The organism is Streptomyces hoynatensis (assembly GCF_003626535.1).
In the GTDB taxonomy this organism is placed as follows: domain Bacteria; phylum Actinomycetota; class Actinomycetes; order Streptomycetales; family Streptomycetaceae; genus Streptomyces; species Streptomyces hoynatensis.
On sequence record NZ_RBAL01000005.1, the window covers coordinates 281668 to 391817 of the forward strand.

General features: G+C 75.3%; 110 protein-coding genes and 1 pseudogene. 49 read left to right on the forward strand and 62 right to left on the reverse strand.

The features are described 5' to 3' along the window. Positions 1 to 411 precede the first annotated feature (411 nt). The gene (locus D7294_RS11560) at positions 412 to 909 is read right to left on the reverse strand and encodes an aminoacyl-tRNA deacylase (protein WP_120678422.1); all 498 of its coding nucleotides are present in this window, start codon (positions 907 to 909) and stop codon (positions 412 to 414) included. A 159-nt stretch (positions 910 to 1068) separates the two neighbouring features. Between D7294_RS11560 and D7294_RS11565 the strand changes: the two genes are divergently transcribed. Both D7294_RS11565 and D7294_RS11570 read left to right on the forward strand, forming a co-directional pair. Next, positions 1069 to 1536 carry a hypothetical protein gene (locus D7294_RS11565; RefSeq protein WP_120678682.1) on the forward strand — a complete coding sequence of 156 codons (468 nt, stop codon included), beginning with the start codon at positions 1069 to 1071 and terminating at the stop codon, positions 1534 to 1536. Between the two features lie 201 nt (positions 1537 to 1737). Beyond that, the gene (locus D7294_RS11570; RefSeq protein WP_120678424.1) at positions 1738 to 2028 is read left to right on the forward strand and encodes a hypothetical protein; all 291 of its coding nucleotides are present in this window, start codon (positions 1738 to 1740) and stop codon (positions 2026 to 2028) included. A 97-nt stretch (positions 2029 to 2125) separates the two neighbouring features. Here D7294_RS11570 and D7294_RS11575 read toward each other — a convergent pair whose 3' ends face one another. Further along, entirely contained in the window at positions 2126 to 2863 is a 738-nt protein-coding gene (locus D7294_RS11575) for an HAD-IA family hydrolase (protein WP_120678426.1), read from the reverse strand. 117 nt (positions 2864 to 2980) lie between these two features. Here D7294_RS11575 and D7294_RS11580 point away from each other — a divergent pair, with 117 nt between their 5' ends. The 3 genes from D7294_RS11580 (at position 2981) to fxsT (ending at position 7003) form a co-directional block, all read left to right on the forward strand. Then, the gene (locus D7294_RS11580) at positions 2981 to 3358 is read left to right on the forward strand and encodes a YrdB family protein (protein ID WP_120678428.1); all 378 of its coding nucleotides are present in this window, start codon (positions 2981 to 2983) and stop codon (positions 3356 to 3358) included. A gap of 199 nt (positions 3359 to 3557) precedes the next feature. Then, complete coding sequence (locus D7294_RS11585) at positions 3558 to 3995, forward strand: hypothetical protein (protein WP_241562278.1); 438 nt, start codon at positions 3558 to 3560, stop codon at positions 3993 to 3995. Then, on the forward strand, positions 3992 to 7003 hold the full coding sequence (gene fxsT / locus D7294_RS11590) for an FxSxx-COOH system tetratricopeptide repeat protein (RefSeq protein WP_120678431.1): 3012 nt from the start codon (positions 3992 to 3994) through the stop codon (positions 7001 to 7003). Before D7294_RS11585 ends, fxsT begins: the two co-directional genes overlap by 4 nt. A gap of 142 nt (positions 7004 to 7145) precedes the next feature. On the opposite strand, the gene aspS is transcribed toward fxsT, so the two are convergent. Then, on the reverse strand, positions 7146 to 8918 hold the full coding sequence (gene aspS, locus D7294_RS11595) for an aspartate--tRNA ligase (RefSeq protein ID WP_120678433.1): 1773 nt from the start codon (positions 8916 to 8918) through the stop codon (positions 7146 to 7148). A 101-nt stretch (positions 8919 to 9019) separates the two neighbouring features. Between aspS and D7294_RS11600 the strand changes: the two genes are divergently transcribed. Beyond that, positions 9020 to 11167, forward strand: a complete 2148-nt coding sequence (locus D7294_RS11600; RefSeq protein ID WP_120678435.1) for an ATP-binding SpoIIE family protein phosphatase — start codon at positions 9020 to 9022, stop codon at positions 11165 to 11167. A gap of 17 nt (positions 11168 to 11184) precedes the next feature. Here the strand turns inward: D7294_RS11600 and D7294_RS11605 are convergent, their stop codons facing one another. After that, positions 11185 to 12138 carry a pirin family protein gene (locus D7294_RS11605; RefSeq protein ID WP_120678437.1) on the reverse strand — a complete coding sequence of 318 codons (954 nt, stop codon included), beginning with the start codon at positions 12136 to 12138 and terminating at the stop codon, positions 11185 to 11187. Positions 12139 to 12272: 134 nt separating this feature from the next. Beyond that, complete coding sequence (locus D7294_RS11610) at positions 12273 to 12770, reverse strand: SseB family protein (protein WP_120678439.1); 498 nt, start codon at positions 12768 to 12770, stop codon at positions 12273 to 12275. A 125-nt stretch (positions 12771 to 12895) separates the two neighbouring features. Here D7294_RS11610 and D7294_RS11615 point away from each other — a divergent pair, with 125 nt between their 5' ends. Further along, a complete protein-coding gene (locus tag D7294_RS11615; protein ID WP_120678441.1) occupies positions 12896 to 14725 on the forward strand; it encodes an acyl-CoA dehydrogenase in 1830 nt (609 codons plus the stop codon). Between the two features lie 148 nt (positions 14726 to 14873). Here D7294_RS11615 and D7294_RS11620 read toward each other — a convergent pair whose 3' ends face one another. Both D7294_RS11620 and D7294_RS11625 read right to left on the reverse strand, forming a co-directional pair. Then, on the reverse strand, positions 14874 to 15884 hold the full coding sequence (locus tag D7294_RS11620) for a transporter (protein WP_120678443.1): 1011 nt from the start codon (positions 15882 to 15884) through the stop codon (positions 14874 to 14876). Then, the gene (locus D7294_RS11625) at positions 15881 to 16693 is read right to left on the reverse strand and encodes an ABC transporter ATP-binding protein (RefSeq protein ID WP_120678445.1); all 813 of its coding nucleotides are present in this window, start codon (positions 16691 to 16693) and stop codon (positions 15881 to 15883) included. Before D7294_RS11625 ends, D7294_RS11620 begins: the two co-directional genes overlap by 4 nt. A gap of 311 nt (positions 16694 to 17004) precedes the next feature. Between D7294_RS11625 and D7294_RS11635 the strand changes: the two genes are divergently transcribed. The 6 genes from D7294_RS11635 (at position 17005) to D7294_RS11660 (ending at position 24833) form a co-directional block, all read left to right on the forward strand. Next, positions 17005 to 18354, forward strand: coding sequence for a sensor histidine kinase (locus tag D7294_RS11635; RefSeq protein ID WP_120678685.1), 1350 nt, complete (start codon positions 17005 to 17007; stop codon positions 18352 to 18354). Beyond that, positions 18351 to 18986 carry a response regulator gene (locus D7294_RS11640; RefSeq protein WP_120678447.1) on the forward strand — a complete coding sequence of 212 codons (636 nt, stop codon included), beginning with the start codon at positions 18351 to 18353 and terminating at the stop codon, positions 18984 to 18986. The genes D7294_RS11635 and D7294_RS11640 overlap by 4 nt, the downstream gene beginning before the upstream one ends. Positions 18987 to 19041: 55 nt before the next feature. Further along, a complete protein-coding gene (locus D7294_RS11645; protein ID WP_120678449.1) occupies positions 19042 to 20331 on the forward strand; it encodes a M18 family aminopeptidase in 1290 nt (429 codons plus the stop codon). A 334-nt stretch (positions 20332 to 20665) separates the two neighbouring features. Beyond that, positions 20666 to 21499, forward strand: coding sequence for a maleylpyruvate isomerase family mycothiol-dependent enzyme (locus D7294_RS11650; protein ID WP_120678451.1), 834 nt, complete (start codon positions 20666 to 20668; stop codon positions 21497 to 21499). A 628-nt stretch (positions 21500 to 22127) separates the two neighbouring features. Then, complete coding sequence (locus D7294_RS11655) at positions 22128 to 23807, forward strand: protein kinase domain-containing protein (RefSeq protein WP_120678453.1); 1680 nt, start codon at positions 22128 to 22130, stop codon at positions 23805 to 23807. 6 nt (positions 23808 to 23813) lie between these two features. Further along, entirely contained in the window at positions 23814 to 24833 is a 1020-nt protein-coding gene (locus D7294_RS11660; protein WP_120678455.1) for a phosphotransferase, read from the forward strand. A 22-nt stretch (positions 24834 to 24855) separates the two neighbouring features. Here D7294_RS11660 and D7294_RS11665 read toward each other — a convergent pair whose 3' ends face one another. Next, positions 24856 to 25587 (reverse strand): PadR family transcriptional regulator, encoded by a 732-nt coding sequence (locus tag D7294_RS11665; RefSeq protein WP_120678457.1) that lies wholly within the window; start codon positions 25585 to 25587, stop codon positions 24856 to 24858. A 110-nt stretch (positions 25588 to 25697) separates the two neighbouring features. Between D7294_RS11665 and D7294_RS31565 the strand changes: the two genes are divergently transcribed. Continuing rightward, the gene (locus D7294_RS31565; protein WP_147450821.1) at positions 25698 to 26252 is read left to right on the forward strand and encodes a hypothetical protein; all 555 of its coding nucleotides are present in this window, start codon (positions 25698 to 25700) and stop codon (positions 26250 to 26252) included. 141 nt (positions 26253 to 26393) lie between these two features. On the opposite strand, the gene D7294_RS11680 is transcribed toward D7294_RS31565, so the two are convergent. Beyond that, positions 26394 to 27068, reverse strand: a complete 675-nt coding sequence (locus tag D7294_RS11680) for a response regulator (RefSeq protein WP_120678462.1) — start codon at positions 27066 to 27068, stop codon at positions 26394 to 26396. Positions 27069 to 27421: 353 nt separating this feature from the next. Between D7294_RS11680 and pdhA the strand changes: the two genes are divergently transcribed. The 3 genes from pdhA to D7294_RS11695 are packed head-to-tail and all read left to right on the forward strand — an operon-like array spanning position 27422 to position 31102. Beyond that, on the forward strand, positions 27422 to 28621 hold the full coding sequence (pdhA, locus tag D7294_RS11685) for a pyruvate dehydrogenase (acetyl-transferring) E1 component subunit alpha (protein ID WP_120678464.1): 1200 nt from the start codon (positions 27422 to 27424) through the stop codon (positions 28619 to 28621). A 4-nt stretch (positions 28622 to 28625) separates the two neighbouring features. Further along, entirely contained in the window at positions 28626 to 29609 is a 984-nt protein-coding gene (locus tag D7294_RS11690; RefSeq protein ID WP_120678466.1) for an alpha-ketoacid dehydrogenase subunit beta, read from the forward strand. A 29-nt stretch (positions 29610 to 29638) separates the two neighbouring features. After that, a complete protein-coding gene (locus tag D7294_RS11695) occupies positions 29639 to 31102 on the forward strand; it encodes a dihydrolipoamide acetyltransferase family protein (protein WP_120678687.1) in 1464 nt (487 codons plus the stop codon). 281 nt (positions 31103 to 31383) lie between these two features. On the opposite strand, the gene D7294_RS11700 is transcribed toward D7294_RS11695, so the two are convergent. The 7 genes from D7294_RS11700 to D7294_RS11730 all read right to left on the reverse strand — a co-directional run bounded on the left by D7294_RS11700 (position 31384) and on the right by D7294_RS11730 (position 38189). Then, positions 31384 to 31950, reverse strand: coding sequence for a bacterial proteasome activator family protein (locus tag D7294_RS11700; RefSeq protein ID WP_120678468.1), 567 nt, complete (start codon positions 31948 to 31950; stop codon positions 31384 to 31386). Positions 31951 to 31971: 21 nt separating this feature from the next. Then, positions 31972 to 34809 carry an ABC transporter permease family protein gene (locus tag D7294_RS11705; protein WP_120678470.1) on the reverse strand — a complete coding sequence of 946 codons (2838 nt, stop codon included), beginning with the start codon at positions 34807 to 34809 and terminating at the stop codon, positions 31972 to 31974. Further along, positions 34806 to 35573: an ABC transporter ATP-binding protein gene (locus D7294_RS11710; protein WP_120678473.1), complete on the reverse strand. Its 768-nt coding sequence runs from the start codon at positions 35571 to 35573 to the stop codon at positions 34806 to 34808. The genes D7294_RS11705 and D7294_RS11710 overlap by 4 nt, the downstream gene beginning before the upstream one ends. After that, entirely contained in the window at positions 35570 to 36214 is a 645-nt protein-coding gene (locus tag D7294_RS11715) for a PadR family transcriptional regulator (protein ID WP_120678475.1), read from the reverse strand. The genes D7294_RS11710 and D7294_RS11715 overlap by 4 nt, the downstream gene beginning before the upstream one ends. Positions 36215 to 36314: 100 nt before the next feature. After that, positions 36315 to 36806 carry a hypothetical protein gene (locus tag D7294_RS11720; protein WP_147450822.1) on the reverse strand — a complete coding sequence of 164 codons (492 nt, stop codon included), beginning with the start codon at positions 36804 to 36806 and terminating at the stop codon, positions 36315 to 36317. 168 nt (positions 36807 to 36974) lie between these two features. Then, positions 36975 to 37952 (reverse strand): NAD(P)H-quinone oxidoreductase, encoded by a 978-nt coding sequence (locus D7294_RS11725; RefSeq protein ID WP_120678478.1) that lies wholly within the window; start codon positions 37950 to 37952, stop codon positions 36975 to 36977. A gap of 36 nt (positions 37953 to 37988) precedes the next feature. Further along, positions 37989 to 38189 (reverse strand): hypothetical protein, encoded by a 201-nt coding sequence (locus tag D7294_RS11730; RefSeq protein ID WP_120678480.1) that lies wholly within the window; start codon positions 38187 to 38189, stop codon positions 37989 to 37991. A 242-nt stretch (positions 38190 to 38431) separates the two neighbouring features. Between D7294_RS11730 and D7294_RS11735 the strand changes: the two genes are divergently transcribed. Continuing rightward, entirely contained in the window at positions 38432 to 39256 is an 825-nt protein-coding gene (locus tag D7294_RS11735; protein ID WP_241562279.1) for a helix-turn-helix domain-containing protein, read from the forward strand. Continuing rightward, positions 39253 to 39483: a DUF397 domain-containing protein gene (locus D7294_RS11740; protein ID WP_120678485.1), complete on the forward strand. Its 231-nt coding sequence runs from the start codon at positions 39253 to 39255 to the stop codon at positions 39481 to 39483. The genes D7294_RS11735 and D7294_RS11740 overlap by 4 nt, the downstream gene beginning before the upstream one ends. Before the next feature lie 118 nt (positions 39484 to 39601). Here D7294_RS11740 and D7294_RS11745 read toward each other — a convergent pair whose 3' ends face one another. From D7294_RS11745 to D7294_RS11780, 8 genes are all read right to left on the reverse strand, one after another. Then, positions 39602 to 39883, reverse strand: a complete 282-nt coding sequence (locus tag D7294_RS11745) for a TFIIB-type zinc ribbon-containing protein (protein ID WP_120678689.1) — start codon at positions 39881 to 39883, stop codon at positions 39602 to 39604. Positions 39884 to 39919: 36 nt separating this feature from the next. Continuing rightward, a complete protein-coding gene (locus D7294_RS11750) occupies positions 39920 to 40816 on the reverse strand; it encodes a phosphotransferase (protein WP_422070685.1) in 897 nt (298 codons plus the stop codon). A 270-nt stretch (positions 40817 to 41086) separates the two neighbouring features. Further along, positions 41087 to 42205, reverse strand: coding sequence for a potassium channel family protein (locus tag D7294_RS11755; protein ID WP_120678487.1), 1119 nt, complete (start codon positions 42203 to 42205; stop codon positions 41087 to 41089). Next, a complete protein-coding gene (locus tag D7294_RS11760; RefSeq protein ID WP_120678489.1) occupies positions 42202 to 43500 on the reverse strand; it encodes a molybdopterin molybdotransferase MoeA in 1299 nt (432 codons plus the stop codon). The genes D7294_RS11755 and D7294_RS11760 overlap by 4 nt, the downstream gene beginning before the upstream one ends. Next, complete coding sequence (locus tag D7294_RS33105) at positions 43497 to 44405, reverse strand: NTP transferase domain-containing protein (RefSeq protein WP_120678491.1); 909 nt, start codon at positions 44403 to 44405, stop codon at positions 43497 to 43499. The genes D7294_RS11760 and D7294_RS33105 overlap by 4 nt, the downstream gene beginning before the upstream one ends. A gap of 105 nt (positions 44406 to 44510) precedes the next feature. Next, positions 44511 to 46040 (reverse strand): dihydrolipoamide acetyltransferase family protein, encoded by a 1530-nt coding sequence (locus tag D7294_RS11770; protein WP_120678692.1) that lies wholly within the window; start codon positions 46038 to 46040, stop codon positions 44511 to 44513. 5 nt (positions 46041 to 46045) lie between these two features. Then, on the reverse strand, positions 46046 to 47005 hold the full coding sequence (locus D7294_RS11775; protein WP_120678694.1) for an alpha-ketoacid dehydrogenase subunit beta: 960 nt from the start codon (positions 47003 to 47005) through the stop codon (positions 46046 to 46048). 5 nt (positions 47006 to 47010) lie between these two features. Next, positions 47011 to 48069 carry a thiamine pyrophosphate-dependent dehydrogenase E1 component subunit alpha gene (locus D7294_RS11780; protein WP_120678493.1) on the reverse strand — a complete coding sequence of 353 codons (1059 nt, stop codon included), beginning with the start codon at positions 48067 to 48069 and terminating at the stop codon, positions 47011 to 47013. Positions 48070 to 48265: 196 nt separating this feature from the next. On the opposite strand from D7294_RS11780, the gene D7294_RS11785 reads away from it, so the two are divergent. Continuing rightward, positions 48266 to 48742 (forward strand): Lrp/AsnC family transcriptional regulator, encoded by a 477-nt coding sequence (locus tag D7294_RS11785; RefSeq protein WP_120678494.1) that lies wholly within the window; start codon positions 48266 to 48268, stop codon positions 48740 to 48742. Positions 48743 to 48802: 60 nt separating this feature from the next. Here the strand turns inward: D7294_RS11785 and D7294_RS11790 are convergent, their stop codons facing one another. Beyond that, the gene (locus D7294_RS11790; protein WP_241562281.1) at positions 48803 to 49432 is read right to left on the reverse strand and encodes a TetR/AcrR family transcriptional regulator; all 630 of its coding nucleotides are present in this window, start codon (positions 49430 to 49432) and stop codon (positions 48803 to 48805) included. A 249-nt stretch (positions 49433 to 49681) separates the two neighbouring features. Between D7294_RS11790 and paaN the strand changes: the two genes are divergently transcribed. Next, positions 49682 to 51325, forward strand: coding sequence for a phenylacetic acid degradation protein PaaN (gene paaN / locus D7294_RS11795; RefSeq protein WP_120678498.1), 1644 nt, complete (start codon positions 49682 to 49684; stop codon positions 51323 to 51325). Here the strand turns inward: paaN and D7294_RS11800 are convergent. After that, complete coding sequence (locus D7294_RS11800; protein WP_174248319.1) at positions 51279 to 51560, reverse strand: hypothetical protein; 282 nt, start codon at positions 51558 to 51560, stop codon at positions 51279 to 51281. The two genes, paaN and D7294_RS11800, sit on opposite strands and share 47 nt — an antisense overlap. Before the next feature lie 502 nt (positions 51561 to 52062). Between D7294_RS11800 and D7294_RS11805 the strand changes: the two genes are divergently transcribed. Continuing rightward, positions 52063 to 52728 carry an HAD family hydrolase gene (locus D7294_RS11805; protein ID WP_120678502.1) on the forward strand — a complete coding sequence of 222 codons (666 nt, stop codon included), beginning with the start codon at positions 52063 to 52065 and terminating at the stop codon, positions 52726 to 52728. 42 nt (positions 52729 to 52770) lie between these two features. Here D7294_RS11805 and D7294_RS11810 read toward each other — a convergent pair whose 3' ends face one another. Beyond that, positions 52771 to 53406: a TetR/AcrR family transcriptional regulator gene (locus tag D7294_RS11810; RefSeq protein WP_241562282.1), complete on the reverse strand. Its 636-nt coding sequence runs from the start codon at positions 53404 to 53406 to the stop codon at positions 52771 to 52773. Positions 53407 to 53618: 212 nt separating this feature from the next. Between D7294_RS11810 and D7294_RS11815 the strand changes: the two genes are divergently transcribed. Both D7294_RS11815 and D7294_RS11820 read left to right on the forward strand, forming a co-directional pair. Continuing rightward, the gene (locus D7294_RS11815; RefSeq protein ID WP_120678506.1) at positions 53619 to 54284 is read left to right on the forward strand and encodes a VC0807 family protein; all 666 of its coding nucleotides are present in this window, start codon (positions 53619 to 53621) and stop codon (positions 54282 to 54284) included. Between the two features lie 22 nt (positions 54285 to 54306). Then, entirely contained in the window at positions 54307 to 54915 is a 609-nt protein-coding gene (locus tag D7294_RS11820; protein WP_206619496.1) for a DUF1062 domain-containing protein, read from the forward strand. A 116-nt stretch (positions 54916 to 55031) separates the two neighbouring features. Here D7294_RS11820 and D7294_RS11825 read toward each other — a convergent pair whose 3' ends face one another. The 3 genes from D7294_RS11825 to D7294_RS11835 are packed head-to-tail and all read right to left on the reverse strand — an operon-like array spanning position 55032 to position 58046. After that, entirely contained in the window at positions 55032 to 55754 is a 723-nt protein-coding gene (locus D7294_RS11825) for a TrmH family RNA methyltransferase (RefSeq protein WP_120678508.1), read from the reverse strand. Positions 55755 to 55758: 4 nt separating this feature from the next. Continuing rightward, on the reverse strand, positions 55759 to 57318 hold the full coding sequence (locus D7294_RS11830) for an HTTM domain-containing protein (protein ID WP_120678510.1): 1560 nt from the start codon (positions 57316 to 57318) through the stop codon (positions 55759 to 55761). Next, positions 57315 to 58046: a DUF5819 family protein gene (locus tag D7294_RS11835; protein WP_194117742.1), complete on the reverse strand. Its 732-nt coding sequence runs from the start codon at positions 58044 to 58046 to the stop codon at positions 57315 to 57317. Before D7294_RS11835 ends, D7294_RS11830 begins: the two co-directional genes overlap by 4 nt. Before the next feature lie 160 nt (positions 58047 to 58206). Here D7294_RS11835 and paaA point away from each other — a divergent pair, with 160 nt between their 5' ends. The 7 genes from paaA (at position 58207) to D7294_RS11870 (ending at position 64020) form a co-directional block, all read left to right on the forward strand. Further along, positions 58207 to 59151 (forward strand): 1,2-phenylacetyl-CoA epoxidase subunit PaaA, encoded by a 945-nt coding sequence (gene paaA, locus D7294_RS11840; RefSeq protein WP_120678512.1) that lies wholly within the window; start codon positions 58207 to 58209, stop codon positions 59149 to 59151. Then, positions 59148 to 59477 (forward strand): 1,2-phenylacetyl-CoA epoxidase subunit PaaB, encoded by a 330-nt coding sequence (gene paaB / locus D7294_RS11845; RefSeq protein ID WP_241562283.1) that lies wholly within the window; start codon positions 59148 to 59150, stop codon positions 59475 to 59477. The genes paaA and paaB overlap by 4 nt, the downstream gene beginning before the upstream one ends. Then, the gene (gene paaC / locus D7294_RS11850; protein ID WP_422070681.1) at positions 59474 to 60280 is read left to right on the forward strand and encodes a 1,2-phenylacetyl-CoA epoxidase subunit PaaC; all 807 of its coding nucleotides are present in this window, start codon (positions 59474 to 59476) and stop codon (positions 60278 to 60280) included. The genes paaB and paaC overlap by 4 nt, the downstream gene beginning before the upstream one ends. Before the next feature lie 125 nt (positions 60281 to 60405). Then, complete coding sequence (paaD, locus tag D7294_RS11855) at positions 60406 to 60939, forward strand: 1,2-phenylacetyl-CoA epoxidase subunit PaaD (protein ID WP_174248333.1); 534 nt, start codon at positions 60406 to 60408, stop codon at positions 60937 to 60939. A gap of 9 nt (positions 60940 to 60948) precedes the next feature. After that, a complete protein-coding gene (locus tag D7294_RS11860; protein WP_120678514.1) occupies positions 60949 to 62010 on the forward strand; it encodes a 2Fe-2S iron-sulfur cluster-binding protein in 1062 nt (353 codons plus the stop codon). Between the two features lie 202 nt (positions 62011 to 62212). Further along, the gene (locus D7294_RS11865; RefSeq protein WP_120678516.1) at positions 62213 to 63379 is read left to right on the forward strand and encodes a pyridoxal phosphate-dependent aminotransferase; all 1167 of its coding nucleotides are present in this window, start codon (positions 62213 to 62215) and stop codon (positions 63377 to 63379) included. 269 nt (positions 63380 to 63648) lie between these two features. Further along, positions 63649 to 64020 carry a nuclear transport factor 2 family protein gene (locus D7294_RS11870; RefSeq protein ID WP_120678518.1) on the forward strand — a complete coding sequence of 124 codons (372 nt, stop codon included), beginning with the start codon at positions 63649 to 63651 and terminating at the stop codon, positions 64018 to 64020. A 174-nt stretch (positions 64021 to 64194) separates the two neighbouring features. Here D7294_RS11870 and D7294_RS11875 read toward each other — a convergent pair whose 3' ends face one another. The 7 genes from D7294_RS11875 to D7294_RS11910 form a co-directional block, all read right to left on the reverse strand. Further along, complete coding sequence (locus D7294_RS11875) at positions 64195 to 64536, reverse strand: rhodanese-like domain-containing protein (protein WP_120678520.1); 342 nt, start codon at positions 64534 to 64536, stop codon at positions 64195 to 64197. 167 nt (positions 64537 to 64703) lie between these two features. Next, positions 64704 to 65690, reverse strand: a complete 987-nt coding sequence (locus D7294_RS11880) for a J domain-containing protein (RefSeq protein WP_194117743.1) — start codon at positions 65688 to 65690, stop codon at positions 64704 to 64706. A gap of 125 nt (positions 65691 to 65815) precedes the next feature. Next, a complete protein-coding gene (locus tag D7294_RS11890) occupies positions 65816 to 67063 on the reverse strand; it encodes a sugar ABC transporter permease (protein WP_120678522.1) in 1248 nt (415 codons plus the stop codon). Next, complete coding sequence (locus D7294_RS11895; RefSeq protein ID WP_120678524.1) at positions 67054 to 67836, reverse strand: ATP-binding cassette domain-containing protein; 783 nt, start codon at positions 67834 to 67836, stop codon at positions 67054 to 67056. Before D7294_RS11895 ends, D7294_RS11890 begins: the two co-directional genes overlap by 10 nt. Then, positions 67739 to 68938, reverse strand: a complete 1200-nt coding sequence (locus tag D7294_RS11900) for a substrate-binding domain-containing protein (protein WP_120678526.1) — start codon at positions 68936 to 68938, stop codon at positions 67739 to 67741. The genes D7294_RS11895 and D7294_RS11900 overlap by 98 nt, the downstream gene beginning before the upstream one ends. 151 nt (positions 68939 to 69089) lie before the next feature. Further along, entirely contained in the window at positions 69090 to 71534 is a 2445-nt protein-coding gene (locus tag D7294_RS11905; RefSeq protein WP_120678528.1) for a SpoIIE family protein phosphatase, read from the reverse strand. A gap of 229 nt (positions 71535 to 71763) precedes the next feature. After that, complete coding sequence (locus tag D7294_RS11910) at positions 71764 to 72159, reverse strand: winged helix-turn-helix transcriptional regulator (RefSeq protein ID WP_120678530.1); 396 nt, start codon at positions 72157 to 72159, stop codon at positions 71764 to 71766. 126 nt (positions 72160 to 72285) lie between these two features. Between D7294_RS11910 and D7294_RS11915 the strand changes: the two genes are divergently transcribed. Beyond that, positions 72286 to 72933: an FMN-dependent NADH-azoreductase gene (locus D7294_RS11915; protein ID WP_120678532.1), complete on the forward strand. Its 648-nt coding sequence runs from the start codon at positions 72286 to 72288 to the stop codon at positions 72931 to 72933. A gap of 10 nt (positions 72934 to 72943) precedes the next feature. Here the strand turns inward: D7294_RS11915 and D7294_RS11920 are convergent, their stop codons facing one another. Both D7294_RS11920 and D7294_RS11925 read right to left on the reverse strand, forming a co-directional pair. After that, positions 72944 to 74254, reverse strand: a complete 1311-nt coding sequence (locus tag D7294_RS11920) for an NAD(P)-binding domain-containing protein (RefSeq protein ID WP_120678534.1) — start codon at positions 74252 to 74254, stop codon at positions 72944 to 72946. An 80-nt stretch (positions 74255 to 74334) separates the two neighbouring features. Beyond that, positions 74335 to 75603: a carboxylate--amine ligase gene (locus tag D7294_RS11925; RefSeq protein ID WP_194117744.1), complete on the reverse strand. Its 1269-nt coding sequence runs from the start codon at positions 75601 to 75603 to the stop codon at positions 74335 to 74337. 219 nt (positions 75604 to 75822) lie between these two features. Here D7294_RS11925 and D7294_RS11930 point away from each other — a divergent pair, with 219 nt between their 5' ends. Beyond that, the gene (locus D7294_RS11930) at positions 75823 to 76431 is read left to right on the forward strand and encodes a TIGR03086 family metal-binding protein (protein WP_120678536.1); all 609 of its coding nucleotides are present in this window, start codon (positions 75823 to 75825) and stop codon (positions 76429 to 76431) included. Between the two features lie 103 nt (positions 76432 to 76534). Here the strand turns inward: D7294_RS11930 and D7294_RS11935 are convergent, their stop codons facing one another. The 4 genes from D7294_RS11935 to thiC all read right to left on the reverse strand — a co-directional run bounded on the left by D7294_RS11935 (position 76535) and on the right by thiC (position 80528). Further along, positions 76535 to 78019: a VWA domain-containing protein gene (locus D7294_RS11935; RefSeq protein WP_120678538.1), complete on the reverse strand. Its 1485-nt coding sequence runs from the start codon at positions 78017 to 78019 to the stop codon at positions 76535 to 76537. Positions 78020 to 78047: 28 nt separating this feature from the next. Beyond that, complete coding sequence (locus D7294_RS11940; RefSeq protein ID WP_241562285.1) at positions 78048 to 78323, reverse strand: putative quinol monooxygenase; 276 nt, start codon at positions 78321 to 78323, stop codon at positions 78048 to 78050. Between the two features lie 223 nt (positions 78324 to 78546). Beyond that, entirely contained in the window at positions 78547 to 78693 is a 147-nt protein-coding gene (locus tag D7294_RS11945; protein WP_120678542.1) for a lasso RiPP family leader peptide-containing protein, read from the reverse strand. A 179-nt stretch (positions 78694 to 78872) separates the two neighbouring features. After that, on the reverse strand, positions 78873 to 80528 hold the full coding sequence (thiC, locus tag D7294_RS11950) for a phosphomethylpyrimidine synthase ThiC (protein WP_120678544.1): 1656 nt from the start codon (positions 80526 to 80528) through the stop codon (positions 78873 to 78875). A gap of 186 nt (positions 80529 to 80714) precedes the next feature. Here thiC and D7294_RS11955 point away from each other — a divergent pair, with 186 nt between their 5' ends. Next, positions 80715 to 82064: a YibE/F family protein gene (locus D7294_RS11955; protein ID WP_241562301.1), complete on the forward strand. Its 1350-nt coding sequence runs from the start codon at positions 80715 to 80717 to the stop codon at positions 82062 to 82064. Here D7294_RS11955 and D7294_RS11960 read toward each other — a convergent pair. Continuing rightward, positions 82030 to 82242: a DUF5326 family protein gene (locus D7294_RS11960; RefSeq protein WP_120678546.1), complete on the reverse strand. Its 213-nt coding sequence runs from the start codon at positions 82240 to 82242 to the stop codon at positions 82030 to 82032. The two genes, D7294_RS11955 and D7294_RS11960, sit on opposite strands and share 35 nt — an antisense overlap. Before the next feature lie 191 nt (positions 82243 to 82433). Further along, positions 82434 to 82751, reverse strand: a complete 318-nt coding sequence (locus D7294_RS11965; RefSeq protein ID WP_120678712.1) for a cupin domain-containing protein — start codon at positions 82749 to 82751, stop codon at positions 82434 to 82436. Between the two features lie 49 nt (positions 82752 to 82800). Here D7294_RS11965 and D7294_RS11970 point away from each other — a divergent pair, with 49 nt between their 5' ends. The 5 genes from D7294_RS11970 to D7294_RS11990 all read left to right on the forward strand — a co-directional run bounded on the left by D7294_RS11970 (position 82801) and on the right by D7294_RS11990 (position 86442). Then, positions 82801 to 83178, forward strand: coding sequence for a phage holin family protein (locus D7294_RS11970; protein ID WP_120678548.1), 378 nt, complete (start codon positions 82801 to 82803; stop codon positions 83176 to 83178). Between the two features lie 70 nt (positions 83179 to 83248). Then, complete coding sequence (locus D7294_RS11975; protein ID WP_120678714.1) at positions 83249 to 83674, forward strand: low molecular weight protein-tyrosine-phosphatase; 426 nt, start codon at positions 83249 to 83251, stop codon at positions 83672 to 83674. Further along, entirely contained in the window at positions 83671 to 84555 is an 885-nt protein-coding gene (locus D7294_RS11980; protein ID WP_120678550.1) for a fructosamine kinase family protein, read from the forward strand. The genes D7294_RS11975 and D7294_RS11980 overlap by 4 nt, the downstream gene beginning before the upstream one ends. A gap of 225 nt (positions 84556 to 84780) precedes the next feature. Next, positions 84781 to 85911 (forward strand): cystathionine gamma-lyase, encoded by a 1131-nt coding sequence (locus tag D7294_RS11985; RefSeq protein WP_120678553.1) that lies wholly within the window; start codon positions 84781 to 84783, stop codon positions 85909 to 85911. 36 nt (positions 85912 to 85947) lie between these two features. Further along, positions 85948 to 86442, forward strand: a complete 495-nt coding sequence (locus D7294_RS11990; protein WP_120678554.1) for an NUDIX domain-containing protein — start codon at positions 85948 to 85950, stop codon at positions 86440 to 86442. 31 nt (positions 86443 to 86473) lie between these two features. On the opposite strand, the gene D7294_RS11995 is transcribed toward D7294_RS11990, so the two are convergent. Both D7294_RS11995 and D7294_RS12000 read right to left on the reverse strand, forming a co-directional pair. After that, positions 86474 to 87505 carry a pyridoxamine 5'-phosphate oxidase family protein gene (locus D7294_RS11995; protein ID WP_241562286.1) on the reverse strand — a complete coding sequence of 344 codons (1032 nt, stop codon included), beginning with the start codon at positions 87503 to 87505 and terminating at the stop codon, positions 86474 to 86476. A gap of 25 nt (positions 87506 to 87530) precedes the next feature. Then, positions 87531 to 88733, reverse strand: coding sequence for a globin domain-containing protein (locus D7294_RS12000; RefSeq protein WP_120678559.1), 1203 nt, complete (start codon positions 88731 to 88733; stop codon positions 87531 to 87533). 237 nt (positions 88734 to 88970) lie between these two features. Here D7294_RS12000 and D7294_RS12005 point away from each other — a divergent pair, with 237 nt between their 5' ends. After that, entirely contained in the window at positions 88971 to 89429 is a 459-nt protein-coding gene (locus tag D7294_RS12005; protein ID WP_120678561.1) for a GNAT family N-acetyltransferase, read from the forward strand. A 279-nt stretch (positions 89430 to 89708) separates the two neighbouring features. On the opposite strand, the gene D7294_RS12010 is transcribed toward D7294_RS12005, so the two are convergent. After that, positions 89709 to 91124, reverse strand: a complete 1416-nt coding sequence (locus tag D7294_RS12010) for a serine hydrolase domain-containing protein (RefSeq protein ID WP_120678563.1) — start codon at positions 91122 to 91124, stop codon at positions 89709 to 89711. A 182-nt stretch (positions 91125 to 91306) separates the two neighbouring features. Between D7294_RS12010 and D7294_RS12015 the strand changes: the two are divergent. Together D7294_RS12015 and D7294_RS12020 are read left to right on the forward strand one after the other, a co-directional pair. Continuing rightward, positions 91307 to 91834, forward strand: a pseudogene (locus D7294_RS12015) (DUF2269 domain-containing protein); the annotation flags it as partial. A gap of 32 nt (positions 91835 to 91866) precedes the next feature. Continuing rightward, on the forward strand, positions 91867 to 92754 hold the full coding sequence (locus tag D7294_RS12020; protein ID WP_120678565.1) for a GNAT family N-acetyltransferase: 888 nt from the start codon (positions 91867 to 91869) through the stop codon (positions 92752 to 92754). A 39-nt stretch (positions 92755 to 92793) separates the two neighbouring features. Here D7294_RS12020 and D7294_RS12025 read toward each other — a convergent pair whose 3' ends face one another. Continuing rightward, positions 92794 to 93270, reverse strand: a complete 477-nt coding sequence (locus D7294_RS12025) for a MarR family winged helix-turn-helix transcriptional regulator (protein ID WP_206619497.1) — start codon at positions 93268 to 93270, stop codon at positions 92794 to 92796. Between the two features lie 85 nt (positions 93271 to 93355). Here D7294_RS12025 and D7294_RS12030 point away from each other — a divergent pair, with 85 nt between their 5' ends. From D7294_RS12030 to D7294_RS12040, 3 genes are all read left to right on the forward strand, one after another. Then, positions 93356 to 93730 (forward strand): cupin domain-containing protein, encoded by a 375-nt coding sequence (locus D7294_RS12030; RefSeq protein ID WP_120678567.1) that lies wholly within the window; start codon positions 93356 to 93358, stop codon positions 93728 to 93730. A gap of 239 nt (positions 93731 to 93969) precedes the next feature. Next, positions 93970 to 94605: a restriction endonuclease gene (locus D7294_RS12035; RefSeq protein ID WP_120678570.1), complete on the forward strand. Its 636-nt coding sequence runs from the start codon at positions 93970 to 93972 to the stop codon at positions 94603 to 94605. A gap of 83 nt (positions 94606 to 94688) precedes the next feature. After that, the gene (locus D7294_RS12040) at positions 94689 to 95084 is read left to right on the forward strand and encodes a VOC family protein (RefSeq protein ID WP_120678572.1); all 396 of its coding nucleotides are present in this window, start codon (positions 94689 to 94691) and stop codon (positions 95082 to 95084) included. Between the two features lie 223 nt (positions 95085 to 95307). Here D7294_RS12040 and D7294_RS12045 read toward each other — a convergent pair whose 3' ends face one another. Both D7294_RS12045 and D7294_RS12050 read right to left on the reverse strand, forming a co-directional pair. Beyond that, on the reverse strand, positions 95308 to 95598 hold the full coding sequence (locus D7294_RS12045; protein ID WP_147450823.1) for a hypothetical protein: 291 nt from the start codon (positions 95596 to 95598) through the stop codon (positions 95308 to 95310). A 92-nt stretch (positions 95599 to 95690) separates the two neighbouring features. Beyond that, positions 95691 to 96416, reverse strand: a complete 726-nt coding sequence (locus tag D7294_RS12050; RefSeq protein ID WP_120678575.1) for a helix-turn-helix domain-containing protein — start codon at positions 96414 to 96416, stop codon at positions 95691 to 95693. A gap of 25 nt (positions 96417 to 96441) precedes the next feature. Here D7294_RS12050 and D7294_RS12055 point away from each other — a divergent pair, with 25 nt between their 5' ends. Next, positions 96442 to 96855, forward strand: a complete 414-nt coding sequence (locus tag D7294_RS12055) for a VOC family protein (RefSeq protein WP_120678577.1) — start codon at positions 96442 to 96444, stop codon at positions 96853 to 96855. Here D7294_RS12055 and D7294_RS12060 read toward each other — a convergent pair. From D7294_RS12060 to D7294_RS12080, 4 genes are all read right to left on the reverse strand, one after another. Beyond that, complete coding sequence (locus tag D7294_RS12060) at positions 96804 to 97835, reverse strand: phosphotransferase family protein (RefSeq protein WP_120678579.1); 1032 nt, start codon at positions 97833 to 97835, stop codon at positions 96804 to 96806. The two genes, D7294_RS12055 and D7294_RS12060, sit on opposite strands and share 52 nt — an antisense overlap. After that, complete coding sequence (locus tag D7294_RS31900) at positions 97796 to 98587, reverse strand: hypothetical protein (protein ID WP_158674613.1); 792 nt, start codon at positions 98585 to 98587, stop codon at positions 97796 to 97798. Before D7294_RS31900 ends, D7294_RS12060 begins: the two co-directional genes overlap by 40 nt. Before the next feature lie 160 nt (positions 98588 to 98747). Beyond that, positions 98748 to 99344 carry a short chain dehydrogenase gene (locus D7294_RS12075; protein WP_120678583.1) on the reverse strand — a complete coding sequence of 199 codons (597 nt, stop codon included), beginning with the start codon at positions 99342 to 99344 and terminating at the stop codon, positions 98748 to 98750. A 66-nt stretch (positions 99345 to 99410) separates the two neighbouring features. Next, a complete protein-coding gene (locus D7294_RS12080) occupies positions 99411 to 99671 on the reverse strand; it encodes a YciI family protein (RefSeq protein ID WP_120678585.1) in 261 nt (86 codons plus the stop codon). A 24-nt stretch (positions 99672 to 99695) separates the two neighbouring features. Between D7294_RS12080 and D7294_RS12085 the strand changes: the two genes are divergently transcribed. Beyond that, positions 99696 to 100370, forward strand: coding sequence for a Crp/Fnr family transcriptional regulator (locus tag D7294_RS12085; protein WP_120678587.1), 675 nt, complete (start codon positions 99696 to 99698; stop codon positions 100368 to 100370). A gap of 83 nt (positions 100371 to 100453) precedes the next feature. On the opposite strand, the gene D7294_RS12090 is transcribed toward D7294_RS12085, so the two are convergent. Further along, on the reverse strand, positions 100454 to 101236 hold the full coding sequence (locus tag D7294_RS12090) for a TetR/AcrR family transcriptional regulator (RefSeq protein WP_120678589.1): 783 nt from the start codon (positions 101234 to 101236) through the stop codon (positions 100454 to 100456). A 112-nt stretch (positions 101237 to 101348) separates the two neighbouring features. Here D7294_RS12090 and D7294_RS12095 point away from each other — a divergent pair, with 112 nt between their 5' ends. Then, positions 101349 to 102380: an NmrA family NAD(P)-binding protein gene (locus D7294_RS12095; protein WP_120678591.1), complete on the forward strand. Its 1032-nt coding sequence runs from the start codon at positions 101349 to 101351 to the stop codon at positions 102378 to 102380. A gap of 321 nt (positions 102381 to 102701) precedes the next feature. Here D7294_RS12095 and D7294_RS12100 read toward each other — a convergent pair whose 3' ends face one another. The 6 genes from D7294_RS12100 to D7294_RS12125 all read right to left on the reverse strand — a co-directional run bounded on the left by D7294_RS12100 (position 102702) and on the right by D7294_RS12125 (position 108430). Then, entirely contained in the window at positions 102702 to 103697 is a 996-nt protein-coding gene (locus D7294_RS12100) for a methyltransferase domain-containing protein (RefSeq protein ID WP_120678593.1), read from the reverse strand. A gap of 195 nt (positions 103698 to 103892) precedes the next feature. After that, complete coding sequence (locus D7294_RS12105) at positions 103893 to 104423, reverse strand: DinB family protein (protein ID WP_241562287.1); 531 nt, start codon at positions 104421 to 104423, stop codon at positions 103893 to 103895. Between the two features lie 106 nt (positions 104424 to 104529). Further along, positions 104530 to 106161, reverse strand: a complete 1632-nt coding sequence (gene abc-f, locus D7294_RS12110) for a ribosomal protection-like ABC-F family protein (protein WP_120678595.1) — start codon at positions 106159 to 106161, stop codon at positions 104530 to 104532. Positions 106162 to 106503: 342 nt separating this feature from the next. Continuing rightward, positions 106504 to 107286: an oxidoreductase gene (locus tag D7294_RS12115; RefSeq protein ID WP_120678597.1), complete on the reverse strand. Its 783-nt coding sequence runs from the start codon at positions 107284 to 107286 to the stop codon at positions 106504 to 106506. Positions 107287 to 107380: 94 nt separating this feature from the next. Further along, positions 107381 to 107959: a TetR/AcrR family transcriptional regulator gene (locus D7294_RS12120; RefSeq protein WP_120678598.1), complete on the reverse strand. Its 579-nt coding sequence runs from the start codon at positions 107957 to 107959 to the stop codon at positions 107381 to 107383. A gap of 141 nt (positions 107960 to 108100) precedes the next feature. After that, positions 108101 to 108430: an ArsR/SmtB family transcription factor gene (locus D7294_RS12125; RefSeq protein WP_120678600.1), complete on the reverse strand. Its 330-nt coding sequence runs from the start codon at positions 108428 to 108430 to the stop codon at positions 108101 to 108103. Between the two features lie 100 nt (positions 108431 to 108530). On the opposite strand from D7294_RS12125, the gene D7294_RS12130 reads away from it, so the two are divergent. After that, positions 108531 to 109988 (forward strand): MFS transporter, encoded by a 1458-nt coding sequence (locus D7294_RS12130; RefSeq protein WP_120678603.1) that lies wholly within the window; start codon positions 108531 to 108533, stop codon positions 109986 to 109988. The last annotated feature ends 162 nt before the right edge of the window (positions 109989 to 110150 follow it).

Sequence of the window (110150 nt, forward strand, 5' to 3'; positions counted from 1 at the left end):
GTTCGATGCGCCGCGTGTGAACTCATGCTCGCCCTTGCCGGATTAGGCCCCATATCCGTCAACACGGCGCGTCCGCCGCCGCGTTCACGTTGCCGCACGTGGAACTTCCGCCCGGTCGAGCCCGACTCGCGCCAGGTGAACCGGGCCTTCTCCCCGTCGCGTTCGGCCCGCCATCGGCGAACGCGACCTGCCGCCCGCTGCGTTCGGTCCGCCGCAGGCGAACTCGGTTTCCCGCAAGCGGAGTGTGGCCGGTGCACACGCCGCGTGCGGCCGGGCGGCGGCGCTTCCGGCCGTGGGGGGCTGGGACGGTCCGGCCGTGGGGGGCTGGGACGGTCCGGCCGTGGAGGGCTGGGACGGTCCGGCCGTGGGGGGTCGGGTGGTCCGGCCGTGGAAGCGGGGACGGGGCGTGGGTCAGGCGGGTGCGGTGGCCGGGAGGTCGGCGATGGGGGCCGTGGCGGCGGCCGGGACGGCGGCCAGCAGCTCCGCCGCCTCGATCTCGATGCTGCTGTCCGGCCGGCCGCTGCCGCAGTGCACGCGTCCCAGGCCGCCGACCGTCGCGTCGAACACCACCACCGCGGCGCGGTCCGCGGACACCGGGCACACCCCGCCCGGCCGCATGCCCGCCCGGGCCAGCCGCCCGGCGTCGGCGGGAGACAGGTCGTTGCGGCGTACCCCGGCCGCCCGGGCGAGGGCCCCGTACCGCAGCCGGGCGTGGCCGGGCACCGCCGCCAGCAGCAGACGGTCGCCCGGGGTCACGAACGCCAGGGTCTTGACGGTGCGCTCCAGCGGAACGCCCAGCGCGGCGCACACCTCGGGCGGACTGGTCACCTCGGGATGCTCGTGGAGCCGGAAGGAGGCGCCGAGGGCCGTGAGGACCTCGGGCGGAGTCATCGGGGCCGGGGCGTTCACCCGGCCGAGACTACCGTGCGGGCAACGGGGGTTGAGCGGTGGAACCGCCCGCGCCCGGTGTGCGGGAGGCCGCCGCCTAAGCTCCGTGTGGCCTCCTTCCTCCCGGCGGTGCCCGGGGCCTCGCAGACAGTCCCGGGTGGGGTGTGGTCGGCTTGGGGGGTGGAAGCTGTGTGGGCCAGTGTCGTGGCCGTGGTGGGGACCCTGCTCGGGTCGGTGAGCACGTATGCCTTTCAGCGTTTGGCCTCCCGGCGCAGTGAGTCGTTCACGCGGTCCGAGGCGTTGCGGCAGGAACGCATCGACACCTTCAGCGCGTTCGCGGCCGCGGTGGAGGAGTACCGGCGCGGGCAGGCGGATCGGTGGCACCGGAGGCAGGAGGATCCCGACGGGGAGGGGTATGCCGCGGCGCGGTCCGAGGCGCACCGGTTGCGGACGGCGGCGCGGCAGGCGCTGTACCGGGTGAAGCTGCTCACCGGGGACCCGGAGGTGCTGCTGGCGGCCGAGCGCGCCTACGACTGCACGCGGGACGTCCCGAAGGCGCGGGATTGGGCGAAACACGAGGCGCGGATCACCTCGTCGAAGGAGGCCATTGAGGGGTTCGTCGCGCGGGCCTCGCCGCTGGTGCGCTGAGGCCGCCGGGAGCTGAAGCGGGCGGGAGCTGAGGGCGCCGGGAGTCGAGGCCGCCGGGAGTCGAAGCGGCCGGTGGCGCGGCGCGCGCCGCGCACGTGCGCCGTGCGCGCGTTTGCACGCGGGTTGCCGGACGTCTTGTCGAACGTCCGTTGCTCTCCTTCAATGACAGGCGTTGCGTTCGAACCTGAGGGAGGTCGTTGGATGGTGACAACTCGCGTACGCACCCTGTTAACCGGTCTTTCGGTCGGCGCCGCCGCCCTTGCCGCGCTCGGCCTCGGCGGCGGGACCGCGGTCGCCGCGGAGCGCGCCCAGGACTCCGGCGGCTACCACGTGCTGGACTACTACCAGTACATGGGCACCTACGGCAGCCACGACGCGTGCGTCGAGGCCGCCCAGCCGTACCTGTGGCCGACCAATCCGGGCGGCGCCGACGGCTACGAGTGCCGCGACGTCGCCGCGGGCTGGGACCTGTACCTCATCTTCGCCACCTGATCCGCGGCCGCCGGGACCCGGGCCGCCGCCCGCGCGGTGTCACGTCCCCGCCCGGCTCCCCTCGCGCGGCTCCGCCCGCCCCTGCGACCGCAGCCGGTCAGGAACCGTCGGCCGCGGTCTCGTACGGGCCGGTCGCCTCCCGGGCGCTCCCCCGGCCCCGGCCGCGGCCCGCCCGGGCGGCGCCGCGCGGGCGGGCGGGCGGCGGCGTCAGGCCGAGCAGCCCCGCCACCTCGGCCGCGGCCAGGTCCGGGTCGGCGGCCAGGATCGTGGTGAGGCCGAGGGCCTCGGCCGCCGGGAGATTGCGCGCCTGGTCGTCGACGAAGACGCAGGCGGAGCCGGGCAGGCCAAGCCGGTCGAGCAGCAGGCGGTAGATCGCCGGGTCCGGCTTGGCCAGGCCGGCCCGCTCCGAGAGCACGGCCGTGTCGAACAGGTTCCACACGCCCAGCCGCCGGTAGGGGTCGTAGGGATCGAGGCCGAAGCTGTTGGAGAGCATCGCCACCGCGTAGCCGGCCGCGCGTGCGGCGCGCGCCACCGCGATCATCGCGGGTGCCGGGCGCACCTCGGCCCACGCGCGCCCCATGAGGTTGTCCGGCGCGACCCCGAGGAGGGCTGCGGTCGCCAGGTTCCACTCCCGCTGGCTGATCAGCCCCCGCTCCAGGTCCCGGTACAGGGCGACGCCCTCCGGGTGTTCCTCAAGCGTCCTGCCCCAGGCGCCGGGCGGCAGGCCCTCGCGCAGGCACCAGGCCCGGGTCGACTCCGCGACGCCCACGGCCAGCACGCCGCCGAAGTCGAGGACGAGTCCGCGGAACGCGCCCGCGGCGCCGCGTGGTGTCATGTCCCCATCTCTTCCGCGCGGGGTGTGCGGCGAACCGTCCTGGCCCGTGCCTTCCGCCGCGGTCGGCCGCCTTGTCATGATGGGCGGGCCCGGAGGGGCGGAAGGGACGGAGGGGACATGACGGGTGAGGGCGGCGGCGCCGCGGGCTGGGCGGGGCGGCCCGTCTTCGCCGCCAACGAGACGCTGGCCTTCCTGGTCGAGGTGCTGGCCCTGGCCTTCCTCGCCTGGTGGGGCTTCGCGCTCGGCGGCGTCCTCGGCGTGGCGTGCGGGATCGGGGCGCCCGCGGCGGGGATCGCGCTGTGGGGCGCCTTCGCGGCGCCGCGGGCGCGCATCCGGCTGCCGCTCGCGGGGGTGCTCGTGGTGAAGGCCCTGGTGCTCGGCGGGGGCGCGGTCGCCCTGGCCGGGGCGGGGCATGGGGCGGCCGCGGCCGCGTTCGGGGCGGTGGCCGTGGCGAACACGGCCCTGGCCGAGACCATGCGCCGCCGCCCGCGCTGAGCGCCCCGGCGAGGCCGGCCGCGGCGGGTGGCCGGGCCCGGCCGCACAGGGCCGCGCGGCGGGCCGGAACTTCGGGCATCATGGGCCCGTTGTGCTGACGGCCTTTCACGAGCGCCGTCACGCGGGCGTCTCACCGCGCCGGGGGTGCCGCCAGGCCCGGCCGTGGCCGGGAGGCGCGACGCGGTTTCGGTGGCCCGGCGTGGGGGAGGCAGGGTTCGTGGAGGCGCTGGCGCTTGCGGGAGAGGTCGCCCCCTACATCGTGGCGGCGGCCGGGACGTACGGGACGGCGGCCCTGACCCGGGCCGGGGAGGCCGGAGGGGACGCGGCCGGCGAGTTCGGGCGGAGCCTGCTGCGGCGGCTGTGGCGCCGGGAGGAAGGCAGGGCCGAGCTGGAGGAGGCCGTGCGGGACGTCGGCGAGGCCCCCGGCGACGAGGAGCTGGGCGCCGTGCTGCTGGTGCGGGTCCGCAAGGCGCTGCTGGCCGACCCGGAGCTCGCCGCGGACATCGCGGGGATGCTGGCGCGGTACTCGGGCGGCGGGCCCTCGGTGACGGTGACGGCCTCGGGTGAGGGGGCGGTCGCCGTGCAGCACAACTCCGGGGTCATCAGCACCGGGAACGACGCCCAGATCGCGCCATGAACACCGCGATCTCGGTCGAGCCCCCGGACGATCCCGCGCTGACCGGCCGCGGTCCCCTCGCCTGGCGGCAGTCGGCGGCCTCGGGCGAACGCGCCGTCGCCGTGGACGCCAACTCGGGGATCGTGAGCACCGGGCCGGGGGCGACCATCTACGCCCGCCCGGCCGTCCGGCTGCCCCCGGCGCACACGGTGGCCGGCCCGCCGGGCCCGCACAACCACAACCTGCCGCGCCCGCCGAACGCCCAGTTCGTGGGCCGGGCCGAGGAGCTGAGCCGGGTCCGTGAACTGCTCGCCTCGGGCACCGGCGTGATCACGCAGACCGTGGTGGGGCTCGGCGGAGTCGGCAAGACCTCCCTGGCCCTGCAGTACGCCCACCGGCACCGCGCCGACTACACGACCGTATGGTGGATCACCGCCGACCAGCCCGACGCGATCACCGCGGGCCTCGCCTCCCTCACCAGCCGCCTGCTGCCCGACCTCGCCTCCTCGGCGACGATCCCGGTGCTGGCGGAGTGGGCCATCACCTGGTTCCAGACGCACCCGGGCTGGCTGGTGGTCTTCGACAACGCCGAGGACCCGCGGGCCCTGGAGCCGGTCATCAGCCAGCTGGACACCGGCCACCACCTGGTGACGAGCAGGCGCACCACGGGCTGGCACCGGCTGGGCACCCCGCTGCGGCTCGACATGCTGATGCCGCAGGACGCCACCGAGCTGCTGCTGCGGATCGCCGGGCGCGGGGCCGGGGAGCGGGAGGCGGCGGCCCGGGTGGCGGCCGAGCTCGGGTACCTGCCGCTCGCGGTGGAGCAGGCCGGGGCGTACTGCCACCACCACGGGATCGGCTGCGCGGCCTTCCTGGAACGGCTGCGCCGCTACCCGGCCAGGATGTTCGCCGCCGCCTACCCGGGCAGCACCGACCGGCGCACCATCGCCCGCACCTGGCGGGTGACGCTGAGCACCATCGCCGCCGCCGACCCGCTGGCCGCCGACCTGCTGCGGGTGCTGGCCTGGCTGGCGCCCGACCGGGTGCCGCGCGACCTGCTGGCCGCGGTCGGCGACGACCCGCTCGCCGTGGACGACGCGCTGGCGCTGCTCGGCGGCTACAGCATGATCACCCTGGGCTCGGCCCACCTGCGCGTGCACCGGCTGGTGCAGGCCGTCGCCCGCACCCCCGACCCGGCCGACCCGATGCGGGCGGAGGCGGAGATCCTCGCGGCGCGTGGCCGGGCCGCGCGGCTGCTGCGCGGGGCGCTGCCCCGGGGGCTGTCGATCGACGTGCCCTCCTGGCCGCGGTGGCGGGCGCTGCTGCCGCACATCGAGGCGTACGCCGAGCTCATGCCGGCGGAGCAGGACACCTCGGACGTCGCGTTCCTGCTGCACGCCGGCTCGCTGTTCCAGCTCGACCAGGGCCACCTCGCGCAGGCGGCGGCCTGGGGGGAGCGGGCGCTCGCGGCGCGGGAGCGGGTCCTGGGCGCGGACCACCCGGCCACCTTGTCGACGCGCAACCACCTGGGGAACGTCTACCGGGCCGCGGGCGACCTGGGCCGGGTGATCCCGCTGTACGAGCGGACGCTCGCCGACCGGGAACGGGTACTGGGCGAGGACCACCCCGACACGCTGGCCTCCCGCAACTACCTGGCGAACGCCTACCGCGACGCCGGGCGCGTCGGGGAGGCGCTGCCGCTGTACGCGCGCACGCTCGCCGACCGGGAACGGGTACTGGGCCGGGAGCACATCGAGTCGCTGATCTCCCGCAACAACCTGGCCAGCGGTTACCGGGACGCCGGGGACCTGGCGCGGGCGGTGCCGCTGTTCGAGAGCACCCGCGAGGACGCGGAACGGGTGCTGGGCGCCGCGCACCCGCGCACGCTGCTGTTCGGCAACAACCTGGGGACGGCGTACGAGGCGGCGGGCGACCTGCGGCGTGCGCTCCCCCTGTACGAGCGCACGCTGGCGGGACGGGAGCGGGTGCTGGGCGCGGACCACCCCGACACGCTGACGACGCGCAACAACCTGGCCAGCGCGCTCCAGGAGTCCGGGGATCTGCCGCGCGCCCTCGCCCTGTTCGAGCGCACGGTGGCCGACGCACGCCGGGTGCTGGGCGCCGAGCACCCGCGTACGCTCCTGGCGCGCGGCAACCTCGCCGAGGCGGTGTTCGAGGCGGGCGGGGCGGGCGAGGCGGAACGGGCCCTGGGCATGCTGCGGGAGGTGCTCGCCGACTCGGTCCGCACGCTGGGCGCGGACCACCCCGACACGCTGCTCGCCCGCAACAACCTGGCGGGCGCGCTGCTGGAGACGGGGGCGGCCGGGGAGGCGGCCGCCCGGTTCGAGTCGCTGGTCGCGGACAGCGGGCGGACGCTGGGCGCCCGGCACCCGGACACCCTGCTGGCCCGGTCGAACCTCGGGGCCGCCTACCGCGTGGCGGGGCGGGCGGCGGAGGCGGTGGCCTCCCTTGAGGAGACGCTGGCCGACTGCGAGCGGACGCTCAGCCCCGGGCACCCGCACGGGCTCGCGGTGCGGCACAACCTGGGCCTTGCCCACCTCGCCGCGGGGGAGCCCGCCGCCGCCCTCGCCCGGCTCGCCCCCGCCCTGGCGGAGGCCGAGCGGCTGCTCGGCGCGGAGCACCCGCGGGTCGCCGTGCACCGTTTCGGCCTGTCCCTGGCCCAGGCGGCGGCCGGGGACGTGAGGTCCGCCATCGGGCAGGCGGAGCGCGCCCTGGCCGTGCGGCGGCGGCTGCTGGGCCGGGACCATCCGCGCACGCACGCGCTCGGGCGCACGCTGGGGCGGCTGCGCCGGCGGCTGGTCACCCTGCCGTACGAGCCGGGCGCCGGCCGGCCGGTCGCGTTCGGCGGGACCGGCGCGTACCCCGCCGGGGGACCCGGCGCGCCGCCCGGCGGAACAACGGCCGAGCGCCCCGGTGCGCAACCGCAGGACAACCCCGGCGCGCGACCGGGCGAAAGCCCCGGTGCCAACCCCGGCGCGCGACCGGACGCCGACCCCGGCGCGAGCTGAGCCCGGCGCCCACGCGCCCGGCCGCGGGCCTGCGCCGGGCCGGGGCCTGCGCCCGTGCGCCGGGCGCGCGGAGACGGCGCGGCCCGCGCGGGCCCGCGCGAAGGGCCCACGCGCCCGGCGCGAAGGACCCGCGCGGGGAGGCTCAGGAGGGCTTGCGGAGGGAGAGGTGCAGCTCCCGCAGGCGGGCCTCGGAGACCTCGCTCGGGGCGCCCATCAGCAGGTCCTGGGCGTTGCCGTTGAGCGGGAAGGCGATGGTCTCCCTGATGTTCGGCTCGTCGGCGAGCAGCATCACCATGCGGTCCACGCCGGGCGCGATGCCGCCGTGCGGGGGCGCGCCGTAGTGGAAGGCCCGGAGCATGCCGCCGAACTCGCGCTCCACCTCCTCGCGGGTGTACCCCGCGATCTCGAAGGCGCGGTACATGATGTCGGGCTCGTGGTTCCTGATCGCGCCCGAGGACAGCTCGACGCCGTTGCAGACGATGTCGTACTGCCAGGCGAGGACGTCCAGCGGGTCCTTCTTCTCCAGGGCCTCAAGTCCGCCCTGCGGCATGGAGAAGGGGTTGTGCGAGAACTCGATCGCGCCGGTGTCCTCGTTCCGCTCGAACATCGGGAAGTCGACGATCCAGCAGAACCGGAAGACGTTCTCCTCGAACCGGCCGGCGCGGCGGGCGGCCTCGACCCGGACGGCGCCCATGATCCGCGACACCTCGTCGAACTCGCCGGCGCCGAAGAAGACCGCGGTGCCGGCCTCCGCCCCGAGCCTGCCGAGCAGCGCCGTGACGTCCTCCTCGGTGAGGAACTTCGCGATCGGCCCGGTCAGCGTCCTGCCGTCCTCGCCGACCCGCACCCAGGCCAGGCCCTTGGCGCCGAGGCCGACGGCGAACTCGCCGAGCTGGTCGAAGAACTTGCGGGGCCGGCCGGCCGTGTCCGGCACCGCCAGGGCCCGCACGTGCCGTCCGGCGAAGGCCTTGAAGCCCGAGTCGGCGAAGACGTCGGAGACGTCGACGAGTTCCAGCGTGGTGCGCAGGTCGGGCTTGTCCGAGCCGTACTTGAGCATCGCCTCGCGGAAGGGGATGCGCGGGAAGGGCGAGGTGACGTGGCGCCCGCCGCCGAACTCCTCGAAGAGCTCGGTCATCACCTTCTCGATGACGCCGAAGACGTCCTCCTGCTCGACGAAGCTCATCTCCACGTCGAGCTGGTAGAACTCGCCGGGGGAGCGGTCGGCGCGGGCGTCCTCGTCGCGGAAGCAGGGCGCGATCTGGAAGTACCGGTCGAAGCCCGCGATCATCAGCAGCTGCTTGAACTGCTGCGGGGCCTGCGGCAGCGCGTAGAAGGTGCCGGGGTGCAGCCGGGAGGGCACGAGGAAGTCGCGCGCGCCCTCCGGGGAGGTGGCCGACAGGATCGGGGTGGCCAGCTCGGTGAAGCCGAGCCCGGTCATCTTCTGCCGGATGGCGGAGATGACGGCGGCGCGCAGCATGATGTTGCGGTGCATCCGCTCGCGGCGCAGGTCGAGGAAGCGGTACTCCAGGCGGCGCTCCTCGTTCACCCCGTCCTCGGTGTTGATGGTGAAGGGGATCTGGTCGGCGGCGCCGAGCACCTCGATCTCGCCGACCTCGACCTCGATCTCGCCGGTGGGCAACTCGGGGTTGACGTTCTCCGCGCCGCGGCCGACGACCCGGCCGTCCACGCGCAGCACCGTCTCCTTGGACAGCGAGCCGAGCCGCTCGTTGACCTCCTGGGCGCCGGGGGACTCCGGGTGCACGACGAGCTGCACGATGCCGTAGTGGTCGCGCAGGTCGACGAAGAGGATGCCGCCCAGGTTCCGCCTATTGTGCAGCCAGCCCGACAGCCGGACATCCTTGCCGATGTCCGCGGAGCGCAGCTCGCCGCAGGTGTGGGACCGGTACCGATGCATCGTTCATCCAAGTCGTCGACGTGATGCGGGGATGGGCCTCTCAGACTACCGGCCCACATCTGGTGGCCGTCTCCGGACAGAGAGCAATAAAGTAGTGCAATATGCGCACCGAGGACGTGCTGGCCGCCTCCGGCACCGGGATGTGGAGCTGGGACGAGATCCGCGGGGTGGTGGCCCTCGACGCGGTCGCGGCCGGCCTGCTCGGGCTGCCCGCAGAGCCGGTGACCCTGTCCGAGGCGGCCGTGCGCTCGCGGGTGCCGATCCAGGACTACATCGAGTTGCAGCGCGCCACCGCCCTGGCCGAGGCGGAGGGCGGCGTCGCCGAGGTGGAGTTCCGCATCGTCACCGCCGAAGGGGAGGTGCAGCGCACCCTGCGCGCCCGGGTCAGGCGCATCGAGGGGCAGGCCGGGGCGGAGGCCGGGGAGCGGCCGGGAGCCACGGGCATCCTGGGCACCGTCGTCGAGCTGCCGGGGGCGGCGCGGCGGCAGGCCGGGGCCGAGGACTGGGACTGGCCGCGGGCCCGCGAGGCGTTCGTGCTGGACGCGGGGCGGGCGCTCTCGGAGGCGCGGACCACCGAGGACGTGCTGCGGGTCTCCGCCTCGCTGGTGATGCCGGGCTTCTCGCCCGACGCGATCGCGATCTTCGCGCGGGAGGGCGACCGGCTGAAGCCGATCGCGTACCGCGGCCCGCAGGACGACCTGGAGGCGATGGGCTTCCCGCTGGGCCTGGAGCGGGACTACCCGGGCAGCGAGGTGATGCGCACCGGCCGGGCGATCTACCTGTCCACGCCGGCGGAGTTCCGGGAGCGCTACCCGGAGTTCGCGCCGACCGTGATGGGCTTCGGCCGCGAGTCGTGGGCCTATCTGCCGCTGGTGGTGGGCGGCCGGATGATCGGGGTGTGGATGGTGGCCTTCGGCACGCACGTCGACTTCTCCGTCGGCGACCGCGGCATGCTCTCCGCCCTGGCCAGGCTGCTGGCACAGGCGCTGTCCAGGACGTTCCTCCAGGACACCGAGCGGGAGCTGTCCGCGGACCTCCAGCACACGATGCGCCCGGCCCCCTCCCCCGCCGTTCCCGGCATGCAGGTCGCCGCCAGGTACGTGCCCACCGCGGGCGGGCTGCAGGTGGGCGGCGACTGGTACGACGTGATCCCGCTGCCCTCGGGCCGGGTGGCCCTGATCATCGGGGACGTGCAGGGGCACGACGTGCGCGCCGCGGCCGTCATGGCGCAGCTGCGCATCGTGCTGCGCGCCTACGCCTCGGAGGGCCACCACCCCGACGGGGTGCTCGCGCGCGCCACCCGCTTCCTGTCCGCGCTGAGTGCGGACCCGGAGGCGGGGGTGGGCGAGGCGCGCTTCGCGACCTGCCTGTACGCCGAGATCGACCCGGGCACCGGGACCCTGGAGATCGCCCGCGCCGGGCACCTGGACCCGGCGATGATGCTGTCGGACGGCACGGTGGTGAGCAGGCCGACGGTGGGCGGGCTGCCCCTGGGCATCGTGGCGCAGGAGGACTACCCGGTCACCAGGCTGAGCCTCCAGCCGGGCGAGACGCTGCTGCTGTGCACCGACGGGCTCGTCGAGAGCGGCCGGGACGACCTGGACACCGGCTGGGCCAGGGTCACCAAGGCCGTCAAGGGGCTGAGCGGGCTGCACGTGGACGACCTCGCGGACACGCTGATCGAGACGGTGCAGGCCACCTCGCCGGTGCCGCCGGAGGACCGGGACGACATCGCGCTGCTGCTGCTGCGCCGCCCGGCGGGGGCCCCGGTCCGGGAGGGCGGGCCGATGCGCAGGCTGGTGTTCACCGTGGGCCAGTCGGAGCCGGACCGGGTGGCGGGGGCCAGGGCGCAGCTGGCGACGCTGCTGCACGACTGGCCGGTCACGGAGCGGGTCTTCCTGGCCACGCTGCTGCTCTCCGAGGTGCTGACGAACGTGCTGCGGCACACCGAGGGGGACGCGCTCCTGGTGGCGGAGCTCAGCGGGCGGCCCGGCGAGCGGCTGCTGCGGGTGGAGGTCAGCGACACCAGCGACGCGATGCCGCACCTGAGGCACCCGGGGGAGCTGGCGTCCGCCGGGCGCGGCCTGCTGCTGCTCGACGCCCTGGCGGACGGCTGGGGGGCGACCCCGCGCGGCACGGGCAAGACGACCTGGTTCGAGCTGCGGGAGAGCCCCACCGGGCGGGAACGCCCCACCGGGCAGGAGGGCCCCACCGGGCGGGAGGCCCCCACCGGGCGGGAGGGCTCCTGAGGTCCGCGGGGCGCCCGTCAGACCGCGTCCGCCGGCACCCGGCCCAGCCGCCCCGCCTTGAAGTCCTCGAATGCCTGGGCGAGTTCGGCGTGGCTGTTCATCACGAACGGGCCGTACTGCGCGACGGGCTCCCGGATGGGCAGGCCGCCGAGGAGGACCACCTCGAAGTTCTCGCTGCGCGAGTCCTGCGTCCCGGCGGCGCGGATGGTGAGCGTGTCCCCCTCCCCGAAGACGACGGCCTGTCCCATGGCGAAGGGCCGGGAGCCCGGGCCGGCGAAGCCCTGCCCGGCCAGGCCGTAGGCGAGGGCGTTGAAGTCGGGGCGCCAGGGCAGCGTGACCTCGGCGCCCGGGCTCACCGAGGCGTGGATCATCGTGATCGGGGTGTGGGTGACGCCGGGGCCCCGGTGGCCGTCCAGCTCGCCCGCGATGACCCGCAGCAGCGCTCCGCCGTCGCCCGAGGTCAGCAGCCTGACGCTGCCGCCGCGGATGTCCTGGTAGCGGGGGTCGGCCATCTTGTCCCTGGCGGGCAGGTTCACCCACAGCTGCAGGCCGTGGAAGAGGCCGCCCGACAGGACCAGGGACTCCGGCGGCGTCTCGATGTGCAGGAGGCCGGAGCCGGCGGTCATCCACTGGGTGTCGCCGTTGGTGATGGTGCCTCCGCCCCCGTGCGAGTCCCGGTGGACGAACGTGCCGTCGATGAGGTAGGTGACCGTCTCGAAGCCGCGGTGCGGGTGCCAGGGGGTCCCCTTCGGCTCGCCGGCCTCGTAGTCCACCTCGCCCATCTGGTCCATGAGGATGAACGGGTCCAGGTGCCGCTGGTCGATGCCGGCGAAGGCCCGGCGCACCGGGAAGCCCTCGCCCTCGAAGCCGCCGGGCGCGGTGGTGACCGCGCGCACGCGGCGCGGCGGGGCGTCCGCCGGGGCGGTGACCCGGGGAAGCACGAGCGGGTTGGCGACGGTGACGGCGGGCATGGGGACCTCCTCGGCGGCTCCCCCCAGAGTAGTTGAACAGTGAACTTCTGTCGAGGAAGCCGCATTCCCGGCCCGGGCCGCGCCACCGCCCGCGCCGCGCCACCACCCGGGCCGTACTCCCCGCCCGCGCCGGGTCAGCCGTACATGCGCCGCATCGTGTAGTCGACCATCTCCTCGACGGCCTTCGCGTCGAGGACGATGCGGTGCTCCCCCTCCATGTCGAGGGCGAAGCCGTAGCCCGAGGGCAGCAGGTCGAGCACCTCGCCGCCGGTGACGGTGAAGTAGCGCGAGTCCTTGCCCGCGTAGCGGCGCAGCTCCTTCAGGGAGGTGAACAGCGGGATGACCGGCTGCTGGGTGTTGTGCAGGGCCAGGAAGCCGGGGTTCTCGCCGCGCGGGCAGTAGATCTTGGCGCCGAGGAAGATGTCGTGGAACTCCTCGCTCGACATCGCGCCCGAGGTGTAGGCGCGCAGCGCGTCCGCGAGGGAGGGCGGGGCGGGGGGCGCCGCGGCGGCCGCCTGCGCCTGCTCGGGGTACAGCTGCCCGCCGTAACCGGCGAGCGGCTGCTGCTGGACGCCGTAGGGCTGTTGCTGCTGCTGGCCGGAGTAGGCCGACTGGTTGTCGTAGCCGTACATGCGAGAAAGAGTACTGACTCACACTTGACCGGTTTCCGCTTGCTTCTTATTACCGACGGGTAGCACCATGGGGTGTTACCAGCCGGTACGTATCGTGCACATCCCGAACCTACGGAGTCGTCGCCATGGGGCACTACAAGTCGAATCTCCGCGACATCGAGTTCAACCTGTTCGAGGTCCTCGGCCGCGACGGGGTCTACGGCACGGGACCGTTCAGCGAGACCGACCCCGAGACCGCGCGGACCGTGCTCGCCGAGATCTCCCGGCTGGCCGAGAACGAGCTGGCCGCCTCCTACGAGGAGAGCGACAGGACGCCCCCGGTGTTCGACCCGGAAACGCACTCCGCCCCCCTGCCCGAGTCCTTCAAGAAGAGCTACCGCGCCTTCATGGACGCCGAGTGGTGGCGGCTGAGCATCGGCGAGGAGCTGGGCGGGCTCACCGCGCCGCGCTCCCTGGTCTGGTCCGTCGCCGAGACCGTGCTCGGCTCGAACCCGGCCGTGTGGATGTACGGCTCGGGGCCGACCTTCGCCCGGGTGCTGTACGACGAGGCGACGGAGGAGCAGCGCAAGATCGCGCACCTCATGGTGGACCGGCAGTGGACCTCCACCATGGTGCTCACCGAGCCCGACGCGGGCTCCGACGTCGGCGCCGGGCGGGCCAAGGCCGTCCGGCAGGAGGACGGCTCCTGGCACATCGAGGGCGTCAAGCGCTTCATCACCTCGGGCGAGCACGACCTCTCGGACAACATCATCCACTTCGTGCTGGCCCGCCCCGAGGGCCACGGACCCGGCACCAAGGGCCTGTCCCTCTTCATCGTCCCCAAGTTCGAGTTCGACTGGGACAGCGGCGAGCTCGGCGAGCGCAACGGCGTCTACGCGACCAACGTCGAGCACAAGATGGGCCTGAAGGTCTCCAACACCTGCGAGCTGACCTTCGGCGCGAACGGCCGCCCCGCCAAGGGCTGGCTGCTCGGCGAGAAGCACGAGGGCATCCGGCAGATGTTCAAGATCATCGAGTTCGCCCGGATGATGGTCGGCACCAAGGCGATCGCGACCCTCTCCACCGGCTACCTCAACGCCCTGGCCTACGCCAAGGAGCGGGTGCAGGGCCCGGACCTGACCCAGTTCGCCGACAAGACCGCCCCGCGGGTCACCATCACCCACCACCCCGACGTGCGCCGCTCGCTGATGACGCAGAAGGCGTACGCGGAGGGGATGCGCGCCCTCGTCCTCTACACCGCGAGCATCCAGGACACGGTGCTGGCCAAGGAGGCGGCCGGCGAGGACGCCTCGGCCGAGGAGGCCCTCAACGACCTGCTGCTGCCGATCGTCAAGGGCTACGGCTCCGAGCGGTCCTACCAGCAGCTCGCCGAGTCCCTGCAGATCCTCGGCGGCTCCGGCTACCTCCAGGACTACCCGATCGAGCAGTACATCAGGGACGCCAAGATCGACACCCTCTACGAGGGCACCACGGCGATCCAGGGCCAGGACTTCTTCTTCCGCAAGATCGTCCGCAACCAGGGCGTGGCCCTCACCGCGCTGGCCGAGGAGATCAAGGGCTTCCTGGCCAAGGCGCCGGGCGGCGAGGAGCTTGCCGCCGCGCGCGAGCAGCTGACCCGCGCGGTGGGCGAGCTGGAGGCGCTGGTCGGCGTGCTGCTCACCGAGCTGGCCGCCACCGAGAAGGACGTCCGCGCGCTGTACCGCATCGGGCTGAACACCACCTCCTTCCTGCTGTCCGCGGGCGACGTCGTCGTCGGCTACCTGCTGCTGCGCGGCGCGGCCGTGGCCGCGGAGAAGCTGCCGGTGGCCGGCGGCAAGGACGAGCCGTTCTACGCCGGCAAGATCGCCGCCGCCCGCCACTTCGCCGCCACCGTCCTGCCCACGGTCGCGGTGACCCGCGGCATCGCCGAGTCCACCGACCTGTCCCTGATGGACCTCGACGAGGCCGCCTTCTGACCCTGCCCGGGCCCCCTTCCCATCCCCGTCCCCATCCCCGTCCCCACCCCCGTCGCCGGGCCTGCTTCCCCGGGCCCGGCCGCGCGGGCCCGCTCCCCGGCCCGCCCGCGTCCCACGGCCGCGGGCGGGCCTCCGCGTTCGTGCCGCCTCAGAACGCCCGGCCGCGCAGCCACCAGGCGCAGAACCCGGCCAGGGCGAGGGCGAGCGCCAGGTGGAGGACGGTCTCCCGCCACTGGAAGGCCCAGAAGCGATCGGCGGGGTGGTAGTCGACCCGCTGCAGGTAGCCCTGGGCGGCGAGTTCGCCGTAGCAGTCCGCCGAGCCCTCCCGCGCCTGCGCCGGGCAGTCGACCACCCAGGAGGGCGGGGAGGTGGGCCTGCCGTCTTTGACGGTGTGCTGCGAGGTGATCCACGCCCCTGGCTCGTCGACGGTCACCTCCACGCCCCCGCCGCGGCCGACGAAGGTGAGGTGCGAGGCGTCGATCGGCGCGGTGGCGCTCACCGGCGTCATCAGGTGCGGGCGCACCGAGGTGGCCATGAAAACCTGGGTGAGCGTGAACGCGGCCAGCAGGAGGGCCATCGCGGGGAGGGTCCGGCGGACCAGGAGCCCGATGGTGACGCCGAGGAGGAAGGCGAACGCGGCGTAGCCGAACGGGGCGACGCCCCGCATGTCGAACATCAGCGGGTGCAGGCGCGCGAAGGTGAACACGCTCGGCCCCGGGCGCCCTTCGAGTGCGGCCGTCGCCCTGTCGATCGGCGCGGCCCACCAGGTCATCGCCAGCGCCGTCAGGCCACAGGCCGCCATCGCGCCGAGGCCGACGACGCCCAGCTTGGCGGCGAGCCAGCGGGTGCGCCCGGTGTGCGTCCAGACCAGCCGGTGCGTTCCCGCGTCGAGTTCGCGGGTGATCAGCGGCGCGCCCCAGAACATCCCGAGCAGCGCCGGCAGCAGGAGCACGGTCAGCGAGCCGACGAGGTACAGGGTGGTGCCGGTGCCGTCCACCTGCTCCAGGAAGTCGGTCGCGCCCTGGGCGCCGCCTCCCCGGGCCGCGTAGTCGTGGGCCAGCCCGGGGCCGGTCACCGCGAGGCAGGCGCCGAGGAGGAGCAGGGCGCCCAGGACCACCGCGGCCTGAGTGCGGAACTGCCGCCAGGTCAGCCAGATCACCGGTGGGCCTCCAGGTACGCGAGAACCAGCTGTTCGAGCCCGACCGTGCCCACCGTGCCGGGGGGCGGGGCGTCGGCGCGGACCAGCGTGGTGCCGGGACCGGCGGAGACGACGTGGGCCCCGGCGGGCGCGGGGGACTCGACCAGGTGGTGCGTGGCGAGCAGTTCCCGCACGTCGCCCGCCACCCGGACGCGCGAGGCGACGAGCACGATCAGGTAGTCGCACAGCAGCTCGACGTCGGAGACCAGGTGCGAGGAGTGCAGCACGCTCAGGTCCCACCGCTCGGTGGCGTCCTTCAGCTCGCGCAGGAAGTCGTGCCTGGCGAGGGGGTCGAGGCTGGCCACGGGCTCGTCGAGGATCAGGACCCTGGGCCGCTTCGCCAGGGCGAGGGTGAGGGCGAGCTGGGCGCGCCCGCCGCCGGACAGGCTCCCGGCCCGCTGTCCCGGACGCAGGCCGAGTCGCGCGATCCGCTCCGTGGCCAGCGCCATGTCCCAGCCGGCGTTCAGCCTGGCGCCGAGTTCGAGGTGTTCCGCGACGGTCAGGCGGCCGTAGACCGGGGTGTTCTGGGCGACGAAGCCGACGTCGGCGGGCCGGGAGCCCGGGCGCCCGCCGCAGACCTCGATCGTGCCCGAGGTCGGCGTCAGCAGGCCGGCGGCCAGGCTCAGCAGGGTGGTCTTCCCCGCGCCGTTCGGCCCGACGAGACCGGTGATCCGCCCGGCCGGAACGTCCAGGTGGCAACCGGAGAGCGCCCACCGCCGCCGGAACTTCCGGCCCAGGTCACGCGCCCGCAGAAGAGGTGTGGGTGACATGCGGACGACTCTGTGTGCCACGGCGGGGCGCGCGCCTCGGCCGAACGTCCCGCACCTGCCGTTCCGGTCGTACTTTCGGCCGATCCGCGGCCGGACGAGGGCTGCCTACGCTGCACGACGTGGACGACGGAGGCGGTGCGAACAGCGGAAACGGCGGGGCCGGCGCGAGCGGCCGGGGCGGCGCGAGCCGCACGGGCGGTCCGGGCGGTCCGGGCGGCGGAAGCCACCCCGGCGTATCCGGGGGCGCGGATGAGCCGGGCGGCCCGGGCGGCCCGTGGCGTCTCGCCGGGCGTCTCGCCGGGCGTCCCGGCGTGGCGGCGAACGCCGGGCTCGCCCTCCTGTGCGCGATCCTGCTCTGCTGCGAGTCCGGCGCCGCGGCGGCCCGGCACGAGAACCGGCTGCCGCACCTCGCCGCAGGCGTCGTGGTCTGCCTGGCCGCCCTGCTGCGCGCGGGCGGGCGCGGGCGGGCGGCGGCGACGGCGATCACCGTCTGCCTCGCCGCGGAACTCGCCGCCCGGAGCTGGGACCTGCCCGGCCAGCCGGGCGTCACCGCGGCCCTCTGCCTCCTGGTGCTCGTCGCCTCGTGCGTGCGCACCCTGGCCCTTCCCGCGGCGGCGGCCGTCGCCGCGGGGGGAGCGGCCGTGGTGGCCGGCTCCCTGGAGCGTTACCTGACGTTCCTCGAAAGCGGCGCCCCGCACTCCTACACCGCGACCAGGCTGCTCGCGCTCGGCTGGTGCGCGGCCCTGGCCGCCGGGCTGTGGCTCCGCGTCGCCGACGCCCGCCGCCTGGCCGCGGCCACGGCCGTCCGGCGCGGCGAACGCCTGGCCCTGGCACGGGAGTTGCACGATACGGCGGCCCACCACCTCACCGGGATCGTGCTCAGCACGCAGGCGGCCCGCCTCACCGCCCGCCGCCACCCGGAACGGCTCGGCCCGGCCCTGGCCGACATCGAGTCCGCGGGCGGCGAGGCGCTCGCCGCCATGCGCCGGGTCGTCGGCCTGCTGCGGGAGGAGGACGGCGGCGACGGGCCACCCGCGGGTGCGCCGCCCGCCGACCCCGCGGACCCCGCCGGCCTCGGCGCCCTCGTGCGGCGCTTCGCCGCGCGCTTCGCCGACCGCGGTCTCACCGTGCGGCTCCGGCTCCCCGAAGGTCCGGCGGCCCCGACGGCCGCCTCCTGGCCGCCCGAGGTCGGCGTCACCGTCCACCGGGTCGTCCAGGAGGCCCTCACCAACGTCGCCCGCCATGCCGGGGACGCCCGGGAGGTCACCGTCACCCTCACCCAGGACCGGCGCACCCTCGCCGTCGAGGTCACCGACGACGCGCCGGCGCCCGCGCCCGGGTTCGCGCCCGGGCTTGCCTCCCCGGGCGGATTCGGGCTGATCGGCATGCGCGAGCGCGTCGAGGCGCTCGGCGGCACCCTCACGGCGGGCCCGCGCCCCCGCGCCGGCTGGTCGGTGCGCGCCACCCTGCCCGCCCCCCGCACGCCGTCGTCCCCCGCGCCCTCCTCCCCGCCGCCGTCCGCGCCCCCGCCGCCGTCCGCGTCCCCCTCGCCGTCCGCGTCCCCCTCGCCGTCCGCGCCCCCGCCGGCATCGCCGTCCGCCCCGGCCCCGGAGGCCGCGGACGGCGCGGCGCCCGGCGCACCCCGAGAGGAGGGGGCATGAGTATTCGGGTGCTGCTCGCCGACGACCAGGCGATGGTGCGCGGCGGGCTGCGGATGATCCTGGAGGACCAGCCCGACATCACGGTGGTCGGCGAGGCCGCGGACGGCGCCGAGGCCGTCGAACTCGCCAGGCGCCTGCGCCCGGACGTGACGCTGGCGGACATCAGGATGCCCCGGCTCGACGGCATCGAGGTCACCCGCGCCCTGACCGCCGGGCCCGACCCGCTGCGGGTGGTCGTCGTCACCACCTTCGACCTGGACGAGTACGTGTACGGCGCGCTGCGCGCCGGCGCCGTCGGCTTCGTCCTCAAGGACGCCGGGCCCGCCCTGCTCGTGGAGGCGGTGCGGGCGGCCCGCAGCGGCGACGCGCTGATCTCGCCCTCCGTCACCGTGCGCCTCCTCGCGCACCTCGCTCCCGCGGCGCCCCCGCGCGCCCCCGTACCCCTCACCGAACGGGAGACGGAGGTCGTCCGCGCCCTGGCCAGGGGCCGCACCAACCAGGAGATCGCCGACGACCTGTTCCTCTCCCTCAGCACCGTCAAGAGCCACCTCTCCCACGTCCAGGCGAAGCTCGGCCTCAGGAACCGGGTCGAGGTCGCCGCCTGGGCGTGGGAGCACCGGCTCGCCGGATGAGGCCGCCCCGCTCCCGCGCCGCCGCCCCCGCCACCCCGTTCGTATGCTGAGGACTATGAACGCACCCTTCGACGGCGCCCACACCGACGATCTGCTGGGGTACCTCGCCGCCTCGCCCTCGCCGTACCACGCGGTGGCCGTCGCCGCGCAGCGGCTGGAGAAGGCCGGGTTCAGGCAGGTCGAGGAGACCGCGCCGTGGGACGGGAAGTCCGGGGGGCGGTACGTGCTGCGGGGCGGCGCCCTGATCGCCTGGTACGTGCCGGAGAACGCCACCCCGGCGAGCCCGTTCCGCATCGTAGGGGCGCACACCGACTCCCCCAACCTGCGCGTCAAGCCGGTGCCCGACACCGGCCGCTTCGGCTGGAAGCAGCTCGCCGTGGAGATCTACGGCGGCACCCTGCTGAACACCTGGCTCGACCGCGACCTCGGGCTCTCCGGGCGGCTCGTGCTGCGCGGCGGCGAGACGGCCCTGGTCGCCGTGGACCGGCCGCTGCTGCGCGTCCCGCAACTCGCCATCCACCTCGACCGGCAGGTCAACGACGGGCTGAAGCTGGACCGGCAGCAGCACATGACCCCGCTGTGGGGCATCGGCCGGCCCCGGGAGGGGGAGTTGATCGAGTTCCTGGCCGCGGAGGCCGGGCTGCCCGCCGCCGAGGTGGTCGGCTTCGACCTGATGGCGCACAGCGTGGAACCCCCCGCCTACCTGGGCAAGGACCGCGAACTCCTCGCCGGCCCGCGCCTGGACAACCTGGTGTCGGTGCACGCGGGGGTCGCCGCCCTGGCCGCGGCCTCGGCCCGGCGCGAGCTGCCCTGCGTTCCGGTGCTCGCGGCCTTCGACCACGAGGAGAACGGCAGCACCTCCGACACCGGCGCCGAAAGCCCCCTGCTCGGCAACGTGTTGCGCCGCTCGGTGCTCGCGCGCGGCGGCGGCTGGGAGGAGGAGGCCAGGGCGCTGGCCGCCTCCTGCTGCCTGTCCTCGGACACCGGGCACGCGGTGCACCCCAACTACCCCGAGCGGCACGACCCCGACCACCGGCCCATGGCGGGCGGCGGCCCGATCCTCAAGGTGAACGTCAACCAGCGCTACGCCACCGACGGCGCCGGGCGCGGCCTGTTCGCGGAGGCCTGCGAGCGGGCCGGCGTCCCCTGGCAGGTGTTCGTCTCGAACAACGCGGTCCCCTGCGGCACCACCATCGGCCCGCTGACCGCGGCCAGGCACGGCATCAGGACCGTCGACGTGGGCATCCCGATCCTGTCCATGCACTCCGCCCGGGAGTTGTGCGGGGCGCGCGACCCCTTCCTCCTCGCCCAGGCGATGGCGGCGTTCCTCACCCCCGCCGCCTGACGTAGGCCGGGGCGCACGCCCCCGCGTACCGCCGCCGGCGAACGCCCCGGCGGGTGCCGCGCGGTGGCCCGTGCCCCGGCGCGCGGCGGGCCGTCGCACCCTTGCCGACGCTCTGTCACACAGTCGTGAAATCGGGCCGTAACGATGGGAGTCACGGGCCGGGCGGCGCCGTACTGCACTGCGATGCCGCCCGGCCCCCACGGTCGTCGCTCCGTTTGGCTCGATGCCGCGCGGGCGCCCTAGGATTCGTACACCAGAAAGCATTCACCGGCCGCGCCCGCGCAGCGTACCGTGTGAACACCCAGCCCAGCGACGAACCGCCACGAGGGGTCCCGTGACCGTGCAGCCGAGCCTTCAGCCGTATATCGATGCCTGGACCCAGTCCATCGAGGCGATATCCGAGCTCGTCTCCTCGCTGGTTGAGGGTGAGTGGAACCGCCCCTCCGAGCTGCCCGGCTGGTCCGTGCGCGACGTCGTCTCCCACGTGATCGGCGGCGAGTGCGAGGCGCTCGGCGATCCGCGCCCCATCCACACGCTGCCGCGCGACCTCTACCACGTCGTGGACGAGCCGACCCGCTACCTGGAGGTGCAGGTCGACGTCAGGCGGCACCACACGGGCCCCGAGATGACCAGCGAGCTGGAGTACACGATCATCCGCCGGGCCCGGCAGCTGCGCAACGAGCGGCGCAAGCCCGAGGACCAGGTCTCCCACCCGCTGCTTGGCAAGCTCTCCCTCGAATCGTTCCTGGCCCAGCGGGTGCTCAGCGTGTGGCTCAGCGAGCAGGACATCCGCCGCGCCCTGGGCCGGCCGGGGAACGTGGACTCCCCCGCGGCCCGGATCGCGGCCGAGGTCATCCTCCGGCGCCTGCCGAAGACGATCGCCGAGGACGCGGGCGCGCCGAAGAAGTCGGCCGTCGTCTTCGACGTGAACGGCCCGATCGAATTCCTGCGCACCGTCCGCGTGGACGAGAACGGAAACGGAACGGTCGACAGCAGCCCCTCACTCGGCCCGATCGTCACCTTCACCACCGATTGGGAGACCTTTTCCCGAGTGGCCTGCGGCCGGGGCAAGGGGAAGAAATTCGAGAAGGTCGCCGACAAGCTGAAGATCGAGGGCGACCAGGCCCTGGCCGAACGCATCCTCGCGAGTTTCCCGCTGGCGCGGTAACGCCCTCGGGCACCCGCCGGGCCGGGCCGCCCTCCCGGCCGCGGCTCCCTCCCCAGCGGCCTCGTCCCGCCCCGCCCCTGTGGCTTCCCCAGGGCTCAGGACGGCCCCCGTCCGGCTCGCTTCCCGCGGCCCCACCGCCGCCCGCCGCCCGCTTCCGCCCACGGCCCCGGCCTGCTCTCCCCCGGCGGTTTCCCGTCGATGACCGGCGCGTTCCCGTCGGTTCCCCTCGGCTGCCCGCCGGTTCCCCGCGGAGGTCGGATCGGCCGCCCGCGGCTTGCCGCGGCCGTCCTCGGTCCCCCCTGCCCCGCGCTGCCCCCTCCGCCTTCCCCTGCCGCCCCTGCCTCTCGCGTGCCGCCCTCGTTCGTCTCCGCTCGCCCCCCGGCGGGCGCCGGAGCCCGCGCCACAGCACTACTCTTACGAGTGAGAAAATCGGCGGCGTTGACCTTTCCCGCGCTGCGGGGGAACGCTCTCCGCCGGCACCACACCAGGGCCGCCAACTCCGCGTTTCCGCCGCTCTCTTCCGCGTCAACTCTCAGCCCGGGCACATCACCCGCCCGGCCTCAACTTGTCAGCGCGGGGGCGGAACGGGTTTGATGGCCGAGCGACCCAGCGATCACGGCGAGGACTGATGGCACAGGACGAAGGCGCCGCGGGCTCCCCCGACGACGAGCCCGGGGCGGCCGGCAGCGAGGTGCCCGACACGCCGGAGATGTGGGGCAACAACGGCCTCGTCGGCGACGGGCGCTACCGGCTCACGCGACGCCTCGGGCGCGGCGGCATGGCGGAGGTCTTCGCCGCCGAGGACGTCAGGCTGGGGCGGCCGGTGGCCGTCAAGCTCCTGCGGCCCGACCTCGCCGAGGACCCCGTCTCCAAGGCCCGCTTCACCCGCGAGGCCCAGTCGGTGGCCGGGCTCAACCACCACGCGGTCGTCGCCGTCTACGACTCGGGCGAGGAGCAGGTCGGCGGCAAGATCATGCCGTACATCGTGATGGAGCTGATCCACGGCCGCACCATCCGCGACCTGCTGATCAGCGCCGAGGCGCCGCCGCCCGAGCAGGCCCTGATCATCGTCTCCGGCGTGCTGGAGGCGCTGGCCTACAGCCATCACCACGGCATCGTGCACCGCGACATCAAGCCGGCCAACGTGATCATCACGGACTCCGGCGCGGTCAAGGTGATGGACTTCGGCATCGCCCGGGCCCTGCACGGCGCGGCCCAGACGATGACGCAGACCGGCATGGTCATGGGGACCCCGCAGTACCTCTCGCCCGAGCAGGCGCTCGGCAAGACGGTGGACACCCGCTCCGACCTGTACGCCGTCGGCTGCCTGCTGTACGAGCTGCTGACGCTGCGCCCGCCCTTCGTGGGCGAGACGCCGCTCTCCGTCGTGTACCAGCACGTGCAGGACCAGGCCAGGCCGCCGTCCGAGGTCTCGCCCACCGCGCCGCCCGAGCTGGACGGCCTGGTGATGCGCGCCCTCACCAAGAACCCGGACGACAGGTTCCAGTCCGCGGAAGAGATGCGCGGCATGGTGCAGTACGCGCTGCGCATGCTGGAGGAGCACGGCGGCCGGACCGGCGGCCTGTGGAGCACGGGCGCGGTGAGCACGAGCGGCACGCCCCCGATGGGCACCCCCGCGGCGACCACGGCCCTGCACCGGCCGGGCGGGCCGATGACCGAGCCGCTGCTGCTCGGCAACGCCGGCGCGGGCCCCGCGGCCGAGCCGCCCCGGGCGGGCGGCGGGGGGCGCGCGCGGATGCTGGCCGTCGCGGTGCTTGCGGTGCTGGCGATCGCCGCGGGCGTGCTGATCGCCGCCAACCTCGGGGGCGACGGGGAGGGCGGCAACGAGCCGGAGACGCACCAGTCGCCCACCTCCACCGAGACCCGGGGAGGCGACCAGACCGCGCAGAGCCCCGAGGAGACGGACGACGGCGAGTCGGCCGAGACGGACGAGGAGTACCTCCCGCCGGACTCGGGCGACGAGTGGGAAGAGCCGACCGACGACGAGGACACCGGCTCGCAGAGCCCGCCCCCCGACGACCAGCCGAGCACCCCGGCCGACGAGCCGACCGACACCGACCCGCCGGGCGACGACGAGGGCGCGGACGAGGGCACGGACGAGGGCGAGGGGGGCGACGAGGAGGGCACCTCCACGAGCTCCGGCACGGACGAGGGAACGGCCGAGGGCGAGAGCGGGGGCACCTCCTCCGGCGTCGGGGGCACCAGCAGCGGCGTGGGCGGCAACGACACGACCGGCACCTCCTCGGGCGCGGGCGACGCCGGCAGCGGGGACGACGCGGGCGAATGAGGCACGATGCGGCTGCCCGAGCGCACCCTGACCGACCTGCTGCGCCGCTACGGCATCGGTGAGCCGCTGGCCTGCGAGGCGCTCACCACGGGGCTGCTGAACCGCGGCTACCGGGTGGCCACCACCCGCGGGGAGTTCTTCCTCAAGCACCACCTCGACGGCGACCCGCTGGCCCAGGCGCCGCTGCTGCGGCAGCACCGGGCCACCGCGGCGCTGGCCGAGCTGGGCCTGCCGGTCGCCCCGCCGCTCGCCGACCGGGAGGGGCGGACCGTCGTCGTGCACGACGACCGCTGCTACGCGCTGCACCCCTGGGTCGAGGGGCGGCACCGGGACGGCGGGCAGCTCAGCCGGGCGCAGAGCCGCCGCCTCGGCGCGCTGCTCGGGCGCGTGCACCGGGCGCTCGAACAGGTGATAGGGCGTGCCCCGTTCCCCCGCGCCTCCCGGCGCGCCGCGGCCCCGGCCGAGACGGACGCCAGGATCGACCAGTTGCTCGCCAGGCTGCGCGGCCGCGCGCGCCGCACCGCCTTCGACGAGCTGGCCGAGCACCGGCTGCTGGAGCGGCGGGCGCTGCTGCGCGCGCACGCCCACCTGCGCCCGCGGCGGGAGGAGGTGCCCGCGGAGGGCTGGGTGCACGGCGACTTCCACCCGCTGAACCTGCTCTACCGCGCGGAGGGGCCGGTGGAGCCAGTGGCCATCGTGGACTGGGACCGGCTCGACGTGCAGCCGCGGGCCGAGGAGGCGGTCAGGGCGGCCGCGATCTTCTTCCTGCGGCCCGACGGGGGCCTGGACCTGCCGAAGGTACGCGCCTACGCCCGCGCCTACCGGACCGCCGCCGGCGCCTCCCCCACGGAGCTCGCCGCGGCGGTGCGCCGGGTGTGGTGGGAGCGGCTGAACGACTTCTGGATGCTGGGCTGGCACTACGAGCGGCAGGACCGCAGGGCCGACCCGCAGTTTCCCGCCGCGGCGGCGCTCGTGGTCTGGTGGACGCGCCACGCCCTCGCGGTCAGCGACGCCTTCTGCGACTGAGCCGCCCGGCGTCGCCGGGACGTCAGCCCCTGCCCGCGCGCGCCCCTCCGGCGGCGGCCCTTTCCGCCCGGTGCGCGGCCCGCTCCGCGGCCGTCGCCTCCTCGCCGGCCGTCGCCTCCTCGCCGGATGCGGCGCGGTCCCCGGACATGGCCCCGGATATGGCCCCGGACATGGCCCGGTCCCCGGGTATGGGCTCCTCTCCGCCGGCCGCCCGCCCTCCGGCCCCGGCCCGCTCCCTGGCCGCGGCCATCTCGCCGGCCGCCCAGCGGGCCCACTCCTCCTGCATCGTCCTCAGGCGCAGGCCGTACTCCATGACCAGCCTGCCGTTCACCGAGAGCAGGTCGTCGCCCCAGTGCACCGAGGCGTTCAGCTCCAGCAGGGCGTCGCGGCGCTCGGCGGCGAGGTCGGCGTCGCGCAGCATGCAGGCGAGGGCCTCCTCGGGCGGGAGCACGCCGAGGAAGAACACCCGCAGCAGGGCCTCGTTGCGCGGGGGCTGCTGGGGGCGCTCCTCGGTCAGCCAGCGGCGCAGCTCCTCGCGGCCGGCCTCGGTCAGGCCGTACTCCTTGCGCCCGCGGGGGCCCTCGGAGACGACGGCGATCAGCCCCGCGGCGTTGAGCTGGGCCAGCTCGCCGTAGACCTGGCTCTGGGTGGCGGGCCAGACCGAGGCCAGGGAGGTGTCGAACAGCTTCATCAGGTCGTAGCCGCTGCCCGTGCGGTCGACCAGCAGCCCGAGGAGGGCGTGACGCAGGCTCATGTCTCCATTGTGACCCTCCACTGTTGACAGGTCAAGGGTGGACCTTCTATGTTCCACATGTCAGAAGTGGAAGGTCGGGGCGCCCGGCCGGAGCGGAGAGGGCCGTTCGCGTGAGTTACCTGCGGGGCTTCGTCCCCTGGATCGTGTTTGCCGCCTTGTCGGACACCGACTGGCGGTGGGCCGCCGCGGCGGCCCTCGCGGCCGCGCTGGGCCTGCTCGCCCTCGACCGCCGCTCGGGAGTGGCCGCGGAGGCGCTGGTGCTCGACTTGAGCACCCTCGGGTATTTCTGCCTGCTGACCGCGGCCTCCTTCGCCGCCCCGGGCTCCTGGCTCGCGGACTGGTCGGGCGTCGTCTCGATGGCCTGGCTTGCCCTCACCGCCTGGGGCACGCTCGCGCTCGGGCGCCCCTTCACCCTGGGCATAGCCAAGCGGCAGACGCCGCCCGAGGTGTGGGAGCGGCCGGAGTTCCTCCGGGCGAACGTGGCGATCAGCGCCGCCTGGGCCGCCGCCTTCACCTTCATCGGCGCCGCGCTCGCCTGCTGCGAGGCGACCGGGGCGCCGGCCTCGGCGGGCGTCACCGCACACGTGGTGGGGCTGGGCGCGGCGATCGCCTTCACCTCGCGCCACCCCGCCAGGGTCAGGGCGCGGGCCGCCGCCGGCGCCTGACCGGTGCGGGGGCGGTGCGGCGCGGGGGCCCGCACCGCTCACCACCTGCGGGTTCCCGGCGCGGCGCCGGAGGCCGTACCGCGGCCGGGCGCCGGTGACCGCTCTCGGTTCGGTGCGGCCCGATCGGCTCGGGCCGGCGCGTCACCTGCGCTTCTCGGCCTCAAGGCGCGCCACGTAGGCGGCGGCCTGCGAGCGGCGCTCCATGCCCAGCTTGGACAGCAGGCTGGAGACGTAGTTCTTGATCGTCTTCTCGGCCAGGTGCAGTTCCTCGCCGATCGCCCGGTTGGTGAGGCCGTCGCCGATGAGGGCCAGGATGCGCCGTTCCTGGTCGGTGAGTTGGGCCAGCCGCTCGTCGCCGGCCTCGCCGCCGCCCGGGCGGTCGGCCCCGCGCAGCCGTTCCAGCACCCGGCTGGTGGCCTCCGGGTCGAGCAGCGACCTGCCCGCGGCCACGTCCCGCACCGCGGAGAGCAACTCCGTGCCCCTGATGGCCTTGAGCACGTAGCCGGAGGCCCCGGCCATCAGGGAGTCGAACAGCGCCTCGTCGTCGGCGTACGAGGTCAGCATCAGGCAGTGGATGGACTCGTCCGCCGAACGCACATCCCGGCAGACCTCCACGCCGCTGCCGTCGGGCAGCCGGACGTCGAGCACCGCGACGTCCGGGCGCGCGGCGGGAATCCGCGTCCGCGCGTCGGCCGCCGTGCCCGCCTCGCCGACCACCTCGATGTCCGGTTCCACCGAGAGCAGTTCGTGCACGCCGCGCCGCACGACCTCGTGGTCGTCGACCAGGAAAACGCGGATAAGTCCGTCTTCGCGCACACCGTCAGTGTCACACAGGAGCTCCTTGCACGCCCCTCCCGAGCCCTTCACGGAACCCCCTTGGCGGGGTTAACGTGCAGGAGTCCCACAGCCCTGCAAGGCTTGGACCGGTGCCGTTCCCCAGCCCCTCCAACTACTTGGACATCCTGGTAAATCCGCAGGTCAGGGGCGCCCTCACGGGTTGTGAAGCCACTGGATACCGTGCTCTTATTGGGCGGTCGAACGGGACGAGAACGGGACACGACACCGCTCGGTCCCCGCCGACGCACCCCACCCGCGTGCGCCGTTCGGGACCGGGCGGGCCGCACTGGCCGCCTGGCGATCCCGGGGGCCGGACCGACGGAGGAGCACGAGTGACCGTGGAGAGCAGCAGCGCCGCGCGCAGCACATCGCGCCGCAACGCCGGTGGCGGCAAGCAGGCCGCCAGGACCTCACGACGCCCCAAGCCGGAGCCGAGCGCGGAGTCAGCCGCCGGCCCCGACATGGTGCAACTGCTGACCCCAGAGGGCGAGCGGGTCGAACATCCGGACTATTCGATCGAGGTCTCCGCGGAGGAACTGCGGGGCCTGTACCGCGACATGGTGCTGACCAGGCGCTTCGACGCCGAGGCGACCGCCCTGCAGCGCCAGGGGGAGCTGGGCCTGTGGCCCTCCTGCCTGGGGCAGGAGGCCGCCCAGATCGGCTCGGGCCGCGCCCTGCGCGACACCGACTACGTTTTCCCCACCTACCGCGAGCACGGCGTGGCCTGGTGCCGCGGCGTCGACCCGACGCTGCTGCTCGGCATGTTCCGCGGCGTCAACCACGGCGGTTGGGACCCCAACAGCAACAACTTCCACCTGTACACCATCGTGATCGGCTCGCAGACCCTGCACGCGGCCGGCTATGCGATGGGCGTGGCCAAGGACGGCGCCGACATGGCCGTCGCCGCGTACTTCGGGGACGGCGCCTCCAGCCAGGGCGACGTGGCGGAGTCCTTCACGTTCGCCGCCGTCTACAACGCCCCCGTGGTCTTCATCTGCCAGAACAACCAGTGGGCGATCTCCGAGCCGACCGCGCGGCAGACCCGGGTGCCGCTGTACCGGCGCGCCCAGGGCTTCGGCTTCCCCGGCGTCCGCGTCGACGGCAACGACGTGCTGGCGATGCTCGCCGTCACCAAGGCCGCCGCCGAGCACGCCAGGACGGGCCAGGGACCGATCCTGATTGAGGCGTTCACCTACCGGATGGGCGCGCACACTACCTCCGACGACCCGACCCGCTACCGCCGCAAGGAGGAGCTGGAGGCGTGGGAGGCCAAGGACCCGATCCTGCGGGTGCGGCGTTACCTGGACCGCACCGGCGGCGCGGACGACGCGTTCTACGCGGCGATCGAGGAGGAGAGCGACGCCCTGGGCAGGCGGGTGCGCGAGGTGATCAGGACCATGCCCGACCCGGACGGCATGGCGATCTTCGAGCACGTCTACGCGGACGGTCACAGCCTGGTCGACGAGGAGCGCGCCGGGTACGCCGCGTACCTGGCCTCCTTCGCGGACCACGCCGCTCACGAGGGGAACTGACATCATGGCTGCGGAAAAGATGGCGATCGCCAAGGCCCTCAACTCCTCGCTGCGCAAGGCGCTGGAGAACGACCCGAAGGTCTTGATCATGGGCGAGGACGTCGGCAGGCTCGGCGGCGTCTTCCGGATCACGGACGGCCTGCAGAAGGACTTCGGCGAGGAGCGGGTCATCGACACCCCGCTGGCCGAGTCCGGCATCGTCGGCACCGCGATCGGCCTGGCCCTGCGCGGCTACCGGCCGGTGGCGGAGATCCAGTTCGACGGCTTCGTCTTCCCCGCGTACGACCAGATCGTGACCCAGCTGGCGAAGATGCACATGCGCTCGCTCGGCAAGGTGAAGCTGCCGGTCGTCATCCGGATTCCCTACGGCGGCGGCATCGGCGCGGTCGAGCACCACAGCGAGTCGCCCGAGGCGCAGTTCGCGCACGTGGCGGGCCTGAAGATCGTCTCGCCCGCGAACGCCTCCGACGCCTACTGGATGCTCCAGCAGGCCATCGAGTGCGACGACCCGGTCATATTCTTCGAGCCGAAGGCCCGTTACTGGGACAAGGGCGAGGTGGACCCCTCCGGCATCCCCGGCCCGCTGCACGCGGCCAAGGTGGTCAGGGAGGGCACCGACCTCACGCTGGCCGCGTACGGGCCCATGGTGAAGACGGCCCTCCAGGCGGCCGGCGCCGCGCAGGCGGAGGACGGGGTGTCCATCGAGGTCATCGACCTGCGGTCGGTCTCGCCGATCGACTTCGACTCCCTGCAGCGGTCGGTGGAGAAGACCGGGCGGCTGGTCGTCGCGCACGAGGCCCCGGTGCACTTCGGGGCGGGCGCCGAGGTCGCCGCCCGCATCACCGAGCGGTGTTTCTACCACCTTGAGGCCCCCGTGCTCCGCGTCGGCGGCTTCCACTCGCCGTATCCGCCGGCCCGGCTCGAGGAGGAGTACCTGCCGGGCCTCGACCGGGTGCTGGACAGCGTCGACCGCGCCTTGGCGTACTGAGGAACGAGGGGCTGAGGAGAGTCGTGACCATGGCTGCTGGAGCACAGCGCTTCCGCGAGTTCAAGATGCCGGACGTCGGCGAGGGTCTCACCGAGGCCGAGATTCTGAAGTGGCTCGTCAAGCCGGGCGAGACGGTGACCGACGGCCAGGTGGTGGTCGAGGTCGAGACCGCCAAGGCCGCGGTGGAGCTGCCGATTCCCTACGACGGCCAGGTGCGCGAGATCCACTTCGAGGAGGGGGCCACGGTGGACGTGGGCACCCCGATCATCACGGTGGACACCGACCCGGCGGCGGGCGAGGAGCCCGGCGGGGCGCCCGCCGCGGAGGAGACGGGCGGCGGCGAGGGCCGCCGGCCGGTCCTCGTCGGCTACGGCGTCTCCAACGGCGCGACCAGACGCCGCCCGCGCAAGTCCCAGGCCGCCCCGGCGGGCGGCCAGGCGCCGGCCTCCCAGGCCGCGCCGGCTCCCGCACCTGCTCCGGCACCGGCCCCTGCCCCTGCCCCTGCCCCTGCCCCTGCCCCGGTCATACCTCGGGACTCGGGCCGGGTGCCCGCGCAGGGCGGCGCGGAGCCGCGTCCCCTGGCCAAGCCCCCGGTGCGCAAGCTCGCCAAGGACCTCGGCATCGACCTCGCGGCGATCGTCCCCACCGGGCCGAACGGCCTGGTGACCAGGGAGGACGTACGCGCCGCCGCGGCCCCGGCGCCCGCGGAGGCCCCCGCGCCCTCGGCACCCACGGCACCCACGGCACCGGCCGGGCAGTACCCCGCGGCGGAGCCGCAGCCTCTCGCGGGCGCGCGGGAGCGGCGGGTTCCGATCAAGGGGGTGCGCAAGGCGACCGCGCAGGCGGTGGCGGGCAGCGCGTTCACCGCCCCGCACGTCACGGAGTTCGTGACCGTGGACGTCACCAGGACGGTGCGGCTGGTCGAGCGGCTGCGGCAGGACCCGGACCTGGCCGGGGTGCGGATCAACCCGCTGCTGCTGGTGGCCAGGGCGCTGCTGATCGCCATTCGCCGCAACCCGGAGATCAACGCCTCCTGGGACGAGCAGGCCCAGGAGATCGTCTACAAGGACTACGTCAACCTCGGCATCGCCGCGGCCACCCCGCGTGGCCTGATCGTGCCCAACATCAAGGACGCGGGCGCGAAGACGCTGACGGAGCTGGCCGGGGCGCTCAGCGAACTGGTCGCCACCGCCCGGGAGGGCAAGACGGCGCCGGGCGACATGCAGGGCGGCACGGTCACCATCACCAACATCGGCGTGTTCGGCATCGACACCGGCACCCCGATCCTGAACCCGGGCGAGTCCGCGATTCTCGCCTTCGGCGCCATCAGGGAACAGCCCTGGGTGCACAAGGGGAAGGTGAAGCCGCGGCACGTGACGACGCTGGCGCTGTCCTTCGACCACCGGCTGGTGGACGGGGAGTTGGGCTCCAAGGTGCTCGCCGACGTGGCGGCGGTCCTGGAGCACCCCAGGCGCCTGATGAGCTGGTCCTAGCCGGAGGGCACCCGGCCCGGCAGGACGAACGGGGGCGGCGCCGGCCTTCCGGCGCCGCCCCCGTCGGCATTCCGCACGCCGCGCGAACGACGCGGCCCGGGCGGCAGTCGCGAACGGCACCGCGCGAACGGCACGGCCCGAGCCGCACCGCCCGAGCCGCACCGCCCGAGCGACGCGGCGCGAACGACACGGCCCGGGCGACGCCGCGCGAGCCGCACGGCCCGGGCGACGCGGGGCGGGAGGGGCGCCCCGCCCCGGCGGCCGCGCGGCGGCCCGGCTCGCTACAGGTAGGGCCCGGAGCGGGCGCCCCGCGGCTCCTGCCCGGCTTCCGCCTCCTCGGGCACGGCCCCGGGCGGCAGCGCCCTGCGCATCTGCTCCAACTGGGCGCGGGCCGCCATCTGCTGGGCGAAGAGCGCCGTCTGAATCCCGTGGAAGAGGCCCTCCAGCCAGCCGACGAGCTGCGCCTGGGCGATCCGCAGCTCCGCCTCGGTGGGCACGCTGTCGTCGGTGAACGGCAGCGACAGCCGGTCCAGCTCCTCGACCAGTTCGGGAGCCAGGCCCTCCTCCAGCTCCTTGACCGAGCTGGCGTGGATCTCCTTGAGCCTCGCCCGGCTGGCCTCGTCCAGTGGAGCGGCCTTCACCTCCTCGAGCAGCTGCTTGATCATGCTGCCGATCCGCATGACCTTCGCCGGCTGCTCCACCATCTCCGTCACGGGGGTCTCGGAACGGCCCTCCTCGCCCTCGCCGCCCCCCTTCCCCGGCGCGGCACCGCTGAGGGCCATGCCGTCCGGACCCACGACCAGGATCTGGGCGTTCTCCTGCGGTGGTTCATTCCTCGGCTGAGTCATACCCCCATCATGCAACGGCCCTCACCCGGCCCGCCGCGCGAGGGGCACGCGGGAGCGGGTCAGCAGCGCGGCCACCAGGCAGGCGAGCAGCGGCACCACGACGACCAGCTGAGCGAACGTCTCCCAGGGCAGGCCGACGAAGAGCCGGGGCCTGGCGGAACTCTCCCAGCCCTGGTCGATCGTCTTCTGCCAGTCCGCCAGGTCGGCGCGGTGGGCGGCCAGCCGCAGCGCCACCCCGGAGACCACTCCGGAGACCGTCCCCAACAGCACGCCGAGCAGCGCGATCAGCCCGCACTGGAGGCCGGAGAGCGCGCGGCGCAGCCGCGGGGCGGCGCCCACGGCGGCCAGGGTGGCGAGGTCCTCCTCCGCGTCGGCCTGGGCGAGCCCGGTGGCGATCCCGGCCGCGCCCAGCGTGATGACCATCGCGGCGAGCGTCAGGATCAGCAGGCCGGCGTCGTCCGAGCCCTGGTAGCCGCTCTCGACGTAGCCGTAGGGCGGGGAGCCCAGCCGGTCCAGGGCCGCGTCGAAGGCCTGCCGTTCGCCGTCGGTCGGCGGGCGGCTCGTCGTCCAGTACACGCTGTGGACGCCGGTGGCCAGACCCGCGCGCTCCGCGGCCTCCGGGCTGATCAGGGCGGGGAGTCCCCAGGATTCGCCCTCGACCAGGTGGGCGGGGAAGCCGAGGGTGCGGTCGGCCTCCTCCTCGGGCGTGCCGTCGCCGTACTCGTGCCCGGGCAGCGTCTCCAGCAGCGTGATCGCCGGCTCGCCGTCCGGCCCCTCGTCCAGCAGCGCCGGGTTGAAGACCAGGACCTCGCCCGCCTCAAGCGCGGCGCGCGCCTCGCGGTCCCCGATGCCGAGGAGGTCGAGGATCTCCGGCCCGCCGACGCCGAGGGCGGGCGAACCGGCCATGTCGGAGCTCGTCAGGCCCTGCCCTTGTGAAGGGTCGTCGGTGCAGCGCGGGTCCTCGGACCACTCGCGCCGCTCCGCGGCGGACAGCGCCATCGCGTCCCCGTAGGTGAGGGCGCACCGGTTCTCCTCGGGTATGGAGAGGCCGGCCGACCCGCAGTCGTCGGCGTACGGGTCGCAGTCGGCGCCGCCGGGCAGCACGCCCCCCAGCTCGGCCCGTTCCGCGACGGGGAGTTCGCGCTCCGCCACCCGGACGGCCTGGGGCAGCAGCTCCCGCTGGTCCCGTTCCATGGCGCTGACCGACACCCAGCCGTCGGGCAGGGCCGCCTGGTACTCGGCGCGCTGCTTGGCCTCGTCGCCGACCGCGTAGGTGGCGATCGTGACCGAGCCGGCGACGGCGGCGAGGACGGCGGCCACCGCCGGGGCGGTGCGGCCGCGGTTGCGCGCGGCGTCGCGCAGCGCCAGCCGCCCCGGCAGGGGGAGCAGGCGCGCCAGCCGGCCGGCGCCGCCCACCAGCAGCGGGGTGAGGGCGACGAGGCCGAGTTCGGCCGTGATCGCGCCCGCCGCCGTCACGCGGGAGTCGTCCACGGCGAGGCCGCCGAAGAGCGCGAGGGCCGTCCCCAGGAGCAGTCCGCACCCGCCGAGCAGGGGCAGCGCCCGCCCGGAACGCCGCACGCCCCGGCGGCCGGTGAGCGAGGTGAGCACGTCGGCGCGCGCCGCGGCGAAGGCCGGCAGCATGGCCGCGAGCAGCCCGGTCAGGACGCTGAGTGCCGCGATCGCGGCCAGTTCCGGCAGACGGAAGTCCCAGGGCCCGAAGCGGCTGCCCGCGGCGTGCTCGATCAGGGGCCGGCCGGCGAAGGTGAGGGCGATGCCGACGGCCAGGCCGACCGCCGCGGCCACCGCGCCCAGCACCACGCCCCCGGCGAGGGTGACGGCCCGCAGCTGCCTGCGGTCGCCGCCGTTGGCGCCGATGAGGCCGAGCTGCCGCCTGGAGCGCCGCGCGCCGACCGCGAAGGCGGGCCCGGCGAGCAGGCAGATCTCCAGCACCACCAGGGCCCCGGCGCTGACGCCGCCGGCGACCACCGTGGTCTGCGTCTCCCGGCCTGCGGACCCCCCGCTCTCCAGGAGCACCGCGCGGGAGTCCACGATCATGCCGTGCGCGTTGGCCTCCTGGACCAGGTCCCAGCCGACGCCCCCGGCGGTGCCCTCCCCGGCGGGCAGGGTCACCAGGTAGCTCGCGGGCGGCAGGTACCAGTCGCTCTCGGTGCCGATCCGCGGCAGCACGGTGCCTGGCGGGGCGAGGACCTGCGTCTCGCCGAGGTCGTCGGGCAGCTCGTAGGCGCCGGTGACGACGAACTCCTCGTCGAGGCCGCGGAAGCGCAGCTTCGAGCCCACGAACAGGCCGCTCTCGTCCAGGAACGCCTGGGTGGCGGCGACCTCGCCCGCGCGCTCCGGGTAGTGGCCGCGCAGCAGCGTGAGCATGCCCTCGGTGACGGGGTCGGTGCCGTCCAGCTCCCTGACCTCGGTCTTCAGCTGCCCGGTGCGCGTGGAGACGACGTGCCGGGTCATCCAGTCGGGCACCAGGACCGCGCCCTCGGGCAGCACGGCGCGCACCTGCCGCTCGATCTCGGCGGGGGTCCTGGAGTCGCTGGTGAAGTCGTCCTCCCCGCCCGCCAGGTAGGTGTACTCGTCGCCCGTCCGCGACTGCTCCATGGGGGAGCCCTGGGTGTGGACGTGGTACCGCGCGTCGGCCCGGCCCAGCTCGCGGGTCAGCTGCTGGGCCTCGGACAACTGCCCGCTGCGGAAGGCGAGGTCGGCCGCGGTGACGCCGAGGATGGGCAGCGCGATCATGGCGACGACCAGGGCGCTGCGGCCCTTGGCGCGCCGGGCGTCCCGCCAGGCGAGGCGCAGGGCCAGCCGCCAGCCGGCGCGCCACCTGGGGCCGCGCCGGCTCACCGCGCACCCCCGCCGGCCAGCAGGGACTCCGGGTTGCCCGCGGCGGACTCGTCCACGATCCGGCCGTCGCGCAGGAAGATCACCCGGTCCGCCCAGGCCGCGAGCCTGGCCTCGTGGGTGACCATGACGGCGGCCGCGCCCTCGTCGCAGCGCCGGCGCAGCAGCACGAGCACGGCCTCCCCGGACTCGGAGTCGAGCGCGCCGGTCGGTTCGTCGGCGAGCACGAGCCGGCGGTCCCCGACGAGGGCGCGGGCGATGGCCACCCGCTGCTGCTGGCCGCCGGAGAGCTCGTCGGGGAAGCGGTCGGCGAGTTCGGCGAGGTTCATCTCGCCGAGCGCGTCGAGCGCCTCGCGGCGGGCCGACCTGCGGGAGGCGCCGTCGAGTTCGCGGGGGAGGGCGATGTTCTCCGCGGCGGTGAGCGCGGGGATCAGGTTGTAGTCCTGGAAGACGTAGCCGACGCTGGTGCGCCGGACCCTGGCGAGTTCGGCCCTGCCGAGGCCGGCGAGGTCGCGCCCCTCGACGAGCACCCGGCCCTCGGTGGCGCTGTCCAGGCCGCCGGCGAGGGTGAGCAGGGTCGACTTGCCCGAGCCCGAGGGGCCCATGACGGCGACGAACTCGCCCGCGTGGACGGTCAGGTCGACCTCGCGCAGCGCGTGCACCGCGGTCGGCCCCGAGCCGTGCACCCGGCCGAGCCGGTCCAGGCGCAGGACGGGCTGCTCGGATCCGGCCTGCCCGGTGCCGCGGTCCGCGGCCCGGGCCCTCACGCCGCACCGCCGGGCGTCTCGGCGGCGGCCCGGGGAAGCGGCGCCTCCCGCTCGGGGTCCGGCGCGCCCGGGGTGTCCCGTTCCGCGGCGGGGGAGGCCGCGGCCCGGTCGGCGGCGAACCTGAGCAGGCGGGACTCGCAGTGGTCGAGCCAGCGCACCTCGGCCTCGGCGGCGAAGATCAGCTGCTCGACGACGAGCAGCCAGGCCATCTCCTCCTGCGAGTCGGGCCCCGCGGCCAGGGCGCGGGCCTTGAGCCTGGTGTAGTCCTGCATCGCCTTGAGGGTGTGGGCCCGTTGCGCCTGGATGATGGCCCGGACGTCGACTCCCGGGGTCCCGACGGCGAGGGCGAGCTTGATGGCGAGCTCGTCGCGGGCGGGCTGGGTACGGTCGACGGGCCGCGCGTACCAGTCGGCGAGTTCCCTGCGGCCCGTGCCGGTGATCGCGTAGAGCTGCTGCTTGGCGTCGCCGCCGCCCTCGGGAACGATCAGCCCGTCCCGTTCCAGGCGGCTGAGGGTGGTGTAGACCTGGCCGATGTTGAGCGGCCAGGTGGCCCCGGTGCGCGACTCGAACTCGGTGCGGAGCTGCGAGCCGTAGCGCGGCCCTGTCTCAAGAAGGGCGAGGAGCCCGTAGCGGATCGACATACCGAGTATGTATACCGAGTATGCACCGAGGAAGGCAAGGCCGGCGGACCGGGAGGGGGCCCCGGGTTCCCGGCCGGGCGCCGGGGGCGGAGGCCGCGGCTCAGGACTGCCGCAGCCGCAGGCCGAGGGCCCCGAGCCCGAGGCCGAGGCAGGTGAGCCCGGCGCCGAGCGGAAGCACGGGCAGCACCTCGCCCCCACCCCCGGCGGCGAAGCGCTCCGGCTCGGGCGGCCACGCGTCCAGGTCGCCGACAGGGCCCGGGACCGCGGGGCGCGGCGACCACCGCAGGACGTGCCGGTCCAGGACCCGATGCTCGCGCCCGGCGGGGGCCGGGGTTCCGGGGGCGGCGGGGTCGGGCCGGCGCCCGGCCTCCCCCGTCCTCCCCCGCCCGCTCCCGGCGCCCGCGGGGGCGCCGCCTTCGCGGCCGTCCGCGCGCCCCGCGCCGCCCTGCCCGCCCTCGTCGGCCTCGTCCGCCTCGGCCTCCCCGGCCGCGGCACCGGCCGTCGCCGGGGAGGCCGCGGAGGCCAGGGGCGCAAGGAGGAGGGCCAGAGCCACTGCCGCCACGGTCATCACGAAGCCCACCCAGACCCTCACCGGCTTGACCCTTCACCCGGTCCGTTCACCTTGTCATTAGCGTCACACACGGGGACAAAGGCCGCATCCCGGACGCGAGATGAGCGGGGCGGGGCGCGGCCGGGGCCACGGAACGAGGGGCACCTGGCCGACGGGCCGACGGGCCCTCCGGGTCAGCGGGTCAGCGGGTCAGCGGGTCAGCACGATCTTGCCGACGTGGTCGCTCGCCTCCATGACCCGGTGCGCCTGCGCCGCCTCGGCCATGGGCAGCGTCCGGTCCACCACGGCCCGCACGCGCCCGTCCGCCAGCAGCGGCCAGACGTGCTCGCGGACGGCGGCCACCACCGCCGCCTTCTCCGCGGGCGGCCTGGCCCGCAGCGAGGTCGCCGTGATCGCGCCGCGCTTGGCCAGCAGCGCGGAGAGGTCGAGTTCGGCACGGGTCCCGCCCTGCATGCCGATCACCGCGAGCCGCCCGCCGGGCGCGAGGGCGGCGATGTTCCGCGCCAGGTACGCGGCGCCGACGATGTCCAGCACGACGTCCGCGCCCGCGCCCCCGGTGGCCTCCGCGAGCCGCTCGACGAAGTCCTCCTCCCGGTAGTTGACGAGGATGTCCGCGCCCAGCTCGGCGCAACGCGCCAGCTTCCCGGCGCTGCCCGCGGTCACCGCGACCCGGGCGCCCACCGCCTTGCCCAGCTGGATCGCGAGCGTGCCGATGCCGCTGCCGCCGCCGTGCACGAGCAGGGTCTCGCCCGGCCGAAGCCCCGCGATCATGAACACGTTGGACCAGACCGTGCAGACGACCTCGGGCAGGGCGGCGGCCGTCACCAGGTCGAGGCCCCCGGGCACGGGCAGCACCTGCCCGGCGGGCACGGCCACGCGCTCCGCGTAGCCGCCCCCCGCGAGCAGCGCGCAGACCTCGTCCCCCACGCGCCAGCCGGTGACGCCCTCGCCCACCGCCGCCACCCGGCCCGCGCACTCGAGCCCCGGATAGGGCGAGGCGCCGGGCGGCGGGTCGTAGAAGCCTCGCCGCTGCAGCACGTCGGCCCGGTTCACGCCGCTCGCCGCCACCTCGACCAGCACCTCGCCCTCGCCCGCCACCGGCTCGGGCACCCGGGCCCACACCAGCGCCTCGGGGCCGCCCGGTTCGGAAATCGTGATCGCATGCATGCCACGGAAACTACTCCCGGGGCCGCCCGCGGCGGCTCACAGATAGATCTGCCGCGTGCACTTCGTACAGAACGACTTGCCGTTGCGCTTCTCCAGCTTCGCGTGGTCGCACAGCCCCGCCGCGCCCAGGCGGCGGCCCGCCTCGCCCCTGATGACCCGCTCCAGCTCCGCGATGCAGCGGGCGCAGGCGTACAACTCCCCCTCCGGCAGGGCCCCCACCTGCCCGAGCGACCGCACGCTCAGCCCGTCCCTGCCGCAGTACAGCCGGCAGCGGCCCCGGCGCCATGCGCTCGGGCGTGCCGGGGACGGCCGGGCGCCCGCCGGCGCCACAAGCACCTTTACCTCACTGCCGCCCATGTGCGTCGCTCCCTGCCTCCTGGGTACCTAACAGCGCGTACCTCCACCATCACCCTCCGGCGTCCGGCAGGACAGGGGCTCAAGGTTTCTCACCGTTTCGGAAAGTCGAAGGACTGGAGCACGTGAACGGGTTCACCGGCAGCGAACACAGCGACGGCTACGCCTACTTCGGCTTCGAGGTGCGGGAAGCGCGCCGGCACGCGAAGATGACGCAGAAGGAGCTCGCGGACGCGACGCACTACCAGCCGCCCTACGTCAGCAAGGTGGAGAACGGGCTGCTGCTCGGCAGCGAGCACTTCGCGGCGGCCTGCGACCGGGTGTTCGGCTCCTGGGGGTTCTTCGCCAGGCTCCGCGACCGGATCAGCAGGCGCGAGCACCCCACCTGGTTCGAGCCGTACGTGGGCCTCGAGGCGAAGGCCGAGAGCATCCTCGACTACAGCGCGAACCTCATCATGGGGGCGTTCCAGACCGAGAGTTACGCCTACGCCATCTACCGCACCGCGCACCCCACGGCCTCGGAGGAGTGGGTGCGGCGGATGGTCGACGCGCGGATGCGCAGACACGAGCTGCTCGACCGGGAGAATCCACCACTCTTCTGGGTGATTCTGGACGAATGCTGCCTGCGGCGGAGGATCGGCGGCACGAAGGTCATGGGCGGGCAACTCGACCACCTGCTGGCGGAGGCCGACTCCCCGGCCGTCACCCTTCAGGTGCTGCCCTTCGCCGCGGGTGCACCCCCCGCTGCCGAGAGCTTCACGCTGCTGACCTTCGCGGAGGAGGCGACGCTGCTCTACGAGGAGTCGTGGACGGGTGGGCACGTGGTTGACTCGTCGTCGCACGTGACGGCTGCGACGGCGGCCTACGACCGGTTGCGCGCCAACGCCTTGTCGCCCGACGATTCGCTGGCGCTCATCAAGGATGTGAGGGTGGAGGAGTATTCCCGATGAAGTTCACGTTCGACCTGTCTGCCGCGGAGTGGGTCGCGTCACGCCACAGCAGCGGGAACGGCGGGCAGTGCGTCGAGTTCGCGCGGAACCTGGCGGCCTCCTGCGGGGCGGTGCCGGTGCGGGACTCCAAGGCGCCCGAGCGTCCTGCCCTGGCCTTCCCGGTCCGGGGCTGGGCCGACTTCGTCGCGGCCGTCGCCGACGGGAGGCTCGGCGCCCGCCACCCCTGACAGGACGGCGTGAGCGCACCGCGCGGCCCCTCTGGCCGGGTGGCCGTGCCCGCGGACCGCGGCCCCGCCGCCCGGCGTGAGGGCGGCGGGGCCGCGGCGCGGAGGAGAAGAGCGGGGGTCAGGAGGAGAAGAACAGCCCGGCCAGGCCGCCGCGGCGGTGGCCGTAGTGCCCGTGGTGCCCGTGGTGCGGCGCTCCCCAGGCGGGGCCGGACTGGTGGTAGTTCGGCGGCGGCGGGGGCGGCGGAGGAGCGGCCTGCGGAGCCCACTGGGCCTCGAGTTGCGTGATGTGCTCCAGCTCGCCGTAGTCGAGGAAGATCCCCCGGCAGCCGCTGCACTGCTCGATCTGCACCCCGCTTCTGCTGAACGTGTGCATGGGTGCACCGCACTTGGGACACTGCATCGTCGGCTCCATGGTCGATTCGCTTGTCTCCTCACCCTACGGCAGGCCCGCGATCCGCACACAGGCGTCGGCGAAAGCCTGTCCCGCCTCGTCGGGCGGCCGCCCCGACACCAGCGCCCTGGCGGCCAGCTGGGCGGTCAACGCCCGTGCGGGGCCGTCGAGTCGGGGCCAGGGGTCCTCGCCGAGGGTGCCGGTGGCCGACTGGTACGCGGACAGCAGGCGGTCCCACTCCGCGGCGGGCAGCAGCCCGGCCGCGTACCAGGCCGCGGGGCGGGCGAGGTCCCAGGCGGGGTCGCCGAGGCCGAGGTCGTCGACGTCGATGAGGTGCCAGGGTCCCTCCGGCCGCGGGTGGCGCACCAACTGCCCCAGGTGGAAGTCGCCGTGGCACAGCACGGGCCTGCCGCGCGCCTGGCCGCGATCCCCGCCGCGGTCCTGGGCGAGGGGGCCGAGGATGCGCTCGATGGCGCGGCGCACCTCCGGGTGCCCGGCCTCCGGCACGGCACGCAGCCGCCGCAGCGCCTCGGCCGCCCGGGCCGGGCCGCGGGCGGCGGGCAGCGGGCCGAGGTCCGCGAGGCGGGCCGGGTCGAGCGTGTGCAGCCGGGCGAGCAGCGCGGCGGCCGCCTCCCAGGGCACCTCGGGTCCCGGGGTGCGGTGGTCGAGCGGGGCGCCGTAGGGCCAGCGGGTGGCCACCCGGCCGCCGGGCAGCGGGTGGGCCACGGCCGGGGGCAGCGGCGGCAGCAGGATGCCGGCGAGCGCGGGGTGGGCGGCGACCGCGAGCCTGATCCCGATGTCTCCGGCGCGGGCCGCGTGGGCCTTGAGGACGGTGTCCCCGGCCCGGAGCACGAGGCCGTCCGGGCGGTCGGCGAGCACGGCCGGCCCGGCGGGCGGCGCGCCGGGCTCCGCCGCGGCGAGCCCGGCCAGGGCGGCCCTCAGGGCGGCGCCCGCCCCGCCGCCGGCGGGGTGCGGGGCGTCCCCGGGGCGCGCGGCGCTCCCCTCGCTCCCCTCGCTGCCGGCGCGACCCGGGTGGTCCGCGTGGTCCGCGCGACCGGTGTCCCCCGCGTGCCCCACGTGCGCCGCGTGATCCGCGCGACCGGTGTTCCCGGCGGGCGCGCGCCGGGCCGCGTTCGCCGCCGGCGGGCCGCTCGGGCGCCGCCCGCCGTTCGAGCCGTCCACGCCGGGAGCGTACGCCGGGCGCGCGGGGGCTCAGCGACGGGGGATGCGCCAGGAGCCGCGCCCCCGGTCGCGGGTGCCGGGCGGCTTGGCCTGGTGCTCCTGGGGGGTGACCCGGTGGATGACGACGAGGCGGTCGGTGAGTTCCAGCGTCGCCGCGTCGGGGTCGTCGAAGGGCAGCAGCCGGTGCCCCCGTATCACGGAGACCACGAGGTCCTCGCAGTCCCGCGGGGAACGCCCGGCCTCCGCCTTGGTGACCGGCCGCTCCCGGATGCTCAGCCCCTCCCCGTGCTGGATGAGGTCCTCCATCACCGCGCCGGAGCTCGGGCTGATCATGGAGAGGCCCAGCAGCCGCCCGACCGCGCTGGCGCTGGTGATCACCGAGTCCGCGCCCGACTGCCGCAGCAGCGGCACGTTCTCCTCCTCGCGCACGGACGCGACTATGCGCACCGAGGAACTCAGCTGCCGCGCGGTCAGCGCCACGAGCACCGCGGTGTCGTCGCGCGGGGTGGAGATGATGACCTGCCTGGCCCGGTCCGCCCTCGCCCGCACCAGCACGCTGCTGCGGGTCGCGTCGCCGATCACCCCGGCATAGCCCTCGGCGCTCGCCTGCTCCACGACGGCGGCGCTGGGGTCGACGACGACGATCTGGTCGCGGCCGAGGCCGGTGCTCATCAGCGTCTCGGCGGCGGAACGCCCCTTGGTGCCGAAGCCGACGATCACCGTGTGGTCGCGCACGGTCTTCCTCCAATGGGCCAGCCGCCACTGATCGCGGGTGCGTTCGGTGAGCACCTCGAGTGTGGTGCCCACCAGGATGATCAGAAACAGGACGCGCAGCGGCGTGATCAGCAGCGTCGTCAGCAGCCGCGCCTTGTCGGTGACGGGCACGATGTCGCCGTAGCCCGTGGTGGAGAGCGAGACCGTCACGTAGTAGAGGCTGTCGACGAAGCCGACGGGCCCGCCCTCGACGTTGTCCCGGTAGCCGCTGCGGTCGGTGTAGACGATGACCAGCGCGGCGGCCATCGTCAGCGTCGCGAGCACCAGGCGGCGCACCACCTGGAGGAGCGGGCCGACGACGTCGCGCGGCAGCTGCACGCCGTGCGCCAGGTCGTCCCCGGTGCCGCGGCGGCCGCGCGCCGGGCGCAGCCTCATGTCGCCGGCAGGCCGAGGACGGCGACCGCGGCACCCGCCTCGGCCCCGCCCGGCGGGATGACGGCCAGGGCGCAGGCGGCGGCGATGCCGCGCAGCATGGCGGGCCCCGCGTAGGTCACCGGGCTCGCCTCGCCGAGTTCCCGGCAGCTCACCGGGACCAGCCTGGTGTCCGTGGGGTGGCCGCGGACGGCCGAGGTGAGCCTGGCGTGCCGCTCGGCGGGGGCGGGGCGGTCGGCGAGACCGCACAGCAGCGGCTCGGCGAGGGTCAGCAGGGCCGAGACCGCGGCGAGCGGGTTGCCCGGCAGGCCGATCAGGGGGACGCCGCCGGGGAGTTCGGCCAGCAGCATCGGGTGCCCCGGCCGCACCGCGACCCCGCCGATCAGCAGCTCGGCACCGAGTTCGGCCAGGATGGCGCGCAGGTGGTCGACGGGCCCGCGGGCGGTGGAGCCGGTGGTGACGATCAGGTCGGCCCTGCTGGTGGCGATCGCCTCGCGCAGCGCCTCGGCGTCGTCGCCCAGCCGCCTGGTGACCAGTGGCTGGGCGCCGAGGGCCGCCAGCCAGGGCGCGGTCATCGGGCCGAGGGCGTCCCTGATCCTGCCCTCCTGCGGCAGGCCGCGGAAGAGCAGTTCGTCGCCGAGGACCAGCACCTCGGCGCGGGGGCGTGGGCGCACCGTCAGCTGGTCGTAGCCCGCCGCGGCGGCGAGGCCGAGCGCGGCCGGGGTCAGCGGGGTGCGGGCGGGCAGCAGTTCCGCGCCCGTGCGGCACTCCTGGCCGCGGGGCCTGACGTTGGCGCCCGGCTGCATGCCGGGGCCGTGCAGCTGCCCTTCCGCCACCTTGCCGTCCTCGCTGCGCAGCACGGCCGTGGTGCCCTCGGGCGTGCGGGCGCCGGTGGCGATGGGCACCGCCTCCCCGTCGGTCAGGGGCACCGCGGCGGGCCCGCCGGCCAGGACCTGCCCGCCGGTCAGCCGCCAGGGGCCGGGGCCCGCGACGGCCCAGCCGTCCATGGCCGCGGTGTCGAACGCGGGCAGGTCGGTGAGGGCGGTGAGCGGCGCGGCCAGGGTGTGGCCGAGCGCCAGGTCGAGGGGCAGGCGGCGGGGCGGCAGCGGGCGGGCGGCCCGGTAGGCGGTGGCGCGGGCGGCCTCCCAGCCCGGCGTCTCGTGGGCCGCGCGGCCGGTGGGGCGGCGCGGCCCCGGGGCCGGGGCGCCGGCGGCCTCCCCGGCGGGGCCCTCGGCCGCGGCGCCCGCCCGGCCCGGCCCGTTGGCGAGGGCGAGCGCGTCGTCGAAGTCGTCGATCACGGCTGCTTTTCCCGGTCCGTCCCGGCGTTCCCGGCGTTCCCGGCCTGCCCGGCGTTCCCGGCCTGCCCGGTTGCGCCGGCTTCCCCGTGCTCCGCGCTCCAGCGCGCGGCGAGCGCGGCGACCCGGCGCGCGGCCTCGGCGGGCGCCATGTCGTGCAGCGCCGCCGCGTAGCCGACGAGGAAGGTGGTGAGCGGCGCCGCCGGGCGGGCGACCGCGTGCGCGGACTCGCGGGCGGCGTCGAGCAGCACCCTGGTGTCCACCTCGGGGTCGATGCCGAGTTCGGCCTTCACTGCGGCGATCCATTCTTCAAGCACGTGCTCATGCTCCCTGATCCTCGTGCGGGCCGCGGAGATGTCCGCCCAGGTGTCGCAGTCGAGGCCGCCGGTGACGGGGATCGCCCGCAGGGCGAGGCCGGGCAGCAGCAGCCGCAGCGGAAGGCCGGAGAGGCTGCCGTGTTCCGCGGCGAGCAGGGCGAGTTCGCGGCGCAGCGGCTCGGTCCGGTAGACGGCCGTCAGGGGCTGGTCGCGGCCCGTCTCGTCGCGCAGCAGCGCGCCCTCCGCGTCCGGCGGCAGGGCGCGCAGGCGCCGCAGGGTGGCCGGGTCGAGGAAGGCCAGGTCGGCGGCGAGCACGGCGACCAGCGGGGCGGAGGCGTGCCGCAGCCCGGCGTGCAGCGCGGCCAGCGGGCCGCCGCCCGGCGGCTCCTCGCGCGCCCAGCACAGCCGCGGGCCGCGGCCGGGGCGAACGGGGCGGCGGGGGCCGACCACGACGGCGCGTTCGGCCTCGGCGCAGGCGGCGAGCACCCGCTCCAGCAGCGTGCGCCCGCCCACGGTGACCGCGGGCTTGTCGGCGCCGTTCAGCCGCCGGGCGGCGCCGCCGGCGAGGATGACCGCGTCGAAGCAGCTCATGACTCCACCACGGTACCCGGCGGGGCCGGGGGCACGGCGGACGGCGGAGGAACGGCCGGGACGGCGGAGGAACGGCCGGGGCGGCGGAGGACGGCGGGGCGCGGGTCAGAAGTCGCCGAGCAGCAGCAGGGGTTGCTCGACGCGTTCGGCGACCGCGCGCAGGAACGCGGCGGCCTGCGCGCCGTCCAGGGCCCGGTGGTCGAAGGTGAGGGTGAGCTGGACCACCTGGCGCAGGGCGAGTTGACCCTGGTGGGCCCAGGGTTTTGCGGCGATCCGGCCGACGCCGAGCATGCCGGCCTCGGGGTGGTTGAGCAGCGGGGCGGAGCCGTCGACGCCGAGGTTGCCGTAGTTGTTCAGGGTGAACGTCGAGCCGGTCAACTCGGCCGGGCCCAGGCCGCCGCCGCGCGCCGCCCGGGTGAGGCGGCGCGTCTCCTCGGCCAGGCGCGGCAGGGAGAGGGTGTCGGCCTCGCGCAGCACCGGGACCAGCAGGCCGCGTTCGGTCTGGGCGGCCAGGCCGAGGTGCACGTGGGGGTGCCGGACGAGGACGCGGGCCGCGGTGTCCACGGTCGCGTTCAGCTCGGGGTGGCGGGCCAGCGCGGCCAGCGTGATCCGGGCGAGCAGGGCGAGCAGCGGCAGTCCTGTGCTCTCCCGCGCGGCGAGCAGGCCGGTGGCGTCGGCGTCCAGCCAGCAGGTCGCGGCCGGGATCTCGGCGTGGGCGCGGGTCAGCTTCTCGGCCGCGGCGCCGCGCACGCCGCGCAGCGGCACCCGGGTCTCCCCGTCGCGCGAGTCGCGGACCGCCTCCCCCGCCGCCCCGGGCGCCGCCCCGGGTGCGCCTGCCCGCGCCGTCTCGCGTCCCGGCCCGCGCGCCGTCTCCCGCGCCGCGTCGCGCCCCGGCTCATGTGCCGCCCCGCGCGCCGCCTCCCGCGCCGCCTCGACATCGGCCCTGAGGATCAGGCCGCCCGGTCCCGAGCCGGCGATGTGGCGCAGGTCGAGCCCGGCCTCCCTGGCCAGCCGCCGCACCAGCGGCGAGACGACGGCCACCCGCGGCTCCCCGTCCGCCCGCCCGGCGCCGGGCGCACGCCCCCCGGCCGCGGGCGCCCCCGCCGCCGGTTTCCCGGCCGCGGGCCCCCGCGCCGCCGCCGGCGTGGGGCGGGCCGGGGCGGCGGGGCCCCGGGTCCCGTAGCCGACCAGAACCGGCCCCGAGCCGGGGTCGGACTCCGGGCCGCCACCGCCACCGCTGCCGCTGCCGCCACCGGGGCCGGGCTCAAGGGAGCCGGGGCGGGGGTCGGGCACCGCCGCAGCCCCATGGGGGCGGGCTGCGGCGGTGACCCGGATCAGGGGGGCGCCGACCTCCACCTCCTCGCCCGGCGCGCCGAACCGCTCGGCCACGGTGCCCGCGTAGGGCGTGGGCACCTCGACCTGGGCCTTCGCCGTCTCCACCTCCACCACCGGCTGGTCCACGGCCACCCGGTCGCCGACCTCGACCAGCCACCGGACGATCTCCGCCCCGGTCAGTCCCTCGCCGAGGTCGGGCAGCCGGAACTCGGCGACCCCGCCTGCCGTTTCCCCCGCCCCGGCCCCGTCCCGGCCCCCGGGCCGCGGGCCACCGGCCGTCGCCTCCCGCTCCTCCCGCACCCCGCTCACGCCTCCTCCCACTGCAGGCGCGTCACCGCGTCGAGCACCCGGTCGACGTCGGGCAGGTGGTGGCGTTCCAGCATCGGCGGCGGATAGGGGATGTCGAAGCCCGTCACCCGGAGCACCGGGGCCGCCAGGTGGTGGAAGCAGCGCTCGGTGACGCGGGCGGCGATCTCCGCGCCGGGACCTGCGAAGCCGGTGGCCTCGTGTACCACCACGGCCCGCCCGGTGCGCCGCACCTCGGCGCAGACGGTCTCGTCGTCGAAGGGGACGAGCGTGCGCAGGTCGAGCACGCCGAGGTCGAACCCGCGGGAGCGGGCCGCCTCCGCGGCCTCCAGGCAGACGGTGAGGGCGGGGCCGTAGGTGAGGAGGGTGGCGTCCCGGCCGGGCCGCCGCAGCACCGCCTGCCCGAACGGCGGTGCGTCCGGCCGGAGTTCGTCCTTCGCCCAGTAGAGGCGCTTGGGTTCGAGGAAGACGACGGGGTCGTCGGAGGCGATCGCCTGCCGCAGCAGGCCGTAGGCGTCGGTGACGGTCGCCGGGGTCGCGACGTGCAGTCCCGGCGTGGCCATGTAGTAGGTCTCGGAGGAGTCGCTGTGGTGTTCCACGCCGCCGATGCCGCCGCCGTAGGGGATGCGCACGGTCAGCGGCAGGGGCAGCGCGCCGCGGGTCCGGTTGCGCATCCGCGAGACGTGGGAGACCAGTTGCTCGAAGGCGGGGTAGGCGAAGGCGTCGAACTGCATTTCCACCACCGGGCGCAGCCCGTACATGGCCATCCCGGTGGCGGTGCCGAGTATCCCGGCCTCGGCCAGCGGCGTGTCGGTGCAGCGGTCCTCGCCGAACTCGGCGGCCAGCCCGTCCGTGACCCGGAACACCCCGCCCAGGGTGCCGATGTCCTCGCCGAGCAGGTGGACCGCGGGGTCGGCCGCCATCGCATCGCGCAACGCCAGGTTGAGCGCCCCCGCCATGCTGATCACCGCGTCACCTCCGCCAGCGAGGCGGCCTGCTCGCGCAGTTGCGGGGTGGGGCTGGCGTAGACGTGGGCGAACAGGTCGGCCGCGGACAGCGGCGGGTCCGCGCCGAGCGCGGCGCGCAGCCCGGCGGCCAGCCGCTCGGCCGCCTGGGCGGCCTCCTCTTCCACGTCGCCGGTGAGCAGGCCGCGGGCGCGCAGTTCGCTCCCGAGCAGGGTGAGCGGGTCGCGCGCGCGCCAGTCCGCCACCTCGGCCTCCTCGCGGTAACGGCCGGCGTCGTCGGCGTTGGTGTGCGCGTCGAAGCGGTACGTCCTGGCCTCGACGAGGGTCGGCCCCTCCCCGGCCCTGGCCCGGGCGAGCGCCTCGGTGAGGACCCGGTGCACGGCCGGGGCGTCCATCCCGTCCACCAGCCGCCCCGGCATCCCGTAGCCGACGCCCTTGTGCGCGATGCTCGGCGCGGCGGTCTGCCGGGAGAGCGGCACGGAGATGGCGTAGCGGTTGTTCTGCACCAGGAAGACCACGGGCGCCCGCCAGACGGCGGCGAAGTTGAGCGCCTCGTGGAAGTCGCCCTCCGAGGTGCCGCCGTCCCCGACGAGGGCGAGGGCCACCGTGTCGTCGCCCCTCAGGCGGGCCGCGCGGGCCAGGCCGACGGCGTGCGGGAGCTGGGTGGCGAGCGGGGTGCACAGCGGGGCGATCCGGTGGGCGCGCGGGTCGTACCCGGTGTGCCAGTCGCCGCGGAGCAGGCCGAGCGCCGCGACGGGGTCGAGGCCGCGCGCGACCGCCGCGAGGGTGTCGCGGTAGCTGGGGAAGAGCCAGTCGCGCGGGCCGAGGGAGAGGGCGGCGCCGACCTGGCACGCCTCCTGGCCGGTCGAGGAGGGGTAGACGGCGAGGCGGCCCTGCCGGGTGAGCGCGGTGGTCTGCTCGTTGAACCTGCGGCCGCGCACGAGTTCGCGGTACAGCCGCGTCCACAGGCCGGGCTCAGGCTCGGCCGACGTGCCCAGGACCCGGTACGGCTCAGGCTCCGGCAGCAGCGAGGTCGCCGGCCGCTCAAGCACCGTCATGGTGGCACCTGCCTTTCGGAGAACCGCGCGGTGCGGGGCACGCGGTGACCGCAGGTGACTCCGCTCTCCCCTACCGTTCCCTACCGATTGTTCGGTAGGGAGTGTCAGGCGGCTACGGTCGTGAACTGCCTGTGGACAGCTGGCCCGTTGTGCCGTGATATGGGGGCAGGACGTCCAGGGAGGGGAGCGCAGGCGCATGCCGGACGACCAGTTGACCAGCAACCGGGTCAGGCCGCTCGACGCCGTTGACACCGCGATTTTGCGGCTCCTCACGGCGGACGGCCGCGCCTCGGTGCGCAGCATCGCGGAACGCGTGCACGTCTCCCGCGCGAACGCCTACGCACGGATCAACCGGATGCTGGAGGAGGGCGTGATCCGGGGCTTCTCGGCCCGGGTCGACCACGAGCGGGCCGGGCAGGGCGCCTCGGCGTACATCACGCTGAAGATCGTGCAGGACAGCTGGCGCACGGTGCGGGCGAAGCTGGAGCGGCTGCCGGGCGCCGCCCACATCGCCCTGGTCAGCGGGGACTTCGACGTGCTGCTCCTGGTGCACGCCGCGGACAACAGGGCGTTGCGCGAGCTGGTGCTCACCCGGCTCCAGGGGATGCCCGAGGTGCTGAGCACCAGGACGCTGCTGGTGTTCGAGGAGTCGGACCTGCTGCCCGGGGGCTGAGCCGGGGCGGCCCGGGCCCCGGCGCACCCCGGCCCCGGCGCCCACGCCCCGGCGCCCGGCTCAGCGGGCCGGGGGCGCGCCGCCGGGCAGCCCGAGCCCGGCGAGGGCGGTGGTGAGGACGCCCTCGACGATCTCCGGGGCGACCCTGGGCCCCTCGGGGTGCGGCCGGTACCACTCCACCAGGGAGTTGATCATTCCGAAGAGCAGCCTGGTGGCCAGCCGGGGGTCGGCGCCCGGGCGCAATGTGCCGTCGGCGACGGCCTGCCGGAGCAGCTCGGCCACCCGCTGGTCGAACTTCCTTCGCCGCTCCAGGGCCCAGCGCTCGGTCTCGGTGTTGCCCCGCACCCGGAGCAGCAGCGTGACGTGCGGCAGCCGCTCCATCAGCACCTCGGTGGTGCGCCTGATCACGTGGGCGAGGCGGTCGACCGCCCGGCCCTCCCGCGCCGCGGGCTCCTCCAGCACGCCGAACAGGCCGTCGAGGGCGTGGCTGACGGCGCGGCGCAGCAGCTCCTCCTTGCCGCGGACGTGGTGGTAGATCGAGGACTTGGAGATCCCGGCGGCGCGGGAGAGGTGCTCCATCGACGTGCCGTCGTAGCCCCGCTCGTTGAACACCCGCACCGCCACCTCAAGCAGCGTCTGCGGGGTGTAGGTGTCGCGCCTCGCCGTTCGCTCCCCGGCTGCCGTGCCCACGCCGCCCCCTTGCCCCGACCGATCGTTCGGTTGCACCATCGTCCCGGGGCAGTATCCGCCCCCCGGGGCGGCGGGCTCCACCCGGGTCCCCCCTCCCGGCGGGCCGCCGGGACCCGGCCCCACGCACGCACCCGCCGGCCACCCCCCACCGGGCCCCGGCAGGGACCCGCAGGTCCCGGCCGGGGCCCGCCCCGGCCCGCGCGTTCTCCGCCTCCGCCCGACGACGACTCGACGAGGAGTTGAACCGTCTTGACGCTCACCGCGCCAGGCCACCGAGCGACGCTGGACGCCGCGCTCGACACCATCCGCAGCCGGGGCTACTGGTCGCCGCACCCCGAGCACCCCAAGGCGTACGAGGGCGACGGCGCCGCGGCCTTCCGCGCCAGGTGCGGCCAGCGCTTCGCGCTCGGCCAGCCGGGCGTGGACGGCTGGGTGGGCGGCGAGGTCTCGCCCTACGGCTTCCCGCTCGGCATCGAGTACCCGCACGCCGACCCCGACGTCCTGCTGCCCGCGATGCGCGCGGCGCTGCCCGCCTGGCGCGCGGCCGGCCCCGAGACCAGGGCCCTGACCTGCCTCGACGTGCTGGCCAGGATCAACGCCCGCACCCAGGAGTTCGCGCACGCCGTCATGCACACCACGGGCCAGGCGTACCCGATGGCGCTCCAGGCCGGCGGGCCGCACGCCCAGGACCGGGCGCTCGAAGCGGTGGCGCACGCCTTCGCCGAGCAGACCCGCGCCCCCTCCGCGGCCGGCTGGACCAAGCCCCAGGGCAGGCGCGAACCCCTGCGCCTGGCCAAGGAGTTCCACGCCGTGCCGCGGGGCGTCTCGCTGCTCGTCGGCTGCCGCACCTTCCCCACCTGGAACGGCTTCCCCGGCCTGTTCGCCTCCCTGGCCACCGGCAACCCGGTGCTGGTCAAGCCGCACCCGGCCGCCGTGCTGCCGCTCGCGCTCGCCGTCGAGACCGCCCGCGAGGCGCTGGCCGCCGCGGGCTTCGACCCCAACCTGGTGGCCCTCGCCCCCGAGCGGCCGGGCGAGGGCAGCGCCCGGCAGCTGGCGCTGCGCGAGGAGGTGCGGATCGTCGACTACACCGGCTCCACGGCCTTCGGCGACTGGCTGGAGCAACACGCCCTGCAGGCCCAGGTCTTCACCGAGAAGGCCGGGGTCAACACCGTCCTCGTGGACTCCACGGCCGACTACCGCGGCATGCTGGCCAACCTGGCCTTCTCGCTGAGCCTCTACAGCGGCCAGATGTGCACCACCCCGCAGAACCTGCTGATCCCGCGCGGCGGGATCGAGACCGACGCGGGCCACAAGTCCTTCGACGAGGTGGTCGCCGACCTGGCCGCCGCGGTGGACGGGCTCCTCGCCGACGAGGCGCGGGCGGTGACGCTGCTCGGCGCGATCGTCGCCCCCGAGGTGCTCGCCAGGCTCGCCGCCGCGCCGGGGCTCGGCGAGGTGATCCTGCCCTCGCGGGCCCTGACCCACCCCGAGTTCCCCGAGGCCACCGTCCGCACCCCGCTGATCGTGGCCCTGGACGCCGCCGATCCGGCCTGCCGCGCCGAGTGGTTCGGGCCGGTGAGCTTCGCGGTGGCCGTCGGCTCCACGGCCGAGGGCCTGCGCCTGCTGCGCCGCACGATCCGCGAACGCGGCGCGATGACGGTGCTCGGCCACACCACCTCGCCCGAGGTGGAGGCGGCGCTGACGGAGGTCTGCCTCGACGAGTGCGCCCAGCTCTCGCTGAACCTGACGGGCGGCGTCTACGTCAACCAGACCGCGGCGTTCTCCGACTTCCACGGCACCGGCGGGAACCCGGCGGCCAACGCCTCGCTGGTGGACGCCGCGTTCGTCACCCCGCGTTTCCGCTTCGTCGAGGTGCGGCGCCCTTCGGCGTAGCGCCCGGCGCGTTCTGGGCCGTGGCCCTGCGGCGCCAGAAGCGCCAGGTGACGTCGAGCACGTCGGCGTTGCGCCGCTCGAACTCCGTGGCCTCGCGCACCCGGTCCAGCGGGCAGTCCCAGGACCGTCCGGCGCTCAGCGGAGACAGCGTGAGCCTGGTGCCGGTGCGGCCGGTGATCCGGCCGACCCTCCCGGTCCTGGTGTCCACGACGCACGCGCCCTCCGTCCAGGCCATTCTGGCCCCCTCCATCCTTCGACCCATGTTTTCCGACGCTTTCCGATGTGGTCCGCCGTGCCGGACGTCCCCGGCCACGGACCGCTCCACTGTGCTCGCTCCGCGTGGCGCCGCGGGCCGGCTTTCCACCGCATTGCGCAATCCGCGACCCCAACGAGGGACATCGGCGTGACGTCCGGGGGGAGGTCCGGCGCAGGCGTTCGACGCCCGGCGGCCGGGCGGCGGGCGCGCGGGGGGCGGGAAGAAGTGGGGGAACCCGGGGGAACGCGGGGAGAACAGGAAGACGGGGGAGAGCAGGGAAGAGCGGGGAAGACGGGGAGGACCGGGGGAGGACCGGCGGAAGACCGGGGAAGACGGAGAAAAGAACGAGCGCAAGAACGGAGAAAATGCCGGGCGCAATATGCCGCACCCGTGCGCCCCGCGTCTCCATTTCGCCCCGATACCCCCCGGATTGGGGACGGCGCCGTTTCCGCTGCGTGGCGGCGTCTATACGCTGCGGCGCATGATCCGAGCGGTGTTGTTCGACGTGGGCGAGTGCCTGGTGGACGAGAGCCGGGAGTGGGAGGGCTGGGCCGCCTGGCTCGGGGTCCCGCGGCACACCTTCTCCACCCAGTTCGGGGCGATCGTCGCGCAGGGGAGGGACCATCGGGAAACGTTCCGGCTGTTCCGGCCCGGCTTCGACCTGGCCGTCGAGCGGGAGAAGCGGGACGCGGTGGGGGAGCGCGAGTGGTTCGGCGAGAACGACCTGTACCCCGACGCCCGGATGACCATCAGGCTGCTGCGGCAGGCGGGCCTGGTCGTGGGGATCGCCGCCAACCAGTCGGAGGAGACCACCACCATCCTGCGCCGGCTCTTCACCGGCTATGTCGACCTGATCGCCACCTCCTTCGACATGGGCGGCATCGCCAAGCCGGAGCCGCGGTTCTTCGAGCTGCTGATCGAGACGCTGCGGATGGCGCCGCAGGAGATCCTGTACGTCGGCGACCGGCTCGACGAGGACATCAGGCCGGCCGCCGCCGCGGGCCTGTGCACGGCCCTGATCCGCCGCGGCCCCTGGGGCATCGCCCACCAGAACCACCCGGAGGCCGCGACCCTGCCCACGATGCGCATCGACGGACTGCGCGAACTCACCGAGCGCATCGCGAAGTACAACGACGCCCGCCTCTGAGCGCCGGGGGCCGCCCCGCCCCCTGGCCGGCCCCGTCCCCCGTCAGCCCCCTTCGGGCCCTCCGTGTTCCCCGGGCTCCCCGTGCCCCGCGGGCGGTGCGTGGCCGGCGAGGACGAGGAGGCGGTCCACCAGCGTGCGAGCGAGGCGCTCGTCCGGGGGCCTGCCCCCCATCAGCAGGCGGAGGTACATGGGGGCGAGCACGACGTCGAGCAGGGTGAGCACGTCGAGGGCGGGTTCGCCGCGGGCGGCGGCGCGGTCGAGCATCGCCTGGAGCTGCCTGCCCCGCTCGTCGAGGGGGCGGGGGCCGCGGGCGGGGGCCTCCGCGGGGGCGGCGGCGCCGAGGGCGGACGCCCGCAGGTAGACGGCGCCCATGGGACTGGCCAGGTCGGCCGCCGCCTTGACCGCGTAGGCCGTGAGGTCCCCGCGCAGCGAGCCGGTGTCGGGAACCGGGGACTCCCGGCTGAGCACCTCGTTGACCACGTCCTCCACCAGGGCGGTCATCGTGCCCCAGCGGCGGTAGACGGTGGCCTGGTGCACGCCGGAGCGCTCGGCGACGGCCGCGATGGTGACCTCCTCGTAGGGCCGCTCGGCGAGCAGTTCGGCCACGGCTTGGTGCACGGAGCGGCGTACCCGGGCGGCGCGGCCCCCGGGGCGGCGAACGGGCTGGGCATCGGTCACGGCCGACACTCTATCGCGAAAATTTTTGCGATAACGGCACATCCGGGAGTAGCGTACCCGCCACCTCGAACGCGAAAATTTTCGCGTTAGCCGTGAAGAGAGGGAAGCTCATGGGCACCGCAGGGCCGTTCACCACTCCCCCTACTCCCCCCCGTCCCATCGCGCCCACCAGTCCCACCGCCGCGCGCCGCGGCACGTCTCCGCTCGTCGAGGTGGCCGTCTGGGACGTCGGGCTGGTGCTCGCCGCCTACGCCGGCTGCCGGGCGGCCGGGGCCGACGGCGCCGGGTCACTGCTCGCGGCCACCGCGGCCGCCTCGCTGCGCACCCTGTACGTGGCCGTGCGCCGGCGGTCCCTCGAAGGCTTCTCGGCCGTGGCGCTCCTGGTCTGCGCCACCGGGCTCGGGCTGACCTTCCTCACCGGCGACGAACGGGCCGTCCTGGCGGCGAAGTCGGTGACGACCGGCGCGGTCGCGCTCGCCTTCCTGGCGAGCCTCGCCACCGGCCGGCCCGCGGCGTTCGGCGTCGCGAAGCGCTTCGGCGCCCAGAGCGAGGACGAACGGGCGCGCTGGGACGGGCTGTACGCGGCCTCGCCGGCGTTCCGCCGCGTCTACGTGGTGATGACGGCCGTGTGGGCCGGGGCCCTGCTGGCCGAATCGCTGCTCCGGCTGCCGCTCGTCTACCTGCTGCCGCCGGACGCGGCGGTGCCGGCGTCCTCCGTGCTGCTCGTCGGGTGCCTCCTGGGCACGGCCGCGTGGAGCGCCTGGTACGGGCGGCGGGGCGAGCGGCGGGCGGCCGCCGCGGCGCCCCGGGGCCACCGGGGCCACGCCGCGGCGGCCCGGGGGGACGCGGCGGCGACGGCGCACGGCCTGGGCAACTGACGCCGCGGAAGGCGCCGTTCCCGTGCCCTTCGCCGGAACTCAGGAAGACGCTCACCACCTCATACCGCTGCCCTGGGTGGTGCGGCGCACCCGGCTGCCTCCGCTGGCCCTGCGGTGCGTGGCCTGCCCTTCCGGCCGTGCCACGGTCGGCAGGGGCAGGTTCCGCGTCAACGCCAACGGCAAACGCCTCGACGTCTGGCTCCTGGTCAACTGCGTTTCCTGTGACCGGACCGGCAAGCTCACCGTCCACGAGCGCGTCCCGGTCCGCGCCCTGCCCGCCGGCCTGCTGGCCGGGTACGTGGGCGACTCCCCTCCCCTCGTCGCGGACACCCTCCTCGACCCGCTGATCGCCCGGCGCAACCGGTACGCGCTCGATTGGGACGGCTGCTGGGAATTGCGCGCGCACCCCGTTCCCGCGCATCCCTGGCCGCTGCGGATCGCGGTCGCCTTCGACGATCCCGTGCCCCTCCGCCCCGAGCGGCTCATCGCTCAGGGCCTCGGCATCAGCCGCGCGGAGCTCGCGCGGCGGGTCAAGAGCGACGTCCCGCTGCGGCGCACGCGGACCCGGTCCTTCTCCTTCCTCCTCCTGGGGCCGGGCGGGGGCAGGACCGAGCAGGCGGCGGCGCGCTGAGCCCTCCCGCGGCGGCCCGGCGGCGGCCCGCCGGCGACTCGGCGGCGGGAGGAGGGGGTGGGCCGTGCACCCGGGCGCCGGTCCAGGAGGGTGCCCGGTCCGGGAGGGTGCCCGGTTCAGGCGGGCGGCCGGGCGAGCCAGTGGTACAGGGCCATGGCCACGCTCGTCGCCAGGTTGTAGCTGGAGACCCCGGGGCGCATCGGGAGCGCGAGCACCGCGGTGGCGCGCTCGCGCAGTCCCGGCGTCAGGCCGGAGCGCTCCGAGCCGAAGGCGAGCAGCGCGCCGGGCGGGATCGGCACTGCGCGCAGGTCCTCCCCGTCCGCGTCGAAGGCGTACAGCGGGCCCGCGGGCAGTTCCGCCGGCTCGGCGCGGCTGACGGCGGTCGCGAAGTGCAGCCCGGCCGCCGCGCGCAGCACGGCGGGGTGCCACGGGTCCACGGTGCCGGTGGTGAGCACGCCCGCCGCCCCGGCGCCCGCGGCCAGCCGGATCACCGCCCCCACGTTGCCCAGGTGGCGCGGCTGGTCGAGGACCAGGACGGGCGGGCCGCCGCCGGCCGGCCGCCGCGGGGCGGGGGTGGCCAGCGCCGCGACCCCGGTGGGGTGCGGGCGCGGGACGAGGGAGGCCAGTTCCGCGGGCGTCACCTCGCGCAGCGACTCCCCGAGCACACCGGTCAGGTCGGGCGCCAGCTCCCCGGCCAGACGCAGCGCCCCGGCCTTGTCCGCGGTCAGCGCGAGCGGGACCTCGGCGCCGAACCGCAGGGCGTGTTTCAGCGCGTGGAACCCGTCGAGGAGCACGGTGGCGCCGGACAGCTCCCGCCAGCGCGCGGCGAGGCCGCTCACGCCCTCACCCGCGCTCCGCCCAGGCGGGGCGCGGGCCCTCGGCGGGCTGCGGGGGCCGCGCTTCCCCGGGCAGGTCCGCCGCCGCGGGGGCGGGCTCGCCGCCGCCGAGCCGCCCGGCGCCGCGGCCGAGGCGGGAGCCGAGCCACAGCAGGAAGGCGGTGGGCAGGAAGACGCTGTCCATCGCGATCATCGCCAGGGAGAAGAACGGCAGGCCCATCAGCAGCGCAATGCCCAGGTGCTCGCCGATCATCGCCACCAGCAGGACGTTCTTCGCCTTGCGGTTCAGCAGCGCGAAGACGAAGCCGACCTGGACGAAGACGGTGCCGTAGCTCATGACGGTGACCAGCGTGCCGTTGCCGGCGAGGAGATCGGTCAGCTCGGGCCACGGGTTGAAGTAGTCCAGGTTCATCGGGTAGTAGACGGCGGTGCCGTCCTCCCAGCGGGAGCCCTGGATCTTGTACCAGCCGGCGGTGGCGTAGATGAGGCACACCTCCGCCATGATCACCAGCAGCGCGGCGTTGTGCACGAGGTTGCCGAGCATGTCGCAGACGATCCTGGGCTCGCCGGGCGCGCGCCGGCGCACCGCCCACCACACGGCGTGCGCCACCCACATGCCGCCGAAGAAGGCCGTCCACACGGGGCTGTCGAGCTTCCCGGTGACCAGGGAGAGGAAGAGGGCAAGGCCGAGCGCCGCCCACACCGCCACGCCGACCGGGTCGGCCGGGTCACCGCCGCCGCGGGCCCGGCGCCTGGCGTCGAGCGACCACACCCGGCCGCAGCGGGTGAGGGCGAGGTAGAGGGCCATCAGGTGGATGACGTTGTCCCCGCCGTCCCCCATGAAGATGCTGCGGTTCTGCAGGGAGAGCACGCTGACCAGGAACATCATCGAACTGGCCCGGGTGCGCCAGCCGAGCAGCATGCCGACGCAGGACAGGAGGGCGAAGTGGTAGAAGAGCTGGAACCACAGCCCGGAGTCCGACCACAGCAGCACCGAGAAGGAGCCCTGGCTGTTCGCGAACTGGGTGGCCAGGTCGAAGCCCCAGGGGCTGCCCGGGCCGTAGAGCTCGTCGCGGTTCGGCCACTCGCGCAGCAGGAAGGCCAGCATCGTCGCGGCGAAGCCGATCCGCACCACGGCCGTCTGGTAGGAGCCGAGGGTGCGGCGGGTGACGTGGCCGATGCCGCGGCTCACCGCCGCCGCGACCCGCCGCTCCAGCGCGGTGGTGTAGTCGACGCGCGCGGGCGCCCCTCCCGCGGCCGGCGCGGGCGCCTGCGCGGGAGGCGCGGGCGGGTACGCGGGAGCGTGCGCCTCGGACGCCGGCGGGTACGCGGGCGCGTACGGCGCGTACGCATGCGGCGCGGGAGCCGCCGGCGGCGCGGGCTCCTGCGGTGCGGGGTCCGGCACCGCGGCGTCCTGCGGCGCGGCGTCCTGCGGCGCGGCGTCCTGCGGCGCGGCGTCCGGCACTGACGCGTCCGGCATCGACGCGTCCGGCCCTGGCGCCTCCGGCTCGGGGGCGTGCTGCGCCTTGGCGGCGGGGCGGTCGGGGCGTGGGCTCGGCACGGTCACCGCCGGTACTCCTCTGGCAGGTCCTGGGAGCCGACCGGCCACCAGTCGAACTCCTGGTAGGTGGTCGAGGTGTCGAAGTCCTCGGGCCGCCACTCGGGGGCGGCGACCCGGGTGGTGGCCTCCCGGAACTGCACCCGCTGCACGGTGTCGAGGTCGAGGACGCCGGCCAGGCGCTCCAGCACGATCCGGTGCACGTACCGCTCCGAGAGCTTGCCGCGCAGGCCCACCGGGTTGCCCTCGTCGTCGTGGGCGCCGCGGAAGAAGTCCCAGCCGCGGCGCAGGATGTTCTGCGCGGTGTGGCTCGGGAGCGGGTTGTGCCTGATGTGGTCGATGTCGAGCTGCGTGAGGTCGTACCACTCGGTGACCCGGGTGCCCTCCTCGTTCCGCACCTCGGCGCGCGCCTGCACGGCGACGTTGCTCTGCAGCGGGTTCGGGGCGAACAGCTTCCAGTTCTGCTCGAACTCCGGGTAGATGTAGTCGTGGATCAGCTCGTGGTTGTCCTCGCTCAGCGTGTTGGACGGGGCCAGCACGAGGAAGACCATCGCCAGGTGGAAGACGGCGTAGAGCCCGAGCGCGCACAGCACCACGCCTATCAGCAGGCGCGAGGGAAGGGATATCGCCCGCAGGGCCACCGACTCCGTCGGCGTGTCCGCGAGGGAGGGCGGCGCAGCGCCCCTCTCCTCGGCGTCCTTCGGCGGCGTGTCCGCCGCTGAGTCGGATGGCAGCATGCTCGGCCCGCTCCCCCAGAACTGCTGATGCTTGACCGAAGCACCGTACCCGGCCCCGGCGCGCCTTGACACGCCGGAGCACCCGCATCACCATCGGAAGCCGAACCGAACGATCGGTCGGTAGCCGGGGCCGGAGACCGGAGAGGGCGGGACGGGACCGATGCACGAGGGTGTGTACAGGGAGTTCGAGGAGACCATCGCCGCCGGGGAGCGCATCGAGCCGCGGGACGCGATGCCGCCCGAGTACCGGGCCACGCTGATCCGGCAGATCGCGCAGCACGCGCACTCCGAGATCATCGGCATGCAGCCCGAGGCCAACTGGATCACCCGGGCGCCCTCCCTGCGGCGCAAGGCCATCCTCATCGCCAAGGTGCAGGACGAGGCGGGCCACGGCCTGTACCTCTACGGCGCGGCCGAGACCCTGGGCGCCCGCAGGGACGAGCTGCTCGACCGGCTGCACGCGGGCCGCCAGAAGTACTCATCGATCTTCAACTACCCGACGCTGACCTGGGCCGACGTCGGGGCGATCGGCTGGCTGGTGGACGGCGCCGCGATCGTCAACCAGGTGCCGCTGTGCCGCTGCTCCTACGGCCCGTACGCGCGGGCGATGACCCGGATCTGCAAGGAGGAGTCCTTCCACCAGCGCCAGGGCTACGAGTTGCTGCTCGCGCTCAGCCACGGCACGGAGGAGCAGCACGAGATGGCCCAGGACGCCGTGAACCGCTGGTGGTGGCCCTCGCTGATGATGTTCGGCCCGCCGGACGGCGAATCGCCGCGCACCGAGCGCTCGATGGCCTGGAAGATCAAGCGGCACACCAACGACGAGCTGCGGCAGCGCTTCGTGGACATCGTCGTGCCGCAGGCCGCCTCCCTCGGCCTCACCCTGCCCGACCCGCTGCTGCGCTGGAACGAGGAGCGCGGCCACCACGACTTCGGGCCGATCGACTGGGCGGAGTTCCACGCCGTGCTGCGCGGCGAGGGGCCGTGCAACGCGCAGCGGCTCGGGCAGCGCCGCCGGGCCCACGAGGAGGGGGCCTGGGTGCGCGAGGCCGCCGCGGCCTATGCGGCGCGGCACGCCGCCCGGCCGGCCGGGCGGGCCGCGTGAGCGGCGCGGCGGACGTGCCCGGCGGGGCGGACCGCGTGCCCGGCGGGACGGACTGGCCGCTGTGGGAGGTGTTCGTCAGGCCCAGGCGCGGCCTCGCGCACACCCACGCCGGAAGCCTGCACGCCCCGGACGCCGAACTCGCCCTGCGCAACGCCCGCGACCTGTACACCAGGCGCGGCGAGGGCGTCTCGATCTGGGTGGTTCCCGCGACGGAGATCCTCGCCTCCTCGCCCGAGGAGCGCGACCCCTTCTTCGCGCCCGCCGCCGACAAGCCCTACCGGCACCCGACGTTCTACGAGGTGCCCGAGGGGGTGCGGAGCCTGTGAACGGGCCGGCGACCGGCGGGCCGGGCCGGGCCACCGGGGTGGTTCCCGAGGCGGCCGGGGCGGCGGGCACGACGGCGGGGACCGCCTCGGGGACCACGGAGGACGCCGCGCTCGCGCTGGGGGACGACGCGCTCGTCCTCTCCCACCGGCTGGCCGAGTGGGCGGGGCACGCCCCGGCCCTGGAGGAGGAGGTGGCCCTCGCCAACCTGGCCCTCGACCTGCTCGGCCAGGCCAGGACGCTGCTGACGATGGTGGGCGACGAGGACCGGCTGGCCTTTTGCCGCCAGGAGCGCGCCTTCCGGAACGTCCAGCTCGTCGAGCAGCCGAACGGCGACTTCGCCCACACCATCGCACGGCAGCTGTACTTCTCCACCTACCAGGAGCTGCTCTGGGAGCAACTCGCCGCCGGGGACGGGCCGTTCGCTCCCCTGGCGGCCAAGGCGGGGCCGGAGACCGCGTACCACAGGGACCACGCCGTCACCTGGACGCTGCGGCTGGGCGACGGGACCCGGCTGAGCCGGGAGCGGATGCAGCGCGCGGTGGACGCCCTGTGGCGCTACACCGGCGAGCTGACGCGGCCGGTGGCCGGGCTGGCCGGGGTGGACTGGGCCGCGCTCGCGGCGGGGTGGGCGGAACGCGTCGGCGCCACGCTGCGGGCGGCGACGCTGACGGTGCCCGAGGCACCGGCCCGTGCGGTCTGGTCGGCGGGCGGCGGGCGGCAGGGCATCCACACCGAGCCGTTCGGCCGCCTGCTCGCCGAGATGCAGCACCTGCACCGCAGCCACCCGGGGGCCAGGTGGTGAGCGAGGGGCGCACGACGGCGGGCACGCCGGCGGACGAGGTGGCGGGCGCACCGGCGGAGGCGCCGGGCGCACCGGCGAAGCTGACGGAGGGGGCGCAGGGGGTGCAGGTGACGGAAGCGGCGCAGGTGACACAGGGGGCGCAGGTGACGGAGGCGACCGAGGCGGCGCGGCTGCGGGCGGTGGCCGCCGCGGTGCCCGATCCGGAGCTGCCGGTGATCGGGCTCGGCGACCTCGGCGTGCTGCGCGGGCTGCGGCTGCTCGGCGCCGGCCGCGTCGAGGTGGAGCTCACGCCGACCTACACCGGGTGCCCGGCCGTCGAGGCGATGGCCGGGGAGGTGCGGCGGGCGCTGCTGGCCGCGGGCGCCGCCGAGGTCGAGGTCCGGCGCGTCCTCGCCCCGCCCTGGTCCACGGACGACATCACCGCGGAGGGCCGCCGCCGGCTGGCCGCCGCCGGGATCGCGCCGCCGAGGCCGCTGGGCCGCGCCCCGGTGACCGTTCCCCTCCTCCCCGGCCCGCCGGGCGAGGAGCACCCCGTCCGCTGCCCGCGCTGCGGCGCCGCGGACACCGAGCTGATCAGCCGCTTCTCCGCCACCCCCTGCACGGCCCTGCGCCGCTGCGCGCGCTGCGCCGAACCGTTCGACCAGGTCAAGGAACGCTGAGGAGCGCGGATGTTCCACTCGCTGACCGTCTCCCGCCTGAGCCCGCTCGCCGAGGGTGCCGTCGCCGTGTCCCTCGCCGTGCCGCCGCGGCTGCGCCCGGCCTTCCGGCACGTGCCCGGCCAGCACCTGACGGTCAGGCACCGGCACGAGGGCCGCGAGCTGCGCCGCACGTACTCGGTGTGCAGCCCCGCCCCGGGCGCCGGGGGTCCCGCGGAACTCACCATCGGCGTGCGGCACGTCCGCGGGGGCGCGTTCTCCACCCACGCTCTGCGGGAGCTGGCCGTCGGCGACCGGCTCGAGGTGCTCCCGCCGGCCGGCCGGTTCACGCTGCCGCCCGCGCCCGGCAGGTTCGCCGCGCTCACCGGGGGCAGCGGCATCACGCCGGTGCTCTCCATGGCGGCGACGCTGCTCGCGCGCGAGCCGGCCGCCCGTTTCACGCTGCTGCGCAGCGACCGGACGGCGTCCAGCGCGATGTTCCTCGACGAGACGGCCGACCTGAAGGACCGCTACCCGGAACGGTTCCAGCAGGTCCACGCCCTCACCCGCGAGGAGCGGCACACCGGCCTGGCCGCGGGGCGGCTCGACGCCAGGCGGCTGCGCGGGCTGCTGCCGGCGCTGCTGCCCGTCGGCGAGGTGGACGGCTGGTACCTGTGCGGGCCGCGGGGACTCGTGGAGGCGGGCAACGCGGCGCTGCGCGCCCTCGGCGTGCCCCGAGCGCGGGTGCACAGCGAGCTCTTCCACGCCGAGGACGCGCCCCCCGCGCCGCCCGGGGATGCCGGGGAGGCCGTGGCGCGGGGCGGCACCCTCGCCGTGACCCTCGGCGGGCGCCGCGCCGAACTCGCCCTCGCGCCCGGCGAGACGCTGCTCGGCACGGTGCTCCGCAACCGGCCCGACGCGCCCTACGCCTGCCGCGGCGGGGTCTGCGGCACCTGCCGGGCCCGGCTCCTGGCCGGCCGCGTCGCCATGGCCCGCAACTACGCGCTGGAACCGGCCGAGGTGACCGCCGGCTACGTGCTCCCCTGCCAGTCCCGCCCCCTGACCGACCACGTGGAACTCGACTTCGACGCCTGAGCGGCGCCGCTTCCCTCGCCGGGACCGCCCGGCCCGGCTTCCGCCGGCGATGCCGGGTTCCGCCGGGGCGCCGTCGCGTGTGGGGGGCCTGGGCGAGTGACGTGGGGCCGGGCATCGGCGAGGATGGGCGGCGAAGGATCGGCGCAAGCCCGGGGCGCGGAGGTCCGGACGTCCCGGGTGTCCGGGTGAGGACGGTGGAGAGATGGGCGGCAGGCCGCTGCTGAACCGCAGGCTGGACGGGCTCGGCACGACGATCTTCGCGGAGATGTCGGCGCTGGCCACCGCGACGGGCGCGATCAACCTCGGCCAGGGCTTTCCCGACACGGACGGCCCCGAGTCCGTGCGCGAGGCGGCCGTGCGGGCGCTGCGCGAGGGCCGCGGCAACCAGTACCCGCCGGGTCCCGGCATCCCCGAGTTGCGCGCCGCCGTCAGCGCACACCAGCGCCGGTTCTACGGCCTTGGCTTCGACCCGGACACGGAGGTCCTGGTCACCGCGGGGGCGACGGAGGCGATCGCGGCGGCCATGCTGGCGCTGCTCGAACCCGGGGACGAGGTGATCGCCTTCGAGCCCTTCTACGACTCCTACGCCGCCTGCATCGCGATGGCCGGCGCGCGGCGGGTGCCGCTCACGCTGCGCGCGCCCTCCTTCCGCCCGGACCTGGACGAGCTGCGCGCCGCGATCACCCCGCGCACCCGGCTCCTCCTGCTCAACACCCCGCACAACCCGACCGGGATGGTGCTCACCGAGGAGGAGCAGCAGGCCATCGCGGCGCTCGCCGTCGAACGTGACCTGCTGGTCGTCACCGACGAGGTCTACGAGCACCTCGTCTACGAGGGCACCCACCGGCCCCTCGCGGCCCTGCCCGGCATGCGCGAGCGCACGGTCACCATCGGCTCGGCGGGCAAGACGTTCTCCTTCACCGGCTGGAAGGTCGGCTGGGTGACGGCGAGCGCCCCGCTCGTCGCGGCCGTCCGCACGGCCAAGCAGTACCTGACCTACGTCAGCGCGGGCCCCTTCCAGTACGCCGTCGCCGAGGCGCTGCGGCTGCCGGACGCGTACTTCGACGAGTTCCGCGAGGGCCTGCGCCGGAAGCGGGACCTGCTCGCTGCGGGCCTGCGCGCGGCCGGGTTCGAGGTCTACCTCCCCGAGGGCACGTACTTCATCACCACCGACATCACCCCGTTCGGCGAGAAGGACGGCTACGCCTTCTGCCGCGCGCTCCCCGAGCGCTCCGGGGTGGTCGCCGTGCCCAACTCCGTGTTCTACGACGACCCGCAGGCCGGCCGCAGTCAGGTTCGCTTCACCTTCTGCAAGCGGGAGGAGACCCTGGAGGAGGCGGCAACCCGCCTCAAGCGCCTGGCCGCCTGACCCCTCAGGGGCGGCACGGGGGCGACGCACCCTCCGGGCTCACCCGCGCGTCTCGGCCCGGCCGGGATCGTCGCCGTCGAGGGGGCGCGGCGACTGCTCTGAGACCCACGGGATGCCGAGCGGGGCGCAGCGCGAGCACGCGCGGGGCGGTGCCGCGCGGCATTACCTGGGACGTTATCGACCCGGGCCCGCCTGGCGCGGAAGTATCGGGGCATCGGACGGGCCGCCGGCCGGTCCGGAAGGACCCACACCGCGTGAGGAGAAGCAGCATGGCAGGCACGGCTTTCGACACACTGGCCGAGCGCTACATCGCCACCTGGAACGAGACCGACCCCAAGGCGCGGCGGCGGGCCGTCGAGGCCCTGTGGAGCGAGGACGGCCGTTACGTCGACCCGCTGGTGGAGGCCGAGGGCCCCGCGGCGATCGACGCGACCATCGCCGCGGTCCAGCAGCAGTTCGACGGGATGACCTTCCGCCTCGCGGGCCCGGTCGACGGCCACCACGACCAGGCGCGTTTCACCTGGGAGCTGGGGCCCGAGGGCGGCGAGGCGCTGGTCGTCGGCTTCGACGTGGCGCAGACCGACGGGCAGGGCCGCCTGGTCCGGGTCCTCGGCTTCCTCGACCGCGTCCCCACCGCCTGAGCCCGGCAGGACCGAAGGACCGCGCACACCGCCCGAGGCGCCCGGGCGGAACCGCGGCCGGAGAGCCGGCCCACCGAACGCCCCCGCCCGGCGGGCGCGTTCGGGTTCAGGGGGCGTGACCGGATTCAGGGGGCGTGACCGGGCTCAGGAGCCCGGCCGGGTTGAGGACCGGGTTCAGAGGACGTAGGGGTCGGCGTCCGACTCGGCGACCAGGGGGCGGCCCGCGGCCTGCCAGGCGTGCATGCCGCCGTCCACGTTCACCGCTTCGAGGCCCTGCTGGAGCAGGTAGGCGGAGACCTGCGCGGAGCGGCCACCCGCCTTGCACACCACGTAGAGGGGCCGGTCCCCGGCGTGGGCGGTGATCTCGTCGAGTCGCTGGACGACCTCCCCGATGGGGATGTGCAGCGCCCCCTCGGCGTGGCCTGCGGCCCACTCGTCCGGCTCCCGGACGTCGAGCAGCGGTGCCTCGGCGGGCACCGCGTCCGGGGTGACCGCGGGAAGTGATGCGAAGCTCATGGGCCCGACCCTATCCCCGGAGAAAACCCGGGAGGTAACCCCGGAGAGAGGCGCGGAGAAAACCCCCTGGGGAAAACGCCCGCCCGGTCTCCCCACGGCCCGGCCGCCCCAACGGGCCCGGCCGCGCCAACCGGCCCGGTCTCCCCACGGCCCGGCCGCCCCGGCGGCTAGCCGCGCCGCTCGGCTTCGCCGCCCCGGCCGGCCGCCTGGAGGCCGGCGAGTTCCGTCTCCCGGTCGGCCACCTGCTTCTTCAGCCCCTCGGCGATCTCGTCGAGCATCCCGTCCGGGTCGTCCCCCGCCATCCGCAGCATCGAGCCGACGGCGCTGGCCTCCAGCGCGGCGGCGGCGTCGGCCAGCAGTTCCTTGCGCTGCGCGAGCCACTCCAGCCTGGCGTACAGCTCCTCGTGCCTGAGCCAGGCGTCCTGGGTGCCGGGGCCGCCGCGTTCCCACTCCTCGGCGAGGGAACGCAGCTCCGCCTCGTCGCCGCGGGCGTAGGCCTGGTTGACGCGGGAGACGAACAGGTCGCGGCGGCCGCGTTCGGCCTGGTCGGTGACCAGGTCGGGGTGGCACCTGCGGACCAGCTCCCGGTAGAGCCTGCGGGCCTCCTCGCTCGGCCGCACCCGCGGGGGCTGCTGCACGGGCTGCTCGGTGAGCATCGCGTACGCCTCCTGGCTGAAGCCCGAGCCGTCGAGCCAGCCGTGGAACAGCTCGGAGACCCGCGGCATCGGCGCCACGGCCGCCCGCAGCTCCCGCGCCCGCCGCTCGTCCTCCGGGTCGCCCGAGCGGGCGGCCACCGCCTCGGCGATCAGCGCGTCGAGCTCCTCGAGCCGGGCGTAGTAGGGGCCGAGGCGCTGCTCGTGCAGCCGGGAGAAGTTCTCCACCTCGATCCTGAAGGTCTCCACCGCGATCTCGAACTCGATCAGCGCGGTCTCCGCGGCGTGCACCGCCCGCGCCAGCCGCTCCGCCGCCTCGTCCACGCCATCCGCGCCGTCCGCGCCGTCCGCGCCGGCCGTCTCGGGTGTCCCGTCCGCCCCGGGCGCGCCGTCGCCGGCGGCCTCGGCGGCGTCCGCCCTCTCGCGCCCCGGGTCCGTCTCGCCCGCCCCGCCGGTCCCGCTCGCCTCCGGCGTGGGCTCGGCCGCTGCCTCGTTAGCCACCCGGCCAGCCTAGTGCCGTGGCAACGAAGCTTCGCCGCCACGGCACCGGGGCCTCGTGGGGAGGGGACCCCGCGCGCCCCGCGCCGCCCCCGCGCCCCCGCCGTGACCCGCGCGCCGGGGCGCGCTCAGGCGCGGCCGTGGGACCTCTGGGCCCGCCGGGACAGGGAGTCGAGGACCACGGCGGCGAGCAGCACGCTCCCGGTGATCATGAACTGCACGGCGACCTGGACCCCGAGCAGGGCCATCCCGGAGGCGATGGACTGGATGACGAGCACGCCGAGCAGCGCGGCCCAGGTGGTGCCGCGGCCGCCGAAGAGGCTGACGCCGCCGATGACGGCCGCGGCGATGACGTCGATCACCAGGTCGCCCTGGCCCGAGGTCTGGCCGACGGAGGTGATCCTGGAGGCGAGGAAGAGCCCGCCGACGGCGGCCATCGCGCCGGAGACGGTGAAGACCGACATCCGCACGGCCTCCACGGCGATGCCCGCGCGCCTGGCGGCCTCGATGCCGCCGCCGAGCGCGAAGATCTTCCGGCCGTAGGTGGTGCGGCGCAGCACGAAGTCCAGCACGGCCAGCGTCACGAGGAGGATCAGGACGGAGAGCGGCAGGCCGCGGAAGCCGATGAAGACCCCGGCCGCGCCGAAGAGCACCGCGCCGAGCAGGCCGGCCCGCACCGCCACCGCGCCGAGGGTGGGCCCGGGCAGCCCGGCGACCGTGCGGCGGCGGCGGCCGAGCAGCGCCACGGCCAGGTACGCGGCCAGCCCGAGGGCGGCCAGGCCCAGGGGGATGAGGGCGTTGCCGAAGTAGTGGTTGGTGAGCGTGGCGACCAGGCCCTGGTCGTCGAGGTTGATCGAGCCGTGGGTGTCGAGGATGAAGAGCATCAGCCCGTTCCAGGCGAGCAGCCCGGCCAGGGTGACGACGAAGGCGGGCACGCCGAGGCGGGCGACGAAGAAGCCGTGCACGGCCCCGGCCGCGGCGCCGCCGAGCACGGCGATGAGGCAGGCGAGCCACTCGGGCACCCCGGCGTTCACGTTCAGCTGGGCGAAGATCGCCCCGGCCAGGCCGCTGACCGAGCCGACCGACAGGTCGATGTCGCCCACGAGCAGCACGAAGATGACGCCGACGGTGATCAGCCCCATGCCGACCAGGTCCACGCTCAGGTTGGACAGGTTGCGCGCGGACAGGAAGTCCGTGTCGATGCTCTCGAAGACGATCCAGATGACGACCAGGCCGAGGACGACGGGCAGCGAGCCCGTCCGGCCGACGCGCCAGGCGGTGACGAGGGTGCCGGCGCCCCACCGCAGGAGGCGGAGGCACTCGCGCAGGTACCGGGTGGCGCCGCCCGGGGGCGGCTCCCGGTCGTTCACGGCCATGGCCGCACGGGCTTTCGCCCGGTGTTGTCGGTGGCGCCGGTGATCGAGGCGATGATCTGCTCCTGCGGGGTGGTGTTCACGTCGAAGAACCCGTTGTTGCGGCCGAGGCGCAGGACGGCGACCTGGTCGGCGACGGCCTTGATGTCGCCCAGGTTGTGGCTCACGATCAGGACGGCGAGGCCGCGTTCGCGCATCTGCTCGATGAGGTCGAGGATGTGGGTCGCCTGCTCGATGCCGAGCGCGGCGGTCGGCTCGTCGAGCACGACGGCCTCCGGCGCGCCGAGCAGTGCCCTGGAGACGGCGACGGACTGGCGCTGCCCGCTGGAGAGGGTGGCGACCGGGGCCCTGAGGTCGGGAATCCTGATGGCCAGGCTGCCGAGCAGTTCGCTCGCCCGGCGCTCCATCTCGACCTCGTCGAGCACGCCCGCCCGGTGCACCTCGCGGCCGAGGTACAGGTTCCCGACGACGTCGAGGTTCTCGCACAGCGCCAGGTCCTGGTAGACGGTGGCGATGCCGAGCGCCCTGGCGTCCTGCGGGCGGTGGACGCGGACGGGCTCGCCCTTCCACTCGATGACGCCCTTGTCCGCGGGGTCGGCCCCGGCGATGACCCGCACCAGCGTGGACTTCCCCGCGCCGTTGTCGCCCACGAGGGCGACGACGTGGCCGCCGCGGACCTCAAGCTCGATGTCGGCGAGCGCCTGTACGGCGCCGTAGCGCTTGTGGATCCCGCGCAGCCTGAGCGTCGGCGCGGGTTCGCGTGACACGTGAACCATCTCCTCGCGAGCCGGCCTGGGGGGCGTCGGTGAGTCCGGCCCGCGCGCAGGCGGACTCGTACCTCGGGGTGCATATCTCGCCGACGGAGTACAGCCCGTCCCTGACGACGGTCTCCCCGATGTTGCCCGCGGTGACGGAGATCGGCTCGGCCAGGGCCGCGGGGATGTCCCGGGTGCTCTCGCTGTCGACGCGGTACGGCGCGAGGTCGCCGAGCGGGCGGTCGCGGGCGAGGGCGAGGGCCATCTCCGCGGCGGCGAAGGCCTCGCGCCGGTAGGGCTTGTAGACCGTCTGGTACTGCTGGCCCGCGAGGATGCGCTGGAGGGCGGCGAGGGTCGCGTCCTGCCCGGTGACCGGGGGCAGCGGGGACACGCCGTCGGCGCGCAGCGCGGCGATGACGCCGGAGGCGATGCCGTCGTTGGCGGCCAGCACGCCGTCGATGTCCTCGGCGCCGAGGTTGGCGATCGCGCCGGTCATGTCGGTGAACGCCACCGACGGCACCCAGCCCCTGACGTGGTACTCCTTGCCGATCCTGACCCGGCCCCCGAGGACGTCGAGGGCGCCCTGCCGGAAAACGGCGGCGTTCGGGTCGGTCTCGGAGCCGTTCATCATGACGACGAGGCTGTCGTGCGCCCGGTCCCCCAGGGCCCGCAGCAGGGCGCGGCCGAGCAGCCCGCCCACCTCGTCGTTCTGGAAGGAGGAGTAGGCGGCCACGGGGCCCTCGGCGAGCCGGTCGTAGGCCACCACGGGGATGCCGGAGTCCGCGGCGTTCCGCACGGAGCTGCGCACCGCGTTGGCGTCGACGGCGGTGAGGATCAGCACGTCCACGCCGTTGACGACCATGGCCTCGAACTGCTGCTGCTGGATGGCGGCGTTGCCGTTGGCGTTGGCCGAGATCACCCGGCAGTCCGCGCACAGTTCGGAGATGCGCTGCTTCATCAGGGGCCCGTCGAACTGCTCCCACCGGGAGACCTCGGTGTCGGAGAGCAGCAGGCCGACGGTGAGGCCGTGGGAGCCGTCCTGGCCCGCGGCCGGCCCGCCGCAGCCGAGGAGGGCGCCGGCCAGGGCGGCCGCGAGCGCGGCGTGACGGCGCGCCGTCGCCATGGGGCCCTCCTCCCTTCGCCGGGCAGGCCGCCCCCCCGCGCCGGTGGGCGGCCCTGGAAGGCTATAAGACGCTCTTCGGACATTCCTCGCAACACGTCGTTTTCCGCCCGGGAGTGCGGCGCCGGGAGTGCGGCGCCCGGCCCGCCGGGGGTCAGCCGCCGCCCGCGGCGCCCCCCGCCGCCCCCGCGGCCCCCTCCGCCGCCCGGCCGTCCCCGGGCGGCGGCTCCCGCTCCGCCGGCGGCACCTCGACCTCGGCCCACACCTGCTTGCCGCCGCTGAGCGGCACCGAGCCCCAGCTTGAGGACACCGCGGAGACCAGCAGGACGCCGCGGCCGCCGGTGGCCTCCCAGTCCATCGCCGGGGCCTTCACCGGGGTGCGCGGCGAGTTGTCGCTGACGGCGATGCGCAGCCGCTCGCCCGCCAGGGTGAGATCGAGGCGGACCTGGCCCTCGGTGTGCACCAGGGCGTTGGTGACCAGTTCGGAGACGATCAGCAGGGCGGCGTCGGCCGATTGGGCGAGGCGCCAGGAGCGCAGCGTCCGCGAGGCGAACCGGCGGGCGTGCCCGCAGGCGTTGGGCAGCCGCCACACCTCCCACGAGGCCCGGCGCGGCCGGACCCGCATCCCGTCGTAGCGCAGCGCGAGCAGGGCCACGTCGTCGTCGCGCCGGTCCGCGGCGCCGAGCAGGGCGTCGGCCAGGGCGCCCACGTCCGCGGGGTCCTGGGGGCCCATCAGCGCGCGCACCCTGGCGAGACCGTCCTCAAGACGCAGCTCGGCGGACTCCACCAGGCCGTCGGTCAGCAGGACGAGGACGCTGCCGGGGGCGAGGGCGAGCGTGGTCATCGGGAACTCGGCGTCCGGGTCGATGCCCAGCGGCGGGCCGCCCTCGATGTCCAGCTCCCTGGTGCCGCCGTCCGGGTCACGCACCAGCGGCGGCAGGTGGCCGGCCCGGACGAACCAGCTGTCCCCCTCCTCCATGTCCATGGCCACGTAGGTGCAGGTGGCGAACAGGTCGGTGCGCATGCCGACCATCAGCCGGTTGGCATGCGAGACGACCACGTCGGGCGCGTGCCCCTCGACCGCGTAGGCCCTGATGGCGGTGCGGATCTGGCCCATGATGGTGGCCGCGGCGGCGCTGTGCCCCTGCACGTCGCCGATCACCAGCGCCACGTGCCGGTCGGTCAGCTGGATCACGTCGTACCAGTCGCCGCCCACGTCGAGCCCCGCGGTGGCGGGCAGGTAACGCGCCACGGCCACGCCGCCCGGCAGCTCGGGCAGCGTGCGCGGCAGCAGGCTGCGCTGGAGGGTCTCGGCCAGCTCGTGCCTGGCGTCGTACGCCCTGGCCCGCACCATGGCCTGCCCCGCCAGCGCGGAGGCCGCCGTCAGCAGGAACCGCTCCTCGGTGTTGAACTGGTGCCGCTCCTCCCAGCCGACCAGGCACAGACCGGCCGTTCTGGTGTCCGCGGGCAGCGGGAGCACGGCGAGGCCGCCGGGGCCCACCTCGGCGAGCCCCGGCTCCACCTCGGTGCCGGCCGGCCACAGCGCCATGCGGCGGTCGAGCAGCGCGGCCTGCACCGTCGGCAGCTCGCTGCCGGGCACCTCGGGCCATTCGGCGCGCCAGGCCGCGGGCCAGGCGGCGAGGTCGTCGGGCACCAGGGCGGCGACGACCAGGCGGTCGGCCTGGCTGGCCGCGAGCATCACCCGGGAGGCGCCGAGCTCGCGCAGCGCGCTGACCGTGACCTCGCCGATGTCCCGCACGGTCACCGCCGTGGCGAGCGTGGCGGACAGCCGCTGCACCCGGGACACCTCGTCGCCGCCCGGGCGCAGCCGCGAGGCGTCGGCGATCACGGCGATCAGCCGCTCCGGGCGGCCGGCCGCGTCGGCGAGCACCCGGCAGCGCATGTGCAGCCAACGGACCTCGTCGGGCGCGACCCTGATCCGGTATTCGATCTCCCGGTCGCCCGAGACGGAGGGCGAGGGCTCGATGAGGGACATCATCGCGGGCAGGTCCTCGGGCACGGTGTGGGCGAGCAGGGTCTCCACCCGGCCGTCGAAGTCGCCCGGCTCGGTGCCGAGCAGGGCCAGGGCCTGCGGGTCCGCCTCGACCATGCCGTCGCTCAGCGTCAGGCAGAAGGCGCCGGGACGGAAGCGCTGCACGGCGTCGCGGACCAGCTCGCGGTCCTCGGGGCCGCCGCCGGCCTCCAGCCGTTCGGTGAGGTGGGCGGCGTACAGCTCGGCGGTGACCCGCTGCTCGGCGTCGAAGCCGCGCGGGGAGCGGGCGGCGACCAGCAGGCAGCCGAAGGGGCCGCCGCGCGCCCCGAGCGGCAGCGCGCCGAGCGTGACGCCGGGGGGCGGGCCCTGGCCGCCCTCGCGGTAGGGGGCGAGCGCCTTCTCCTCAAGCCACAGCGGGCGGGCGAGGCGGATGGCCTCGGCGACGGGGAAGCGCGCGGCCGTCTCGCAGGCGTCGGGAAGGCCGTAGTCCCCGGGGCTGCCGCCGGCGGAGTCGGCGAGGCGCAGCTCGGCGGTGTCGCGCCGCAGCACGTAGAGCGCGGTGGACTCGGCACCGCCGAACGCGCGCGCCTGTTCGGTCACCCGCATCGCCTCCGGCCCGTTCGCACGCCAACCGAGAAACCCCGAGAGGAACAAGAAGTGCCGGATGAACCGGGCCGGCCCGGGACGCCCCGCGCAAGGGCGGAGGCCGGCACTCCCAGCGTAAGGAAGGAGACGGCGCACGGCCCGGGGAGCGAAGGGGGCGAAGGTCTCGCGCCGGGGGGTCGCGCCCGGGGTTCGGGCGCCGGGGCCCGGGCGCCTGGCGCTCAGCGCCTGGTCAGGACCTGAACTCGCGGGGGCACCGCTCCCCGTCCTCCAGGTGCGCCACGGCCCACCTGGTCAGCTCGACCATCGCGGGGCGCAGCTCGCGGCCCGCCTCGGTGAGCTCGTAGCTGACCCGCAGCGGCGGGCCCTCCTGGACCCGGCGCGTCACCAGGCCGGCGGCGGTGAGCTCGCTGAGCCGGTCGGAGAGCATGCGCTCGCTGATGCCGGGAACGGCCCGCTTGAGCTCGGCGAAGTGCCCGGGACCGGTCATCAGGGCGGCGATGAGCGGCCCCGACCAGCGCTTGCCCAGCAGGTTGAAGACGCTGAGGACGGCGCCCTCGGGCTCGCTGCAGGTCCCCCCGGCCTCGCCCAGGGCCAGGACATCCCGATCGTCCCGTTCTTCGCGCATGTCGCCACCCTACCGGAAAGGTAGTCGCTGAAGAAAAGTAAGCTGCTGTGGTATACCTAGTTACGTACTGCCCCGCAGTCGTTAGATGAATCCTAAACCACCTCTATCCGCTCTGGAGGCATCACCATGGCCACGCTGCTCCACATCGACAGCTCCCTGAACGGCGAGAACTCGGTCTCCCGCGCCGTCGCACGAAGCTTCAGGGAGGCGTGGGAACAGCAGCACCCCGAGGGCACGGTGCGATACCGCGACCTGGCGGCCGAGCCCCTTCCGCACCTGGACGGGCTCGCCTACCACACGCAGTCGGTGCCCGCGGAGGAGCGCACCCCCGAGCAGGTGGCGGCCTTCGCCCTGCGCGAGGAGCTCGCCTCCGAGCTGGAGGCCGCGGACGCCGTCCTCATCGGCGCCCCGCTGTACAACTACTCGATCCCCTCGAACCTGAAGGCGTGGCTCGACCACGTGATCATCATGGGCCGCACCGCGGGCGAGGGCTCCACGATCGCCGGCAAGCCGGTCACCGTGGTCACCAGCCGCGGCGGCTCCTACGCCCCCGGTACGCCGATGGAGGGCAACGACTTCGCCCACCCCTACCTGAACTGGCTGCTCGGCGGTTCCCTGGGGATGGACGTCGAGTTCATCGTGCCCGAGCTCACCCTCGCGCCCATCGTGCCCGCGATGGCCGGGCTGATCGGCAAGTCCAAGGAGTCCCGGGAGCGCGCCCACGAGCAGGCGCGGGAGCGGGCCAAGGCGCTGGCCGCCCAGCTGGCCGCCTGATCCCGCGCGGCTACTCGGGGCGGCCGGCCGCCGCCCCGGTGGCCCACCCCGCGGCTCCGCGGGCCGAGGCCGCGGGGCGCGGCACCTGCGCCGCGCCCCGCCCGCCGCCCAGGCGCCGCCCGACCCCGCGCACCAGGCGCCCCGCGGTGAACGTCGCCCCGTGCACGAAACGCATCGAGGGCCCGAACGAGGGCGCCGTCAGCAGCCCGGCGAAGAACAGCCCAGGCCGTGAGGACTCGAAGCCCGCGGTCAGCTCGGGGGCCGTGGTGCCCCGCACCTTGCGCACCGCGTGGCGCAACGAGGGGTCGAGGATCTCCAGCCGCCGCAGGTCCGTGACGAACCCCGTCGCGGCGAGCACGTGCTCCGTCTCGACCACCGCCGGCTCCCCTCCGCCGCTCCCCGCGCCGCCCGCCGGGTCGACCGCGAGTTCGAGGCGGACCCCGCCGTCCGCGGCCACCGCCCGCACCAGCCGGTGCCCGAGCCGCACCGGCACCACGCCCTCCAGGCGGTCGCGGAGCCACCACGCCCCGGCCGGACCCAGCGCGTTCTCCACGATGCGCGCCCTGGTGCGCGCCGGCAGCCGCCGCACGGCGTTCGGCAGCCGCGACCAGGTCCAGCTCGACCAGCCGGGGCCGAGCGCGCTGTGCGGCGTCCGCAGCGTGGCCATCGGCCCACGGTGCAGCGGCAGCGGCGGCGTGTTCCACCGGAGGCGGGGCGCCCTGGCCAGCACCAGGGGCCGCGCGCCCGCCTCGGCCAGTAGCGCCGCCGTCTCCAGGGCCGCCTGCCCCGCCCCGATCACCGTCACGTGCCTGCCCCGGAACCGGCGCAGGTCGCGGTGGTCGCTGCTGTGCGAGGCCAGCCCGGGCGGCAGTTCGCGCAGTGGCTCGGGCAGGCGGATCAGCGGCAGCACCCCGGCGGCCATCGCCACGCACCTGGTGAGCAGCACCGCCCCGTCCGCCGTCTCCACCCGGTAGCCGCCGGCGTGCGGCGCCACCGTCGTCACCGTGCGGTCCTCCACCGGCACCGGCAGCCGCCCGGCGAACCACAGCCCGTAGTCCGCGAACGTGGCCAGCGGCAGCGGCCGCCCGTGCTCCGCCCGCAGCCCGTGAGCCGCGGCATAGGCGGCGAGCGTGCCCGTGCCCTGCGGGTCGGAGAGGTCGGAGGCCCAGGGCTCCGACTTCAGGAACATGCCGGCCGGCATGTGGTCCCGCCAGGACGCCATGGCCCGGCCGAGCAGCCGCAGGTCGAACCCGGCCGCCGCGGCGTGCGCGGCGATCGAGAGACCGTAGGGCCCGGCGCCCACCACAACGAGGTCATGCATGACGCCTCCCGTACGCACTCTCGCCACTGTCCCCCTCCGAATCTCACGTGCCCCCGGCCGCCCGGGGGCACCGGCCGCGGTCACCGCGCCACGGTCTCGCGGGCCGGCGCGGGGCTCCGCCGCCCGCGCCCCGGCCCCGGGGGGCGCGCGGCACCCCCGGTCCCCAGGCCGCGGTTGGCGGCCCGGCCGAGCAGCCCCGCCGCCATCGCGAAGAACGGCGCGGGATCGTCCGCGGCCAGCCAGGCCCACTCGGCCTCCCGCCCCCGGCCGCCGCCGGGCCGCCGGGCCCGGCGCGCCGCCAGCGAGGCGAGCAGCGCGTAGTTCTCGACGAGCAGGACCCGCCCCGGCGCGGGCCGCGGCGGGCCCACCTCGCGCCCGGTCAGGTCCAGGTGCAGCGCCCGCACCACGTCGAGCCCGGCCAGGTCCGTGAACAGCCGGAACTGCGCGCCGGGGCGCGGGTTGAAGTCGAGCAGGTGGTACTCGCCCGAGGCCGGGTCCCGGCGGAAGTCCAGGTCGAGGACGCCGTGGTAGCCGAGCCGGCTCGCCAGCAGCCGCGCCGCCTCCTCGACCTCGGCATTCGGCACCCACCTGCCCACGGCGGTGAGCCCCGCCCGCGGCGGCCAGGCCAATTCCTTGCGCCCGGTGCCCCCGAACAGCAGCCGGCCACCCGCGCCGAACGTCCCGTGGAAGAACCAGTCGGCCCCGGGGCCGCCGGGCAGCAGCCGCTGGAACAGCAGCCTGCCGCCGGCCCCCGCCCCCTGCGCGTACAGCCGCCGCGCCTCCTCCTCGCTGTTCACCAGGGTCGTGCTGCGCAGCGCGCCGCCCGGCGGGAGCAGCCAGGGGCGGCTCCACTTCGCGACCGCGGGCAGGCCGAGCGCCCGCACGGCCGCCGCGGCCCCGGCCGGTCCTTCCGGCACCTCGATCGGCGGCTGCGCGACGCCGAGTTCGGCGCACAGCCCGGCGAGCCGCTCCTTGTCCGCGACCCGCTCCACCACTCCGGGCGGTGGGGCCGGCAGCAGGAAGCTCCCGGCCAGCCGGCTGGCGAGGAGGGCCGCGGCGAGGGCGCTCGCCTCGTCCATCGGGATCAGCACCGCGGGCCGCCCGATCCGCCCCGCCGCCGCGCGCAGGGCCTCCGCCACGTCGGCGGGCGAGGTGGGGTCGCCGCGGAACTGGTGCCGGGCCGCCAGGTGCCGGGAGCGCGCCAGGGGCCCGCCGGCCGGCTCGACGAAGGCGTGCACCTCGACCCCCGCCCGCCCCAGCGACCTGATCGCCCCCAGCGAACCGTGATGGAAGGGATTGCGGTCGAGCCGCAGCAGCAGCGCGGGCACCCGCGTATCGAGCGAGGACATGGAGCGATCTTCATCGCCCGCCGGGCGGGGCGTTCCCGGTGCGGCCGGGGGCATCCCTGATTCGGCCCAGGCAGAAGCGTTCACCCGGCCCAATCAAAGGATCATCGGCCCAACGCCGCCGCCCGGCACGCCGCCCCCGCACGCCCCCGGCTGCCCCGCCCGGCGTAGCGGTCCGCGGGAACGCGATGAGTTCCGGCGCCGGGACCGGTCCCCCTCGGCATGAGCGATCACCTGCCCACGGCCGCCGCCGTGGATCTCACGCCCCTCGCCCGCCGGGTGGCGGGCCTGCTCGACGGCGTGGCCGAGGAGTGCTTCGCCGCGCCCACCCCCTGCGCGCGCTACCGGGTGGCCGACCTGCTCCGGCACCTGCTCGGCCTGACGGTGGCCTTCCGCGACGCCGCCCGGAAGGCGTTCGGGCCGACGACCCAGGCCGGCCCCGCGGACCCGGACGCCCCCTTCCCCGCGGTGACCGGCGACTGGCGGGGCCGGCTGCGCTACCAGCTCGACGAGCTGGCGGCGGCCTGGCGCGAGCCAGGCGCCTGGCAGGGCGAGACCCAGGCGGGCGGGGTGACGCTCCCCGCGGGGCTCGCCGGGCGCTTCGCCCTGAACGAGCTGCTGCTCCACGGCTGGGACCTGGCCCGCGCGACCGGCCAGCCCTTCGAGTGCGACGAGGAGAGCGCCGGGGTGGCGCTCGCCCTGCTCTCCGGCCTCGACGAGGCCGCGCGGGCGCGCGCCGGCTTCGGGCCCGCCCTCGGCATCCCGGCCGGGGCCACGCCGCTCGACCGGGTGGTCGCGCTCGGCGGGCGGCGGCCCGGCTGGACCCCGTGAGGCGGCGGGGTACGCGCAGGGGGCGGCCGGGGTGCGCGCACGGAGCGGCCGGCGCGCCGGGCGCCGCGGCGGGCCGCCACCCCGGCCGGGGTGGCGGCGCGCCTCAGCCCCTGAGGATTCCGGCCTGTCGCGCCGCCGCCAGCCAGGAGGGGAACTCCGAGAGCAGCCGGTCGTAGAGCTCGGCGTCCGGCACCTTGGCGATGTCGTTCACCGAGAAGAAGCCGACGTTGTCGATGCTGCGGTCCGGCAGCGTGTCGAGCTTCTGCAGGACGCCGTAGTTGGACCGGCCAAGGCCCACGAACTGCCAGAAGACCGGCTCCGGCTCCGACATCCGCAGCTGGCCCTCGATCTCGGCGTTGCGGTAGACGCCGCCGTCCGAGAAGAAGAGGACGAGGGTGGGTTCGGGCACCGGGGTGGCCCGGACGAAGTTCCTGACCTCCTCGATGACCTTCTGCTCCTCGTTCTGGATGCCGACCTGCTTCATGTCGACCTGTCCTGGCTGCAGCCCCGGGGCCGCCTTCTTGCGGCGGCCGAAGAGCCCCATCTCGCCGACCCGCACGTGCAGGCCGATCCACGCCGGGAGTTCGGCGATCGTCAGGTCGGGGAGCCTGGCCGGGTTGCTGGCGAAGGTCCAGGCCTGCATGGTGCCGTCGTCGTCGAGGGCCGCGGCGACGGCCGCCATGCGCTCCACCACGCCGGCGACGATGCCCTTGGCGTACAGCTTGGCCATCGAGCCGGAGGCGTCGAGCACCAGCACGACCCGGGCCCGCACCCCGCCGGCCCCGCGCTTGGCGAGGCTCACGGCCACCTGCTCCTTGCGCAGGGACAGGCGCTTGCGCATGTCGATCGGCAGCGCCTCCTCCCCCTTGGTGAGGGAGGGCCCCGGCGCGGCGGCGGGCGCGGGAGGTGCGGGGGGCGTGGGCGGAGCGGCGGGCGCCGGAACGTGCGCGGGGGCGGCCGGAGGTGGGGGCGCGGGCACGGCGGCGGGCGCCGGCGCCTGCACGACCCCGCCGGCGCCGTACCCCTCCTGCTCGCCCCCGTTCCCGTTCTCGTTCGCGTTCTCGTCGTCGTCCACCGTGATGCCGAAGTCGGTGGCCAGGCCCGCGAGTCCGCTGTCGTACCCCTGGCCCACCGCGCGGAACTTCCACTGCCCCTGGCGCAGGTACAGCTCCCCGCTGACGAAGGCGGTCTCCGTCGTCGCCGTCATCGCGAAGACGGCGAGCTCCTCGCCGGACGCGGCGTCCTCAAGGCGGAGCGTGAGCCCCGGCAGCTGCCCGAACGTCCCGCCGTCCGCCGAGGCCGCAAGCACCACCCGCTCCACGCCCGGCTCCAGCGCGGCCAGATTCACCTCAAGGCTGTCCACGCCCGGGCTCTTGCCCAGGTGCCGCACGGCGCCCGAGGCGTGCCGCGGCTGGTTGTAGAAGACGAAATCGCCGTCGTCGCGCACCCGTCCGGTGCCGGTCAGCAGCAGCGCGGAGGCGTCGGCGTCCGGTGTCCCCCGGCCGGCCGCCGCCCAGGTGAGCCGGGCGCGGACGGCGGGGGCGGCAAGGGGGATGTTCGCGCCCTTGCCGAGCGTTATGGCAGTCACCCGGCCAGTCTGCACGAACGGACCGGAATCAGGCACCGAGCCCGCCGAGGACCTTCGTCTCCTGCCGCGTGAACTCCCCCGTCAGCAAGGGCATTGCCTCCGCGATGGCGGCCTGCGCCTCGGGCAGCCGCAGCGAGGCGTCGTGCGCCTCCCTGCTCTCCCACACCTCGGTCACCCAGATCGCGTCGGCGTCGTCCTCGGAGAGGCTCACCACGTACGACCTGCACCCTGCCTCGCTCAGCGCGGAGGCGGAGCGGAGCAGCAGCGCCGCCACCTCCTCCCGCCGCCCGGGTCGCGTGCGCATGCTTCCGATATAGCCGTAGTGCTCCATGCGCCCATCCTGCCCGGGCGTTCCGGCGCGCGGGTCCCGGCCGCGCCGCCACCTCCGTCACCGGCGCGGCCGTCCTTGCGGCACCTCCGGCGGCACCGCGCCGCCCGGCAACGTCGCCGACGTCGCCGGGCGGCCTCGTCCGCGGTGGACAACGCCGCCCGCCCCCACGGGGCGCCCTGGTCCCGGATCCTCCCGGCTAGTCCCAGTAGTCGTAGTTGTTGGCGCCCTCGGTCATGAAGATGTTGGACCCTCCCCGGGTCCTGGCCACGAAGCCCCCCGCCTCCTCCAGCACCGGGGGAACGTAGACCTCCCGCCGCTGCTCCACGCTCGGTTCCTCGCTCATCGCCACTGCCTCCCTTCCGCCGACACGCGCGGCGTACGGTCAACTACCCTGCGCGCACAGGGGAGATGCGCACGCTCACCCGAAGCGGTGACGCGCCCGCCCCGAAACCCCGGCAGCCGCGCGCCCGGCCGGGCGGGAGGGGCGTCCACCCGGCCGGAAGCGCCGCCCGCGCGCCCCGGCTAGTCGGTCAGCGGCAGGTAGACGCGGTTGCCCGCCCGGGCGAACTCGCGGGACTTGGCCAGCATCCCGGCCTGGATCTCCTCCTGGGTGAGCCCCTCGGGCGACGGGGAGCCGTACGTCTCCATGACGGTCCTGCTGATCTTCATCGAGCAGAACTTCGGCCCGCACATCGAGCAGAAGTGGGCCGTCTTGGCCGGGGCGGCCGGAAGGGTCTCGTCGTGGTAGGAGCGGGCCGTGTCGGGGTCGAGGGCCAGGTTGAACTGGTCCTCCCAGCGGAACTCGAAGCGGGCGTCCGACAGGGCGTCGTCCCACTGCTGGGCGCCGGGGTGGCCCTTGGCCAGGTCCGCGGCGTGGGCGGCGATCTTGTAGGTGATCACGCCCGCCTTGACGTCGTCCCGGTCCGGCAGCCCGAGGTGTTCCTTCGGGGTGACGTAGCACAGCATCGCCGTTCCCCACCAGGCGATCATCGCCGCCCCGATGCCCGAGGTGATGTGGTCGTAGGCCGGGGCGATGTCGGTGGTCAGCGGGCCGAGGGTGTAGAACGGCGCCTCGTCGCACAGCTCCTGCTGGAGGTCGACGTTCTCCTTGATCTTGTGCATCGGGACGTGTCCCGGGCCCTCGATCATCGTCTGCACCTCGTGGGCGCGGGCGATCCGGCTCAGCTCGCCCAGGGTGCGCAACTCGGCGAACTGCGCCTCGTCGTTGGCGTCGGCGATGCAGCCGGGGCGCAGGCCGTCGCCGAGGGAGAAGGTGATGTCGTAGGCGCGCAGGATCTCGCACAGCTCGGCGAAGTGCGTGTAGAGGAAGTTCTCCTCGTGGTGGGCCAGGCACCAGGCCGCCATGATGGAGCCGCCGCGCGAGACGATGCCCGTCTTGCGGCGCGCGGTCAGCGGGACGTACCGCAGGAGCACGCCGGCATGCACGGTCATGTAGTCCACGCCCTGTTCCGCCTGGGCGACGACGGTGTCCCGGTACAGCTCCCAGCTGAGCTCCTCCGCCTTGCCGCCCGCCTTCTCCAGCGCCTCGTAGAGCGGGACCGTGCCCACGGGCACCGGGGAGTTGCGCAGCACCCACTCGCGGGTGGCATGGATGTCGCGGCCCGTCGAGAGGTCCATGACGGTGTCGGCCCCCCAGCGGGTGGCCCAGGTCATCTTCTCGACCTCCTCGTCGATGGAGGAGCTGACCGCGGAGTTGCCGATGTTGGCGTTGACCTTGACCAGGAAGTTCTTGCCGATGATCATCGGCTCGGACTCCGGGTGGTTGACGTTGACCGGCAGGACGGCGCGGCCCGCGGCGATCTCCTCGCGGACGAACTCGGGCGCCCGGTTCTCCCGCACCGCCACGAACTCCATCTCGGGGGTGATCAACCCGCGCCTGGCGTACGCGAGTTGTGTCACCGCGGGGGTGCCGTCCGCGGCCCGCTCGGCGATCCACTCCCGCCGGAGCGGCGGCAGGCCGCGGCGTACGTCGGTTTCCACCTCGGGGTCCGTGTACGGGCCCGAGGTGTCGTACAGCGTCACGTCCTTTCCGTCGGACAGGTGCACCCGCCGCACGGGGACCCGCAGGTCCGCGCGCGAGCCGGTGGGCCCGGGAAGGTACGCCTTGTGCGAGCCGATCACGGGCGTGCGTGACGTGCTTGCTTCGTGCTTGGTCATCAAGACCCACTCCCTACGCCGGCATTACCCGGTAACAGGTTCGGCGGTCGGCGCGGCGGCAGCGCCCTCTCAGCCCCGTGCCCGGAGCTCCCGCGATGTGCTTGGTCGCCCTCCCACGCTAACCGGGCGCCCGGCGGCCTGAACAGTCCCCGCCGCCGGGGCGGCGTGCGCGATGATCGGCGGGTGCTGACTCACGACGACGAGGCCCCGCGCGCCGGCGAGGCCGCGAAGGCGCAGGGCCACGGCCATTCCCATGCCCACGGCCACGGCCCGGCGGCCCCGGTCTCCGCCAGGCTGCGCCGGGTGATAGCGGCGGTGCTGATCCCCTTCGCGGTCGCGGTGCTCGCCGGCCTCGTGGCGCTGTGGCCTGGCGGGACGCCGGCCGAGCAGGAGCACACGGGAGTGGGGTTCGACCAGCCCACCGAGAGCGCCCGGATCACCGAGGTGCGCGAGGTGGGGTGCGAGGACGTCGGGGTGCGCCTGGCGGACGGCGTGCGCGGGGCGTGCGCGCAGGCCACGGTGGAGGTGACCTCGGGCGAGAACGCGGGGCGCACGTTCACCCAGGTCGTGCCGCCGGACGCGACCCAGCGCTACGAGGTGGGGCAGAAGGTCACGGTGGCCTACTCGCCCGAGGCGCCCGAGGAGTTGCAGTACAGCATCAGGGACGTCGACCGGAAGCTGCCGATACTGCTGCTCGCGGGGATCTTCGCGCTGGCGGTGGTCGCCGTCGGCCGGCTGCGCGGGCTGCTGGCGCTGGCCGGGCTCGGGGTGAGCTTCGCGGTGCTGACCCTCTTCATCCTGCCCGCCGTGCTGCGCGGCTCGAACCCGCTGGCCGTGGCGGTCGTCGGCGGCAGCCTGATCATGCTGCTGACGCTGTACCTGTGCCACGGGCTCAACGCGAGGACCTCCGTGGCGGTGCTCGGCACGCTGGCCTCGCTGGTGCTGATCGGGGTGCTCGGCTCCTGGTTCATCGACCTGGCGCACCTGACCGGCAACACCGACGAGCAGACGGCGCTCGTGCACGGCCTCTATCCGGGGATCGAGGTGCGCGGGCTGCTGCTTGCGGGCATCCTCATCGGCTCCCTCGGGGTGCTGGACGACGTGACCGTGACGCAGACCTCGGCGGTGTGGGAGCTGAAGCGGGCCGATCCGGCGGCGGGCTGGCTGCGGCTGTACCGCGCGGGGATGCGGATCGGGCGCGACCACATCGCCTCGGTGGTCAACACCCTGGTGCTCGCCTACGCGGGCGCGGCGCTGCCCCTGCTTTTGCTCTTCACGATCGCACACAGCGACGTGGGCACCGTGGCGTTCAGCGAGGTGGTCTCGGAGGAGATCGTGCGGACCCTGGTGGGCTCGGTCGGCCTGGTCGCCTCGGTGCCGCTGACGACGCTGCTTGCGGCGCTGGTGGTGAACGCCGACCGGCCGCCGGCGGCGGGCCGGCCGGCCACGGGGGAGGCGGCGGCGGAGGGGGCCGGGGCGGGGGCGGCGGTGCCGGCGCAGGCTACCAGCCACCGCCGGAGGAGGAGGAAGAGGTGACCTTGCGCACCACGTAGATGAGGATCGCGACCAGCGCCGCGAAGATGAGGATGCGGAAGAGCAGGCCCACGACCCAGGTGATCACGGTGACGAGCAGGCTGCCGAAGACGACCAGCGCGATGGCGGGGATGGCGATCCACCGCAGCCACCACGGCAGTGTCATAAAGGCTTGCTTCATTGCCCCGGCTTCCCTCCATCGATGCGCGATCGGTCTCGCGATACTTCGATGCTAAGCGCGCCGGGGGTGCGGCGGGAGGCCCTCCGGCCCCCGTCGGCCCCTGACCGTTCCCTGAATCGACCCTGAGTGAGGACCGCGAGGGGGCCCGGGGTGCCGGGCGGTCCCGCCTCCGCTCCGGCCGGGCGGCCGGGTCAGCCCTCGGGCGGCGAGAAGACGACGAGGACCCGCAGGTCCTCGGTGATGTGGTGGAACCTGGCCGGGGTGCCGGCGGGCACGAAGACGACGCTGCCGCGCGCGACCGTGGTCGTCTCCTGACCCACGGTCATCGCGGCGCGCCCGCTGACCACGACGTTGACCACGTCCTGCCGCTGGGCGCGCTGGGTGTCCTGCTCGCCCGGGGCGAGCGCGTAGAGGCCGACCGACATATTGCGTTCGCGAAGGAAACGGAGGTACGCTCCCTGATTCGCCATCCGCTCGGCCTCAAGTCGGTCAAGCCGGAACTCTTTCATCCGCCCCATACCCCTTGCGCAGCAAGTTCCATCTGAAACGATCCCCGGTATGACAAGCATCCTGTTCAGGTTCATAGCCAATGCCGTCGCGCTCGGCGTCGCCGTCTGGCTGGTGGGTGACATCACCCTCGGCGAGGACGGCGCGAGCAACGGCAGCAAGACGGTCACCCTGCTCGTCGTCGCGCTGATCTTCGGCGTGGTGAACGTCGTCGTCAAGCCCGTCGTGAAGTTCTTCTCACTGCCCCTCCTCATCGTCACGCTCGGCCTGTTCACACTCGTGATCAACGGCCTGATGCTGCTGCTGACCGACTGGATCGCGGGCGACTCCTTCGAGGTCGACGGGTTCGGCGCGGCGGTCTTCGGCGGCCTGATCGTCTCCATCGTCTCCTGGGCGGTGAACCTCGTCCTCGACCGCGACGACGACTGAAAGGAAGCAGGAGACGGACACCGTGTACCGCATCAGCTTCGTCTGCACGGGAAACATCTGCCGCTCGCCGATGGCCGAGGCGGTGTTCCGGGCGCGGCTCGCCGAGGAGGCCGCGGGGCCGGCGGGCCCCGGGGGAGAGGCGGTGGCCGACAGCGCGGGCACCGGCGGCTGGCACGTCGGCGAGCCCGCCGACCCCCGCGCCACCGAGGCGCTGCGCGCCGCCGGTTACGACCTCCCGGACGACTGGCACACCGCGCGCCGCTTCGAGGCCGCCTGGTTCGGCCGCTACGACCTGGTGGTCGCGCTCGACCGCGGGCACGAGCGGGCCCTGCGCCGCCTGGCCCCGACGCCGGGCGACGCGGCGAAGATCCGCCTGCTGCGCGGCGACGGGCGGGACGTCCCCGACCCCTACTACGGGGACGCCGAGGACTTCGCCCAGTGCCTGAAGATCATCGAGGACGCGATGCCCGGGCTCCTCGCGGCGCTCCCCCGGTGACCGGCGCGGAGCTGGCCCGGCGGGTGGGCTCGGTGGGCGGCGTGCCGGCGACCGGCGCCCGCCCCCTCGCGGGCGGCGACATCTGCGACGCCTACCGCGTCGAACTCGCCGACGGCACCGCCGTCTTCGCCAAGACCCTGGCCGGGGCCCCGGCCGACTTCTTCCCCGCGGAGGCCGCGGGCCTCGGCCTGCTGCGCGGGACCGGGGCCGTGGCCGTGCCGCGGGTGCTGGCCGCCGGGGAGGGCCTGCTCCTGCTGGAGTGGGTGGAGCCCGCGGCGCCGAGCGCCGCGCAGGCCGAGCGGCTCGGCCGGGAACTCGCCGCCCTGCACGCCACCCCGGCCCCGCACTACGGGAGCGAGGGCCCGCTCTACCTCGGCCCCCTCCCCCTGCGCGGCCCGCGGCCCCCCGTCTCGGCGCCCGCGGACTGGCCCGCCTTCCACGTCGCGTACCGGCTGCTGCCTGCGCTGCGGCAGGCCGTGGACAACGGCGGGATCTGCGCCGCCGACCGGCGCGACGTCGAGACGCTGTGCGCCCGCCTCCCCGAGGTGGCGGGAGAGCCGCAGCCCCCGGCCGTCATCCACGGCGACCTGTGGTCGGGAAACGTGCTGTGGACCGCGGGGGAGCGGGCCCACCTCATCGACCCGGCGGCCCAGGGCGGGCACCCGGAGACGGACCTGGCCCTGCTGGAAGCCTTCGGCTGCCCGCACGTCGACCGGCTGCTCGCCGCCTACCAGGAGCTGCGGCCGCTGCCCGGCCGGGCCGGGCGGGCTCCCCTGCACCTGCTGCACCACATGCTCGTGCACGCCGCCCTCTTCGGCGGCGGCTACGGGGCGCGCAGCGGCGCCCTCGCGCGCGCCGCGCTCCGCTCCGGCGGGCGCTGAACGCCCGCGCGCCGACCCGGCCGCGGCGGCCGGCTCGGGGGCCGCGCGGCGGGGCGCTTACCCTGTCCCGTGGGGGCGCGCGGCGCGGGCACACACGCCGGACCAGCGGCGGAAGGGCACGAGAGGCCCGCCGCACCGGCCCGCGCCCGGCACGCGACGCAGACGACGCAGGCGACGCAGGCAAAACGACACGACACGACCCACGAGACGGCAGGGGTGAAGGCCATGACGGGAGACGGCACGCGCGCCGTGCACGCCGGGATACCCGAGGCCGAGGCGTACCGGCCGCCCGTGCCCGGGCCGGTCCTCGCCGCGCACTACCACCTCCCGGGCGACCCGGCCGTCGCCCCCTACAGCTACGGCCGCACCGGCAACCCGACCTGGACGGCCCTGGAACGCGCCGTGGCCGAGCTGGAGTCCCCGGGCGAGGCGGCCCACGCGGTGGTCTTCCCCTCCGGGATGGCCGCCGTCTCCGCGGTGTTCTCCCTGCTGCGCCCGGGCGAGGCCGCCGTCCTGCCCTGCGACGGGTACCAGATGCTGCCCCGGGCCAGGGCCCGTCTGGAGGAGCGGGGCGTCACGGTCCGCGTCGCCCCCACCGGCGGCGACGCCCAGCTGGACGCCCTGGACGCGGACGTGCGGCTGCTGTGGCTCGAAACCCCCTCCAACCCCGGGCTCGACGTGTGCGACATCCGCCGCCTGGTGGACCGGGCGCGCAGCCTGGCGCCCGGCGCGCTGGTCGCCGTGGACAACACGCTCGCCACCCCGCTCGGCCAGCGCCCGCTGGAGCTGGGCGCCGACCTCGCCTGCGCCAGCGGCACGAAGGCCCTGAACGGGCACGGCGACGTGCTGCTCGGCTACGCCGTCTCCCGGGACGCCGAGCTGGACGCGCGGCTGCGGGAGTGGCGCACGGAAACGGGCGCGATCCTCGGCCCGATGGAGGCGTGGCTCGCGCACCGGGGCCTGGCCACCCTCCAGCTGCGCGTCGAGCGCCAGGCCGTGAACGCCCTGGCGGTGGCCGGCGAACTCGGCCGGCACCCGGAGGTCGCCGGGCTGCGCCACCCCGGGCTGCCCGGTGACCCGGCGCACGAGACGGCGGCCCGGCAGATGCGGTACTTCGGCTGCGTGGTGTCGTTCACCCTGCCGGACCGGGAGCACGCGGAACGGTTCCTCGCCGCGCTGCGGCTGGTCCACGACGCCACCAGCTTCGGCGGCGTCAGGTCGACCGCGGAGCGGCGCCGCCGGTGGGGCGGCGACCCGGTGCCCGAGGGCTTCGTGCGGTTCTCGGCCGGCGTGGAGGACGCCGCGGACCTGGTGGCCGACGTGCGGCAGGCCCTCGCCGCGGCGCGGGGCGCCTAAGGTTTCGCCGCCGGGCGCACGGGCCACATGAAGTGCATGACCCAAGCTCAACCCGTGGTCAAGCGCACCGCACGCGCGATCCTCTTCGACGGCACCGACCGGCTGGTCTTCATCAAGCGCACCAAGCCGGGGCGCCCGCCGTACTGGATCACGCCGGGCGGCGGGGTCGAGCCCACCGACCCGACGGTGGTCTCCGCCCTGCACCGCGAGGTCTTCGAGGAGCTCGGCGCGCGGATCACCGACGTGGTGCCGGCGTTCGTCGACACGGTGCCGCACGTGCCGGAGCCGGGCGAGGACACCCCGCCCGGGCTGAAGGTGCAGCACTTCTTCGCCTGCCGGCTCGCCTCCATGGACCCCGCGCTGCGGCACGGCCCCGAGGTCGAGGAGCCGCGCGGCACCTACGAGATCGTCCGGCTGCCGTTCACGCCCCGCGGCCTGGCCTCGGTGGACGTCGTGCCCTTCTCGCTGCGCGGCTACCTGATGCGGAACATCGCGGGAGTCCGCGCCCTGCTCGCCCCCGACCTGCGCTGAGGCCCGCCCGCCCCGGCCCGGCCGGCCCGGCCTAGCCGAACCAGCCGCCCCCGCCGCTGCCGGCGCGCTCGGCGCGCTCCAGCGCGCGCCTCGCCTCCTCGCGCCAGAGCTGGACGTCCGGCGGCGGCGCGGGCAGGGCGGGCCGCGCCTCGGCGCGCGCCGGGGTGAGCTCCTGTCCCACCGGGACGGGTGGCGCCGGGGGCGCGGCGGGGAGCGCGGGCGCTGCCGGGGGAGCGGGCGTCGCCAGGGGCGCGGGGGCCGCCGGAGGCACGAGGTGCGCCGGGGGCGCGGCGGGCACGGGCGGCGCGGCAGGCACGGGCGGCGCGGCGGGCGCCGGGGGCGCCGGGGGTACGGAAGGCAGCGCGGGCGCCGCCGGAGGCCGGTTCTGCTCCTGGGCACGCCGGGCCTGCTGCTCGCGCGCCGCGCCGAAGAAGTCGCCGCCCTTGCGCCGGTAGTCGTCGGTGCCCCAGTCCCGCGGGGTGCCGCGCGGCGCCTTCACCATCTGCGGTATGTGCTTGGCGCAGTGGATGTACGCCTCCTCGACGTCGATCCGCACCCAGAGCTCGAACCGGCGGCCCGAGGGGGTCTCCTCGGGCAGGCCCGGGTACTGCGCGCGCAGCTCGGCGTCGCTCACGATGCGGGCGCGGCCGTTGACGTGCAGGCCGATGCGGGCCCGCTCGAAGTCGAGCAGGAGCAGGCCGGCGTGCGGGTTCTCCGAGATGTTGCCGAGGGAGGCGTGCACGCCGTTGCCGCGGTACTCCGGGTAGGCCAGCACCCGCGGATCGAGCACCTGGAGGAAGCCGGGCGGGCCGGCCCGGAAGCTGTTGTCGCACTCGCCGTGCCGATCGGACGTGGCCAGGAAGAACATCTCCTGGCGGCCCACGAACTCCCGCATGCGCTCGTTGAGATGGTCGAGCACCTGCTGCTCGTAGAAACGCTCGGCTCGCTGCTCGGTGCCCAGGCTCCGCTGGAGGGCGTGCTCCCCGTCGCTGCCGGGGAGGTGCCGGCGCCCGTCCGGCGAAGGCGCGTAGGGCCCGTCGAGTGTCCCGTCTGTTCCAGGCATTCCTGTCATACCGTTACTTCACTTCTTACTTTCCCGAGGCGACCAGCGTTCCCATGAAGTCGTGACGAATCCGCTCGGGCGGGATGCCGGCGGACACCAGGGCGTCCACGCTCTTGCGGATCATCTGTGGCGGCCCGGACAGGTAGCCCTCGCACTCCCGCCAGGGTCCGTAGTGCCGGACCGCCTCCGGCAGCAGCCCCGGCTCGCCGAGCGTCGCGCGCTCCGCGACGACCGGGCGCACCGAGAGCCAGGGCAGGCGCCGTTCCAGGTCGAGGAAGGAGTCCAGGTCGTACAGCTCGGCGTCGCGGTTGGCGCCGAAGAACACCTCGACGGGCCGCCGCCCGCCGTGCTGGGCGACGTCCTCCACCAGCGCCTTGATCGGCGCGATGCCGGTGCTGCCGCCGACGCACACCAGGCCGCGGGCCGAGGAGTGGTCCACGGTCATCGAGCCGTTCGGCGGGCCGATCCTGACGACGTCGCCCGGCCGCGCGTGGTGCACCAGGGCGCGGGAGACCCAGCCGGCGGGGATCGCCTTGACGTGGAAGGCGAGCAGGCCGTCGGGGCGCGGCGAGCAGGCGAAGGAGTAGTTGCGCCACACGCGGGGCCACCAGGGCGTCTCGACGCTCGCGTACTGACCGGCCCGGAACGGGTAGGGCTGGTCGGTGCGCAGGGTGATCACCGCGACGTCGTTGGTGCGGCGCTCGTGCTTGACGATCTCGGCGTTCCACCAGGGCGGGGAGCGGAGTTCGTCGTCGGCCGCCGCGTCGATCATCGTCTGCGAGATCGCGGTGTACGCGCGCACCCAGGCGCCCTCGGTCTCGGGCCCCCAGGCGCGGATGGCGTACCGTTCGAGCGCGGACATGAGGGCCTCGCCCAGGGCGGGGTAGTGCTCGGGCCTGGTGCCGTATTTCCGGTGCCCGCGGCCGAGGTTGGACAGATACTCGGTCAGCGCCAGGGTGTCGTCGATGTGCTCGGCGGCCACCAGCAATGCCCCGAACAGCCGGTCGCGCTGGGAGTCCATCGCGGCCGGAAACATGTCGCGCAGCCCGGGATTGTTCAGAAACAGCAGGGCGTAGAAGTAGGACGTCACCTGGTCCGAGATCGGCTCGATCTCCGCCAGCGTGCTTCTGATCAGCAACGCGTCCCGCGAAGGCTGCCCCCTCCCGGGTCCGGTTCCATTCCCGTCTCCCCTGGTGGTGGCGCCGTCACCGGCCGATATCGCGGTCATGACCTGCCTCGCCTCGATCAACTCCGGTGGCGCACCGTAGCCGCGCGCCCACCCGGAGCGGGTGGTTGACCGGAAACCCGGCCATCGAGCCCCCTGCACCGTCTAAACTGAGCGGCTTCCGCCGCCTGGTGCGCACCCGACCCTACCGTTATACGGACGAGACACAAGCCCCGGCCGGGAACGAGAAGTTCACACGCTTTAGCCCAAATTTTCGCCGGATTCCCGGCCGTTCTTAGAATGGGCGTCATGGAAATCGCCCTGCGTAAGGCCACTGTGGCAGACGTTCCCGAGATCGTGGCAATGCTGGCCGACGACGTGCTGGGGGCGACCCGCGAGAATCCGGCCGATCCGGCGCCATATCTGGCGGCTTTCGAACGCATCGCGGCCGATCCGAACCAGCACCTCCTGGTGGCCGAGCGGGACGGCAGGACGGTCGGCACGCTCCAGCTCGCGATCCTGCACGGGCTCTCCCGCAGGGGCGCCTCGCGGGCGCTGATCGAGGCGGTGCGGGTCCGCTCGGAGGAGCGCGGCGCCGGGATCGGCGGCCGGCTGATCCGGCTCGCCGTCGAGGAGGCGCGGCGGCAGGGGTGCGCGCTGGTGCAGCTGACCTCGGATGCGACGCGCAAGGACGCCCACCGCTTCTACGAGCGGCTCGGTTTCGCGGCGACGCACGTGGGCTTCAAGATGCAGCTGTAGCCGGGCGCCCGGCCTGGGCTGCGCGCGCCGGGGCGTGCCCCGCCGATGCACGCCCCGGCGCCCGCGAGTGCCCGTCCGCCCGTGACGCACGCGGCGCGCGGTCCGCACGCGGCGCCTGTGACGTACGTGACGCGCGGTCCGTACGCGGCGCCTGTGACGTACGTGACGCACGTGGGCGAACGGTCCGCCCATGCGGCACAGGCCGCCCGCGGCTGACGGGCCGCCCGCGGGAGGCGCACGCCGGAGCGCGCGCCTCGGTGGCCCGGGCGCCGTGGCGGCTCAGCGCCAGCCCTCCGGGTCGGCCCCGCCCGGCAGGGGCGCGGCCGGATCGTAGGGCTCCCTGGTGAAGACGTAGGTGCCCAGGTCCAGGTGCGTCACCCGGCCCTCGCCTGCCGTCACCGCGCGCAGCGCCTCCCCGGCGAAGTAGCCGTCGAGGCCGCGCCAGCCGCCCGCCGCGCACGGCAGGAACCGGGAGGCGCGGACGCCGGCGCCCGCGGCGGGAGTGAGCGTCAGCATGCGCCCGGCGTGCACGCGCAGCAGGTAGGGGACCGTCCCCCAGTACCAGGCTCCGGCCAGTGCGAGCAGCGCCGGATCGGCGTCGTCGGCGGGCATCGGCCGCCAGGGCTCGGGCGGCGCCGGCTCGTGCGCGGCCACCAGCTCCAGCAGTTCGGCCGCGGGCACGCCGCCGAGGCCGCTGGTGGCGTTGGCGAGGGCGACGGCGGCGAGCCGGTCGGCCCCGCTGGTCCACAGGTTGGCGACGAAGCCGGGCATGGAGCCGCCGTGCCCGGCGAGCACCCGGCCGTCCGGCCGGCGGGCCAGCTGGACGCCGAGGCCGTAGGACGAGTCCCAGGCGCCGGCCTCGGGCGGGGCGGCGGGCCGGCGCATCTCCGCGCGGGTGGCCGCGCCGAGGATCGCCTCGTGCGCCCCGGAGCGCGCCCCGGTCCCCGCCGCGTCGTCCGCGTCCGCGAGGAAGGCGGCGAACAGGGCCAGGTCGGCCGCCGTCGACCAGAGCTGGCCGGCCGGGGCCATCCGGCCGGTGTCCACGAGTGGCTCGCGCTGCCGGACGTCCGCATAGGGGTGCACCGCCCAGCCCTCGGCGTGCGGGGCGGCCGGGAGCGCGGTGGTGCGCCGCATGCCGAGCGGTTCGAGCACCTCGCGCCGCAGCACCGTGAACCACGGCTCCCCGCGCAGCCGTTCCACCAGCGCGCCGAGCAGGGCGTACCCGGGGTTGGAGTAGTGGTAGCGCCGCCCCGGGTGGTGCTTTTGCGGCTGCTCGCCGAAGATGTCCGGCAGTTCGGGGCGCAGTTCGCCAGGCGTGCGCTCCCACCACGGCCCGCGCGCCTCGGCGGCCAGGCCCCCGGTGTGGGAGAGCAGCTGGAAGAGGGTGGCCTCGCCGCCGTGCGGGACGTCGAGGTGGGCGCCGAGCGGATCGGCGAGATCCACGCGCCCCTCGTCCCGCAGCCGCATGACGAGGACCGCGGTCATTGTCTTGGTGAGCGAGCCGATGCGGTACTGCACCTCCTCGGGGCGCGCGCCCGCCGGGAGTTCGCCGCGCCCCCCGCTCCAGACCACGCGCCCCTCGCGCGCCACGGCGGCCACTGCCGAAGGCACGCGCCCCTCGGACTGCGCGAGCGCCAGCCGGTGGTCGAGGGCGCGGCGCGTGGCGGGCAGCAGCTCTGCGTTGGATTCCGTCATGGCGGCCACCCTTACCCCCCGCCCGCCCCCGGCGCCAGGTCACTGCCGCGGGTCCCGCCGGGTGTCCCCTGGTCGCCGCGCGGGCCACCGCGGCGCCCCGGGGCGGCTACTCGGATGCGAGTACCTGCGGATACTCCCCGGGGGAGACGCCGCCGGCCGCCCCGCACGGGAGCGTGGAGGGCATGAGACAGCTCTCCCGCCCCGCCCGCCGGGGCTTCCTGATCGCGCACCTCGTCGTGTCCGTCGGCTGGCTCGGACTGACCCTGTGCCTGCTCGCGCTCGCCGTCACCGGGGCCACCACGGGCTCGCCGGCGGCGGCCGAGGCCGCCTACCGCTCGATGAAGGTCTTCGGCGACTGGCTGCTGCCCCCGCTCGCCCTGCTCACCCTGGTGACGGGGCTGGTCTGCTCCCTCGGCACCCCCTGGGGCCTGGCCCGCCACCGCTGGGTCTACGCCAAGTTCTGGCTGACCCTCGCCGCGGCCACCGCCTCCGTCCTCGCGCTGCGCCCCACCATCGACGGCGCGGCCTCCGCCGCGGCCGGCGGGCGGGAGGTGCCGGAGCCCGTCGACCTGATCGTGCCGCCGAGCGTGGCGCTCGCCCTGTACGTCTTCCTCACCGCGATATCCGTGCTGAAGCCCTGGGGCCTCACCCGGCGCGGGCGGCGCGAACGGGAGCGGGCCAGGGCGTCCCGCACCGCGAAATCCACTCGCGGAGCGGGCCGCGCTTCCGTCAGGCTGGGCGGGTGGCGCCCCCGACGCCCGACCTCGGCGCGCTCCCCGTGCGCCGCCTCGGCCCCGAAGACCTCACGGCCTGCCTCGACCTCGCGGACGACCGCGGCTGGGGCCGCGAGGAGCACAAGTGGCGGCTGCTGCTGAGTGCGGGCCAGGGCTACGGGGTGGCCGCCCCGCCCGGCGACCCGCACGGGGGGCTCATCGCCACCGTCGTCGCCACCCCCTACGGGGCGGACTACCGCTGTCTCAGCATGGTCCTCGTCGCCCGCCGCCACGGGCGCCGCGGGCTCGGCCGCCGCCTGATGCGGCACGTGCTCGCCGAGTGCGGGACCGCCGCCGCCTTCCTCACCGCCACCGAACTCGGCAGGCCGCTCTACGAGGAGCTGGGCTTCAAGCCGGTGGGGGCCCTCACCACCCTGCGCGGCGCGTTCACCGGCGCGCAGCCGCCCGGCGCGCTCCCGGCCGGCGCCGTCGTACGCCCGGCGACCGCGGCCGACCTGCCCGACATCCTCGCCTACGACCTGCCGATCTTCGGCGCCGACCGGACGGGCCTGCTGGCCCGGCTGCCCTCCTTCGCCGCGCAGTTGCTCGTGGCGCGGGCGGCCGACGGGAGCCTGACCGGCTTCGCCGCCTCCTGGCCCAACCCGACCTCGACCGTCGTCGGGCCCCTGCTCGCCGAGGACGAGCCGACCGCCAGGCAGCTGCTCGCGGCCCTCGCCCGGCAGGCCCCGCCGCCGCTGCGGTTCGACGCCGACGACCGGCACCCGGGCCTTGCCGCCTGGCTGCGCGCCAACGGGCTCGGCGACAGCAGCCGCTGCACGCTCATGGTGCTGGGCGCCCCCGACATCCCCGGCGACGTCTCCCGGAGGTTCGCGCCCTATTCGGTCGCCCTGGGCTGAGCCCCCGCGGGCGCCGGCCGCGCCCCCGGCGCGGCCTCCTCACCACACCGGCCGCAGCGGCGGCAGGTCCTCGCCACCCAACTCCCGCACCAGACGGGCGAGTTCCCGGCGCAGCGATCCCAGGTCCGTGCCCGGCAGCCGGCCGGCCAGCTCGGCCTCCAGGGCGTGCAGCGTCCGGCCCGCCACCTGGAGGTGGGCGTGCGCGGCCTCGGTGAGCACCACCAGCTTGCGCCTGCCGCCCTCGGGATGCGCCTGGCGGCGCACGTAGCCGCGCCGTTCGAGGTCGTCCACCAACTGCCCCGCCGCCTGCTTGGTGACCCCGAGCCGCCCCGCCAGCTCGGTGGCCGTGGCCCCGCCGGGCCACAGCGCCTGGAAGGCCAGGCCGTGCACGGGGCGCAGGTCGCCGTACCCGTGCTCGGCGACCCGGGCGGTGAACTCGGCGACCAGCAGCTGGAATCCCATGCCGAGCAGGTAGGTCAGCTCCGCTCGCGCCAGCGGGTCCTCTTCGTGGGGCATCCGCCCATGGTGACATACGCGAGTCAACGTGCTTTACTCGTCCGCGAAGAGCATGTAAAGCAACTTGACACATGGAGGAAGCGCGATGCGCGTGAACACCCCAGGCGAGGCCGACGTCTTCACCACCGCCACCGGCGCGATGACCAGCCTGGCCACCCCGAGCCGCGGCACCTCCGAGGTCAGTGCGTGGACCGTGCACATGCCCGCGCACAGCCGCGGCCCGCTGCACTCGGTGGACCGCGAGCAGGTCTGGCTGCCGCTGTCCGGCACGCTCACCATCGAGGTGGACGGGGAGGACCGCAGCGTGGCGCCCGGCCAGGCCGCGATCCTCCCCGCCGGCGAGCCGCGGCAGATACGCACCGGGGAGGAGGCGGCCGAGGTCGTGGTCTGCATGGCCAACCACTGCCTGGCCACGGTCACCGCCACCGGAGAGGTGCGGCAGGTGCCCTGGACGGAGTGAGCACCCCCCACGCGCGCCCCCGCGGTCCGCATCGGATACATTCGCGGATTTCGCTCGTGTCTTCACCGACTCGCCCTCGTTAACCCGATTGGCGTAGGCCCACACAGGGTCTGCACACGCCGGCCGCACCCGTGGACCACCGGTGCCGGCCGCGAAGCCCGATCAGGGCGGAGCGAGAACGAAGTGAAGCGAACGACACGAGGAACGCCGGACACGGCGGAGAAGGGGGAGGATGCAGGATGCGTGTCCACGAGACCGACCTGCTGGAATCGCGGGGGCTGCGGGCCCGCGTGGCGGACCGGGTGCAGGCGCTCGACAGGGTGAAGGCCCTGGTACTGCTGCCGGACGGCACCCACGTGACGACCCGGATGGTCGCGGACTACTTCGAGGTGGAGGTGAACGCGATCAGGGCCCTGATCCACGACCACAGGGAGGAGGTGGAGGCCAACGGCTACCGGGTCCTGACCGGAACCGAGCTGAGTTACTTCAAGCAACTCACCTGCATCCAGTCATCCACAGCCTCGCTCGCGCTCTTCTCCCGGCGCACCGTTCTCAACGTGGCGACGCTGCTGCGGGAGAGCAACGTCGCACGTCAGGTGCGTACCTACCTGCTCGACGCGGAGGAGGAGGGGCACCGCCCGACGGCCGCCGCCCCTGTGGACAACTTTATCCACAGCCTCGCCGAGTGGATCGGCAGGCAGGTTGCCGAGGAGGTGGAGCGCGCCACCCGGGGCGTGGACGCGCGGGTGGTCGAGACCGTCCACAGCACCGTGCGCGAGGTGATCGGCAAGACCGTGACGCCCCTGCTGAACATCTCGATCCAGGCCTCGGGCGAGTTGCTGCGGCGGGTCAACGCGCTGGAGCGGCAGGCGTAGGGCGCGGACCGCGGGCGGGGCCGTCGTTCGTACGGCCGATTTGTTCAAGCGTGGCGTTCCCCGGCGTGCCTAGTCTGCGGAGCATGACACCACGACTCGACCTCATTGGGCTGATCACCGACGACATGGCGGCCTCGTTCGCGTTCTACCGGCGGCTCGGCCTCGACATCCCGGCCGGGGCGGAGAGCCAGCCGCACGTCGAGGCCGTGCTGCCGGGCGGGCTGCGCATCGCCTGGGACACCGCGGAGACCGTCCGGAGCTTCCACCCCGAATGGCACCCGGGGCAGGGAGGCCGGCGCATCGGCCTCGCCTTCCTCTGCGAGGGACCCGCCGAGGTCGACGAGTTGTACACGGAGCTCACGCAGGCCGGGTACGCGGGCGAGAAGGCGCCCTGGGACGCGTTCTGGGGGCAGCGCTACGCCATCGTCCTCGACCCCGACGGCAACGCGGTCGACCTCTTCGCCCCACTCGCCCCCTGACCGGCCGGCCCCCGGCCCCCTGGCCGGAACCGAGCCGAGTTGCTTCAGGCACCTCACCTGCATCCGGTCGTCCACAGCCTCGCTCGCGCTCTTCTCCCCGTGCTCAGGGGCCGTGGGCCACGACCACAGGGAGGGCGAGTGAAACTTCGTTCGGCTCCGGTCCGGCCCCGTCCCATCCGGTCGGTGCGGCCCGGTCCGGCCCGGTCCCCGGCGTCCTCGGCGCTCAGCCGCCCGCCCCGCGGACCGCGGCGAAGAGCAGGATGGCCGCCACCAGCAGGGCGCTGAGCCCGGTCCTGAACCAGAACGCCGGGGTGCGTTCCCGCTCCGCGGACGCCACCGCGTGCGAGCCGGACAGGTGCCGAAGGGCCACGCGCCGGGGCGCGAGCGGGGTGTTGCTGCGCCACCCGCAGGTTTCGCACGCCACCAACTGCGCCCTCCCGCGCACCTCCACCCGCACCACGTGCTCCCGCCCGTCCGGCCCCCGGCCGACGAACCTGCCCACCGTGTCGCTCATGCGTTCCCCCACCACTCCCCGCGGAACTCCGCCCGCCCGGGAGGACTGCGGCCCGGCGCCCGGCGGTTCCGGCGGGCCGGGACCGGCGGCCCTCAGCCCTCCCCGGTGCCCGCGCCCGCCCCGTGCCCGGTGGCCAGGAGCAGGGACAGCGGCAGGCCCGTCAGGGCCCGCACCTCGCGGGCCAGATGCGCCTGGTCGGCATACCCGGCGCGCGCCGCCGTCTCGGCGCCCGGCACACCGCTCCGGCTGAGGCGCAGCGCGCGCTGCAGCCGCAGCACCCGGGCGAGGGTCTTCGGGCCGTAGCCGAAGGCCGCCAGGCTGCGCCGGCGCAGCTGCCGCTCGCTCAGGCCGAGGCGCGCCGCCGTCTCCCCGACCCCGCGCCCCGCGCGCAGCGCCGCGACCGCGGCGACCCGCCACGGCTCCCGCGGCCCCGCCGCCCGCAGCCGGGGCGCGGCCACCGCCTCGAGCGCCGCCCCCGGGTCGGCCGCCGCGGCGACCCGTTCGGTCAGCTCCAGGACCCGCCGCCGGGGCCACAGCGCCGCCAGCGGCACCCGCAGATCGGTCAGCTCGTGCGCCGGCACCCCGAACACGTCCGGCCCGTCCCCCGGCGCGAACCGCACCCCCGCGAACCGGCGCACGCGCGGTCCGCTCTCCATCAGGAGCGGCCCGGTGTCCGGGCCTGCGACGAGCAGCGCCCCGTCCGCCCAGATCAGGTCCATGCAGCCGTCGGGCAGCACCCGGCCGCTGCCCACCGCCTCGGTGCGCCACACCACGGCGCCGCCGAGTTCGGGCGCGAGCGCCGGACGTTCCTCGTACACACCGCAAGCATGGCACGCTGCCGGAATGCGCCATCTGGGTCTTCTCACGCTCGTCGTGCCCGACTACGACGAGGCCATCGCCTACTACACCGGGGTGCTCGGCTTCGCGCTGCGGTGCGACACGCCCCTGGCCGAGGAGGGCAAGCCCGGCAAGCGGTGGGTCGTCGTCGCGCCGGACCCCGACGCCGAAACCGGGCTGCTGCTGGCCCGCGCCGCGGGCCAGGAACAGCGCGCCAGGGTGGGCGACCAGACGGGCGGCCGGGTCGGCTTCTTCCTGTACACCGACGACTTCGCGGCCGATCACGCCCGGCTGAGCGCGGCCGGGGTGACCTTCACGCGGGCGCCGCGCGAGGAACCGTACGGCAGGGTCGCCGTCTTCGCCGACCGCTACGGCAACCTCTGGGACCTCATCCAGCCCGCGTCGGGCCCCTCGGCGTAGCAGCGGAGCAGTTCGAGCAGGCGGTTGCCCGGCTGCGCGCTCCAGTGCGCGAGCCGCGGCTCGGGCGGGGTGGGCAGCCTCGCCAGGGCCCAGCCGAGGTGGTGCCACAGCACCCGGTCGAGCCACTGCCGCCGCTCTTCGCCGCCGCCCTCGCCGAGGTACCCGGCGAGCACCTCGGGGACGGCCCGCGGCGGCACCTTCGCGAACTCCACCGCGGGGTCGGCCAGGGCCGCGTCGCCCCAGTCGAGCAGGGCCGTCAGCTCGCCGGTGCCGGGTTCGGCCAGCAGATTCCCCGCGGACACGTCCCCGTGGATCAGGACCGGCCGCGGCGGCGCGGCGGGAAGCCTGGCGGCCAATGCGCCGAACCAGCCGATCAGCCAGCGGGCCAGCCCGGCGCTCAGGTAGCCGTCCGCGGCGAGCCGCTCGACGCCGGGGCGCGGGTCCTCCTGCGCGTCGGCCGGCACGGCGGCGGGCGGGCTCGCCGCCGCGCCGTGCAGCCGCGCCAGCGCCCGGCCGAGGGAGCGGTGCAGGCGCGGGCCCGGCTCCTCGCCCGGGCTCACGCCCGGGGCGCGGCGCAGCACCAGGTAGGGGGCGGCGCCCGCGGGCTCGCCCAGTTCGAGCAGTTCGGGGGTGGGCACGCCCAGGTCCCTGACGTGCGGGATGACCGCGGCCTCCTTGCACAGGTCGGCCGCGGGGCCGGGCGCATCCGCCAGGGCCGCCTTCAGCACCAAGTCGCGGCCGAGCAGGTGGACGACGGACGCCGCGCCCTGCGCCGGCGCGAGCACCACCTCGTCCGCCGGCACGCCGTAACGCGCCGCGACCCGCAGGGCCAGGGCCCGTGCGCGGCCCGCGCCGCGGCCGGGCCCCGGGGCGTTCGGCCGGCCCGGCTCACTGCCCGGCGCGTGGCCGGGACTTCGCGCGCCCTCCCCGGCGGAGGCCGTCACCTCGGCGGGTCGGCGGGCCGCTGCGGGTGCTGCCACGGCCCCTGGCCGCCCTGCCCGCCCTGCCCGCCCTGGTCGACCGGGGCGCCGGGCTGGTGTCCGGCACCGGGAGCGCCCGCGGGCCCGTGCGGGTACGGCGCCGCCGGCGGGTACGGGGTCCCCGGCGGGTAGGCCGCCGCCTGCCCGTACGCACCGGGCGCGGGCGGGGGAGCCTGCCCGGGCGCGGGAGCCTGCCCGGGCGCGGGCGCGGTACCCGGCGCGCCGGCCGGTCCTGGCGCGTAGGGCGGCCCCGGCGCATAGGGCGGGTTCTGCATGCCGGGCGCGCCCGGCGCGTACGCCCCCTGCGCCATGCCGGGCGCGCCCGGCACGCCGAACGCTCCCGGGGGCGCGGTCAGCGCCGGGAAGAACATGTCCAGCTCGTTGCGCCACCACCGGTGGACGTTGAAGCGGGTGGGCCGGGTGTGGCCGGGGATCAGCAGCCGGAAGGAGCTCCAGAGGGTGCCGCGCCTGGCGTCCGTGATCAGCCCGGGCACCTGCTGCCGCGGCAGCACGAACGCCAGCTCCTTGGGCCGGTTGCTGGCCCGGCTCGCCCGGTGAAAGACCACGGCCTGCTCGGTGAGCGTCACGAAGTAGTAGTCCACCAGGAGCAGGGCCAGCGCGCTGACGGCGCTGAGCAGCCAGGGGCTCGGCCCGGTGACCGTCTGCATCGTGACGATCGGCCGGTCCTGCGGGTTGACCTGGGCGATGGCCTCCGCGACCTGCGCGCGCATCGTTTCCTTGCGTATGGCCATGCGTTCCCGGTCCTCCCGTGTGGCCCCCCGCGGGCCGCGGGCAGTCTAGTACCCGCCCCTCCCGGCCCCGGCGGGCCGGCCGCGAGGCGGACGCCCCCCGCCCGGCGGCCCGACGCGGGCCCAGGGCCGGGCCCGGCCGGGGGCGGGGTCGGCGCCGGCGCTACGCACGCGTGGGGCGGAGGACCCGGCCGGTGTACGTGCCGGTCACGGCCGCGAGGTAGGCGCGCGCCACGTCGCGCGCGGGCGTGCCCGCCGCGCCGTCGCGGCCCATCGCCTCCAGCGTCTCGGACACCCAGCCCGGGCTGACCACGTTCACCCGCGGCCCGTCCGGCAGGTCGACGGCCGCCGCCGCGGCGAAGGCCTCAAGGCCCGCGTTGACCAGCGCGCCGAACGAGCCGCCCGGGGTCGGCTCCTCGAACACGCCGCCGGTCAGCGTGATCGAACCCCCCGTGCCGAGGTGGCCGATGGCCTGCCTGACCAGCCGCACCTGCCCGAGCAGCTTTCCTTCGAGCCCCGTCAGGTACTCCGCGTCGGTCCCCTCGGTCAGCCGGGTCAGGTTCCCGCTCGCCGCGCAGCACACCACCGCCCCAAGCCCCGGCAGGGAGGCGAGCAGCGCGGCCACCGAGTCGGGGTCGGCGATGTCCACCCGAACCCCGCCGCGCCGCGAGGCGCGTACCACCTCGTGCCCCGCCTCTTCGAGCGCGGCCGAGACGGCCCGCCCGATGACGCCCGTGGCGCCTATCACCAGTGTCTTCACGCCCCCAGCCTGCACCGCGCCCCGGCGCGCACGGCGCCCGGGGCACGGCGCTTCACGCCCCGGTGCTCAGGGCCCGACCACCGGACGCCACTCGCGGATGCCCACCACCTCCACGCCGGGCGTGCGGTAGTAGGGGTCGTCCGCCATGACGCGCTCCAGCTCCGGGCGTTCGAGGGGAAAGAGGAGCACGGCCCCGGAGTCGTCGGCGAAGGGGCCGGCGGCCGTCAGCCGCCCCTCCTCGTGAAGGCGGGCCAGCACCTCGCGGTGCGCGGGGCGGGCGGCCAGCCGCTCGGGGGCCGCGGTGAAGGCGAGTTCGAGGATCAGCATGCGCCGGACGGTACGGTCGGCCGGGTGGCCGCGTCTGTATCACTCGCTTCACTCAGGGCCGTTCCCCTCCTGGCCGCGTTGCCCGAGGAGCGGCTGCGCGCGCTGGGCGACCGCGCCGCGCCGCGCCGCCATCCGGCGGGCCGGGTGCTGCGGCACGCCGGGGAGCCGGCCACGCACCTGCTGTGCCTGCTGTCCGGGCGGGTGGCCGCCACCGCGACCACCGCGGGCGGGCGGGTGCTGCGCTTCGGCGAGTTCGCCGCGCCGTGCGCGCTGGACAAGGTGGCCCTGATCGACGGGCGCGGGCACACGGCCACGCTCACCGCCGTCACCCCCTGCGTCGTCCTGCCGGTGCCGCGGGCGGAGTTCCTCGCCATGGCCGAGGACGTGCCCGCCGTCCGCGGCCATGTGCTGCGGGTTCTCGCGGCGGGGGCGCGGCGACAGCAGGAACGGTTCGCCGCCACCGCGACCCTCCCGGTCGTGGCGCGGCTCGCCGCCTGGCTGCTGGCCGAGGCGGGCGCCGACGGCCGGGTCGGGCTGCCGGGCGGCCAGCAGGGGGTGGCCGACCTGCTCGGCACCACCCGCGTCACGGTGAACCGGGCCCTGTCCCGGCTGCGGCGGGAGGGGCTGGTGGCGACGGAACGCGGCGCCGTCCGGGTGCTGGCCCCGGAACTGCTGGCCCTGCGCGCCGGCCGGCCCTGACCCGCGCGCCCCTCCGCGGCCCACGCCGCCAGGCCGCCTCCGCTCGCCCCGCCCCACCTCCGACGCCCCCGCCCGGGCGCCGGTCAGCCCGCCGCCCGGCCGCCGGTCCTGCGCCGGTGTGCCTTCTGCCGGCAGGCCGCCCCGCAGTACCGCGCCGGGCGGCCCGTCCTGGCCACCGGCAGGGGGCGGCCGCACATCGGGCAGCGCGGGGTTTCGTCGCGGGAAGCGGCGCCTGTTTCGTTACGCCCGGCGCGCTCCGACCCGGTTTCGTTACGGGGTTCCGTTACGGCAGGGCGGGGGCGCAGGCCGTCGCACATCACCGCGGTCAGCAGCCCGGGGGCGCCGGCGGCGCCGCGGCCCTGCTCCATCGCCGCGCAGCCGGTCACCAGCAGCCGCACCTCGGCGGCGCCCACGTCACGGCGGACCGCCCCCGCGGCCTGCGCCCCGGCGAGCAGCCGCCCGAGCACCGCCTCGAACTCCCGCCTGGCCCCGGGCGCGGGGCCGTCCGCGGTTCGGCCCGGCGCCTCGCGGGCGAGGGCGTCGCACAGGGCGCGGTTGAACGCGGCCATCGCCACCACGCGTTCGAGGAAGGCGAAGAAGGCGGCCCCCGGATCGGCCGCCGCCGTCAGCTCGCGCGCCTCGGCGACGCACCGCTCGACACTCTCGGCGATCACCGCCCCGAACAGGTCCTCCTTGGAGGGGAAATGCCGGTAGACGGTGCCCGCGCCCACCCCGGCCCGCCGCGCGATCTCGCCGAGCGGAACCATCCTCCCCTCGGCCCCGAACGCCGCCCGCGCCGCCTCCAGCACCCGCGCCCGGTTGCGTCTTGCGTCGGCCCTCGCCGGCGGCGAGCCGTGCTCCCTCATGCCCTGCCCTCCCGTCCCGTGACCGGCCCACATTGACAAACGGGTTGGACGCTCCGGTACGTTAACCGGGTCACGAATTCCGATTGTAGGCCCTTCGTCCCCGGAGAATCCCATGAACGACCCCCGCGGCGCCCTCCCCCAAGGCCCCCAGGCCCCCTTCGCCTGTGCCCTCCCCGGCGACCCGCCGGGCAGCCTCCCCCGCCAGGCCCCGCACGGCCTCCCACGCGTTGCCGCGCGGGAGGCGCGGGCCGAGCTGACCATCCTGGTCACCGGCGCCACCGGCCAGCAGGGCGGCGCCACCGCGGCCAGGCTCCTCGCCGACGGCTGGCGGGTGCGGGCGCTGACCCGCGACGCGAACGGCCCGGCCGCGAAGGCCCTGGCGGCGGCGGGCGCCGAGGTGGTCACCGGCGACCTGCTGGACCGCGCCTCCCTCGACGCGGCGGCGAGCGGGGCGTACGGCGTCTTCAGCGTCCAGCCGACCCCGGGCATGCCGGGCCTGCCGCCCGGTTACGGCCCCGCCGAGGAGGTCCGCGCCGGGGTCAACGTCGCCGAGGCGGCCCTGGCCGCGGGCGCCGGGCACCTCGTCTACGCCTCGGCCTTCGGCGCCGACCAGAACCCGGAGCTGTCGACGCTGCGCACCAAGGCGGAGATCGAGGAGCGCATCCGCGCGCTCGGCCTCTCCGCCACCGTGCTGCGCCCGGCCTCCTTCATGGAGAACCTCGCCCACCCCGTCTGGGGCCTGCGCGAGGGCGCGCTGGCGACCCCGTACGCCCCCGGCACGCGCCAGCAGCTGATCGCCCTGGAGGACATCGCCGGCTTCGCCGCCGCCGCCTTCGCGGAACCGGAGCGGTGGCGCGGGCGCGCCCTCTCCCTGGCGGGCGACACCCTGACGCCCGTCGAGCAGGCCGCGGCGATCAGCCGGGCCCTCGGCCGCGAGGTGCCGTACACACAGCTGCCGCTTGCGGCGATCCGGGCACGCAGCGAGGAGGCGGCCCGCGGCATCGCGTCGCTGAACGAGGGCAGGTACGCGCTCGTCGACGTCGAGGAGTTGCGCGCCCTGCGCCCCGGCCTGCTGGACTTCGGGGCCTGGCTGGAGCGCACGGGCGCCGCCCGGCTCAGCGCGCTGCTCGACGCCGCCCACTGAACCGAGGCCGCCCACCGCGCCGAGGCCGCCCACCGCGCCGAGGCCGCCCACCGCGCCGAGGCCGCCCACCGCGCCGGGGCCGCCGGGCGGCCGTGGGGGCGGCGGCCCCCGCGGCGCCGACGGGCTGCGCGGGTGGGGCGGCCCCCGGCTGCCCCGGCGGGTTGGGAAGCGCCCGCAACTCGGCGGCCACCCGCTCCGCGTCCCGGTCCACCCGATCCGCGGCGCCGTAGGGCGGCACCAGTGGGAACCGCCCGCGGCGGTGGTTGCGCTCCAGCGCCCACACCAGGAGGACCAGGCCCGCGGCGGCCGGCAACAGGCCGATCACCGCGCCCGGCCTGCGGCGCGCCGGCCGGCCGAGGGGGCGGCCGGCTTGACCGCGTGGCCCTTGAAGAACGTGTAGTGGAAGATTCCGCCGGGCCCGGCCGTCAGCCGCAGGTCGTCGAGGCCGCGCGCGAACTCCTCCGCGGTGCTGAGTCCCGCGGCCACGGCCTCCTCCCGGACGCCCTCCACCATGCCGATGAACGTGTTGCGGGTGAAGCCCTCGACGAGCTCCGGCCTGGTCTCGTCCGCGTAGACGGTGCGCGGCCGCACCTCCACCTCGGCGAACCCGGCCGCGGAGAGCAAGGGCTGCACCCGGCGCCCGATCAGCCCGTTCCCGCCCGCGGCCGCCTGCAGGGCGACCAGGCAGTCGATCGCCGCCGTGGCCCGCTCGCTCGCGGGGTGGAAGAACGCCGAGCCGTGGTCGCCCTCGATGACCGTGATCGTCCCTCCTGGCCGCAGCACCCGCCGCAAGCCGGCCAGGGCACCCACCGGGTCCGCCAGGTGCTCCAGCACGAAGCACACGAAGACGTGGTCGAACTCGCCCTCGGCGAAGGGAAGTTCGTACAGGTCGGCCTGGCGGAACTCCAGGCGCGCGTGCGGGGCGTGCGCGGCCAGGCGGGCGCGGGCCTCGGCCAGGGAGGCGGCCGAGCGGTCGAGGGCCACGACGTGTGCGTCCGGGCTCGCGGCGACCAGGTGCATCGTCTGCGCCCCGACGCCGCACCCCGCCTCGAGCACCCTGCTGCCCGCCGGATAGCCGGGACCGTCGTGCAGCAGCGCGGCGAGCACGTCCGCCTGGGCACGCAGCCGCGCGGTCTCCTCGCCCGAGTACCCGTGTACATAGGCGGCGCCGCCGAAAGCGCCATGGCTCGTGGCAGGGACGGCGCTCCGCGCGCCTCCTGCGGCGCCGGACGAGGGGACCGGGGCGGACGGCGGCGCCGCGGCGGGAGCGGAAGCGGGCGAGGGCGAAGGCGAGGCAGAGGCTGTCGTGGTGTCCATGGGCCCACCCTGCTGCCGCGGTGGACCGGCGAACAGATCCAATGGGGAGCACACCGGCAGGTCCAAACCCACAGGACCCGCCTCCCCGCGCCTCGGCCCCGCCGAGCACCGGGCCACCCGCCGCCGGACGCCCCACCGCGACCCCCCGGCCGAACCACCCCTCGGCCGAACCACCCCCCGGGCGAAGGGACCGCGCTACCGGCCGACCGCGCCGTCCAGCCGCTCGCGCAGGATGTCGGCGTGCCCGGCGTGCCGCGCCGTCTCCTCGATCATGTGCGTGAGTATCCACCGCAGCGTGGGCGGCGGCGTCTCCCGCAGCGAACGCGCCCCGGGCCGGCCGAGATCCTCGCAGGCGGCGACGATGCGGTCGCTGCGCTCGGCCGCCGCCCGGTAGGCGGCCACGAGCTCCCGCGCCGTCTCCCGCTCCCCCACCGGCGCCTCGTCGTCCGCCGGCTCGCCCGCGCCCCCCGCGTAGGCCCACTCGAACCAGTTGGCCTCCACGGCCGTCAGGTGCTTGACCAGCCACAGGAGGCTGGTGCCCGAGGGCACGCCGGGCTCGCGGGCCGCCGCGTCCGTCAGCCCCGCGGTCTTGGCTATGACCGCCTCGCGCAGGTACCGGAGGCAGGTGAGCAGCGTCGTCCGCTCGTCCCCGTCGCTCGCGGGCGGGCGCAGGTCCCCGCGTGCCGCACTCGCCGTGCCCCCGGCCGTCGTCCTCAGATCGTCCACGTCCACGACGGTAGCCCCCGGCACTGACAATCCCCGATCGCCCGCCGCCTTCGCCGTCCCGCCGCGCCCGCGAGGCCGCCGCGGGCGCGGCGGACACGGCGGGCGCCTACCGGAACGCGACCGGGCCCGGGGCCGCGTCCGCGACCGGGCGCAGCGCCAGCACCGGGCCCCGCCAGCCGCGGCGCAGGCGGCGGTCGTGGCTCACGACGACGAGGGCCCCGGGGAAGTGCCGCATGGCCTCCTCCAGTTGCTCGGCGAGCGCCGGGGAGAGGTGGTTGGTCGGCTCGTCGAGCAGCAGGGTGTGCGCCGGCGCACTCAGCAGCCGCGCCAGCTCCAGGCGCCGCCGCTGCCCGGTGGAGAGCCCCGCGACGGGCGTCTCCAGCCGGTCCTCGGCGAAGAGGCCGAGCGCGAGCAGCCGCTCCGCCTGCTCCTGGGGAGTTCCCGCCCGGCCGCGGGCGAACGCGTCGAGCACCGTCTCGCCCGGGCGGGCGGGCGCGGGCTCCTGGGCCAGGTGGCCGGCCGGTCCGCGGCGGTCGAGCCGGCCGGTGTCCGCGGCCAGCTGGCCGGCGAGCACCCGCAGCAGCGTGCTCTTGCCGGCCCCGTTGGGCCCGGTGACCAGCAGTCGCTCGCCCGCCGCCAGCTTCACGTCCACCGGTGCGAGGCGCCCGGCGAGGCCGATGCCGGCCGCCTCCAGCACGGTCCCGGCGGGCGGCCCGGCGTGGGCCGGGAGCGCGAAGCGCAGGGGCTCGGGCGGGGGCGGCACCGGAGCGGCGAGCAGACGGCGCACGCGCTCCTCGGCGTTGCGCACCCGGCCGGCGAGCGACTGCTGCACGCGCCCGCCCGCCCGGTCGTACGCCATCTTGTTGCCGTCGCGCGGTCCGCGCCCCGGGGCAACCCGGCGGGCCGTGGTGGCGGCGGCCTCCCGCTGCCTGGCGAGTTCGGCCCGCCAGCCGTCGTAGCGCTCCGCCCAGCGGCGCCGCTCGGCGGCCTTGGCGGCCAGGTAGCCGGCGTAGCCCCCGCCGTAACGGGCGGCGGTGCGGCGGTCGCCGTCCACCTCGAGCAGGCCGGTGGCGACCCGGTCGAGGAAGACCCGGTCGTGGGAGACGGCCACCGTGGTGCCGCGGCGGGCCCGCAGATGCTCCTCCAGCCAGGCCGTGGCCGCGTCGTCGAGGTGGTTCGTCGGCTCGTCGAGCAGCAGCACCTCGGGGGCGGCGGCCAGCAGCGCGGCCAGCCGCAGCCTGACCCGCTCACCGCCGGAGAGTGCGTCCACGGGCCGCTCCCGCGGCAAGCCGCGCAGGCCGAGGCCGTGCAGCGCACGGGCGACCCTGGCGTCCGCCTCGTAGCCGCCCCGCAGCTCGAAGACGGTCTGCAGCTCGCCGTACGCGGCGAGCGGGGACTCGTCACCCGCCGCGAGCAGGGCTTCCAGGGCGCGCAGCCTGCGTTCGAGGGCGCGCAACTCGCTCAGCGCGCGGTCGATCACCTCCCCCGCCGTCAGCCCGGCCGGGAGGTCGTCCTCCTGGGAGAGGTAGCCCACGCCGCCCTCGGCCTGGACGACGATCTCGCCCTGGTCGGGGCGTTCCCGACCGGCGAGCAGGCGCAGCAGCGTGCTCTTGCCCGAGCCGTTCTCGCCGACGATTCCGGTGCGCTCGCCGGCCGCGAGCGAGCAGGTGACGGCGTCAAGGACGATGCGGCCGCCGTAGGACTTGGTGACGGTGTGCGCGGTGATCTGGGTCGGCATGGTGCTCCTGGGCGTTCGGTGACGAGGCGGCCGCGAGGGGCCGCGGAACCTGGTGAACGCTTCGGGTGAGCACCGTTCCACTCCTGACGGGACAGGCCGGCGAACGCCGGGCGACGAGCCAACGGGACGGACCGGCGCAGCCAAGGCCACTAACACAACTTATGTCGCCTTAAGATGCTGCCACGGCCCGCCCGTCCCGGCAAGTCCCTTCCGGCCGGCCCGCCGACGGCACAGGGCCCGCCGACGCCACAGGACCCGCCGACGCCACAGGACGCCAACGCGCCCGTGCGCCCCGGCCGACCGCGGTGGGGCCGGCCGGGGCGCACGGGCGCGTCTCCCGGCTCAGAGCGTCTTGACCGTGCCGCCGTCGATGACGTAGTCGGCGCCGGTGATGTTGCCCGCCACCTCGGACAGGAGGAAGGCGACCAGGGCCGCCACCTCGTCGGGCTCGGTGATGCGGCCGGTGGTGATGCCGAACGCGTCGGGGATCTGCCGCAGGAACGCGGCGTGCTCCACGCCGGCCGCGGCCGCCACCTGGGCGCCGAAGCCTTCGGGGTCCTCCCAGATGGAGGTGCGGACCACGCCGGGGGAGACGGTGTTCACGCGCACCCCCCGCGGCCCGAACTCCTCCGCAAGGGACTTGCCCAGGGCGGCCAGCGCAGCCTTGGCCGCGCTGTAGGCGACCGGGCCCGCGGCGGGCAGCCGCGAGTTGATGGAGGAGACGTTGACGATCGCGCCGCGGCGCTCGATCAGGCTGGGCAGGGCCGCGCGGACGGCGCGGACGGCGCTGAGCAGGTTGAGGTCGAAGACCCTGGTCCACTGCCTGTCGTCCGTGTCGAGGAAGCCGCCCGGCCGCACGTCGTCCCCGCCCCCGACGTTGTTCACCAGCAGGTCGATGCCGCCGAACTCGGCCAGGGCGGCGTCCATCACCGCGGCGACGCCCTCGGCCGTGCTCAGGTCGGCCGGGACCGGGAGCGCCCCGGTGTCCTTCAGCTCGGGCGTGACGGTGCGGGCGGCGCCGAGGACGCGGGCGCCCTCGGCCCGCAGGGTGCGGACGGTGGCGAGCCCGATGCCCCGGCTCGCCCCGGTGACGACCACGGCCTTGCCGGTCAGGTTGAGGTTCATGACAACGACACACTCCTAATTTTTGACCTACGGGTACAAAATTTGGGCAGGGCTGACCCCGGTGCGGCGCCGGAACCGCGGGGAGCGCGAGGGGTCAGAGAGAGTCGACCACCGCGTCGATGACGCGATGCAGCCGATCCGGCCCGTCGGCGACGCGCGCCAGAATCCGCATGCCGACGACGGTGTTCGTCAGCAGGCTGCCGAGGGCTGCGGCGTCACGCCCCGCGGCGATCTCCCCGGAACGCTGCCCCTCCTCGACCAGTGCGCGGAAGGCCCCCTCGGTCACGTCCAGCATCTGCCGGACGAGCCCCGCCGCCGCCTCGTCGACCCCGGCCACCTCCGCCGCGGCGTTCACCGCCATGCAGCCACGCCGGTCCGGGCCGGCGAGGTCCTCCGTCACGAGGAGCCCGAGCGTCCTGCGCAGCCGCGCCTTGACCGGGCCCGGCTCGTCCAGCATCTCGACGAGGGCGCGGGTCTGGCCGTCGCGGTAGCGGCGAAGCGCCTGCTCGAACAGGGCGTGCTTGCTGCCGAACGCGTGGTAGAGGCTTCCCTTGCCGATCCCGAGCGCATCGACCAGGTCCTGCGGGGTGGTCCCGGCATACCCCTTGCGCCAGAACACCTCCATCGCCTGCTCGACGGCCACATCCGGATCGAACTGCTTGGGCCTTCCCATGGCCGTGATACTGGCAGATTCTTGACCTCGAAGTCAAGAACGAGTTCCGCGGAACCCCGGGCGCACGGTCACGCCTGGCGCCGGCTCACGATCGCCCCCTGGGGAGCCGCAGGACACGGCGACGCCCCCGCGGGGACCCGTTCACCGCGAAGCGGGTGAGGCGAGGATCGCGTCGAGCAGCCCGGGAAACCGGGCGTTCAGGTCGTCCCTGCGCAGCGTGAGGAACCGCCGGGAACCCTGGACCCGCGCGCGCAGGATGCCCGCCTCGCGCAGCACCTTCTGGTGATGCGAGAAGGTGGACCGGCTCATCGTCAGACCGGCGTCGGCCTGGAGCCGGGTGCAGTCCGACTCGCCGAGTCGCGCGAGGGCCTGCACGGTGGTCAGCCGCCCCTCGTCGCCGAGCGCGGCCAGCACCTTGGCGAGCCGCAGTTCGCTCACATCGGGATGCATCCCGTCCGTCGTCACCGTCACACACGGATCGTAGATCGGGGCTTCCGGCATGTCGAACTTTCTTGTACTGTTCGACAATCTTCGACGTCGTCGATGTTTATCGAACAGCTCTGGGAGTGTCATGAGGTCGTCAGAACGCCGCCACCGGTTGCTGCTTCCGGTCGTCCTTGCGGGGATGTTCATGTACGGCTTCGACCTCAACGTGATCAACGTCGCGGTCCCGTCGCTGCAGCACGACCTGCACGCCGGGCAGGCGGCGTTGGAGCTCGTGGTGGGGGGATACGCCTTCGCCTACGCCGCAGGGCTGGTGACCGGTGGGCGCCTCGGCGACCTGTACGGCCACCGCCGGATGTTCCTCCTCGGCATGGCGGCCTTCACGGCCGCCTCGGTCCTGTGCGGCCTCGCTCAATCCCCGGGTCAGCTGGTCGCAGCGCGCCTGCTGCAAGGGCTGACGGCGGCGATGATGGTGCCGCAGATCCTGGCCGTGATCATGGGCAACTTCGCTGCGGAGGAACGGCCCAAGGCGCTGGCCTGGTTCGGCGTCACAGCCGCCGTCAGCGGAGTGTTCGGCCAGGTCCTCGGTGGACTGCTGCTGGATGCCGATGCGTTCGGCCTGGGCTGGCGGGTGATCTTCCTGCTCAACCTGCCGGTCGGTGTCGTTGTCCTCGCCCTCGCCGCAGGCGTGCTGCCCCGGGGCACGGCCGGTCGGCAGGCCGCGCTGGACCCCGTGGGCGTCCTCGGCGTTTCCGGCTCCCTGGCACTCGCCCTGGTGCCGCTGGTGCTCGGCCGCGGTCAGGGCTGGCCGCCATGGTGCTGGGGCCTGCTGATCGCGTCCGTTCCGGTCGCGCTGCTGACCCTCTCGTACGAGCGTCGCCTGCTCGCCCGCGGCAGTGCACCGCTACTGGACCTGTCCCTCTTCCGGGTCCGCACGTTCAGCGCCGGCCTGGCCGTCAGCGTGGCCTTCATGAGCTACTTCACCAGCAGCATCTTCGTCGTCAGCCTGCTGCTCCAAAACGGCCTCGGGCTCACCCCACTGCAAGCCGGACTGGCCTTCGCGCCGATGGCCGTCGCCGGAGTCGTCGCACCGCTGGTGGGGAAACGATGGATTATCGTCCACGGCACGACCAAGGTCATACTGCTCGGCTGTGCCATCGACCTGTTCGCCAACCTCGCCCTCGCCCTCACGCTGCACCTCCAAGGCGGGCACGTCGACGTCCTGTGGCTCGCCGCGGCACTCGCCCTGACGGGCCTGGGCAACACCCTGATCCTCCCGGCGCTGATCGGCGCCACCCTCTCCGGTGTGCAACCCCGGCAGGCCGGGATCGCCTCCGGAATGCTGAACACCACCCAGCAGTTCGCCGGCGCGGCCGGCCTCGCGGTCGTCGGCACCGTGTTCTTCCACGCACTCGGAACCCCTCCCGCAGGCGCCGCCGGCCATGCGGCAGCCGGCGAGACCGCGGCCTGGATCAGCGTCGCCCTCGTCGCCGCCATGGCCGTCCTCACGGCGGCACTGGCCCGTCCCTCCCGAGCGAACTCACCCTCGGCGCACCGCGAGCCCGTCACCACGACCGGGCGATGAACCCCGGTCCGGTGCGCTGTAGGTTCCGCGAAGGGGTGTCCAATCGCGAGGCGTTGAGCTGGCGTTTCGCTCAAGTCCGCGTCAGTTGTCGTCGAGGCCCGTCCGCAGGATCGTGTCCAATCCTCGCTGGCTCCGGCGTTTCGGGCTGGCTGCCGGATAGTC

What these genes read in the sequence shown, in the direction of transcription:
- D7294_RS11570 (WP_120678424.1), top strand. Translation starts at nt 1,738, where the DNA reads ATGGTGACAACTCGCGTACGCACCCTGTTAACCGGTCTTTCGGTCGGC.
- D7294_RS11575 (WP_120678426.1), bottom strand. Translation starts at nt 2,863, where the DNA reads ATGACACCACGCGGCGCCGCGGGCGCGTTCCGCGGACTCGTCCTCGAC.
- D7294_RS11580 (WP_120678428.1), top strand. Translation starts at nt 2,981, where the DNA reads ATGACGGGTGAGGGCGGCGGCGCCGCGGGCTGGGCGGGGCGGCCCGTC.
- fxsT (WP_120678431.1), top strand. Translation starts at nt 3,992, where the DNA reads ATGAACACCGCGATCTCGGTCGAGCCCCCGGACGATCCCGCGCTGACC.
- aspS (WP_120678433.1), bottom strand. Translation starts at nt 8,918, where the DNA reads ATGCATCGGTACCGGTCCCACACCTGCGGCGAGCTGCGCTCCGCGGAC.
- D7294_RS11600 (WP_120678435.1), top strand. Translation starts at nt 9,020, where the DNA reads ATGCGCACCGAGGACGTGCTGGCCGCCTCCGGCACCGGGATGTGGAGC.
- D7294_RS11605 (WP_120678437.1), bottom strand. Translation starts at nt 12,138, where the DNA reads ATGCCCGCCGTCACCGTCGCCAACCCGCTCGTGCTTCCCCGGGTCACC.
- D7294_RS11610 (WP_120678439.1), bottom strand. Translation starts at nt 12,770, where the DNA reads ATGTACGGCTACGACAACCAGTCGGCCTACTCCGGCCAGCAGCAGCAA.
- D7294_RS11615 (WP_120678441.1), top strand. Translation starts at nt 12,896, where the DNA reads ATGGGGCACTACAAGTCGAATCTCCGCGACATCGAGTTCAACCTGTTC.
- D7294_RS11625 (WP_120678445.1), bottom strand. Translation starts at nt 16,693, where the DNA reads ATGTCACCCACACCTCTTCTGCGGGCGCGTGACCTGGGCCGGAAGTTC.
- D7294_RS11640 (WP_120678447.1), top strand. Translation starts at nt 18,351, where the DNA reads ATGAGTATTCGGGTGCTGCTCGCCGACGACCAGGCGATGGTGCGCGGC.
- D7294_RS11645 (WP_120678449.1), top strand. Translation starts at nt 19,042, where the DNA reads ATGAACGCACCCTTCGACGGCGCCCACACCGACGATCTGCTGGGGTAC.
- D7294_RS11655 (WP_120678453.1), top strand. Translation starts at nt 22,128, where the DNA reads ATGGCACAGGACGAAGGCGCCGCGGGCTCCCCCGACGACGAGCCCGGG.
- D7294_RS11660 (WP_120678455.1), top strand. Translation starts at nt 23,814, where the DNA reads ATGCGGCTGCCCGAGCGCACCCTGACCGACCTGCTGCGCCGCTACGGC.
- D7294_RS11665 (WP_120678457.1), bottom strand. Translation starts at nt 25,587, where the DNA reads ATGAGCCTGCGTCACGCCCTCCTCGGGCTGCTGGTCGACCGCACGGGC.
- D7294_RS11690 (WP_120678466.1), top strand. Translation starts at nt 28,626, where the DNA reads ATGGCTGCGGAAAAGATGGCGATCGCCAAGGCCCTCAACTCCTCGCTG.
- D7294_RS11695 (WP_120678687.1), top strand. Translation starts at nt 29,639, where the DNA reads ATGGCTGCTGGAGCACAGCGCTTCCGCGAGTTCAAGATGCCGGACGTC.
- D7294_RS11700 (WP_120678468.1), bottom strand. Translation starts at nt 31,950, where the DNA reads ATGACTCAGCCGAGGAATGAACCACCGCAGGAGAACGCCCAGATCCTG.
- D7294_RS11715 (WP_120678475.1), bottom strand. Translation starts at nt 36,214, where the DNA reads ATGTCGATCCGCTACGGGCTCCTCGCCCTTCTTGAGACAGGGCCGCGC.
- D7294_RS11725 (WP_120678478.1), bottom strand. Translation starts at nt 37,952, where the DNA reads ATGCATGCGATCACGATTTCCGAACCGGGCGGCCCCGAGGCGCTGGTG.
- D7294_RS11740 (WP_120678485.1), top strand. Translation starts at nt 39,253, where the DNA reads ATGAAGTTCACGTTCGACCTGTCTGCCGCGGAGTGGGTCGCGTCACGC.
- D7294_RS11745 (WP_120678689.1), bottom strand. Translation starts at nt 39,883, where the DNA reads ATGCAGTGTCCCAAGTGCGGTGCACCCATGCACACGTTCAGCAGAAGC.
- D7294_RS11755 (WP_120678487.1), bottom strand. Translation starts at nt 42,205, where the DNA reads ATGAGGCTGCGCCCGGCGCGCGGCCGCCGCGGCACCGGGGACGACCTG.
- D7294_RS33105 (WP_120678491.1), bottom strand. Translation starts at nt 44,405, where the DNA reads ATGAGCTGCTTCGACGCGGTCATCCTCGCCGGCGGCGCCGCCCGGCGG.
- D7294_RS11775 (WP_120678694.1), bottom strand. Translation starts at nt 47,005, where the DNA reads ATGGCGGGGGCGCTCAACCTGGCGTTGCGCGATGCGATGGCGGCCGAC.
- D7294_RS11780 (WP_120678493.1), bottom strand. Translation starts at nt 48,069, where the DNA reads ATGACGGTGCTTGAGCGGCCGGCGACCTCGCTGCTGCCGGAGCCTGAG.
- D7294_RS11785 (WP_120678494.1), top strand. Translation starts at nt 48,266, where the DNA reads ATGCCGGACGACCAGTTGACCAGCAACCGGGTCAGGCCGCTCGACGCC.
- D7294_RS11800 (WP_174248319.1), bottom strand. Translation starts at nt 51,560, where the DNA reads ATGGCCTGGACGGAGGGCGCGTGCGTCGTGGACACCAGGACCGGGAGG.
- D7294_RS11805 (WP_120678502.1), top strand. Translation starts at nt 52,063, where the DNA reads ATGATCCGAGCGGTGTTGTTCGACGTGGGCGAGTGCCTGGTGGACGAG.
- D7294_RS11835 (WP_194117742.1), bottom strand. Translation starts at nt 58,046, where the DNA reads ATGCTGCCATCCGACTCAGCGGCGGACACGCCGCCGAAGGACGCCGAG.
- paaA (WP_120678512.1), top strand. Translation starts at nt 58,207, where the DNA reads ATGCACGAGGGTGTGTACAGGGAGTTCGAGGAGACCATCGCCGCCGGG.
- D7294_RS11860 (WP_120678514.1), top strand. Translation starts at nt 60,949, where the DNA reads ATGTTCCACTCGCTGACCGTCTCCCGCCTGAGCCCGCTCGCCGAGGGT.
- D7294_RS11865 (WP_120678516.1), top strand. Translation starts at nt 62,213, where the DNA reads ATGGGCGGCAGGCCGCTGCTGAACCGCAGGCTGGACGGGCTCGGCACG.
- D7294_RS11870 (WP_120678518.1), top strand. Translation starts at nt 63,649, where the DNA reads ATGGCAGGCACGGCTTTCGACACACTGGCCGAGCGCTACATCGCCACC.
- D7294_RS11875 (WP_120678520.1), bottom strand. Translation starts at nt 64,536, where the DNA reads ATGAGCTTCGCATCACTTCCCGCGGTCACCCCGGACGCGGTGCCCGCC.
- D7294_RS11890 (WP_120678522.1), bottom strand. Translation starts at nt 67,063, where the DNA reads ATGGCCGTGAACGACCGGGAGCCGCCCCCGGGCGGCGCCACCCGGTAC.
- D7294_RS11895 (WP_120678524.1), bottom strand. Translation starts at nt 67,836, where the DNA reads ATGGTTCACGTGTCACGCGAACCCGCGCCGACGCTCAGGCTGCGCGGG.
- D7294_RS11900 (WP_120678526.1), bottom strand. Translation starts at nt 68,938, where the DNA reads ATGGCGACGGCGCGCCGTCACGCCGCGCTCGCGGCCGCCCTGGCCGGC.
- D7294_RS11905 (WP_120678528.1), bottom strand. Translation starts at nt 71,534, where the DNA reads ATGCGGGTGACCGAACAGGCGCGCGCGTTCGGCGGTGCCGAGTCCACC.
- D7294_RS11910 (WP_120678530.1), bottom strand. Translation starts at nt 72,159, where the DNA reads ATGCGCGAAGAACGGGACGATCGGGATGTCCTGGCCCTGGGCGAGGCC.
- D7294_RS11915 (WP_120678532.1), top strand. Translation starts at nt 72,286, where the DNA reads ATGGCCACGCTGCTCCACATCGACAGCTCCCTGAACGGCGAGAACTCG.
- D7294_RS11920 (WP_120678534.1), bottom strand. Translation starts at nt 74,254, where the DNA reads ATGCATGACCTCGTTGTGGTGGGCGCCGGGCCCTACGGTCTCTCGATC.
- D7294_RS11925 (WP_194117744.1), bottom strand. Translation starts at nt 75,603, where the DNA reads ATGTCCTCGCTCGATACGCGGGTGCCCGCGCTGCTGCTGCGGCTCGAC.
- D7294_RS11930 (WP_120678536.1), top strand. Translation starts at nt 75,823, where the DNA reads ATGAGCGATCACCTGCCCACGGCCGCCGCCGTGGATCTCACGCCCCTC.
- D7294_RS11940 (WP_241562285.1), bottom strand. Translation starts at nt 78,323, where the DNA reads ATGCGCACGCGACCCGGGCGGCGGGAGGAGGTGGCGGCGCTGCTGCTC.
- D7294_RS11945 (WP_120678542.1), bottom strand. Translation starts at nt 78,693, where the DNA reads ATGAGCGAGGAACCGAGCGTGGAGCAGCGGCGGGAGGTCTACGTTCCC.
- thiC (WP_120678544.1), bottom strand. Translation starts at nt 80,528, where the DNA reads ATGACCAAGCACGAAGCAAGCACGTCACGCACGCCCGTGATCGGCTCG.
- D7294_RS11960 (WP_120678546.1), bottom strand. Translation starts at nt 82,242, where the DNA reads ATGAAGCAAGCCTTTATGACACTGCCGTGGTGGCTGCGGTGGATCGCC.
- D7294_RS11965 (WP_120678712.1), bottom strand. Translation starts at nt 82,751, where the DNA reads ATGAAAGAGTTCCGGCTTGACCGACTTGAGGCCGAGCGGATGGCGAAT.
- D7294_RS11970 (WP_120678548.1), top strand. Translation starts at nt 82,801, where the DNA reads ATGACAAGCATCCTGTTCAGGTTCATAGCCAATGCCGTCGCGCTCGGC.
- D7294_RS11975 (WP_120678714.1), top strand. Translation starts at nt 83,249, where the DNA reads ATGGCCGAGGCGGTGTTCCGGGCGCGGCTCGCCGAGGAGGCCGCGGGG.
- D7294_RS11985 (WP_120678553.1), top strand. Translation starts at nt 84,781, where the DNA reads ATGACGGGAGACGGCACGCGCGCCGTGCACGCCGGGATACCCGAGGCC.
- D7294_RS11990 (WP_120678554.1), top strand. Translation starts at nt 85,948, where the DNA reads ATGACCCAAGCTCAACCCGTGGTCAAGCGCACCGCACGCGCGATCCTC.
- D7294_RS11995 (WP_241562286.1), bottom strand. Translation starts at nt 87,505, where the DNA reads ATGCCTGGAACAGACGGGACACTCGACGGGCCCTACGCGCCTTCGCCG.
- D7294_RS12000 (WP_120678559.1), bottom strand. Translation starts at nt 88,733, where the DNA reads ATGACCGCGATATCGGCCGGTGACGGCGCCACCACCAGGGGAGACGGG.
- D7294_RS12005 (WP_120678561.1), top strand. Translation starts at nt 88,971, where the DNA reads ATGGGCGTCATGGAAATCGCCCTGCGTAAGGCCACTGTGGCAGACGTT.
- D7294_RS12010 (WP_120678563.1), bottom strand. Translation starts at nt 91,124, where the DNA reads ATGACGGAATCCAACGCAGAGCTGCTGCCCGCCACGCGCCGCGCCCTC.
- D7294_RS12025 (WP_206619497.1), bottom strand. Translation starts at nt 93,270, where the DNA reads ATGCCCCACGAAGAGGACCCGCTGGCGCGAGCGGAGCTGACCTACCTG.
- D7294_RS12030 (WP_120678567.1), top strand. Translation starts at nt 93,356, where the DNA reads ATGCGCGTGAACACCCCAGGCGAGGCCGACGTCTTCACCACCGCCACC.
- D7294_RS12035 (WP_120678570.1), top strand. Translation starts at nt 93,970, where the DNA reads ATGCGTGTCCACGAGACCGACCTGCTGGAATCGCGGGGGCTGCGGGCC.
- D7294_RS12040 (WP_120678572.1), top strand. Translation starts at nt 94,689, where the DNA reads ATGACACCACGACTCGACCTCATTGGGCTGATCACCGACGACATGGCG.
- D7294_RS12045 (WP_147450823.1), bottom strand. Translation starts at nt 95,598, where the DNA reads ATGAGCGACACGGTGGGCAGGTTCGTCGGCCGGGGGCCGGACGGGCGG.
- D7294_RS12055 (WP_120678577.1), top strand. Translation starts at nt 96,442, where the DNA reads ATGCGCCATCTGGGTCTTCTCACGCTCGTCGTGCCCGACTACGACGAG.
- D7294_RS31900 (WP_158674613.1), bottom strand. Translation starts at nt 98,587, where the DNA reads ATGGCCATACGCAAGGAAACGATGCGCGCGCAGGTCGCGGAGGCCATC.
- D7294_RS12080 (WP_120678585.1), bottom strand. Translation starts at nt 99,671, where the DNA reads ATGCTGATCCTCGAACTCGCCTTCACCGCGGCCCCCGAGCGGCTGGCC.
- D7294_RS12090 (WP_120678589.1), bottom strand. Translation starts at nt 101,236, where the DNA reads ATGAGGGAGCACGGCTCGCCGCCGGCGAGGGCCGACGCAAGACGCAAC.
- D7294_RS12095 (WP_120678591.1), top strand. Translation starts at nt 101,349, where the DNA reads ATGAACGACCCCCGCGGCGCCCTCCCCCAAGGCCCCCAGGCCCCCTTC.
- D7294_RS12100 (WP_120678593.1), bottom strand. Translation starts at nt 103,697, where the DNA reads ATGGACACCACGACAGCCTCTGCCTCGCCTTCGCCCTCGCCCGCTTCC.
- abc-f (WP_120678595.1), bottom strand. Translation starts at nt 106,161, where the DNA reads ATGCCGACCCAGATCACCGCGCACACCGTCACCAAGTCCTACGGCGGC.
- D7294_RS12115 (WP_120678597.1), bottom strand. Translation starts at nt 107,286, where the DNA reads ATGAACCTCAACCTGACCGGCAAGGCCGTGGTCGTCACCGGGGCGAGC.
- D7294_RS12120 (WP_120678598.1), bottom strand. Translation starts at nt 107,959, where the DNA reads ATGGGAAGGCCCAAGCAGTTCGATCCGGATGTGGCCGTCGAGCAGGCG.
- D7294_RS12130 (WP_120678603.1), top strand. Translation starts at nt 108,531, where the DNA reads ATGAGGTCGTCAGAACGCCGCCACCGGTTGCTGCTTCCGGTCGTCCTT.